The following is a 100,604-nucleotide window of genomic DNA, read 5'->3' as shown; positions in this document are numbered from 1 at the left end:
CACCGGCTGCTGCACGGCCTGCCCGTCACGGACGCGCTGGCCGCGGTCGACGGCCTGTTCCGGGTACGGCACCTGGACAAGCCCCTCGCCCAGGCCCTGGAGACACTGGCGGACGCGGCCTGCGCCGGCAACGCCTTCCTGCTCGCCGGCGACGGCGCCTTCCACCTCCTCGACCGCCCGGACCCCGACCTCCTGGCCCGCACCGTCCCCGCCGACCGCCCGCCCGCCTGGCGCGCCCTGGACGCCACCGTCCTGCACGCCACGCTCCTGGAGCACGTCTGGCACATCCCCGAGGACTCCCCGGCCCACATCGCCTACATCCACGACACGGCCGCCACGGTGGACAAGGCCGAACGCGACGGCAGTACCGCGGTCCTGATGCACCCCGTGCGCGAGGAGGTCGTACGCGACCTGGCCCGCCAGGGCGTGACCATGCCCCGCAAGTCAACGTCCTTCGGCCCCAAACCGGCCTCCGGACTCGTCCTGCGGGCCCTGCACATCTGAACCGGCGGCTCGCACGGCCTACCGTTGTGCGGCAGCCTGCCGCAGATGACGGCTCACGTCACCGACGAGGTTGATACGGACCTTCCGCTCCACGAAGCGCCACCGCCCGGCACGGCGCTCGAAGCGGTCGTGGTAGCGGCCGCCCGCGATGGGCTGCAGTGGCAGGTCCGGCAGCGCCTGCAACACGGTGACGTAGGAACGTGCCCGCGCCGTGCCCGCCTGTTCGTCGACCTCGATCGCGGTGTTGGTGGTGACGTGCTGGGTGCGCGGCGTACCGTCGGCGTAGACGATCACGGTGTCACGGAACATCTTCTCGATCGCCGCGCGCCCGCTCACCGGCTCGCCGCTGCCCGTGAACGTGGCGTCGGCGAGCAGCGCGCCGAGCCCCGCGAAGTCGCCGTCGTCCACCAGCTCGGCGTACCGGGCGATCAGGTTCTCGATGGCCCGGTGGCCCGACGCGGGGTCGGCGGGCACGGGGGTGGACGTCGGCATGGTGTCCTCCAAACGGCACGGGTCTGCTCCAGGTATAACACCTGAAGTGTCCCGGGCCGCTCGCGGGCGTGTGCACACCTTCCTCCGGTGACACCTCCGTGCCGGAGGCAGCTCACGTCGTGGCGAGTGCCTCGGTCGGTGTGAGCCGCGCCGCGCGGATCGCCGGGTACACACCCGCCAGCATCCCGATGACCACGGCACCGCCGGCACCCGCGCCGAGCACCGCCGGCGGGATCACGGGCCGCCAGCCCTCGTAGACGGCGTAACCGGCGGTGGCCAGGACTCCGGTCACCGTGCCCGCGACCCCGCCGAGGAGTGACAGCACCACCGACTCGGTGAGGAACTGCCCCCTGATCTGACCCCTGTTCGCGCCGAGCGCGCGCCGCAGGCCGATCTCCTTGCGGCGTTCGAGCACCGAGATGTACATGGTGTTCGCCACGCCGATCGCGCCCACGAGCAGCGCCACCCCGGCGAGGCCCAGGAACAGCGACGAGAAGGCGCTGTTCGTCGCCCGCTTCGCCGCCAGGGCGTCCGAGGGGCGGCTGACCTGCACCAGTCCCGGCAGTTCCGGGTACAGCGTGGCCGGCAGCACGGACGAGACCGCCTCGACGGCGTCCTCGCGGGCCTTCACGTACACCACGGTCGGGTGCCCGTCGAACGCGAGGGCCTTGCGCGCCGCCTCCCAGCCGACCAGCACCGAGCGGTCCAGGTCCGGCGCGAGCGGCAGCGGATCGAGGATGCCGATCACCGTGAACCACGTCGTTCCGACGAGGATCTGCGGTGCCTGCCGGCCCGGCGGCAGGCTGGTCACACCGAGGCGGGACGCCGCCTCGTAGCCGAGGACCGCCGTCGGCAGCCGGTCGGTCGCCGGGTCGAGGAACTTCCCCGCCCGCACCCGGCCGTTGACCACCGGCAGCAGGCCGTCGCCGCTGGCGAGGACCGAGAGACCCAGTCCGTCGTGCGGGTCGGTCCGGTCCGACCGGTGCACCAGCTGGTGGGTGTTGGCGACCTGTCCGGTCGCGGTGACCGGCCCGATGCGGGCGGCCATCCTGTCGGCGGACGCGGGCAGCAGTACGGGAGGGTCCTGGTCGCGCTGCGGGACCGCGCGCAGCACGTTCGTGCCGAGCGCGGACAGCCGGTCGTCCAGCGCTCGCTGGCTGGACGCCGGGATCCCCGTCACGAGGACGAGGGTCGCGACGCCGATGGAGATGCCCAGCGCGGACAGCGCGGCACGCAGCCTGCGGGTACGGATGCCGATCAGCCCGAGCCGCAGCACGTCGGACGGGCTCTGCCGGACCGGACGGGCGAGCCTTCCGGAGCCGGCGGCGCGCAACGGCGCCTTCCGCGCGGCGCTCACCGGTTCCCTCCCGGGGCACCGGTGTCCCTGACGATCCGCCCGTCGCGCATCTCCACCCGGCGCGGCAACCGCGCCGCGATGGACCCGTCGTGCGTGATCACGGCAATGGTGGTGCCCTCCGCGTTCAGCCGCACGAGCAGGTCGAGCACGGCCCGGCCGTTGGCGGAGTCCAGCGCGCCCGTCGGCTCGTCCGCGAGCACCAGGGCCGGCTCGCCCACCAGTGCGCGGGCGATCGCGACGCGCTGCCTTTCACCGCCGGACAGCTGGTGCGGCAGGTGCCCGGCCCGGTGGCCGAGTCCGACCCGTTCCAGCGCGGCGAGCGCGAGCGCGGTGCGCCGCCGGCGCGGCACCCCCGCGTACAGCAGTCCCGTGGCGACGTTCTCCGCCGCGGTCAGCCCGTCCGTCAGGTGGAACTGCTGGAAGACGAAGCCGAGCCATCGTCCGCGCAGCGCGGACAGCCGGCGGTCGCTCAGGGCCGCCGCGTCCTGTCCCGCGATCTCCACGGTGCCGCGGGTGGGCAGGTCGAGCGTGCCCATGATGTTCAGCAGCGTGGACTTGCCGGAGCCGGAAGGGCCGACGATGCCGAGCAGTTCACCCTGGTGGATCGTCAGGGACACGTCGTCGAGCGCCGTCACGCCGCCGGGGAACGCCTTGGTCGCGTGGGTGAGCCGCAGTACGGGTGACGGCCCGGCGGGTCCGGCCGCCGCGGACGGCGGTCCGGCGGGTACGGCACGCGGGGCCGGCGTGTCGCCGCCGACGCCGATGGGGAGTGTGTTCACGACGCCGTCACCACCCGCTGCCCCTCCGCGATCCCCGCGCCCGAGACCTCGACCCGGCCCTTGGCGAACAGTCCCGTCTTCACGGCGACCAGCTGTCCGCTCGGGCGCTGGAGCGCGTACCCGCTCTCCTGGAGCGCCAGCAGCGCGCCCACCGGCACGGTGAGGACGTGCCTGCGGGTCTGGGTCGTGAAGGTCACCCGCACGGATGCCGCGTCCAGGTTCCCGACCGAGGCGCTGTCCACCGGCACCACGGTGACCCGTACCGACGGAGTGGTGTCGTTGCCGGACGCGTCGCCGTCCGGACCGCCCTCCACCGTCGTACCCACCGAGGCCACCTTCCCCCGTACGCGCCGGGTGTCGGGGAGGGTGACGACGACCTTGTCACCCTGGTGGACCTCGGCCGCGTCACCGGCGTCGACCGTCACCGACACCGACTTGCGCAGGGAGGTCACCGACAGGACCTCCTCCTCCGCCGGGTCGCCGAGCTGGGCCTTGACCGCGCCCACCCGGACCGCGCCGGGCAGCACGACCACCTGGCCCGCCGAGAGCGTCCCCGTCTGCTGCCGGCCCGTGTCGCGTTGCCACCGCTTCAGCGCGTCGAGGAGCGACGACGTCAGGACGGCTCCGGGGGCTTCGCCCGTGCCGGCGGACGACGCGGTGGGGCGCGGCTCGGGGCCGATGTCGTAGCCGAGGGCCTTGAGGTTGTCCGCGAGGACGGTCACGTCGGAGCCGCTCGCCCCCGCCTTCACGGCCGCCTCGTCCAGGGTGCGGAAGACCGGGGTGCCGCCGTAGAAGACGGCGACCGGCTGGTCGTCCACCCAGTACAGGGGCCTGCCCCGGGTCACCGTCGATCCGGTCGCCGGCAGCTTGGTGATCACGCCCTTGCCGGTGCCCTTGACCGTGACCGGCGCCCCGTAGCCGAGTGTGCCGGGCAGCTCCTTGCTGTCGGACAGGTCGGCGCGCCGGATGAGGGTGGTCTGCGCGGACGGCACCCCGGGCGGCTCGGCCCGGCCGGCGTCCCCGTGCCGCTTCAGCGCGACTCCGCCGTAGACCCCGCCCGCGACGACGGCGAGCACGGCGACGGCGATCGCGATCCGGCCGCCGGCGCGTGTGCCGCGGCCGGTGGACGCGTGTGCGCCGGCCTCAGTTCTTGCCCTTGCCACCGAACGCCTCCACGCGGCAGTCGTCGTCGGCCTTGCCGGTCGGGAGACTGCCGCCGTCGTCGTCACCGGTCCAGCCGTCGGGGCTCCCGTCGGACGTGAAGACCTCGTGCACCTTGAAGCCCTTTTGTCTCAGGCACGTGACGTAGGCGCGGTAGTCGTCCGCGTAGTGCGGGTTGGTCTCGGGGCGCTCCTCGACCGGCTGGAGCGGCATCTTGTACAGGCATGCGTGGTACTGCGCCTTGTACCGGTCCGCGACCTTCGGGTCGTCCACGGGAGGCGCCTGTTTGCCGGGGCGGTCGACCCGCGCGTTGTTCATGGGGACGCCGTGGGCCTGCAGGCACGCCCAGTACGCGTCCCACAGCCGGTCGGTCTCCTCCTGCGTGCTGTCGAGGCGCAGCTGCGGGCGCTTGGCGTCGATGGCGGCGGTGGAGGACCGCGCGGAGGGGGCCGCCCCCGGTGTGCCGCCGCCGGCCGACGGGGTCGCCAACGACGCGATGCCGCTGTCCGCCGCCTTCCGGCCGCCGTCGCTACTGCCTCCGCCTTTGCCGCCGCAGGCCGTGAGGGCGGCGCCCGCCGTCAGGAGGGCGGCGGTCAGGACGACGGCCGGGACACGGTGGGTCCGGCGCGGGGCGCGTGCCCCGCCGGGGGCGCCGGCGGCGGGGTGCGGCCGGCCCGTCTCGTTTCTCATGACGGCAGAGGCTGCCGGGCGAATGTCAGAGGTGTGTCAGGAAGCGATGGCCCTGCCGTGTCCTCGTGCGCGAGGTGTTCATGGATGTCATGGGTGTTCCTAGACTCCTCGCATGTGTGCGCATGTGGTCGTCGCCGAGGATGACGCCAAGCAAGCCGAACTGATCCGCCGTTACCTGGAACACGAGAGCCACGGCGTGACCCTCGTCCGGGACGGCCGGGCCGCGCTCGACGAGATCCGCCGGCGCCTGCCCGATCTGCTGGTGCTCGACGTGATGATGCCCGGTCTCGACGGGCTCGACGTCTGCCGGACCGTCCGGTCCGAGGCCGGCCTCGAAGGGCTGCCCCTGCTGATGCTGACCGCCCGGTCCACCGAGGAGGACCTGTTGCTCGGACTGGACCTGGGCGCGGACGACTACCTGACCAAACCGTTCAGCCCCCGTGAGCTGATGGCCCGCATCCGGTCGCTGCTGCGGCGCAGCGCCCGCACCCGGCCGGCGGCGCCCGGTGCGGCGGCCGGCACACCGGGCGGCGACCTGCTGACCGCGGGCCCGGTGACCGTGGACCCGGCCCGGCACGAGGTGTGGGCGCACGGTACGCGGATCTCCTGCACCCCGGGCGAGTTCCGGCTGCTGGAGGTGCTCGCGGGCCGGCCGGGGCAGGTGTTCGGCCGGTCGCAGATCCTGGAGCGGCTGCACGGCTTCGACCGGTACATCACCACGCGGACGGTCGATGTGCACGTGATGAACCTGCGGCGGAAGATCGAGCAGGACCCGCGCCGGCCGCGGTGCCTGGTGACCGTGTACGGGGTGGGCTACAAGCTGTCCGACGACACACACCCGCCCCGGGCCGGGAGTGTGCGCCATGAGCGGTGACGTCCGGTCCGGCCGGCCGTCCGCGGACCGGGCTTTCGCCGTTCCCTTGGGCCGCAGCCTGCTCCTGCGCCTGCTCGCCGTGGCGGCCCTGGTGTCGGTGTGCTCGATCGCGGCCACCGCGTGGGTGGTCGTACGGTCGACGGCCGTGGCGATCCGCCAGGAGCAGGGCAAGGACCTCGCCGACGACACCAGGACGTACGACGTGCTGATCGGTTACGCGGCACGGCACCGGAACTGGGACGCGGTGGGCTCCACGGTGGCCGCGCTGGGGCGGACGACGGGGCACCGGATCGTGCTGCGCGACGGTGACCGGACGCTCGCGGACTCCGCTCCGGTGCCCGGCCACCCGTACGTGGTCCCTCCCCGGCCGACCGCCGTCGTCGACCCGCTGTCGGTCGATCCACGACGGCTGCCGGCCGCGGCGCGGGACGGCGGGATCGACCCGCGTGCCGTCGGCCCGTACCGGCTTTCGGAGGGCGAGAGCGCCAGACTGCTGGGGACGGCCCGGGACGTCGTCGCGTGCCTGCGGGCGCAGGGCGTCGCGGCGCGGGTGGTGACGGGTCCCAGCGGCCGGCCCGCCGTGCGGACACCGGCCGGGCAGCGCGTCGGACCGCGGTGCGAGCAGCCGGTGCTGAACGACCCGATGCCCTCCGAACGCAAGGCGCTCGACACCCTCGACGACCTGATCGGCAGCTGCCTGGCGCGGCGGGGGTTCGGCCAGGTGCACGTGCTGCTCGACGGGTCCTGGCAGCCGGCGCGCACGCGCTCCACGTCCGCGGACCCCCCGCCCGGCAAGGACGTGCGGGACTGCGTCGCGACCGGGCGCGCGGAACAACTCAAGCCGTACGTGGCGCCCGCCGCCCGGCTCTACGTCAGCAGCCCCGGCGACCGGACCGCCACCACCTTCCTCGACCTGTCGGCGCCCAGCAAGCTGCGGATCGCGGGGGGAGCGGCGCTCGTGCTGCTCGTGACGGTCGCGGTCACCGCGTTCGCGGGCATCCGGCTGGTGCGGCCGCTGCGCAGGCTCACCCTGGCCGCACAGCGGATGGAGGCCGGGGACGTCTCGGCGCGGGTCGAGGTGACGGGCGGTGACGAGATCGCCCGGCTGTCGGCCGCGTTCAACGCGATGTCACGGCGGCGCGAGCAGCTGGAGTCGGCCCGCAAGGCGATGGTGAGCGACGTGGCGCACGAGCTGCGCACGCCGCTGAGCAACATCCGCGGCTGGCTGGAGGCGGTCGAGGACGGCATCGTCCCGGCGGACGAGAAGCTGGTGGCCTCGGTGCTGGAGGAGGCGGTGCTGCTCCAGCACGTCATCGACGACCTACGGGACCTCTCGGCGGCCGACGCGGGGGAACTGCCGCTGGTCACCGAGCCGTTGAGCGTGGCCGACGTCCTCGCCCAGACGGCCCAGGGCCACGGCCCGCGCGCCGAGGCCGCGGGGGTGCGGCTCGTGGTGGCGGCCGACCCGGAACTGACGGTGCCGGCCGACCCGGTACGGCTGCGGCAGGCGGTCGGCAACCTCGTGTCGAACGCCATCCGCCACACACCGCCCGGCGGCACCGTGCGGCTGACGGCGGCCGGTGACGTGCCCGGCCCCGCCCGGACCGGGACGGCGACGGGGACCGCCGTCAGGGCGGGCGTCCGGATCGAGGTCCGCGACACGGGCCCGGGGATCGCGCCCGAGGACCTGCCGCACGTCTTCGACCGCTTCTGGCGGGCCGAGAAGTCCCGCTCGCGCCAGACCGGCGGCAGCGGGCTCGGGCTGTCGATCGTGCGCAAGCTGGTCGAGGCACACGGCGGCACGGTCGAGGCCCACAGCACCCCGGGCACCGGCTCGACCTTCACGCTGCGACTGCCCGGGCTTCCCTCGCCGCCGTGCTGAACGGCTGCCGCGCGGTCGACCGGAGCCTCCTCCGCAGTACCGGATGTGGTTCGGCGTACCCCTGTGTCAGGTGGTCCGTTCTTCCAGGTGGACCAGTCCGGTGGCGGCGACGTGCAGGTCGCGGTCCGGCCGCTCGGCGAAGGCGACCTTCGTGGCGGCGAGTTCCGGGTCCTGCCGCGCCTCTGCGACGGCGGGTGAGGGATGCGCGAAGGGCCACAGTCCCGCCGTGCAGACGACCGTCAGGGAGACCAGCTCGCGTGCGGCCGCGGGGCTCAGTGCGGTGATGTGCCGGCGCAGCAGTTCCGCCAGGGCGGTCAGCAGCCGGACGTGGGCCATTTCGAAGTCGCGCGCGGACTCGGCGGAGATGTTCCGTTCGAGTTCGGAGCCCAGCGAGCCGAGCAGTTCGCACAGCAGGGTCCGGCGGGCCAGGGAGCCCAAGCGGCGGCAGCGTTACTGACACACCCTCACGCGCGCCCGCCGGCCTGATCCGGTCCAGGCCGGGCTTCGGCAACGGGATCGTCGTCCCGGACCGTCCGCCATGGACGGTCCGGACCGCGTCAGCCCACCGCCACCCGCGCGGGCACCCGTCCCGGGGCCGCCAGGCGGTGGGTGGCGTACACCAGGAGGGACAGGCTGATCGCGGCCAGCACGCCGTAGGCGATGTCGCTGTCCAGGCTGTCCCACAGGGTGTGCAGGGTGACCGCGACCGCGTAGACGCACACGAACAGCCCCACGGAGCGGCGGCGCCGGCCGTGGGCGGCGGCGGACCACAGGGCCGCGGCCGTCAGGCCCGTCCAGGCCATGTGCGCGGCGGGGCTCAGCAGTCCGCGCCACACCAGGAGGTCGTCCACCGCGGACAGGTCGCCGTTGGAGTCGACGAGTTCGACGAAGGCGTAGCCCATCGTCTCGAAGACGGCGAACCCGGCGCCGGAGGCCACACCGATCAGCAGCCCGTCGCCGGGGTGCCGGTCGCGGATGACCAGGAGCAGCAGGGCCGGGACGATGAGTTTCGCCGCCTCCTCGATCACTCCGACGGCGACCATCGGCAGGACGTCCAGCAGCCGCAGCGTCCGGTACTCCAGGAACCCGGCGGTGGTCACCCCGATCGCACCGCCCGCGAGGGCGGTCACCGCGACGACCCCCGCGCCGGCGCCGAAGTCGAGCCGCCGGCCCGCCACGAAGGCGACGAAGGACGACGGCACCAGCGCCGCTCCGAAGAACAGCAGAGCGGGGATCAGGTTGGGGTTCTCCGTGGAGACCAGGGCCGAGTGGATCAGCCAGAACAGCAGCAGGCCGACCAGCAGGACGGCGACCCAGCCCCAGCGGCGGCCGACGCGGGCCGGCCCGCTCCGGCCGAACCGGACCGATCGGTGTGTGAGCGACACGGGCACGACTCCCTCCCAGACGTGGACGAGCCGACAGTGCCCGGTCCCGCGACGGCCCGCATCACACGTTCGTGCGAATTCGGGCGCCCGTGGGGGAGGAGACGGTGATGCCGGGTCAGCTCAGATGCCGGGTGAAGAACCGCGGGGAGCCGTCCGCTTCGAAGGGCGGCACATCTCCGTGCCCGCCGGTGTCGGCGCGCAGGGTCTTCTCGGACGAGGCCAGCGCGTCGAACAACGCCAGGCTCTGGTCCCGCGGAACCAACTGGTCGTCCCACCGGACCACGAACTGCACCGGTACGGTGATCCGCGCGGCGTCCTCGGCCAGACCGTGCACCCCGAGCAGGCCCAGCACCGCCGCTCGGATCCTCGGCTCGGCGACGATGAGCGGAATGCCGAGCCCGCAGCCCATCGACATACCGCAGCAGCCACCCGCGCCGACGCCGGCCTGGTCGAGGTGCTGGACCGCGGTCAGCACCGTCCGCCAGTCCGCGACGGCCTGACCGGCCGAACTCCTCGTCCCGGGGGCGGTCGCCGTGGTGGGGCGCGTCGGTCGCGACGACCGCAAACTTTCGGCGGCGTAGCGGCGGGCGCGGGCCGCGCTGCCGGGGCCGTCTTGTGCTGCCCGTCGCCGTGGCCCGGCAGGATCAGGGGACGAGTACCAGAGGCGCCTTCCGGCGTCCACAGCGCGCCGGGGATCCCGTCGAGGGTGAAGAAGTGTTCGGTGACGCCGTCCGATGACGTCTGGGAGGTGAAGCGCATCAGCGTTCCGGGCCTTGCGGGATGCGTTCCGCGGGCGCTCCCCAGACCACGCGGAAGAGGGAGCCCCGACCTGTCACAGCGTTGATCGGTCTCACCTCCGCGGACTCGCAGTCGTGCACCGGCGCCGCCGCACGTATCACAGCGACCGACGCCCGCTCCCGGCCGGGGAGCACATTGCCTGACGCGGCATCAGTCGCCTTCGCCGAGCGGCCTGTTGGTCAGGCGGGTGAGCCATTCGGTGAGCAGCAGGTGCTCGCCCGGGGTGAAGGGCCGCCTGCCGTCCTCCTCGTCGAGCAGGGCCTTGAGCGCCACGGCGTGCCGGGCGCCGCGATCGGCGCGTGACTCGGCGGCGCCGGTGTCCCGTTCGTCCGCGATCAGGGCCGCGAGGACGGCGTCCCGCGTGTTCTCCGACAGGCCCTCGTGCTCGGCGAGCCGCCCGGCGGCGCTCGCGCTGATCAGCGTGACGGTCACACCGATGCCCGCCGCGTGGATCATCGCGGCCGCGGCCTCGACGCTCATGCGCAGCCGGCCCGCTTCGGCGACCCGGGTGACGAGCCGCACCAGGATGTCGTACGCCTCGCCCATGACCGTGGCGCCCTCGCCCGGCCGGGGGTCGGTGTACAGCAGCCGGTAGAGAGCCGGGTTGGCGAGCCCGAAGGCCACGTGCAGGTCCCAGCCGTGCCGCAGTTGGTCGACCGCGTCACCGGAGGCGAGGTTGGCCTGCTTCTCGGCGAGGTAGGAGGCGAAGCCGCGCTGGGCGACCTCGTCGAGGAGTCCCTGCATGTCGCCGAACTGCCGGTAGATGGTCTGGGCCTGTACGCCCGCGGCCGCGCTGACGGAACGCGTGGACACCGCCTCCCGTCCGCCGTCGGCGAGCAGGTCGGCCGCTGCCCGCAGGATCCGCTCGCGCGGCTGCGGGATCGTCTCGGATGCTGTCATGAAATCAATGATAACGGTTCACTGTGATCGACGCTGACGGTGACGGCAGTGAGGGCAGCGAGAGGGGTGACGGCAGTGAGGGCAGCGGCGACAGCGATTGCGGCAATGTCACGGGCCTCCCCGCCGGCGCCGTCGCGCCGCACACGTCGGCCAGGGGCGGTACGGCACTCAGGACGCTCCGGGCGCCGTACCGCTGGATCGTCCAGGCCGAGCAGACCGCATGCTCGCCCGACATGCCTCGCAGAACCAGGTACCGCAGGCCCTGGTAGGGCTCCGTCGCGAGGCGCAGGCCGGCGACCGGATGGGCGAAGAGCCCGGTGAGGTACCGGCTCGCGTACCGGGAGCCGGTGTCGTCCGGCGCGAACAGCCGCTGGAAGGCGGCGGGGTCCCGGGTGCGGACGGCCGCCGCCGCGGCGGTCCGCAGGGCGCTGACGCTGCTCGCCCCCCGGTCGGGCGGGGCCCCGCCGCCTTCCTCCTGGATGAAGAAGCAGATGACCGCCAGCCACAGGGCCACCAGGGCGCAGATCACCCACAGCCAGGGGATCCTCGGGATTCGTAGCATGCCGTGTCTGCCGTTTCGGGTCCTGGGCCGGCCGGGGGAGGAGGTTTCCGTGTACCAGGATCGCCGCCGCTCGCCCGCGCCGCGATGGAGCCGCCCCCACGCGTTCCCCCCGCTGCGGTGGGGAGATCCCCAGGGTCCGGGCCGGGCGCACCGGCCGGGACGCTTCGGGACGTGTGGAAATCCCCTCCCGCGCCGAGCGGTAACGTGGGGCTGACCCTATGGTTCAGCACTCGGAGCACGAGGCATTCTGGTGAGCATGTCCGTCAACATCGTGGTCGTGGACGACGACCCGGGATTCCGCCGCATCGCCAGGCTGCTGCTGACCGCGCGTGGTCTGCACGTCGTCGCGGAGTCGGAGGACGGCGCGTCGGCTCTGGCGGCTGTGCGTGCGCACCGGCCGGACGGACTGCTGCTCGATCTGCATCTTCCCGACCGTGACGGCGTGGCCGTCGCGCGGATGCTGCGCGAGGAGGAACAGCCGCCCCGGATCGTGCTGACCTCCACGGAGCAGTCGTTCTGGTCCGCGGAGGAGCTGGAGCAGGCCGGCATCGAGACCTTCATCGCCAAGGACCGGCTGTTCGACGCCGATCTCAAGGGCATCTTCCGCCCGCCGTCCGGGGATCCGGCCGTAGACCCCGCTGTCTGAGCGCGCTGTCTGAGCGCACTGTCTGAGCCCGCTGTCTGAGGCTTTGCGGCACGGCCGGCATCCGGTGATGTCCGCGCGCCACGTGCGCCCCGTTCCCTCGGCGTGCGCGTATCCGGCCTCCGGCCGGTCCTTCGTGTCCGCGTGCACCCGGCCGACGAGCCCGACCACGTCGGTCCCGGGCCGTCATGGCACCGCTGCCGCTGGCTGTTATCGATGCTCACAAGAAAGTGTTGCCATCATTCCGATCCCTTGTTATCGTCGATAACGCAAGGACGGGAGCGGCGATGTAATCCGCCGGTCGGACACCTTGCCCCACCACACGAAGGAGTGGTCACGATGACCGAAACGAACACCCGCGTCGCACTGGTCACCGGCGGTACCGGAGGCATCGGCCGGGCCGTGGCCGACCGCCTGGCCCAGGACGGTGTCGCCGTCGTGGTGCACTACGCGGGCAACAAGGCCAGGGCCGACGAGGCCGTCGAGGCGGTCAGGGCCCGCGGCGGCAGGGCGATCGCGGTGGGCGGCGACGTGGCCGACGAGGTCGCCATGGCCGCGGCGTTCGACGCCGTCGAGGCGGAGTTCGGAGGCATCGACGTCGTGGTCAACTCGGCGGGCATCATGCTCCTGTCGCCGATCGCCACGCTGGACCTCGACGACCTGGACCGCATGCACCGGACCAACATCCGCGGCACCTTCGTCGTCTCCCAGCAGGCGGCCCGCCGGCTGCGCCGCGGCGGCGCGCTGATCAACGTCTCCTCCTCCCTCACCCGGCTCCAGTTCCCCACCTACGGCGCCTACGCCGCGAGCAAGGGCGCGGTCGAGGCGATGACCCTGGTGCTCGCCCGTGAACTGCGGGGCAAGGACATCACCGTCAACGCCGTCGCCCCCGGCCCCACCGCCACCCCGCTGTTCCTGGAGGGCAAGGACCAGGCGGCGCTCGACAACCTCGCCAAGGCGGCCCCGCTGGAGCGGCTCGGCACCCCCGAGGACATCGCGGAGGCCGTCGCCTTCCTGGCCGGGCCGGCCCGCTGGATCAACGGCCAGACCATCTACGCCAACGGCGGCATCGCCTGACACCCGGCGCCTCTCCCCACCCCCTGCCCCCCGACGCCCCCACGCCACCCCCCTTCACCCGCCCCAGCCCTTCGCCAGTCCACCCCGCGGTCGAGGAGATTCCCATGAGCAGGATCGTCGTCATCACCGGTGCCTCCAGCGGCTTCGGCGCGCTCACCGCACGCGCCCTCGCCGACGCCGGCAACACCGTCTACGCCGGGATGCGGGAGACCACCGGCCGCAACACGCCGCAGGTCCGCGCCGCCGCCGACTACGCGGAGGAACACGGTGCCGACCTGCGCCCCATCGAACTGGACGTCAACTCCGACGACTCCGTCGACTCGGCCGTCAAGCGGGTGATCGGGGAGCACGGCCGTATCGACGTGGTGATCCACAACGCCGGTCACATGGTCACCGGGCCGGCCGAGGCGTTCACCCCGGAGCAGTTGGCGCAGTTGTACGACGTCAACGTGCTGTCCACGCAGCGGGTCAACCGGGCCGTGCTGCCCCACCTGCGGCAGGCCGGCCGGGGCCTGGTCGTGTGGGTCTCCAGCTCCAGCGTCAAGGGCGGCACCCCGCCCTACCTCGCCCCCTACTTCGCCGCCAAGGCCGCGATGGACTCCCTCGCGGTCAGCTACGCCGGGGAACTCGCCCGCTGGGGCGTCGAGACCTCGATCGTGGTGCCCGGCTCCTTCACCAGCGGCACCAACCACTTCGCCCACTCCGGCCACCCGGCCGACGGCGCCGTCGAGGCGGAGTACGAGAGCCGGTACCCGGGTCTGCTCCAGCAGGTCTCCCAGAAGCTCGCGGCGCTCGCCCCCGAGGGCGCCGAGGCCTCGCTGGTCTCCGACGAGATCGCCCGGATCGTGGCCCTGCCCGACGGCGAGCGCCCCTTCCGGGTCCACATCGACCCGGCGGACGACGGCTCCGAAGAGGTCTCGGAGGTCGCCGACCGCATCCGCCGCGAGTTCCTGACCCGGATCGGCCTGGACGACCTGCTGACCGTCCACCCGGCCGACGCCTGACGGCTGCCGCCGCGGGCGTCACGCACGTCGGCGAGTTCGGGGCCAGCCCGCGGAAGCGCCGTTGAGGCACACCGTCGGGCAGCCGGCCTCGGCCGGGGCTCCGATCAGCGGGTGTCGTAGCCGGTCCGCCAGCGGCCGTGCCGCCTCACGACACGCCCGTCCGTCCGATCCGCCGGGCGCCGGCGGCGGGCCGGCCGAACCCGCGCCGGGCCCCTCCCACGGGCGCGGCACGCACGCGGACGGTTCCCTCCGGCCGACGGCCGGCGCCTGACCGCTGCCGTCGCGGGCGTCACGCACGTCGGCGAGTTCGGCGTCAGCCCGCGGAACAGTCCCCGTGTCGTCTTCCTCCCGCCGGCCGAACCGCCCGCGCCCCCGCGCCTCGCACGTTCATGTGATGCGGAACGGGCGGACCGCTGGAAGGCTCGACAGCAGCGGAAATCCGACGGAAGGCGTGTGCCATGGGATTCGTGACGGTGGGCCGGGAGAACTCCGAGTCGATCGATCTGTACTACGAGGATCACGGCAGTGGCCGTCCGGTGGTGCTGATCCACGGTTATCCGCTCGACGGCCACTCCTGGGAGAAGCAGGAGCGGGTGCTGCTGGAGGCGGGGTACCGCGTGATCACGTACGACCGGCGGGGATTCGGCCGGTCGAGCCGGCCGACGGTGGGCTACGACTACGACACGTTCGCGGCGGACCTGGAGGCGCTGCTGGACCACCTGGACCTGCGGGACGTCGTCCTCGTCGGGTTCTCGATGGGCACGGGCGAGGTCACCCGGTACCTGGGCCGGTACGGATCGGAGCGGGTCGCGAAGGCGGTGCTGCTGGGCGCGATCCCGCCGTTCCTGCTGAAGACCGACGACAACCCGGAGGGTGTCGACGGGTCGGTGTTCGAGGGCATCAAGGCGGCCGTGCTGAAGGACCGGCCCGCGTACTTCAAGGACTTCCTCGACGACTTCTACAACGTCGACATGTACGCCGGGACGCGGATCAGCGACCAGGCGTGGCAGAACAGCTTCAACGTCGCGGTGGCGGCGTCCGCGTGGGCGGCGTACGCGTGCGTCGACACCTGGCTGACGGACTTCCGTGACGACCTGCCGAAGATCGACGTGCCGACGCTGCTGGTGCACGGCGACGCGGACCGCATCCTGCCGTACGAGAACACCGCCCGGCGGCTGCCCGGACTGATCAAGGACCTGACGTTCGTGACGGTCGAGGGCGGCCCGCACAACATCGCCTGGACCCACCCCGAGGAAGTCAACACCGCCCTGCTGGACTTCCTCGCCAAGTGACCGCGCCGAGCCCCGACCGGTCCCCGTGGCCCGGGCGGAACGGAGCCACCCGGCACCTGCTGACCCTCGCGGCCGGAGCGGCGAACGCCTTCGGGTTCCTCGCGCTCGACGGTGTCTTCACCAGCGTCGTCACGGCCAACTCCGCGCTCCTCGGCCTGCACCTGGGCGACGCCCACCTGGCCGCCGCCCGCCTCGTCGCCGTGGCCCTGCTCGGCTATGTCGCCGGGGCGGCGGCCGGCGGCCTGGTGGCGGCCGGCCGGGGCCGGCTCCGGGGCGCGGGCATCCGGGGCGGCCTGCTCCTGGAGGCCCTGCTGCTGTGGCTGGTGGTCTGCGGCTGGCTGGGCTGGCACATGGCACCGCACGGCGCGGCCCGCACCCTGCTGCTGTTCCTCACGGCCCTCGCCATGGGCTGCCAGAACGGCAGCGTCCGCGTCACCGCCGGCAGCGAGATCACCACCGCCTATCTGACGGGCCTGCTCACCTCCGCCGTCACGGAGTTCGCCACCCGGGGACGCCTGCGGACCCGCAGCGTCGGCATCGTGGCCGCGCTGATCGCCGGGGCCGCGGTCGAGGGCGCCGTCCACCGCTGGCTGCGCCCCGGGGCCCCGCTCGCGCCGGCCCTGCTCGTCACCGCGGCGCTGGCGGCGACCTGGCTGCGCGCGCCGGCCCGCCCGGCCGTCGTCCCGCCGGAGCCCTGAGCCCTGAGCCCTGAGCCCTGAGCCCTGAGCCCGCTGAGCCATCCCGTTTGCGAACCGGCCCGATTCGACGAAGAGAGCGCACGACATGACCGCATCCGATGTTGACCCGACGCCGGACCCGCACCCGCGGGACGGCGCGGTCGGCCGCTCGGCCACCGGCGGCGACGGCCCGGCCGTCGACAAGCGGCCGGCGCACCGCCCCTACCACCACCCGGCGGCCGGCTGGGGCGCCGCCAAGAGCGTCGGCCGGGTGCTGATCAAGGAACGGGCGCTGTTCGAAGGGCCCCGGGCCGTCCTCAGGATGAACCACGAGAACGGCGGCTTCGACTGCCCCGGCTGCGCCTGGCCCGACGACACCAAGGGCCTCAAGCTCGACATCTGCGAGAACGGCATCAAGCACGTCACCTGGGAGATGACCGGCAAGCGGGTCGGCGCCGGCTTCTTCGCCCGGCACACCGTCTCCGAGCTGTCCACGTGGTCCGACTTCGCCCTGGAGGACCAGGGCCGGCTGACCGAGCCCCTCGTCTACGACGAAGCCAGCGACCGGTACGTCCCGATCACCTGGCAGGACGCCTTCGCCCTCGTCGGCCGCACACTGCGCGCCCTGGACAGCCCCGACGAGGCCGCCTTCTACACCTCGGGCCGGCTGAGCAACGAGGCGACCTTCCTCTACCAGCTGATGGCCCGCGAGTTCGGCACCAACAACCTGCCCGACTGCTCCAACATGTGCCACGAGGCATCCGGCCGGGCCCTGACGGCGGCCCTCGGCACCGGCAAGGGAACCGTCGACCTCAAGGACTGGGAGACCGCCGACGCCCTGTTCGTCATGGGCGTCAACGCGGCCTCCAACGCCCCCCGCATGCTCACCGCGCTCGCCGAGGCCTACCGGCGCGGCGCGCAGATCGTCCATGTGAACCCCCTGGTCGAGGCGGCGGCGACCAGCACGATCGTGCCGCACGAGTTCACGGACATGGCCCTGTTCAAGGCCACCCGCACCAGCACCCTCAACCTCCAGGTCCGCGCGGGCGGCGACATGGCCCTGCTGCGGGGCATCGCCAAGGCCGTCCTGGAGGAGAGCCGCAGCGACCCCAGGGCGCTCGACAAGGAGTTCATCGAGCGCCACACCCACGGCTTCGACGCCTACCGCGAACTGTGCGAGGCCACCTCCTGGGAGGAACTGGAGGAGCAGTCCGGCCTCACCCGGGCCGACATCCTCAAGGCCGCCGGGATCTACTCCCGCTCCGACCGCACCCTGATCAGCTGGTGCCTCGGCCTGACCCAGCACGAGCACGGCGTCGACACCGTCCGCGAGATCGTCAACGTCCTGCTGCTGCGCGGCAACCTCGGCCGGGAGGGCGCCGGCCCCTCGCCGGTGCGCGGGCACAGCAACGTCCAGGGCAACCGCACCTGCGGCATCGACCACCGGCCCCGGCCCGAGTTCCTGGACCGGCTCGCCGACGTCTGCCGCATCGACCCGCCGCGCGAGCACGGCATGGACACCGTCGACACCATCGAGGCCATGAACCAGGGCTGGGTGAAGGTCTTCGTCGGCATGGGCGGCAACTTCGTGCTCGCCGCGCCGGACACCGCGTACACCTCCCAGGGGCTGCGCACCTGCGAACTCACCGTGCACGTCAGTACCAAGCTCAACCGCAGCCACCTGGTGCACGGCCGGAAGGCGCTGATCCTGCCCTGCCTCGGCCGCACCGAGAAGGACCACCAGCGGCGGGGCCCGCAGTCCGTCTCCGTGGAGGACTCGATGAGCATGGTGCACCTGTCGGCCGGCATGAAGAAGCCCGCCTCCCCGCACCTGCTGTCCGAGCCGGCCATCATCGCCGGCATGGCGCGGGCCACCCTCCCGGAGAGCGGCACGCCCTGGGAGTCGTACGTCGAGGACTACGACCGCATCCGCGACACCATGGCCAAGGTCCTGGACGGCTTCGAGGACTTCAACCGCAGGGTGCGGCTCCCGCTCGGCTTCCGCATCAGACAGCCCGCCCGGGAACTGGTCTTCCTCACCCCGTCCGGCCGCGCCGAGTTCTCCGCCGCGCCGCTGCCCGAAGCGCCGCCGCGGGACGATGTGCTCGTCCTGCAGACCATGCGCAGCCACGACCAGTGGAACACCACGATCTACTCGGACGACGACCGCTACCGCGGCATCAGCAACCTGCGCACCCTCATCCTGATGAACGGCGACGACATGCGGGCCCGCGGCATCAAGCCCGACAGCCTCGTCGACATCACCGCCACCGCCCGCGACGGCAGCCGGCGGCAGCTCAAGCGGTACACGGCGATCGAGTACAGCATGCCCCGGGGCTGCGCCGCCGGGTACATGCCGGAGATGAACGTCCTGGTCGCCGCGAGCGACTACAGCACGCAGAGCAACCAGCCCCTGATGAAGAACATCAAGGTGCGGGTCGCGCCCAGTGCCGAGGACTGACCGGCCATGACGACAGCAGGCGGTCCTGCTGCCCCGGGTCATGGGCCGCGCCGAACCGGTGTCGTGCCGGGCCCGGGGGACGGTCAGCCGGCGCGCAGCAGGTCGAGCAGCTCGCGCGCGTACGTGAGGGACTCCTCCACCGTCTCCACCTCGTACATGGTGTCCACCATGACGTGCTCGATGCCCGTCCGGTCGCGCACGGAACGGATCGCGTCCGCCACCGCCCGCACGCCCGTGCCCGTGGAGACGTTGACCCGCAGCACGGTGTCGATGTCCCCCGGGTCCCGCCCGGCGGCACGCGCCCACGTGTCGAGCCGCGCCCGCTGGGCGGTCAGGCCGTCGGTGTCCACGTACTCCGGCACCACGCACAGCGGCAGCCACCCGTCCGCGCGCCGCGCGACCCGGCGCAGCGCCCGCTCGGAGAGCGCGCCCAGGTACACCGGGGGGCGCGGCAGCCGGGCGGGCTTGAGCGGGGCGTGGTGCCGGGGCACCGACAGCAGCGCCCCGGAGTACTCGGCGGGGTCCTCGGTCCACACGGCTTCGAGCGCGTCGAGGAGCTCGTCCAGCAGGGCCCCGCGCCGGCTGAAGTCCCGCCCCGCGGCCTCGTACTCCTCCGGCGACCAGCCGATGCCGAACCCGGCCAGCAGCCGGCCGCCGCTGACCAGGTCGATGGTCGTCAGCGCCCGTGCCAGCTGCACGGGCGGGTACAGGGGTGCGATGAGCACGTGTGAACCGAGCAGCGCCCGCTCGGTCGCGGCGGCGGCCACCCCGAGGAGCACGAAGGGGTCGGCGGCCGGGTTGAGTTCCGGCGGAATGGTGGTGCCCTGTCCGCCGTAGCCGACGCTGGGCCGCACGGCCGCCAGGGTGCGGTCGCCCACCCAGAGGCTCGCGGCACCGGCCCGTTCCACTTCCCGCGCGAACTCCGCGGCCCGGGCGACCTCGAACGCCTGACGGTGGAACTGGGGGAGTGCGAATCCGATGCGCATGGCTGCCTTCGCGGGGTGGGCCGACGGGTGCGCCCAGCCTACACACGCCGAGGCATGTACGGGCGCACACGTGTGTCGCCGGCCGCGCAAGGTGTCTGCTCGTCCCGGTGGCGATTGTCGCGCGCGGGCCACGGGTTCGCCCTAGAGTGTGGCTGATCCATGCATTTGTCCGTCACCGAATCGACTGGGAGGGTATGACACACATGTCCCAAGACGTCCCCGAACCGGTGCCCCAGATGGTCCTGTCCCCGCTGACCAGCGCGGCGGTCTTCCTGGTGGTCACCATCGACAGCGGCGGCGAGACCACGGTCCGCGAGCTGCTGTCCGACGTCGGCTCACTGGAACGGGCCGTGGGGTTCCGCGCCCAGCCCGAGGGCCGGCTCAGCTGTGTCACGAGTATCGGCTCGCACGCCTGGGACCGCCTGTTCGGCGGGCCGCGCCCGGCCCGGCTGCACCCCTTCCGGGAACTGAGGGGACCGGTGCACCGGGCCGTCGCCACCCCCGGCGACCTACTCTTCCACATCCGGGCCGCGCGGCTCGACCTGTGCTTCGCGCTCGCCACGGAGATCATGAGCCGGCTGCGCGGCGCGGTCACGGTCCAGGACGAGGTGCAGGGCTTCAAGTACTTCGACGAACGCGACCTGCTCGGCTTCGTCGACGGCACGGAGAACCCGACGGGCGCCGCGGCGCGCGCGGCCGTGCTCATCGGCGACGAGGACCCGCCGTTCGCGGGCGGCAGCTACGTCGTCGTACAGAAGTACCTGCACGACCTGGAGGCATGGGAGGCCCTGCCGGTCGAGGCGCAGGAACGGGTGATCGGCCGGCGCAAGCTGTCCGACGTGGAACTCGCCGACGACGTCAAACCCGCCGACTCACACGTCGCCCTGACCACGGTCACCGACCCGGACGGCACCGAGCACGAGATCCTGCGCGACAACATGCCCTTCGGCGCGGCCGGCCGGGGCGAGTTCGGCACCTACTTCATCGGCTACGCCCGCACCCCCGAGGTGACGGAGACGATGCTGGAGCGGATGTTCCTGGGCACGGAGTCGGCGCCGCACGACCGGATCCTGGACTTCTCCACCGCGGTCACCGGCACCCTGTTCTTCACGCCGTCCGCGGACTTCCTCGAAGACCTCCCCGAGCCGCCGGCCGCCGGGGCCGTCGCCGCCGCCACACCGACCGACAGCCAGGTCCGATCCTCCGGGTCCTCCCTCGGGATCGGCAGCATGAAGCGGAGCCCTTCCCGATGAACAACCTGCACCGTGAACTCGCGCCCGTCTCCGAGGCCGCGTGGGCCGACCTGGAGGAGGAGGCCCGCCGCACCTTCAAGCGCCATGTCGCGGCCCGCCGCGTCGTCGACGTCCCCGAACCGGGCGGCCTCGGTCTCGCCGGCGTGGGCACCGGTCACCTGGACGCCCTCGACACCCCCGCGGACGGGGTCATCGCGCACACCCGCCGCTTCCAGCCGCTGGTGGAACTGCGGGTGCCGTTCACCGTGGACCGCCGGCAGGTGGACGACGTCGCCCGGGGCGCCAAGGACGCCGACTGGCAGCCGGTGAAGGACGCGGCCCGGCGGCTGGCGTTCGCCGAGGACCGGGCCGTGTTCGAGGGCTACCCGGCGGCCGGGATCACCGGGCTGCGGGCGAGCTCCGCCAACCCGGAGCTGACGCTCCCCGCCGACGTGCGCGACTACCCGGACGCCGTCAGCCAGGCGGTCACGGCCCTGCGCCTGGCCGGTGTGGACGGCGCCTACACGCTGGCGCTGAGCGCCGAGGCGTACACGGCCGTCAGCGAGACCTCCGACCACGGCTACCCGGTCATCAAGCACCTCGCCCGGCTGCTCGACGGCGACATCGTCTGGGCGCCCGCCATCGACGGCGCCTTCCTGCTCTCCACCCGCGGCGGCGACTTCGAACTGCGCCTCGGCCAGGACGTGTCGATCGGCTACCTGTCGCACGACGCGACGAGCGTCACCCTGTACTTCCAGGAGACCCTGACCTTCCTGGCGTACACCGGGGAGGCCGTGGTGGCCCTGTCACCCGCCCCGGCCGACGCCTGACGCGCGAGCGGCACCGGGTGGACGTGCGGCCACCCGGTGCCGCGCCGTTCCCGGCGTGCCCCTCCTGCGGCAGTTCGACGCGCTCGATGTCGCGGACGACGACGAGGTAAGCCGACCACGGCCATGGCGGCGCAGGCGCCGACGAGGGTGAGGGCGAGGTCGATGTGCCGCCCCGCGCGAGGCGGTCGGAGAGCCGGCGCCGCCCAGGACACCGCCGTCGAAGCCGCAGAGGGCGGGAACAGCGCGGAGACGCGGCGCAGGTCCCGCCCGCCGGACGTGGCGCTCCTGGCGCGCGTGTCCTCCTCGGCGGTGGGGGCTCCACCGCGGGGGCGTGGATGACCTTCGTCCACGCCGCGGCCCATGTGCAGTATCAGCCCGTAAGCGGCGCCGGCCCGCGCCGAGGGCGATGAGCGCGCACCCGTCTGCGCGGCCTCCTTGCGCCGCTGCCAAGCCCGCTTCGCGGCGCCGCTCACCAGGGAACCGGCGTTCCGTCCCAGGAGAAGAAGCCACCGGTGGGGCCGTCGTCCGGCAGCAGGGCCAGGCGGGCGGCTCCCTGGGCGGCCTCGGCCGGGTCGTCGCCGGCAGCGGCGGCCAGGGGGTTGAGGTCGGTGGCCCGTATGCCGGGGGCGAGCGCGTTGACCTTGAAGCCGTCCTCGGCCAGCGTCTGGGCGTAAAGGACGGTGAGGGCGTTGAGGGCGGCCTTGGACGACCGGTAGGCGGCGGCGCCACCGCTTCCCGGGGTGAACTGGGGGTTGGGGTTCGTGCTCCAGGTCAGCGATGCGGTGCCGCTGGAGACGTTGACGATGCGCGGACGCGGGGACCGGCGCAGGGCGGGCAGGAAGGCATTGGTCACCGCCACCACCCCGAAGACGTTGGTCTCGTAAGTGCGCCGGAACTCCTCGACGCCCGTGTCGGCCGGCGGGGCGAGTGACGGTGAGATCCCGGCGTTGTTGACCAGCACGTCCAGACGGTCCACCTGGGTCGCGGCCCGTGCGATGCCGTCAGGATCTGTCACGTCGAGGACCAGCAGGCGGGCGCCTGCGCCGATCTCCGCGACGGCTCGCTGTCCGAGCCCGCGGTCGCGGGAGCCCACGTACACGGTGAGGCCCTCGGCGGCGAGGAGCCGGGCGATGTGCTTGCCGATGCCCTTGTTGGCACCGGTGACCAGAGCTGTGCGATCGTTCATGGCAACTACCGTCCCCTGGCTGTGGGCGCCCTGCCAGGGACAACCTGTACCAGGCAGTGGGAGGAGGCGGCATGGCACGGCAGGAGCTGGCCCGCTTCCTGCGGGACCGCCGGGCGGCCCTGCGTCCGCACGAGATCGGCCTGACGGCGACGGGCACCGATCGCCGGACACCGGGCCTGCGCCGCGAAGAGGTGGCGGAACTCGCCCACATGTCGGTCGACTACTACACGCGGCTGGAGCAGGCCCGGGGCCCGCGGCCGTCCGCTCGGATCCTGGACGCGTTGTCCCAGGCACTACGGCTCACGCCGGCCGAGCGCAGCCACCTGTTCCGCCTGGCGGGCTCGAGCGCGCCGCCCGGCATCAGCGCCGTGCGGAGGGTACGCCCGCATGTGGCCCGGATGCTGGAGCGGTTGCCGGAGACCGGCGCCATCGTCACCGACGCGGCGTACGGCGTCGTCGCCTGGAACCCCCTGGCCCAGGCACTGCTCGGCGGCGATCTCGGAGGCGGCAGGACGAACCTGGCCCGGCGCCGCTTCCTCGGCCAGGGGCGGATGTACGAGAGCTCCAGCGCCGAGGAGTTCGGGCACATCGTGGTGGCGCGGCTGCGACGGGCCGCCGACCGCTACCCGCATGACCCGCGGCTGACCGCTCTGCTAGCCGAACTGCACACCGGCAGCGAGGAGTTCCGACAGATATGGCAAACGCGTCCGGTCCACGCCCCCGGGCACCGCACCAAGATCCTCGATCACCCGGAGACCGGCACGCTGCGCTTGAACTGTGACGTCCTGCTCGTGCCCGAGGATGACCAGGAAGTCGTCCTGATCACGGCCGACCCCGGATCACCTGCCGCGCGGACCCTGCACAGGATGGCCAGGCAGGCGACCTGAGACATGGGACGCGTCGACGGGGGACTCCACCGGATCGGCGTCGTCTCCGCGAAGACAGGGGAGTGGGAGGCCGACCACCGGGCCCGGATACGCGGGTTGCCGGTCGCGGCGTCCACCGCGGTGGAGGATCTGCACGACGCGCTGCGCGAAGTCGCCGCCCGGCGCGGCCGCATGCAGGCCGTGTGGGGCTACTGCGGGGAGTGGGTGAGCAGGTAGTCGATGGCCTCGCTGACGTCGTCCACGGTGTGGTGGGGGGTGTCCAGGCCGTCGGGCCAGGTGCGGCCCCGGACCCATATCGTGCGCAGGCCGGCGCCGTAGCCGCCGGCGATGTCCGCTTCCGGATCGTCGCCGGTCATCCAGTCGCCCGGGGTGAGCTGGGTGCCGCACCGGGCGGCGGCGAGCTCGAAGAGCCTCGCATCCGGTTTGCGGACGTCGATGTCGCCGGACGCGGCGATGCCGTCGATCAGGTCGGCGAGCCCGGTCGCGCGCACTTTCGCGCGCTGGATGTCGCTGGAGCCGTTCGTGGCGACTCCGATGCTCCAGCCGGCGTCCTTGAGGCGGGTGAGCGCGGCGAGCACGGCGGGGCGGCAGGTCACGGCGGACGCCATGCGGTCGATGTAGACGCGCCAGAGGTGATCAGCGGACTCGGCGATCGGGAAGGCGGCGCGCAGGCGGTCGAAGTCGGACCGGTCGGCGCGGTCGGCGAGTTCGGTCAGCAGCCAGGTCTCGATCTCGGGGCCGTAGCCGTGGTCGTGGCTGAGGGTGGCTATGGCGTCGGCCACGGCACCGGTGCGGTCCACCAGGGTGCCGTCCAAGTCGAAGATCGCGAGTCTCACGAGCACGGACCCTACCCGGCCCTCCGCGGATACGGACAGGTCCGGGTAACCCCCCTGTGCGACGACCGGCCTGCCGGATGGTGGCGGACGAGCCGGTCCACGAGGGTGAGGGGCTGTGAACACGTACAGACGAGGAGGCCCCATGCAGACCCGCCGCACCGCCTTGCTGTCGGCCGTCGCCGCCGCCGTCACCCTGTCCGCCACCTCCGCGCGGACCGTCTCCGCCGCCCCGCGCGAGGCCCGGCTCGTGCGGCTGACGCTGCCCGCGCCCAGTGGGCCGTACCCCGTGGGGACGGTCTCGCTGCGCCTCGTCGACGCCTCGCGCCCCGATCCCTGGACGGCCTCGCAGCCGTACCGGGAGCTCATGGTCGGCATCCGGTATCCGGCCCGCGCCGCCGGCGCGTACCCGGCCGCCCCCCAGATGCTCCCCGGGGAGGCCGCCGGGTTCGCCGCTCTGAACAACCTCTCCGGTGTGCCGGGCGACGAGGTCGACTGGTCCGCCACGCGTACCCACGCTCATGAAGGCGCCCCGGCCGACCGGGACTCGGGCCCGTACCCGGTCATCTGCTGCTCACCCGGCGCCGGGGACCCGCGTTCCCTGGGCACCACGCTCTGCGACGACCTCGCCTCCCGGGGATATGTCGTCGTGACGATCGACCACACCTACGACGCCACGGCTGTCCAGTTCCCCGGCGGCCGTGTCGAAAGCACCGTACTTCCCGCGGAGTACGCCAAGGCGTACCCGGACCCGGACCGCATCACCGCGCTCCTGCGGAAGACGCTGGCCGTGCGGGTGGCCGACACCCGCTTCGTCCTCGATGAACTGCCCCGTGCGCTGCCCCGGGGTTTGCGCGGCTCGCCGGACCTGGACCGCATCGGCATGTTCGGCCAGTCGGCGGGAGGTTTCACGGCCTTGCAGGCGATGCACGACGACCCGCGCGTCGCGGCGGCGGCCGACCTCGACGGCGTCCTCGCCTACGTCCAGGACGACGGCACCCCCGGCAACCTCTCCACCGTCGCCGCCGACGGCCTCGACCGCCCCTTCCTGCTGATCGGCAAGGAGGGCAACGACCTCGGCACCGTGCCGTCCTGGGACTCCCTGTGGCGGCGGGGCCACGGCTGGCGCCGGGGCCTGACCCTGCGTGGCGCGTCACACGCGACCTACACCGACGCGGAGGCGGTCGTCCCGCAGATCGCCCATCGGCTCGGCCTGCCCCGCGAGACGGTCGTCGAGAACATCGGCACCATCGCACCGCGGCGCGCGATCAGCGCCCAACGGGCCTACCTCGCCGCCTTCTTCGACCGCTGGCTGCGCGGCCGGGACGACCACGGCCTGCTGGACGGCCCGTCGGACCGCTACCCGGAGGCGCGCTTCTTCCCCCGGTGACCGGTCACCTCGTCGAGACCACCGGTCTCCCTCCAGGACGAGGACGGCACGTTCGGCGAACCCCTGTACGCCGCCCACGACTTCGGCGTCGACCAAGGGTGGAAGTGGGTCGGGGAGCGAGTCCGGACGCGCCCAGGGGCGCACGGGAAGCAGGCACCTCCGCTTCCCCGCGACGTCACCGGTGACGGCAACCCCGACCACGTCGGCTTCGCCGACGAGGGGGTCTGGGTGTCGCGCAACCGCGGCGACGGCCGGTTCGAGCAGGCCCAGCTGGCGTACCGCGGGTTCGGCCACGGCGACGACGCCGGCGCCAGGCGGGTCGACCGCCACCGCCGCTTCCGGACCCGTTGACCCTTCCGCAGACCCGCGCAGCCGCGCCGCACCACCGCGACTCGCCACCGGCGTGCCGGAACCGGCCACCCGACCCGCAGAGCGGCCCGGCACGCCTTCCGCCCGCCCGGGAAGCGGTCCGGCACGGGAACGCGGGCCCGCGGTGCGGACACGGATCGCACACTCCTCTGACCGCTTCCTGACATCGCGTGGCTACCGTCCCGCGCATGCTCACACCTTCCGACCGTCCACGCGGTCACCAGGACAGCACCCGCAGGACCCTCCGGCACGCGCTCTGCGTCACCGTCGCGGTGTCGTCGGCCGTCGTCGCCCTGGTCACACCGGCCGCGGCCGCCGGTGGCGCGGCGCGCGCGGATGCCCTCACCACCCATGCCGGCGCCACGACCGCACAGGAGCGCGACCGGATCGACGCCTACTGGACCCCCGAGCGGATGAAGCTGGCGGGCGCCCTGGTCCCCGAGATCACCCCCGTGCCCGAGGACGACAACACACCGGACGACCCGCGGCCGCTCCCCCCGGACACACCGGACCCCGGGTCGGTGTGGACCCACGGCGGGGCGGTGGAGAAGAACGTCGGCCGCCTGTTCTTCACCTTCTCCGACGGCTACGACGGCAGTTGCACCGCGACGGTCGTCGCCGGCGCCAACCGCAGTACCGTCGTCACGGCAGCCCACTGCCTCAGAGGCGTCGGCTCGCCTTCCGCCGACGACACCTGGAACCACAACTTCTACTTCGTGCCCGGCTACCGCAACGGCACGAAACCGCTCGGCGGTTTCACCATCAGGACCATGGCGACCTCGTCCCGCTGGAACGCCGATCCGGACACCACGGACTCCTCGGACGTCGCCGCCGCCGGCTACGACACGGGACTCCTCGTGGCGAACCCCGCCGCCGGCGGGCGTCCGATCGCGGACATCACCGGAAGCCAGCGCATCGGGTTCGGCCGGCCCGCCGAGGGCGAGTTCGTGCACGCCTTCGGATACCCGGACTACGGACTCAACGACCCCGGGGACAGGTACGTCGGCTCCCGGATGATCCACTGCGCGGGCCCGAGCCACCCCGGTCCCAAGACGCCCCTGCTGTGGGGTGAGACCTGCGACATGTCCGCCGGGTCGAGCGGTGGCCCGCACCTGGCCGGCTTCGACACCCGCACCGGTACCGGCACCGTCGTGGGCGTCACCACCACCGACGAGGAACTCGCGGGCGGGCAGGGCCCCGCGCTCTACGCCACGCGCTTCGGCGCCGACGCCCACCGCCTCTACGACTGGGCGCAGTCGCGATAGGACCGGCGGCGCCTACTGGTAGCAGGGGCTCCCGCAGAGCACGGTGACCGTACCGCTGCCGTCGGCCGCGGCGGAGGCGGTGCCGTGCGCCGGGGCCGTGGGGGTCCTGCTGGTCTCCCAGGGCATGGGGGCGGCTACGGCCAGGGGGGCGAGGGCGGTGAAGGCCGCGGTGGCCACGAACAGGGCGGAAACCGCTCGTTTGCGCAGACGCATGCGTACTCCTCGGTCGATCGGCCGGTGAGGCGCGGCCGCCGGCGTGCCGCTCGGACAGGCCGCCACCGCTCACACCCAGCCTCGGGGTCCGGCCGGCCCGAAGCGAGGCTCACCGCGGAGATTCGGCACATCTCCATACCATCACCGCGAATGGCGGACCGGGTTCCGGGCACGGCCCGCACGGCTCTCCGCCACGGGAGAGCGGGGCGGGAGTCGCCTCCCGCCCCGCTCCGTCGCGCCCATGGGGGATCGTCAGCGCAGCGTGTACGCCGTCGGGATGGTCTGCCGGACGGTGTTGCCCTGGCTGTCGGTGGCGCTGATCCTCAGTCCGACGCCCTCGGCGGCCTTCTCCCGCCGCGGGTTGCTGATGGTGGTGGTGAACGTGTTCTTCCCGGCCGCCTTCGTGGCCGCGGGCTGCCAGGTCCTGCCTCCGTCGAAGGTGGTCTCCGCCTTCAGTGAGGTCACCTCGGGCAGCGCGGTGAGCCGCGGCTGGTAGTAGCCGACGACGGTGACCTCGTGCTTCTCCCCGGCCTTGGCCGTGTTGTCGAGGGCCAGGCCGAAGTCGTAGCGCAGGAAGATCAGCGGCTCGGGGCGGCAGGCCGCCTGGTTGCTGCCGACCAGCTCGCCGATGCACGGGTTCTGCTCCGGGGCGTCGTCCTTGGTCGCCGTGGCGGAGGCGTACTGCCACACCGTGGTGACGTCGTTGGTCCGCGTCTGGAACGTGTACCGGGCGGACTTGGCCGGGAGGTCGTAGGAGACGAGGTCGCCGGCCTTGCAGCCGGCGAGCGCCAGCACCGCTGCGGCGGCGAGCACCATGAGGGCTCCTCTCCTGCGCCGCGCCGATGTCACCGGGGTGCTCATCGTGTCGGTCTCCTTCGCGGTGTCGAGTGCCATCACAGGGTCGTCCAGGTCTCGTCGGGGAGGTGCTCCGTGCGACGCCCGATCTCGTCACCGGACGCGTCCAGCAGCGTGAAGTCGCAGACGGAGTCGAGGTTCGGCACCGTGGGCGAGGGAGCCGTCCCGCACGAGGACAGGTTGACGAAGTCGTGCTGGAGCAGTTCGTCGCCGACGATGCCGATCAGGGCCTGGCGTCCGCCGCCGCTGCCCGTCAGGTAGAGGGTGGGGTAGAAGGTGTCGCCCTGCCGGCAGCCCGAGCACGGTCCGGCCGCGATCGTGAAGCCGGACGCGGTCCGCACCTGCCGCGCGGCGCCCGGCACGGCCGGTCCCGCGTTCCAGTGGATGTCGTTCCTGCCGGTGAGGACCAGGTCGTTCACCTCCTGGCGGTTGTGCGCGATGAAGTAGTCCGCTCCGTGCTCGGCCCAGGAGGCGGTGAACCGGCTGATGGCGTTGTCCTCCCGCTTGACGAAGGCCGTCATGGTCCGCTGCGTGGAGGGGTGCGGCAGGGACACCTGCGAGGTGGCGGGCGTGGCCTGGAGGGACTGCTGCCAGCTCAGCTGGTGCACCTCCCCGGGGCGTGCCGCGTGGAAGTGGAGGTCGACCCGGTCGAGGTCGTCCTCGCCGATGCGGTAGTCGCTCGGCCGGATCTGTCCGTTGTCGTGGTACGTGGCGGCGTACGCCCTCGGTACGACGCTGCCGCCGAGGCCGATCCGGACGTGCGACGGGTCGGCCTCGATCCGCTTGATCAGGGCCTCGGCCTGGGCGTAGGGCAGGCTCACGATGGGCAGTGCGGCGTACGGCTGGATCGCCGGGCAGCTCTGCGGCCCGTCCGGGCACTGGTCCCACGTCGCCGGGCTGCCCAGGGAGGTGAGGCCCGGTGCCGAGACCAGCACGCCGGTGGCGCCGGCGTCGGCGGCGGCGGCCACCCTCCCGCGGAGTTCCGTGTGGTCGCAGGTGCCCTGGCAGATGTCGGCCGGCGTCAGGAGGACGAGCTTGCCCCGGGCGTCGACGTCCGCGAGCTCGGCCGCGGTGCCGGCGCCGGCGTGGACCACCGGCAGGTGTCCCCCGACCGGCAGGCGCGGCACCGGGATCGCGGCTTGCCGGGTGCTCGGGTCCCCGTTGTCGCGCAGCCACGCCTGCGTCTCGGCCAGCGAGGCGTCCGGGGTCACGTAGCGGGGGGACAGGGTGGAGGGGGCGCCGCCGCCGGTGGCGCGCATGGTGACGACGGGCGTCGTCGCCGAGCTGTAGAAGTCGTGGGTGAGGGTCCCCTGGGTCACCTTGCCGGTGGGCAGCACCCACCAGTCCGGTTCGGTGGCGCGGTAGTCGAACGCGGTGGCCGAGCCCATCGACCAGGCCCCGGTCGCCGAGACCCGGTTGACGACGTCGGTCGCGTTGTAGGTCTCGGTGGATTCCGGGTACCGCACGCGCAACGGCCTGGCCTTGCGCAGGTCCAGCGTGACCGTGGTCGCCTGGGTGAGGCTCACCTCCGGTGCCATCGGCGTGGCCTGCTGCACCTCGCCCGCCGCGTCCCGCCAGGTGACCGGGATCTGGGCCGCGTAGGTGCCGCGGAAGAGCTGCTCGGTCACGTTCTCCGCGCCCGTCTCGAACACCTTGCCCGCGTGCAGATAGACCTGGTCGTCGACCGGCGTGAAGTCGGCGGTGCCGTAACGGACGTCGGTGGCGCCCGCCGGGGGGACGACGTGGAGGGTCAGCGGGAACTTCTGGGCCTCGACGAGGGTGTGGATCCTCGAGTTCAGCTGTATCGCACCGGAGTCGTCACGGGCGCTCAGCAGCCCGTTGTAGGCGCCGTAGGGGCCGTCGGTGCCCAGTACCCTGCCGTCCAGCGTCACCGGCACCTGGGCGGACCCGCCCGCGGGGACGACCACCGTGTCCGTGCCGAGGGTGAACAGTCCCGCCGGGGCCGGCCTGCCGTCGCCGAAGGAGACCGGCATCGACAGATGCAGCGTGGTCGCCTTGTCGGTGCGGTTGGTGTACGTGATCTGCTTGGTCACCGGCGAGTGCGGGAAGGTACGGCGGCCGAAGTTCAGGTTCCCCTTCGGGACGATCCGCGGATCGCTCGCGGTCGCCAGGTCGACCAGGCCGGTGCCCTGGGCGTACATGTCGTGTCCCAGGTCGGTGGCGGTGTCCATCAGCAGTGCCTTGATCTGCTGACCGGTCAGCTCCGGATGCTGCTGGGCGATGATGGCCGCGGCGCCCGCGACGTGCGGCGTCGCCATCGAGGTCCCGCTGGCCTTGGTGTAGTACTGGTCCACCGGCGTGCCCATGGCCGTGCCCGCGGCGCGCGCGGCGGCGATGTCGGGCTTGGCGGCGCCGTCCCCGATGCGCGGCCCCCGGTTGGAGAACTGCGCCATCTCGTTGTTCTTGTCCACGGCCGCCACGGTCAGGGCGTCGTCGGCGGAGCCCGGGGTGACGACCTTCTGGGCGACGAGACCGGAGTTGCCGGCCGCGACCACGAACAGGGTCCCGGTGGTCCGGCTGAGCTCGTTGAGCGACTGGCTCATCGGATCGGTGCCGTCGGTGGGTTCGCCCCCCAGGCTCAGGTTGACGACCTTGGCCCCGGAGTGGGCAGCCCAGTCCATGCCCGCGATGATCGCGTCGTCGGGACACTCGCCCTTGTCGTCGCAGACCTTGCCCACCAGCAGCTTGGCGCCGGGTGCGACGCCCTTGCGCAGCCCCTTGGACGCGGCGCCGCTGCCCAGGACCGTGGACGCCACATGGGTGCCGTGCCCGTGCCCGTCCCTGGCTCCCTGGGGACTGCCCGTGAAGTCGGCCTTCCCGACGATGCTCGCGGACACGTCCGGGTGGGTGGCGTCGATACCGGTGTCCAGCACCGCCACGGTCACCCCGGTGCCGTCGTAGCCGCGTGCCCAGGCGACGGGCGCGCCGATCTGCGGCACCGACTGCTCCAGGTCGATGTGGGACAGGCCGTTGAGCCACACCTTCCTGACCCCGGTCAGGGAGCCGGCCGACCGTGCGGCGGCCGGCGTGGAGGCCGTTTTGCCCCGCACCCCCCGCCACCACCGTCCGTCGTCGGCGATCTTCATCGAGCGGCCGTTGATGCTCGGAAGCGCCCGGCCGCCGGACGCACCGGCGACCTTACGCGTCCGGTCGGCCGCGCCGGCGCCGGTGTAGGTGACGAGCACCGGCACCGCGTCGTCCCTGCCCGCGGCGGCGAGCGTCACCAACTGGCCGAGGTCGAAGAGCGACCAGTCGAGCAGTCCCTGGCCGACCAGTGCGAGGGCGTCGTCCGGTACGACGTACACCGTGCCCTGGCGGGCGAAGGTGTGGAACACGACCGGCAGTCCGTCCGGCCGGGGCGCGCCGTCGGTGCCGCGGACGACCGGTTTGCCGCCGGCGTCCACACCGACGCGCACGGTGTCGCCGGTGACGAGCGTGACCGGGACGGAGCCGCCGGACGCGGACACGAACCGGGCCAGGTCGCCGCCGGTGGCCGTCTTCGGGCTGTTCGTCCGTGCGGCACCGGCCGGCGGCGGCGCCTGCCGGTCGGGGCCGGCGGCCTGGGCCGTCGTCGTCGACACGAGCATGCCGAGGACGGCCAGGCCGACGGTCACCGCGCCACGGCGTCTTCTGACGCCCCGTCTTGCGCTTGACCTCATCGATGAGTCTCCCTTGTGAGGAATGACGTGGAACGTGCGCACAGGTCCGGGCCGGGGACCCGCGGCGCGTCGGCGATCGGACTCCCCGTGCGCCCGAGGACACCGGCCGGCCGGCGATCCCGGGCCGTTCGGCGCCCCGCGCCGTGGCCCCCGCGTCAGAGCGGTTCGTACTCGGCGTCGTCGCCGGCGCCGGTCCTTGCGTCGTCCGGGGTGGCGGAGCCCGCCCGGTCGGACGGCGGCCGGGCCGGCACGGGTTCGTCCAGGGGACGGGGTTCCGGTGCGGACGGCGCGTCTTCCGGGGCGGGCGTCGGGGGCTCGGCGGGTGGCATGGCCATGAGTGTGCGGCCGTGCCGGCGGCCGAAACGATCGCTCGGATGCGGGATTTAATCCCGCCGTCCGGCACCGGACTTTTCGTCGTCCCCCGGACGGCGTGCCGAATTCACTCGTCGCACGCGGGCCCGCGGGTTCAGGTCGCCGGGCTCGACCGGTCCAGGTCGCCGGCGCTCGACCCGTCCAGGCCGCCGGCGCTCGACCGGTCCGGGGCGCCGACGAGGCCCGACTCGACGACCCTGACCGCGAGCGCCGTGCGCGAGGTGACGCCCGTCTTGCGCATCGCCGACTTCACCTGGCTGGCGACCGTCTGCACCGACACCACCAGCGTGTCGGCGATCTGCCGGTTGGTCAGCCCCTCCACCAGCAGCCGGGCCACCTCCAGCTCGCGCGGGGAGAGCCGGTTGCCGTAGCCGGGACGCCCCCGGCCGCGCGTCACCGCCGGCACCGTGCGCACCCGCCCGTCGAGGAACCGCACGATCCGGTCGGCGTCGCTGGCGGCGCCGAGTTCCGACAGCGCCCGGGCGACGTCCGCCAGCGCCGGGAGCGCCGACTCCTCCCGGCCCCCGGCGAGCAGGCAGCGGGCGGAGCGTTCCCTGGCGAGCAGGGCGTCGTACGGCCGGGGCAGCGCCTCCCACGCGGTGGCCGCACGGGCGAACAGCGTGGCGGCGTCCGCGAGGCGGCCGTCGGCTTCCGCCACGAGCGCGCGGCACAGGACGAGGGCGGCCTGGGCCGCCGGCGCGTCCCTGTCGCCCAGGGCCCCCTCGAAAGCGTCCGCCACCTGCGAGGCGGCTCCGAGCCGGCCGGCGGCGGCCAGGGCGGCGGTGCGCGCGGGGGCGAACTCGACGGCACGGGACCACAGGCCGCCGCCGACGGCGATCTCGGCGAGCTGGTCGGTCAGCCGCAGCGCCTCGTCGACGTCGCCGTCGCGCAGGCACAACTGGGCCAGTGCCGCCGTGGCCTCGATGCGCTGCTGGTCGTCGCGTCCGGCGAAACGCAGCCGCTCCCCGGCCGCCTCCCGGTCTCCGGTGGCGGCGTGCAGCAGGCCGGCCACGAGGGCCGCCTCGCACCGGTCCTTCAGCCGTACGCCGATGTCGTCCTCGAGCAGGCGCGCCGTCCGCTCGGCGAGTCCGGACCAGGCGCCGGTGAACCAGTCCAGGTGGGCCCGGGAGGAGGCGATGCTGTCCAGGTAGTCCAGGAGCTGGTGGCGCTCGGCGAGGGTCCGTGCCCTGGCGAGCCGTGCCCTGGCCTCCTCGTACCGGCCCCACCGCGTCGCCTCCTCGCCGACGTTGGTGTGGCCGCTCACGACGATGGACGCCGCGCGCGGCTCCGGGACATCGTCCGGGATCTCCCGGGCCGCCGCCCAGCCGGCCTCCTCGCCCAGCATGAGCAGCGCGAACGCGCGCTCCACCGACAGGTGCAGTCGGTCGAGGGAGGCCATCGACCGCGTCAGCGGCGGCGCCTCGCGCAGCCACCGCAGGTGCTCCCGGACCGGCCGCGCGTTCCCCAGCGGCAGGGCCAGCAGGACACGGGCGCGCGCCATCTCCGTGGAGCCGGGCGGCAGATGGGCGATCGCGGTGAGGATCTCGCCGCGGCCCGCCTCGATCTCGCCCGCCACCATGAGGACCCGGCCGATCTGGAAGCGGACGGACGCCTGTTCCGCCGGCGTGAGGACCTGGCCGGCGAGGGCCGAACGCAGCGAGGCGATGATCGCCGAGTACGGGTCGGACCCGGACAGCGCCTGAAACTGGATCTTCGTCACCAGACGCACCAGTACCCCGGCGGGCAGCGGAACGGTGGCGACCAGGCTGTGGATCAGCAGCGCCGAGGTGGCCACGTCCCCGGACTGCACGCAGAGGTCGGCCGCCTCCTCGGTGTACCGGCACGCGGCCTCGACGTCGCCGGCCAGCCGGAAGTGCCGCGCCAGCTGCGCCACCGGGGGCACGGGCCACCCCCGCAGCGCCCGGCCCGCCCGCAGGTGCATGACACGCCGGTCCCCGGCGGGGATGGCGTCGTACACGGCGTAACACGCCAGCGGATGCCGGAACGACCACTGCCCGGACGCGTCCTCGCGGAGCAGGCCGCTGCCGAGCGCTTCGGCCGACTGCTCGGCGAACCGCTCCTCCGGCAGGCCGGTGACCGCGAGCAGCGTCGCGTGGTCGGCCGGGCTGGAGAGCACCGCCGCCGCGTACAGGACGGCGCGGGTGCCGGGGCCGAGCCGCTGGACGCGCTCGAGCATGGCGTCGCGGATCGTCGGCGGGACCTCGATGCGGTCCAGCCGGCGTCGCGCCCAACCGCCGTCGCGGCGGATCAGATCGGCGCGGTCGTGCATCAGGCGCACCGACTCCTCCACCGCCAGGGGGACTCCGGCGGTGCGCGCGTGCAGGAAGGCCGCGAACTCGTGCGAGACGTGCCCGCCGGCCAGCATCGAGGAGATGAACGAGGCGGTCTCGGCGACATCCAGCGGCCTCGGCGCCAGCCTGACCGGACGGGCGTCGGGGGGCAGCCGGGAGGACAGCCGCAACAGCGGGGAGGCCGACGGCACTTCGTCCCGGCGGAAGGTCAGCACCACACTGACCGGCTGCGGCCGGCGGGAGACGAGGAACAGCAGGAACTCGAGAGTCGCCTCGTCGGCCCAGTGGACGTCCTCCAGCGCGAGGACCGCGACGTCGAGCCGGCCGAGGACCTCGACGAAGGCCCGGAACAGCCGGTGCCGGGCGGCGGTGGCGTCCTCCAGCGGCTCCGGTGCCGGGGGCAGGTCGCCGGCCCACTCCGGGAACAGCGGCCTGAGCGCGCCGGCCAGCCCGCTCAGGTGCAGCTCGGCAACGTTGTCGACGCCGTCGCGCACGGCGTCCACGACCGCCCCGAGGGTGTACGGCACCCGCAGCTCCAGGCAGGCGCCGACCAGGGCGCGGCGGCCCCGCTCCGCCTGGGACGCCAGGAACTCGCGCAGCAGCCGGGTCTTGCCGATGCCCGCCTCACCCTCGATCAGCACGACCGCGGGCGTACGTCCGAGCGCCGACGCGAGTGTGCCCAGCTCGTCGTCCCGGCCGACGAACTGCGGCGCGGACAGCGCCGGGAGCCGGCCGCCGCCGTTGCCACGGGCCCCTTCCATCACCGTCATGTCCCCTCAGCCGACCGCCGGAACACCGGCGCCGGCCCTCGCTCCAAAGTGCACGGAGGTGTACGGGCAGATGGCACCGGGAAGGCGTCCGCATGTTTCTTCGCGAGCCGACGTCGACTCTGTCACACGTGTCGGTCTCGGAACAGGGGGGCGGGCGGGACCGCGGCACGTGCCGTTCCGGGCCGGTGTCGAGCCCGGGGCCGCCCGCCCTGGTGTTCGCACCAGCCCCGCGCACCCGGCACCTCGCACAGGGAAGCCATGCGTGCTACGCATGACTCATGTGCACGACGTGCTAGGTTCAGCCCCATGAGTATGGGATCGGTCGAGCGGGTGCGGTCCGCGGTGGCCGCGTTGCTGCACGCCACCGGCGAGTCGCAGACCGCCCTCGCCGCCGCGCTCGGGGTGAGCCAGGCCCAGGTCAGCCGCCGCCAGTCCGGGACCGCGGCCTGGAGCCTGGCCGACTGCGACGCGGTCGCCGCACACTACGGTGTGGACGTCCTCGACCTCCTCGCCGGACCCACCCGCGCCGTCGAGGCCCTGCCCACGGCACGCCGTCGCCTCCCCGGCGGCCGCCCCGCCACCGCCCGCCCCGCGGCCGTACCGGACGGGGGAACCCGATGACGGACTTCGACGCGATCGACGCCCTGCTCGCCGGTGCCAGGCAGGAGGTCCCGCTGCCGCCCGCCGCGGAACGGCGTGCGCTGCGCGAGGGACTCAACCTCTCCCGCACCCAGCTCGCGCGGGCCCTCCAGGTCAGCCCGTCCACGGTCGCGGGCTGGGAGTCCGGACGCGACCCGGGCGGCGAAGTGCGGGAGAAGTACGCGTACTTCCTGAAGGGAGCGCGGACGAAGCTGTCGGCGGCGGACCCGGCCGGGAAGCCGGAGGAGGCCGGACCCGGGGGAGCCGGACCGGCGGTGGCCGAACCGGCCGAGGCCGGGACCGGCCGGCAGCACGGCGACGGTGACGAGCACGGCCACGGCGGCGACGACGACGTGGTGGCCCTGTCCACCCCCCAGCCCTGCGTCCTGTGCGGACGGCCCGCCCGTCACCAGGTCGCCGGATTCCCCCAGCACCTGGACCCCGCGCACTGCGGCACACCCGAGGGCACACCCGAGGGCACACCTGCGACCCACCAGGCGCAGCCGGCCGTGACCCCGCCCCCGCCCGCCTCCGCACACCCCCGTGCGCGGACCGGCGGCGGCGTCAAGGTCGTCACCGCCGGCCGCCGGCTCAAGACCGCCGACGACCCCGACCTGATCGCCGCCGCCGTGTCCGCCGCCCTCGACCAGCACGGCGGTGACGTCGAGGCGGCGACCGCCGCGCTCGTCAGGCGGGCCATCCCGGACGCGATGGCGCTGCTGGACCAGACCCGCAAGGGCGGCCGGTACGACATCGTCGCGCACCCCTGGCTGCCCGACGTGCTGCGCAAGCAGACCTCCCGCGGCCCGGACCAGATCTGGGAGGCCCGCCCCAAGTGGACGCGCGCCGAACTGCCGCCCGGCGAGTACGAGGTCACGGCGCTCGACGTCAACGGCGCCTACCTGTCCGCGCTCAAGACGCACCTGCCGCTCGGCCAGCTGGAGCACTCCACCGGAAACCAGCACGACCGCCGCCGCGCGGGCGTCCACCTGATCACCCCGCCCGCCTGGGAGCACGACGCCTGCCTGCCCAATCCCATCGGCAGCCGCGACGAGCCGGGCCCGCTCTGGGTGACCGAGCCGACCCTGCGCCTGCTGCTGCGCCTGTCGGGACCGAAGTACGGCCTGTGCGACCCCCCGGAGATCCACGAGTCCTGGACCTCCGGGGCCACCGAGGGCCTGCTGGAGAAGTTCCGCGTGGCGCTGAAGGACGCCCGGGACCGGGCGATCGCCCAGGACGACGACGTCACCCTGGAGTACGTCAAGGCCATGTACTCCAAGTTCGTCTCCACCATGGGGGAGTCGAACTACAACCGGGAGCTGTACCGCACCGACTGGATGCACCTGATCCGCTCGCAGGCCTTCGCGAACCTGTGGTGGAAGGCGCACCGCGCCTACGACGAGGGGCTGATGGTCGTCCGCGCGATGGGAACCGACGAACTCCACGTGATCGGCGACTGGCGCGCGGTGTTCCCCGAGGGGCGCGGGGTCAGCGAGGTGAAGGTGAAGGACGTGTACACCGTCGGCACGCCGGTCGCGGCCGACCGGGACGTGTAGCGTGACGCGTACGTGAACTCGTATCGGGTCGAAGGGCGGCAGGAGACAGGGAGATGCCGGAGAGGACGCTCAACTTCGGTGCGTACGGGGCGCGCGGCATCAAGGGGCACGAGGCCGTCGCCCGGCAGCTGGACGCGCTGGCCGGGTTCGTCGCCACCCCGGTCACGGCCCGGCGCGGCCTGCTCGCCCGCCTGCGGTACCTCACCCGCAGCGACCAGTCCCGCCAGGCGGCCCGCGCGGCCGGCCTGACCGTCACCGACCGCACGCTCAGGGCCTGGCTGCGGGGCGAACGCGCCCCCTCGAAGGGGAACCTGGAGCGGATCGAGACGGCGTACCGCGCGGTCCGCCGCCAGAACGTCTCCCGCTACCTGGTGGCGCGCCTCAACCGCGAGGGCCGTGGCACCCGCGTGGAGTTCCACCCGCTCAACCAGTCCCAGGTGCTGCGCCCCCGCCAGCGGGTGGTGGCCTACCGCACGCTCAACGTCCGCCGCTGGGACCGCATCGTCGAGGCGTGGGCGGCGGGCGACGCGCAGGCGCTGGACGACGCCTGGATCAACGACGCGGTGGTGGACCTCGGGTCCGAGTGGGGCCAGTATGAGTACGTCACCAACATCGGCTTCGCCGCCTGATCCCCGCGGACGCGGACCGGTCAACCGGGCGCCAACGGCGGGTCAACAGGTGATCCCGCGCGGCAAAGACCAGGTAGGTGCCAGAACCGATCCCCCCGGGCAAGCCTCATACCCCACAGAGATACCCAAATGGGGCATCCGGAAAGGATTTGGTCATGCTCTTCGGCAAGCGCACCCGCCCCCTCGTCGCACCCGCCGCGCTCTCGGCGCTCTCCGCCGTGGCACTGATCGGCATCGCAGCCGGCCCCTCGCAGGCCGCGACCCGGCCGGGCTGGGCCGACACCTCCTCGCTGTCCGTCCGCGTCCACGCGCTGGACCCGGGCGCCGGGCAGCGCTACGCGACGGTGGTCCTCACCAACAAGACCCACAGGACCGTCCGGACCCAGGGCTACGTGGGCCTGCAACTGCTCGACTCCCACGGCAAGGACGTCACCACGCACGTCATACGCGACCGCGGCCGGGCCGCGCTGATCACCCTCAAGCCGGGCCAGAGCGCCTACACCCGGCTGCACTGGGGGGCCGTGGCGGGCGCCGGCGAGCCGACGAAGGCGGAGAAGAACCCGACGCGGCTGGAGGTCACCCCGCCCGACTCCCGCCACCACCTGAACACCGCCTGGAAGCTGGGTGAGGTCCTCCAGAAGGGCCGGATCGACATCACCCCGCTCGCCGAAGGCACCGGCCCGAGGTACTGACCGGCACACCGTCATCCGCCTCCGGGGCCCGCGGCGGCAGGACCCCGGAGGCCGGGGCGGCGCATGTGTGCCCGTGCGAGTTGCCCGGCGGGTCGCCCCATGCCCCGCCCAGCGCGTCCGGCGGGGCATGGGGCCACCGCCGCCGGCGCCACCGTACAGCTCCACGACCTGCATACGTGTGTGCAGCGGATACACTGCCCCGACCGGTCAGTGGTGGGGGTGCGTGGTGCTGGAGGCCCTGGGTCTGGACGAGCGTGCCGAGACCGCCTATCTCGCACTGGTCGACAACCGGTCGCTCACCGTGCCGGAGCTGGCGGCGCTGACCCGCGCGGACCGGCACGACCTGGAGGGCGCGCTCGCCCGGCTGGAGAGCGGGGGCCTGATCGCCCGGGTCCCCGGCCGTCCGCCGCGGTACACGGCACTGCCGCCGGAGCACGCGGTGGAGGTGCTGCTGCTCGCCCGTGAACGTGACATCCAGCGGGTCAGGGCCCTCGCGCAGCGCCTGGGCGAACGCCACCACCGGGCCAGGGGCGGACAGGACTCCGCGTCGCCGATCGAGGTGATCACGGGCGTGGACGGGGTGGCGCGCTGCGGTGAGCAGCTGTTCCGCCGGGCCGAACGGGAGATCCGCGGTATCGACGCGCCGCCCTACGCGGCGCCGGGGGACGGCGGCCGGGTCAACTCGGTCGTCAACATCACCGGCCGGCAGATCGGCAGCCGTTTCATCCACGGCCGGGACGCCCTCGACCTGCCGGGCGTGGTGAGCCGGATCGAGCGGGACGTCGCGGCCGGCGAGACGGTACGGGTGGTACCCCGGGCGCCGATGAAGCTGCTGCTCGCCGACGACCAGGCGGGGCTGATCCCGCTGGTGTCGACCCCCCGGGTGCTGGACACCTGCATCCTGGTGCACCCCTCGTCCCTGCTCGACGCGCTGAGCGTGCTCTTCGAGACCCTGTGGGAGCAGGCGCAGCCCTTCGTGCCGGACCGTGCCCTCCCCGACGACGGAGGTGACTTCGTCAGCGAGGAGGAGCGGCGCATCGTGTCCCTGCTGGGCCTCGGGCTGCCCGACGAGGCGATCGCCCGTCACCTGGGCATCGGGCACCGCACGGTGCAGCGGCGGGTGCAGGCGCTCCTGGGGCGGCTCGGTGCCACCAGCCGGTTCCAGGCCGGCGTGCTGGCGGCCCGGCGGGGCTGGTGGAGACCGGACGAGGAGCCGCGGGACGAGGGACGCGGGGCCGGGACCGGCGAGGGCCGGGCGAGCACCGGGCAGTGACCGGGCGGTGACCGGCGGGCTAGCGGGGCCGTCGGTGCCGGGTCTGTGCCAGTACCGGTGCCGGGTCTGTGCCAGTACCGGTGCCTGAGCCGTGCCGCCGCCGGGCCCGTGCTCGATTCCCCCGGCGAGCACCGGGCACCCGGGGTCGTGCCGGAGGCCGAGACGCGGTCGACGACGTGCTCGTTTCCATGCGTGGCCTTCGCCACTTTTTGCCCATTTTCGGGCAGGGGTGTGCCTATAAGGGATGGCATGGCTGGTTGCACTTCTCGGCGATCAGCGCAGGGACGCACAGACCAGTGACATGGAGAAGCGCTTGATCACGCTGTTCACAAGTCGCACCGGGCTGCGGGCCACGACCGGCGTACTCGGCGGCGTACTCGCGATCACGGCCCTCGGCGGTACGAGCAACGCCGCCACCGCCAGCGGCAACGACACCGGGAACACCCCTGAGCCGCAGGCGCGGGTGACGCAGCCGGCCACTCAGGAGACCTCCGACGCCCGCATAAAGATCACGCCCGGGGAAGGCGCCTACGGCGTCGGGATCAACGACCCGGTGGGTGTGACCGTGAGCCAGGGCAAGCTCACCAAGGTGATCATGACCGCCGTCGCGACCGGCGCCGAGATCCCGGGCACCCTGTCCGCGGACGGCACCTCCTGGAAGCCGGACGGCCCGCTGGAGCGTGCCACCAAGTACCAGATCGCCGCGGACGCCGAGGACGCCAAGGGCCGCTCCGCCACCGGCAACGCCACGATCACCACGGTCTCCCCGAACGACTTCGTCGGGCACCTCTCCCCCCTGGACGGCTCGACCGTCGGCGTGGGCATGCCGGTGACGTTCACCTTCGGCAAGGCGGTCGGCGACAAGGCCGCCGTGGAGTCGGAGATCCAGGTCAGCTCCAGCAGCGGCCAGCAGGTCGTCGGTCACTGGCTCAACGACCACCGCCTGGACTTCCGCCCCGAGAAGTACTGGAAGTCCGGCTCCACCGTCACCGTCGCGCTCACCCGCCAGGGCGTCCGGAAGACGGTCACGTTCAAGATCGGCCGGAGCCAGATCAGCACCGTCGACGCCAGGACCAAGCAGATGACGGTCGTACGGGACGGCAAGACGATCAGGACCATTCCCGTCTCGTCCGGCAGCGCCGAGCACCCGACGTACAACGGCCAGATGGTGATCTCCGAGAAGTTCGGGCACGTCCACATGAACGGGGCGAGCGTCGGCCTCACGGAGAAGGACGGCAAGCCCTCGTACGACATCAAGGCCGTACCGCACGCCATGCGCCTGACCGACTCGGGCACGTTCATCCACGGCAACTACTGGGCCGCCGACCCCGTCTTCGGCCACGAGAACACCAGCCACGGCTGCGTGGGCCTGAAGGACGTCCGCGGCGGCGACGACGGCAAGCAGCCCGCCGCGTGGTTCTTCGACCAGTCGATGATCGGCGACCTCGTGATCGTCAAGAACTCCGGCGACAAGGCCACGCCGGCCCCGGACAACGGGCTCGGCGACTGGAACGTGCCGTGGAAGGAGTGGGTCGCGGGCAGCCCGTCCGCCTGACCCGGTCCCGAGCAGGAACAGCACGGGCAGGGAGGTGGCCGCCGCCGGCACGGTCGCGCCGAACAGCACACCGCTCAGTCCCTGACGGGCGAAGAACTCCTCACCGCTGCGCTCGATCGACAGGACGGCGATCGCCACGGACGCGCGCCACCGTCGTCTCCGGCAAGCCGGTCCTGCCGGCCGCGCACGACACCGACATCTACCTCACCGCGCTCGGGATCATCCTGACCGTGGTCCACATGGCGGGAGTGATCGTGGTCCACCTCGTCGGCATCGGCGGACTGGCCGCCATCGCCGAGTGAGCGCGGGAGCGAGCCGTCCGGGTGGCCGGGGAATGTCCGGCGGGTGTACGTGGTTGGAGGAGGCGTGGCAGTGAAGGGGACCGTGTCCCCGGGCCTCACCCATTGCCTGCGGGGACGATCGTTCGGCTGAAGCCCTGCAGAGCCTTTCGCCGCGTAGGCGACCGCCCCTTCACGACCACGCGTTTCACGGGTTCAGCCCCGGCCGGCGGCCACGCCGGCCGGGGCTGTTCCGTGCCCGGCCGCACCACGCGTCGGGCCCCTCGGCGCCGTTCGTCTAGGCTGGCGCGGTGACTGGTGAGCGGGAGCGGGTGCAGCCGTCGGGGGTGTGGGCCACGGCGGTGGGGGTGGCCAGGGTGCGGGCGCTGGAGACCGAGCGGGACGACGCCCTCTTCCGCGACCCGCTGGCACGGGCCTTTGCCGCCGCCGGCGGCCTGTGGCCCTCTTCGCGGCCGCTGCCCGACGACGAGGCCGCGCGCCGCCGCCGGCTGGCCGTGTCGTTCTCCATCGTCATCAGGACGAAGTTCCTCGACGACCTGGTGCGGCAGGCCTGCGCGTCCGGGATTCGGCAGGTCGTGCTGCTCGGCGCCGGCATGGACAGCCGGGCCTTCCGGATGGACTGGCCCGAGGGCACCCGGCTGTTCGAGGTCGACACCGCCGTACCACTGGACTTCAAGGCCGCGGTGCTGCGCCAGGAGCGGGCCGTCGCACGCTGCGAGCGGATCACCGTCGCGGTGGATCTGCGCGAGGACTGGCCGGGCGCGCTGGCCGCCGCGGGGCACGACCCGGCCGAGCCGACCGTGTGGATCGCCGAGGGACTGCTGATCTATCTGCCCGAGGACGCCGTGGAACTCCTGCTGGCCCGGATCAGCGCGCAGTCGGCGGCAGGCAGCCGGATGGGGCTGACCTTGGGCTCGCCCGGGGTGATCGAGCGCTTCGGCGCGGACGCCGCGCCGGGGTCGGCGGCGTCCCTGTGGGTCTCGGAGATGCCCGGCGATCCGGTGGGCTGGCTGGCCGGGCACGGCTGGGAGGCCGCCTGCCACACCCTGCGTGAGCGCGCTGCCGCCTACGGCCGACCGATCAGCACCCCGCCGCAGCGTGAGGAGCGGCCCGGCGGACTGGTCTCGGCGGTCCGCCGGTAGGGCCGTCCGGGCCGGCCACCGTTCGACCGCCGCCCAGCGGCGGGTCAGGACGACGGATCCCGGGGTGTTCGGGGGCCGGGGCGGCCGGTGGGCTGGACGGGGGTGCACCCGCGTCTGGCCAGGGCGGCCGGTGGGCTGGACCGGGGCGCTCGGGGGTCGGGCCGGGGGCGGCCTGTGGGCTGGACGGGGGTGCACCCGCGTCTGGCCAGGGCGGCCGGTGGGCTGGACCGGGGCGCTCGGGCGTCGGGCCGGGGGCGGCCGGTGGGCTGGACGGCGGACGGCGGACGGCGGACGCGGGGGGTTCCTGACGGCCCCCTCAGGGGCGGACCCGGTCGAGTGGAGCGCGGCTCGCCGGACCGCGTGTGCGACGAGACCGGTGACATTGCCGGTCCCGTCATGCCCGTCCGGCGTCGACAGTGGCACCGCCACCCCATGGCGGTGCCCTTCGCCGTCGGCCGCATGTGCGGGCCGGCGACGCGGAACGGGCAGCTCGCCGCGACAGAGAGGACGACTCGTCGTGCAGCACCCGCACACCAGCACCACGTCACCGGTCCACCATCCGCACCCGGCCCTCCCCGGTCCGCGTACCGGCCGTCGTGGCCGTCGCGCCGGACGGCTCGCCGCCCTCGCCGCCGCCGTCAGCGCCGTCTTCGGTCTGACCGCACTCGGCGGGCCCGCGGCCCACGGCGCGGACAACCCGTACGAGCGTGGCCCCGCGCCGACCGAATCGAGCATCGAGGCGCCCCGCGGGCCGTACGCGGTGTCGGAGACGACCGTCTCCCGGCTCGCCGTCAGCGGATTCGGCGGGGGCACCATCTACTACCCGACCAGCACCGCCGACGGCACCTTCGGGGCCGTGGCCGTCTCGCCCGGCTACACCGGCACCCAGTCCTCCATCTCCTGGCTGGGCCCGCGCCTGGCGTCACAGGGGTTCGTGGTCTTCACCATCGACACGCTCACCACGCTGGACCAGCCGGACTCCCGGGGGAACCAGCTCCTCGCCGCGCTCGACTACCTGACGGGCAGCAGCTCGGTCCGCGGTCGTATCGACTCCACCCGTCTCGGCGTGATGGGCCACTCGATGGGCGGCGGCGGCACCCTGGAGGCCGCGAAGTCGCGTCCCTCGTTGCAGGCGGCGATCCCGCTGACCCCGTGGGACCTCGACAAGACCTGGCCCGAGATCAGGACACCCACCCTGATCTTCGGTGCCGACGGTGACACGATCGCTCCCGTCGCGACCCACGCCGAACCCTTCTACACCACTCTCCCCAGCTCCCTCGACCGCGCGTACCTGGAGCTGAACGGCGCCACCCACTTCACGCCCAACAGCTCGAACACCACGATCGCGAAGTACAGCGTGTCGTGGCTGAAGCGGTTCATCGACAACGACACCCGCTACGAGCAGTTCCTGTGCCCGCTGCCGCGGCCGAGCCTGACCATCGAGGAGTACCGGGGCAACTGCCCGCACACCGGCTGACCGCGTGCGCGTGCGCGTGCGCGTGCCCGTGACCTGACCGTCCGTCCGTGACCCGGCGGCGGCCGCCCCCGACGGCGGCCGCCGCCGGCGTTGTGCCGGAGCACCGTTCGCAGCCGCGCCCGGTGTGCCGCGGCACAGACCGCGCAGACCGCTTTTCGCCCGGCGGCCCGGAACGCGCAGGTGATGTCCCCGGGGCCCGCCGCGGGAGGTCCGGACGCACGGCTTCCGCGCTGTTTAACGCGTCAGTAAGGTCGTGGGAATGACCGGACAGACGCCCCTGGGACTCGCCTCGCCGCGGTACCGGCCGGGTCCGCAACGGCACGTGACGGCAGCGGTGTGGGACCGGCTGCGTGGCGGCGGTGCCTGCGCCGTGACCGGCGAGCCGGGCGGGGGCCGCTCGGCCTTCCTCGCCCACCTCGCCCGCGCGTTCACCGCCGGGCCCGTCGTGACCGTACGCGCCCGCGCCGGGGAGTTCCGGGAGCCGCTGAGCGCGATCCGCTCACTGTGCCGCGCGGCGGGGACAGCCGTCGTCGGCGCCGCCGACCCGGTGCGGGAGCTCGTCGGCGCGCTGCGGTCCACGGCCGCGCCCCGGACCGTACTCCTGTGTGTCGACGACGCCCACCTGTGGGACGCCGCCTCCCGGTCCGCCCTCGGCCGGCTCGCCGCCCACCTGTCCGACGGGGGCCGTGCCGCCCTCCTGCTCACCGTCGCCGGACACCGCCCCGTGGATCCGGAGTTCGCCGGCCTGCCGCTGCTGCGCCTGGCGCCCCTGTCCCCGCCGGATTCCGCGGCCCTGCTGGACGACGTCGCGCAGGACGGGCTCGACCCCGGGGTGCGCGACGAGATCTCAGCCGCGGCACAGGGCAACCCGGCCCTCCTGCTGAGGGTGTTCCACCGTCTGACCCCGGCCCAGCTGCGCGGGCTCGCGCCCCTGCCGCGGCCCGTGGCCGATGCCGAGACGCTGACCGCGCTGGTCGGCGAGCGCCTCACCGGGGCGCTTCCCGGGGAACGCGACCTTCTGCTCGTCACCGCCGCCGCCTCCCAGGTGGCGGGGGAGGCCACCGTCGACGCCGGTCTCGCGCGCCGCGCGGCGGGGTGGCTCTCCGCAGGCCCGTCGTCCCGCCTCGGGCCACCGCCCCGGCCCCTCGTCCCGCCGGGCGGACCGCATACCGCCGACAGCGGCCGGCCGGTGGCGCACCGCGACCCCGTTCCGTACGACAGCGGCGACAGCGGTACCGGTGGTGACGGCCGGCTCTCGCCGTCCGCCGCCCCGCTGCCCGAGTTGCTCCACGCCCGCGACGGCCGGATCGGTTTCCGCAGTGCGCTGCTGTGCCGCGCGGTGTACGCCGACGCGCCGGACGCGTGGCGCCGTGCCGCCCACGACGCGCTGGCCCGTGCGCTGCCCGACGGACGCGGCCTGACCGCGCTGCTGCACCGCTCGTGGGCCGTCGCCGGTCCGGCTCCGTCCCTGGCGTCCGACCTCGCCGGCGCGGCCCGGGCGGAACCGGCGGTGCCGCCCGCACTGCGCTGCACGGCGCTCACCCGCGCCGCCGACCTCACCGCGGACGGCGCCCGGCAGGTCCGGTGGTACACGGCCGCCGCCGAACAGGCGCTGCTGGCCGGGCAGTCCGACCGGGCGCTGCGGCTGCTCGACACGGCCCGCGACCGCCCGGCGCCGTCGACGGCCCGCGCGCGTGCCGAGCTGCTGCGCGGAACGGTGCTGCGGTGGGACGGCCCTGTCGACGACGCCCGCGAAACCTTGCTGCTCGCCGCGGAGTTGTTCGCTCCGCACGACCCCGAGCGGTCCGCCGAAGCCGCCTTCGCCGCCGCGGACGCCGCCTGGACGGCGGGGGACATGCCGGCGTGCCTGAGCGCGCTGACGGTGCGGGGCCCGGTCGGCGGGGCGCGGTCGCCCGGACACCGGGGTCCCCTCCCGTTCGCCGCTCTCCGCCAGGCGGGCGAGCCGGCCGGCACCGGCGTACCGTCCGGTGTCCTGCACGACCACCGGGCGGGCATGCGGGCCGTCCTGCAAGGCCGCTTCGACCTGGCCGCCGCACCCTTGCGACGGGTGGCGGACCGCGCGTGGACGACGGCCGGAGAAGACCGGTTCGCGCGCAGCGCCGACGAGCGTGACGACGGGTTCGCGCGCAGTGCCGACGACCGTCATGACGACCGGTGCGCGGGCACGGCCGACCACCCTCGGCAACCACCCGTCACCCACGCCGCCCCCGATCGGTCACCCCGGCCGGCGGGCTCCCCGCTCCCGCCCCCACCCGGCACACCCGACACCCTCCTGCGAGCGGCCTCCGCGGCGCTGCTGCTCGGTGACACCACCGCCGCCCGGCGGGCCGGCGCGCGGGCGCTCGCGGTGGCCCGCGCCGACGGGGCCGCCGTGCACGAGGCACGGGCACTGGAGTTCCTGGCGTACGGCGAACTCCGGGCGGGACGGCACGCGTCGGCCCGGGCCCATGCCGAGGAGGGCCTGCGCAGCGCCTACCGCACCGGGCAGCGCAACACGGCCGCCCACCACCACGCCGTACTGGCCCTGGCGGCGTCGATCGAGGGCGAGGCGCACACCGTCGCCGAGCATGTGACCGCCGCGCTGGCCACCGCCCGACGGCACGGGCTGGCGCAGGCCGCCGCGCTGGCCCAGTGGGCCGCCGCCCGCGCCGATCTGGGCCACGGACGTCCGCGTGAGGCCGCCGAGCGGCTCGGCCCGCTGGTGCGGCCCGGCCCGGGGCGCGGGCACTTCGCCGTCTGGATGCTCGCCGTGCCGTGTTACGTCGAGGCGTGCGCGCTGGCCGGACAGCCGGACGAGGCCCGGGAGGCGGTCGAGGACTTCGCGCGCTGGGCGGCGTGTGACGCCGACCGCCAGGCCCCGGCCCAGCTCCTGCGCTGCCGCGCCCTGCTGGCCGCGCCCGAGCCGGCCGACGCGCTGTACCGGGAGGCCCTGCGGCGGCACGGGGAGGCCGCCGGTGACTTCGAGCGCGCCCGTACCGAGTTGCTGTACGGCAAGTGGCTGCGCAGACGACGCCGGCTGCGCGAGGCACGCGGCCATCTGCGGGCCGCCCTGCTCGGCTTCGAACGCTGCGGCGCCCGTCCGTGGGCGCAGCAGGCGGCGGCCGAACTGCGGGCGAACGGCGTGGCCGGGACGGCGGCGACGGCCGCGGCGGGCGCGGCGGTGCGCGGGGGCGGCGCCTCGGCCCCCGGTGGGGTCCTGCCGGACGGCCTGGACCGGCTCACCCCGCAGCAGTTGCGCATCGCCCGCCGTGTCGCCCAGGGCCTGACCAACCGGGAGGTGGCGCTGAGCCTGTCGGTGAGCACCCGCACCGTCGACTATCACCTGCGCAACGTCTTCGCCGCCCTCGGTGTCCGCTCCCGGGTGGAGCTGGTACGCCTGGTGGAGCGGGCGGAAAAGACCGGTGCACAACACTAGGGACCGACCGGACGGTATGTCATTCTTCGGAGCACGACGCGTCAGCCGACCCTGGGGGAGACCTCCATGCGCCCTGCCGTACGGCCACGACCCGCGTTCCGCCCGGGCCCCCAGCCGGCACCCCGGCCGCGCGCCCCGCACACCCGGTCGCTGATCGACGCCGAGGCCCTGCGGGTGCTGCACCGGGCCGCCCGGGCGCTGCTGGACGACCTGCCCGGCCTCACCGACCGGCTGGTCTCCGCCCTGCGGGAGAGGGAACCGGCGTACCGGGCCGCGCTGGACGACGACCACCCGGGCGTCTGGCACGAGGTGCAGCGCTCGCTGCGGCACAGCGTCTCCTCCCTGCTCGACCCGCGCGGCACCCGCGACTCCGCACACCGCTGCTCCTGGCGCATCGGGGTCGGCCGCGCCGAACAGGGGCTGCCGCTGGACGCGCTGCTGCACGCCTTCCGGCTCGGCGGCTCGCTGGTGTGGCAGGAACTCGTCGACGTCACCTCCCGCACCGCCCCGGAGGACGTCCGGCTGCTGGTGCATGTGGCAGGCGACGTCTGGGACTTCGTCGACGAACACTGCTCGCTCGTCGCGGACGCCTACCGGCAGACCGAACGGCGCCTCGCGTGGCGGCGCGAGAACCGGGTGCGGCTGCTGGCCGCCGCGCTGCTGGACGGTACCGGCCGCATCGCCGACCTGCCGGAGACCGCGCAGGCCCTCGGGCTGCCCGAGCAGGGGCGGTACGTCGTTGTCGCGGTCGCGGGCGAGCGGTCCGCCGAAGCCGTACGGGACCTGCTGCCCCCGAGCGCGCGGGCCCACTGGCACACCGGGCCGGAGACGGACCACGGCATCGTCCTGGTCGAGGACGGCGTCGTACCGGTTCCGGACCGGACGCCGCCCGGACTGCGCGCCGGGATCGGCCTGCCCGTCGACGGACTGGCCGGCGTCGGCGAGGCGCGCCGGCTGGCGGACACCGCCCTGCGGCTGTGCGGCGACGCGGGCGGCACGGTACGGCTCGACGAGCACCTGCCCGAGGCACTCGTCGTGTCCTGCCCGGAACTCGCCGGGCTGCTCGTGGAGCGCGCGTTCGGCCCGCTCGCGCGGCTGGAACCGGCCGACGCTGACGTGCTGCTGGACACGCTCGCCGCCTGGCTGGCCTGCGACGGTTCCGCCCAGCGGGCGAGCAGGGGGCTGTACTGCCACCGCAACACCGTTCTGAACCGTCTGCGCCGCTACGAGCAGCTGACCGGCCGTTCCCTGTCCCGCCCCGCCGACCTGGTGGAGATCGCCCTGGCCCTGACGGCCCGTCGGCTCGCCCTCCGCCGGCCGGCCTCCTGACACCCGGCGACCGGCGCCGGCACGCCCCTCGGCGCGCCGGCGCCGCCCCACCCGCGGACCTCGCACACGTGCGCCCCCGCCCCCTGGGCACCCGCACACCTCCCCAGTGTGCTCGTTGGGCCCGCGCACCGACCCCGCCCGCGTGCCTGTCCCCGCTTCCGCCGCCCGTGGTCTCGTGAGCCCTCCAGCCCCCAGCACCAAGGACCAAGGCCGGGCCGCGTGCCGGTCCGGGCCTGAGGAGCCGCGATGCCCGAAGCACCACCGGACGACCCGCCCGCCCTGCGCGTCGAACACGTGGACGTGACGTACGGCCGCGCCGTCTCCGCCCTGCGCGACGTGTCCCTGACCGTGCCGCACGGCAGCGTGGTCGCGTTGCTCGGCGCCAACGGCGCCGGGAAGACCACGCTGCTGCGCGCCCTGTCGGGCACGCTGCGCCTGCACCGGGGCGCGATCAGCGCCGGCCGTGTCCGCTACGGCGCCACCGCCCTGGACGGCCGCGACCCCGTCGCCGCCGTACGGGCCGGTGTCGTGCAGGTGCCCGAGGGGCGGCGGGTCTTCACCGGCCTCACCGTCGACGAGAACCTGCGCAGCGGCGGCCTCGGCCTCAGCCGCCGCGGCGCCGCGCGGGTCGCCGGGGCCCGCGACCGCGTCTTCACGCTGTTCCCCCGGCTGGCCGAACGCCGCCGGCAGGCCGCCGGGCTGCTGTCCGGCGGCGAGCAGCAGATGCTGGCCATCGGCCGCGCCCTCATGGCAGCCCCGCGTCTGCTGCTGCTGGACGAGCCGTCGCTCGGCCTCGCCCCGCTCATGGTCGACCGGATCGGCGAGGTGATCCGCGAGATCCACGCCCAGGGCACCGCCGTGCTGCTGGTGGAGCAGAACGCGGGAATGGCCCTGTCCCTCGCCGACCACGCCCATGTCCTGGAGACCGGCCAGGTGCGGCTGTCCGGCCCCGCCGCCGCTCTCGCCGGCACGGACGCGGTGCGCCGGCTCTACCTGGGCGAGGAGGGGGCCGCATGACCGTGCCCGTTCTCGGCGTGCGGGACGTCACCGTCCGGTACGCCGGGCTCACCGCCCTGGACGCCGTCTCCTTCACCGTCGCACCCCGCACGGTGCACGCCCTCATCGGGCCCAACGGCGCCGGCAAGTCCACCTGTTTCAACGTGCTGTCCGGTCTCGCCCGCCCCGCGAGCGGCACGGTCCGGCTCGGCGGCACGGACCTGACCCGGCTCGCCCCGCACCGCATCGCCGCGCTCGGCGTGGCCCGCACGTTCCAGAACATCGTCACCACCGCGGGCACGGTCGCCGACAACCTGATGCTCGGCCGGCACCTCCACGCACGGGCCGGCTTCCTCGCGAGCGCCCTGCGGCTGCCGTGGGCGGTGCGCGAGGAGCGCGCACACCTCTCCCACGCCCGGCGCATCGCCGAACTCACCGGACTTCAAGCGCACTTCGACAGCCCGGTGGGCCTGCTGCCGTACGGCGACCGCAAGCGTGTGGAACTGGCCCGCGCCCTGTGCCTTGAGCCGCGCGTGCTGCTCCTGGACGAGCCGGTGGCCGGCATGAACGCCGCCGAACGCGCCCGCACCGCCGAGGTCATCGGGCGGATCCGCGCCGAACTCGACCTGTCCGTCCTGCTGGTGGAGCACGACATGGGCCTGGTGATGCGCCTCGCCGACGAGGTGACCGTCCTCGACTTCGGCCGTCGTATCGCCCGCGGTACACCGGACGAGGTCCGCCGCGATCCCGAGGTGCTGCGCGCCTACCTCGGCACACCACGGGAGGGAGCCGCGTGACCGGTCTTCTCGACGACCTGCTGGCCGGGCTCGCTCTCGGCGCGGTCTACGCCCTGGTCGCACTCGGCTTCGTCGTCGTCTTCAAGGCGTCGGGCGTCCTGAACTTCGCCCACGGCTCCCTGCTCCTGCTCGGCGGCTACCTCACCGCCGTCCTGCACGACGACATCGGCTTCGCCGCAGCCCTCGCGGCGGGCGTCCTCGCCACCGCCCTCCTGGCCGGGGCCGTCGACCGGCTGCTGCTGCGCCGCGGAGACCCGGACCCGCACACCGCGCACGTCCAGACCATCGTCACGATCGGCGTCGACATCGTGCTGCTCACCGACCTGTCCCGGCGCATCGGCGGCGACCTGCTGTCGCTGGGCGATCCCTGGGGCGACGCGGTGACCCGGGTCGGGCCGGTGACGGTCGCCGACAGCCGGCTCGCCGCGGTCGCGGTGTCCGCTGCGGCCATCGCCGTCGTCTTCGGCCTGTTCCGGCACACCCGCTGGGGGCTGTCCCTGCGGGCCGCCGGGGAGGACCTGGAGGCGGCCGCGCTCATGGGCGTACGCCTGTCCCGGGTACGCACGCTCGCCTGGTGCCTGGCGGGTGCGCTGGCCGCGCTGGCGGCGGTGTTCCTCGCCGCGTTCCCCGCCCCGGGCCTGGAGCGGACCACCGGGCAGATCGCGCTGAAGGCGTTCCCGGCCGCCATCCTCGGCGGCATGACCTCGCCCGCCGGCGCGCTCGCCGGCAGCCTGCTGATCGGGCTGACGGAGGCGCTGGTCGCCGGCCACCAGTCGGAACTGCGCGTGCTGGGCGAGGGGTTCGGCGATGTCGTCCCCTACGCCGTGATGGTCCTGGTGCTGCTGGTCAGGCCCACCGGACTGTTCGGCGCGAAGGGAGCGGCCCGTGTCTGACCGCCGTCTGCCGGGGCCGGCCCGGACGCTCCTGGCCGCGCTCGTCCTGTGCGTCCCCCCGTTCTACCTGGACGCCTTCTGGCTGCGCGTCGGCCTGTTCTCGGTGGCCGCCGCCATCGGCGCCGTAGGGCTGTCGCTGCTCAGCGGCACGGCCGGCCAGCTCTCCCTCGGGCACGCCTTCTTCCTCGCGGTCGGCGCCTACGGCTACACGTGGCTGGCCGGCGAGCCGGGGCCGGGGTTGCCGACCGCCGTCGCCGCCGTCCTCGCGGTGCTGCTGGCCGGAGCCGCGGGCGGCCTGTTCAGCCCCGTCGCCGGCCGGGTGCGCGGCGTCTACCTGGGCGTGGCCACGCTCGCCCTGGTCTTCCTCGGTCACCATGTGCTGCTCACCGCGGACTCCGTCACCGGCGGATTCAACGGCCGCTCCGTGCCGCCGCTCCGTCTCGGCGGCTTCGGCTTCACGGCGGCCGAGCCCGAACCGACCGTGCTGGGGGTGCCGTTCGGCGCGGAGGAACGCCTGTGGTTCCTGGCCGTGGCCCTGCTGGGACTGACCTGGTTCACCGCTCGGGGCCTGGTGCGCTCCCGCCCCGGCCGGGCCCTCGCCGCGCTGCGGGACAGCGAGATCGCGGCCTCCGTGATGGGCGTGGACGTGGCCCGGCACCGTGCGGCCGCCTTCGTCGTGTCGTCGATGTACGCGGGGACGGCCGGTGTGCTGCTGGCCCTGGTGTTCCGGCGCGTCGTCCCCGACTACTTCTCCCTCGCCCTCTCGGTCGACTATCTCGCCATGATCGTGCTCGGCGGTCTCGGTTCGGTCGCCGGGGCCACGGCGGGCGCGGTCTTCGTCACCGCGCTGCCGCTCCTGCTGACCCGGTACGCCGACCAGTTGCCCCTGGTGGCCGCCCCGGGCTCCGCCGACGGCACGGTCGGCCCGACGGAAGCGGCCCGCTACCTCTACGGGGCCGCCATCGTCGTCGTCCTGCTCCACGCCCCCGACGGCCTGCACGGCCTCACGCGCCGCCTGCGCGCCCGCGTCCGGCGCGTGCGGCGTACCGGCCCGCCCGTCCGCCCGTCCCCGCGTCCGTCCGGGCAGCCGCCCGCCCCCGCGTCCGCACACCCCGTCGCACCCGTTCGACCCGAGGAGCAGACCCCGTGAACACCCCGCACCCCGGACACCGTGTCGGCACGGCCGTCCTCGCCGGAGCCCTGGCCCTGCTGGCCGCCGTCACCGGATGCAGCGCCAAGGCGGGCGGCAAGAGCGCCACCGAGGGCCCCGACGGCGTCCGCACCGGCCCCGGAGTCACCGCCGGGACCATCCGGCTGGGCGCCCTCACCGATCTGACCGGCCCCTACGCCACCCTCGGCAAGAGCATCGTCCAGGCCCAGCAGATGTGGGCCGACGAGACCAACGCGGCCGGCGGCATCTGCGGCCGCAAGGTGAAGATCGTCGTCAAGGACCACGGGTACGACGTCCAGAAGGCGGTCACCGCCTACGCCGACGTCTCCCCCGACGTCGTCGCCCTGCCGCAGGTCATCGGCTCACCCGTGGTCGCCGCCCTGCTCGACGACGTCCAGCGCGACCACCTGCTCACCTTTCCGCAGGCCTGGGCCGCCTCCCTGCTCGGGAAGGACTCCGTCCAGGTCCTCGGCACCACCTACGACCTCGACATGATCGCCGCCGTCGACTTCCTCACCCGCACGAGGAAACTGCGCGAGGGCGACACCGTCGGCCACGTCTACTTCGAGGGCGACTACGGCGCCAACGCCCTGGAGGGATCGACCTGGGCGGCGCGGAAGGCGGGCGTCAAGGTCGTCGGTCAGAAGATCAAGGCGACCGACACCGATCTGACCGCGCAGGTGTCGGCGCTGCGCAAAAAGGGGGTGAAGGCGATCCTGGTCAGCGCCGGGCCCGCGCAGACCGCGTCCCTCGTCGGTGTCGCCGCCTCCCGCGGCCTGCGCGTCCCGGTCGTCAGCAGCGCCCCGGGCTTCGCCCCGCAGCTGATGAAGACCCCGGCCGCGCCGGCCCTGACCGCGATGCTCCACGTGATCAGCTCCGCCCCCGCGGTCAGCTCCGGCCTGCCCGGCGTACGGCGGATGGTGACGGCCTACCAGGACACGTACCCCGGCTCCCCCGTCGACTCGGGCGTGCTGTCCGGCTACAACGCCGCCAAGTTGCTCGGCGCCGACCTGAAGAAGGCCTGCGCCGCGGGGAGCCTCGCGCGCGAGGACGTCGTGAAGGCACACCGTTCGCGGCGTGCCGCGGACACCGGTCTCGGCGTCCCGCTGGACTTCTCCGACGTGAACCGTCCCGCGAGCGTCGCCGTGTACACGCTCAAGCCGGACGCGGACGCGCCGGGCGGCCTGGTGGGCGCGGAGGACGCGCACCGGATACCGGGGGCGGAGGAGTACCTGGCCGGGCGCTGATCCACCCGAGGTGTGTCCGGCCGGCCACGCGAGCACCGCTTCGTGGCGGCCCCGCGGTCCGGACGACGCGGCACGTCCACCGCCGCCCCGGCGCGCCGACGTCACCGCGCGGGCCCTTCGCGCGGCCCGGCCGGGTCCGCCCGGGCGCCCTGGACGCACCTCTCACGGCACGCCGGGACGGGCTGTGCCGCCGGCCCGTCGCCGTGACACCGTCATTCCTCCTCGTCCGCGTCCGCGGGCTGCGTGAACGCCGAAGGCTCCGGCAGCCATCCCCGGCGAGCGGCCTGGACCGCGGCCTGGAAGCGGGTGGCGGCACCCAGTTCGGTCATCAGATGGCGGATGCGGCGCTGGGTGGTGCGCTGGCTCCAGCCCTGGGCGCGGGCGATCGCCGCGTCCGAGCAGCCCGCGGCGAGCAGCTTGACGAGGGCGAGGTGGTCGGGGTGGCCGGAGGCTGCGGGCGGGGCCGTGGGCGGTGCGGGGGCCTCGAGAGGGGAGCCGCGGTCCCACTCCGCTTCGAACAGCGCCTCCAACGCGGTCAGCATCGGTGAGCGGTGGACCAGGTGCGCGGCGAGGTGCCCGCCCGGAGCGAGGCTGAAGGGGATGACCGCCTGCGCGTCGTCGACGATCACGAGTTTGATCGGCAGGTGCGCCCGCACCCGGGCCTGTTCGCCGGTGCGTATGCTCGGCAGGATGTCGTCGCGCAGGCGGCCCGGCCAGGCGACCGCGCTCCGGTCGTAGAGCACGCGGTGGGTGACGCCCGAGCGCTGTCTTCGGCGCTGGTCGTCCAGATTGCTGCCGGGGCGGTCCACATAGGGCGGCCGGTCGAAGGTGCGGATCTGACGGCGGGCGCCCGCGGTGAGCCTGTGGACGGCGGCGCTGATGTCGTCACGGCCGCGGAGCACTTCCACCGCGATGTCCGGGTCGGCGATCCGCTGGGCCTCGCGGTGTCTGTCGGTCAGCTGGCGCACCAGCGCGCGAGCCGCGTCGAGCCGCCGTTCCCGCTCCTTGATGAGTTCCGTGACCGCGACATCGGGGGCGGTGGCGGCGAAACGCGGGGGGCGGCCCGCCGATCTGGTCGCCAGACCCGCTTTCACCAGGACCGACAGCAGCCGCCCCGCGGCGCTCGTACTCGTCCCGCAGGCGCTCGCCACCTCGGAGGCGGTGCTGTGGGGCAGACCGATCAGCACCGTGTAGACACGTTGTGCTTCATCGTCGAGTCCGACGACGTCGAGTTCCATGGAGCCATCCTCGCCGCGCGAAAAGAGAAACGTCGTGCCGCCGTGACGCGGGGCAGGCGTCCTCGTCGCACGTGTGCGCACCGGCGCCGGTCCCACGACCCGACCGCCGTGGTGAACGACAACCCGGCGCCGTCTTGTTCCATGGCCGTACGCGGCACGGCATCCGGCCCGCCGGCCGTGTACACCCTCTCGGTTACCGGCGACGGCATCTTCTGTTTCCACTCCGGCACTTGCTGGCCGATAGCTGCCACCTGGCGAAAACCGGCCACCTCGACACCCTAGCGCCGCTTCCGCATGCGTTGGCATCTTCACTCCGGTGAGGCGGTGTTGACCGTCAGATGGCGCGCGGCGCACGTTCCCCCGAACGTGCGGTCGCGCGTACGGCCCGCTGGCGCGCCACACATCTGAGGTCCCGCCGGCGAGGCCGTGGCCTCCGGCCTCCCCGCAACAGCGGCCGTCCGCACCGACGAACGGCCGAACGGAAGGACTCTTGGGTTGAATCACTCCCGTAACAAGGCCGCGTCGCCGCAGGGTGCGCACGCGCCCCGACGGCGCCTCGCCGCGACCGTGGTGATCACGGCGGCGGCACTCGCGTTCACCGCGCTGCCCGGCTCGGCCGGCGCCGCCCCCCTCTCCCACGCCCCCGAAGGCACCCGCGCGACGGGAGCGCCCCGGCAGATCAAGGCGGCGGCCCGGCCGGGGTCCGGGAGCGTCCACCTGTCGCCCGGACAGCGCCGGCGGCTGCTCGACCGGGCGGCCGACGCGGCGCCGGACACCGCCCGTTCACTGGGGCTCGGCCCGCAGGAGAAACTGGTCCCGAAGGACGTGGTCCAGGACGCCGACGGCACGGTCCACACCCGCTACGAGCGCACCTATGCCGGGCTGACCGTGATCGGCGGCGACCTCGTCGTCCACCAGCGACAGGGAACGCATACCGTCACCTACGCCTCCAGGCAGAAGCTGACCCTGCCGACGACCGCGGCGAAGGTGCCGGCCGCCACCGCGAAGAAGGCGGCCCTGAGCAAGGCCACGGCGAAGGGCACCCGCAAGGCGGCCACGCACACGGCCCCCCGCAAGGTCGTCTGGATGCTGGGTGACCAGCCGAGACTGGCCTGGGAGACGGTCGTCACCGGCGTCCAGCAGGACGGTTCCCCCAGCGAACGCCACGTCGTGACGGACGCCGCGAGCCAGGACGTCCTGGAGAACGCCGAACACGTCGAGTCCGCCCAGGGCAACAGCCTCTACAGCGGGCAGGTCACGATCGGCTCCACCCGCCAGGACGACGGCACGTACACCCTGACCGACCCGCTGCGCGGTGGTCACCGGACGCTCGACTCGAGCGTCACCTCCAGCGGTGTCCCGTTCACCAGCGATGTCGACGTGTGGGGCGACGGGACGGCGGCGAACCCCCAGACCGCGGCGGTGGACGCCGCGTACGGCGCCAAGACGACGTGGGACTTCTACCTCGACCGGTTCGGCCGCAACGGCATAGCCGACGACGGCCGCGGCAGCACCTCCCGGGTCCACTACGAACAGCAGCCGGGGGTCCCCCTCGCCAACGCCAACTGGCAGGACGGCTGCTTCTGCATGAGCTACGGCGACGGCGCGGACGGACACCACCCGGTGACCTCCCTGGACATAGCCGCGCACGAGATGACGCACGGAGTCACCTCCGCCACGGCCGGACTGGGCGACTACGGCGAATCACCGGCCCTCAACGAGGCGATCAGCGACATGATGGCCGCCGCCGTGGAGTTCTACGCCGACAACCCGAACGACGTGCCCGACTACACCATGGCCGAGCTGGACGATCTGCACGGCGACGGCAAGCCCATCCGGTACATGGACCTGCCCTCCAAGGCCGGCATCAGCGCCGTCGGTTACGCGCCCCTGGACTACTGGACGCCTCAGGCGAAGTCGGACGAACCGCACATGGCGGCCGGGGTGGGGGACCACTTCTTCTACCTGCTCGCCGAGGGCAGCGGGCGGAAGACCATCAACGGCGTCAGCTACGACAGCCCCACCTATGACGGGCTGCCGGTGGCGGGCATCGGGCTGACCGGCGCCGCCGACGTGATGTACCGCGCGCTCACCGTCTACATGACCAGCACCACCGACTACGCCGGCGCCCGCACCGCGACGCTCCAGGCCGCCGCCGACCTCTACGGTTCGGGCAGCGACGCCTACGAGGCCGTCGCCAACGCCTGGGCGGCCGTCAACGTGGGGACCGGTTTCGTCCACCACATCGCCGTCGAGCCGCCGCCGACCGAGCCCGTGGCGGTCGGCCAGCCCGTCAGCCGCCGGATCACCGCCTCCAGCAGCCGTCCCGGCAAGCTGACCTACTCCGCCAAGTCGCTGCCCCGCGGGCTGTCGATCGACCACGCCACCGGCCTCATCACCGGCACGCCCGACAAGGCCGGCGACTACGGCTCGGCCATCGTCGTCACGGACGCGGCCGGGGACACCCGGACCCTCTCGTTCACCTGGACCGCCCTCGAATCCGGCGGGCACTTCTTCGTCAACCCCACCAGGTACGTGATCCCCAAGTGGGGCACCGTGGAGTCCCCGCTGGTCGTCCGGGGGAAGCCGGGCAACGCACCGAGCGACCTCAAGGTCACGGTCGACCTCGACCACGGGTTCAGCAACGCCATGGTGATCGACCTGATCGCCCCCGACGGCAGCGTCATCCACGTCAAGCCCTGGGGACCCTGGGTGCTCACACCCGAGCTGCACGAGACCTACACGGTCGACGCCTCGGCGGCCACCAGGGTCGGCACCTGGAAGCTGCGCGTGACCGACGGCACCCCGGGCTTCTACGACCTGGCCCCGGGTCATCTCCAGCGCTGGAGCCTGGACTTCTCCGGCGCCGGCCCCGCGGCCGCGACCGGCGCGTCCGCCCGGTAGAGCGAAGTCCTCAGCGACGAGAAGGCCGCGACCTGCGCGGCCTTCCTGAGACGGGCCAATACACCTAGGCGGTGTCTTCACAGTGCAAACCCGGCGACTGGTGTGACTTCGGCGAGTACCGCCGCGTGCCGTGCGAACGCGTCGCTGTGAACGATCAGTCAGTCCGGGCGTCGGCGATCCTGGTCGGCGGACTCGATCGGGCCGCTTCACACGGTGTTCCGTGTCGCCTCTCGTGCTTCGGTGAGGGCTCGCTGCCTGAGGTCGCCGCCGAACAACACAGTCGTGGTGGCGGCCAGGACGTCGTCCCTGCCGATGGTCCGCCCGTCCCCCCTGCGGGCGGACCGGGCCGGGAGGGAATCCTTGCGCAACGGGGGCGGGGCCGGTTCGCCCGGCATCACCAGGGTGACCGTCCCGGAGCGCCTGACGCCGCCCTCGCGCACGACCATGGCCGCGTCCCGGGCGAGGTCCGTCAGGAACGCGCTCGCGATGCCGTCCAGGTCGCGGACCAGCGCCGGGACGGCCGTCGCCCCGCGGCTGCGCAGCAGCTTCCTGACCCCGGCCTCGAACCTGTGGGCGCCGGCCACGGCACTCGGTCTGCGCGGCCCGCCGCGCCTGCGAGAAGGCACGACGGCACCGCCGGCGTCGTACACGACACCGGTCAGACCGCGGAACGTCGGGCTGTGGTCGTACCACGTGCTCCCCACCTCCAGCTCGACGTTCCGGTCGATCGCCGAGAGGAGGTCGCCGGGAACCAGCTTCTTCCGGGCCTGCTCCGCCGCCGCTGTCCTCGCGCCGTCGATGATCTCCGTCAGCACCGTCCGCGTCACCGACGCGGCGGCCCACGCGGCCGACCGGGACACGTGCATCGAGGTCACGTCCCTGAACACCGCTTTGACGAGAGAAGGCCTGAACGGCGAGACGTCCGTGACCGATACGGACTCGGGACCGCTGCGCCCAGGCCGTGCGGGCAGTGTGCTCATCGGGACGAACGCTCCCTGCTCTCGGAGTTGTCTCAGGCCCACACTTCACCACGCGGACCGCCCTCCGCGCATGCGGAGGAAACGGGTTGCGGCGCCACCCACGAGTGCGGCGAGGATACGGCCATGAACAGTGCGGCAGACGACGTGAACCAGGCGATCGCAGGCGAGTTGCAGCTCATGGACCCGCGTGTGCGCTCCTCCCGGGAACGCGCCGGGCAGCTCCTCGATCCGGAGTTCGTGGAGGTCGGCGGGTCGGGGCGGCGGTGGACGTACGAGACCATGCTCGCCGAACTGCCCGGCCACCCGGGCAGTTCGGCGGACGGCGCCCGGTATGAGCCCTCCGGGATCTCGGGGGTGCTGCTCGCGCCCGGCCTGGTGCACCTGACCTTCGAGACCGTGCTCGGCGACCGCAGGACCAGGCACAGCTCGATCTGGCGCAAGAGGGACCCGGCCGCGGGCTGGCGGATGTACTACCACCAGGCCACGCGTGTGCCGCCCGGCGTGGAATAGGGTCACCGGCACCTCGCCGACGGGAACGTGCGGCACAACCACGGACCACCGCGCGGTGCCCTCGCGTGAGATCATCTGTCCATGAGCAGCGACCTGGACGTGAGCGCTCTGGCGATCAACGTGACGATCCCGCGGGCACTGCGCTGGACGGACACTCGACGCGGTGAGGAGTTCGAGCTGACCACGCTCAACGTCCGGCTCCTCCCGGACGGTCACCTCGCCGTGAAGGCCTACGGCAGGCCGGTCGGCGGTGGCCGGGGCGCATACGTCTCGTTCCCCGTCCCCGACGAGCCCGAACTGGCGGTCCTGGTGGCCGAAGCCGCCGGCCGTGCCGGGGAGTTGTGGGCCGCACATCGCGGTCTCGGCTGAGCCCGGCCGCGCGCTCGACCCGTGGAGCCGGCCCGTCCGCCGGGTGAGCTGTGGTAAGCAGGGCTGGTGATCAGCCGACTCCCTCTCGACCGGCAACTCGAGTCCCTGCGCGTGGTGCTGTCCCGCAACGACGTGTTGACGGAGGTCCTGTCGCGAGCGGCGACGCTGGAGCTGCCCGGGTGGTACGTGACGGCCGGCTGCCTCTTCCAGACCGTCTGGAACGTCGTCACGGGCCGGCCGCCGACCCACGGCATCAAGGACTACGACCTCTTCTACTTCGACGGCGGCGACCTTTCCTGGGAGGCCGAGGACACGGTGATCAAGGCCGGGCGCACGGTCTTCGCCGGTCTGCCCGCGGAGGTGGAGATCCGCAACGAGGCACGCGTCCACCTCTGGTACCAGGACAAGTTCGGTGTCCCGTGTCCGCCGTACGACTCCAGTGAGGCGGCGATCGACAGCTTCGCCGCGACGACCTGCTGCCTGGGGGTACGTGTGGAGGCGGACGGCCAGTGGCGCGTGTACGCGCCGCACGGCTTGTCCGACGTGTTCAGCCTCGTCGTCCGGCCGAACCCGGTGCTCGCCCCACGGGCGGTCTATGAGGCCAAGGCGGCGCGCTGGCGGAAGCAGTGGCCCGAGCTGACCGTTCTGCCCTGGCCCTCCACCAGCCCCGTGCCGCCCTCGCCCACCGACTGACACCGGCCCGGAAAGCCGGGCGCGCGCCCGGACGGCCCTCGCTCGACCACCTGTACAAGATCCCCCGTTTTGTCCCTGTCCGGCGTACAACCGTCCAGGGTGGCGGGCCGTCTCACACGGCATCAGAGTTCCGCGACCCAGGCTCGGCCAAGGGGGACAGGATGCGACGTATCAGGGCGGCAGTGGCGGTGACGGTGCTCACGGGGGCCACGCTGTGGACGGCGGCGGGCACCGCGGGCGCGGCCCCGGTGGAGGGGCCGCGCGCGGTGGCGGCCTGCCCGACGGACTGGGGCAGCGGCGCCAAGGGTGGTGCCGCCGCGGGCGCCGGGCACCTGGAGGACATCAGGACCGGACGGCACGAGTGCTACGACCGCGTCGTGTTCGACGTGCCCGACGGCGGCGACCGCATCGGCTACCACGTCCAGTACGTCGACCGGTTGTACGCGGACCCCTCGGGCCGGTACATACCGGTTGCCGGCGGGGCGGTCCTCGACATCCGCGTCGACGCGTGGAGTCACGACCTGGAGGCCGGCCAGCCCACCTACCCGGGGAAGGTGGGCGAGGCGCTGCCCGGTGTGAACGTCAGCGGGTACCGCACCTTCCGGGACACCCGGTTCGGCGGCACCTTCGAGGGCCGGACGCAGATCGGTCTGGGCGTACGCGCCCGACTGCCGTTCCGTGTGCTCCGACTGGACGGCCGGATGGTGGTCGACGTGGCCCACAGCTGGACGAGTCAGAGGTCACGCGGACAGGCGTGCGGTCACGGTCCGCGGTGCGGTCGTTCGTCCCAGCGGTGAGTGGCCCGTCCCTGCCGGACCAGGCCACGCACGGTGATGTGTTCGGGCGACGGGGCGAGGCCGTCCAAGGGTGTGCCGGACGCCTGGGTTCCGCCGGCTGTCCTTCGTACGGCTGCCGAACCGGCCGGCCCGGCGCGCGCGTCCGGACATCGCCGCGTCATCCTGACGAGCTACCAGAAACGATCCCTCACTGCCCGTTCGAGGGAATCCGCGCTTGCTCATGAGCGGCACGGGCATCGCTTGCACTGACCAGGCTTTCCTCGACAGCAAGGAGCCCCTCGTGCCTCTTCGCTCCATCACAGCGGCCGCTGGTGCCGCTGCCGGCGCTTTCCTGCTGCTCATCGCTGTTCCCGGTCCGGCCTCGGCGGCGACCGGCCAGTTCCGCTACTCGTACACCACCGCCGAGGGATACGAAGCCGTCGGCTTCCTGAACAATCCCGTCAGCGGTGAGTGCATCACCCTCCCTGCGCCGGGCTCCGCGCCCGGTGCTCCTTCCCGGGCGCCCAGGAACCGCACCGACGCCACCGCCACCGTCTTCCTCGACGCCGACTGCGAAGGAGACGTCTACTACAGCCTGCCCCCAGGGGCCGGCGCCTCCGACCGCCTGCTCGTACGCTCCGTCGTCTTCTCCTGACGTCGGCACCGCGGCGGGCCCCTTCCGGGGACGCCGCGGTCGGCTCAGGAGCACCGGCCGAGGGGCCGGAACATGTCCTTCCGCCATGTGAACGTCATGTTCCTGCCAGGCCGCTGCCCCGTCGCGGTAGTCACGGCCGGGTCAACTACCCCTGCATGCACCGTGACAGGGGAGAGACCGGATGACATCCGCAGCACGCTCGTCCCAGCACGCCCCCGAACTGCGCGCCGCAGCGAGACACATCGGCCGACGCCGCTTCCTCACCGCCACCGGCGCCGCCGCCGCGCTCGCCTTCGCCGTGAACCTGCCGGCCGCCGGCACGGCCGCCGCCGCCGAGTTGGACGCCCGGAGAATCACCGACGACCCCTTCACGCTGGGCGTGGCCTCCGGCGACCCGCTGCCCGGCTCGGTCCTGCTGTGGACCAGGCTGGCCCCGCAGCCGTACCAGCCCGACGGCGGACTGCCCGCGCAGCGCGTCACCGTGCACTGGGAGCTGGCCCACGACGCGGACTTCCGCCGCATCGTCAGGCGCGGCACCGCCCCGGCCCACCCCGAGTTCAGCCACACCGTCCACGTCGAGGTCCCCCACCTGCCGGCGGACCGCGTCTTCTTCTACCGCTTCCGGGCCGGCTCCTGGCTGAGCCCCACCGGCCGCACCCGCACCGCCCCGCCGCCCGGCGCCCGTCCCCACGCGCTCACCCTGGGCGCCGTCTCCTGCCAGGCCTACGCCGACGGCTACTACACCGCCTACCGCCACCTCGCCGAGGACGACGTGGACGTCGTCTTCCACCTGGGCGACTACCTGTACGAGTACGCCGTCAACGCCACCGGCAACGACCGCGACTACACCGACCGCGTCCTCCCGGCCCACTTCAATCACGAGACGGTGACGCTGGAGGACTACCGGCTGCGCTACGCCCTGTTCAAGTCCGACCCGGACCTGATGGCCGCGCACGCCGCGCACCCCTTCGTCGTCACCTGGGACGACCACGAGACGGAGAACAACTACGCCGACGACACCCCGGAGGACGGCGGTTCCTCCGAGGAGTTCCTGCTGCGCCGCGCCTCCGCCTACCGCGCCTACTGGGAGAACCAGCCGCTGCGCCGCCCCCAGCTGCCCACCGGATCCGGCATGCGGCTCTACCGCCGCCTGCACTGGGGCCGGCTCGCCCAGTTCGACGTCCTGGACACCCGCCAGTACCGCTCGGACCAGGCCTACGGCGACGGCTGGCAGTACCCCGGTCCCGAGTCCGAGGACCCGGCGCGCACGCTGACCGGCGCCACGCAGGAGCGGTGGCTGATCGACGGCTGGCGCGCCTCGCGGGCACTGTGGAACGTCGTACCGCAGCAGGTCACCTTCTCCCAGCGGTACAACACCACCGCCACGCCGTCCAAGGTCTCCATGGACTCGTGGGACGGCTACCCTGCCTCCCGCGAGCGGATCCTGGCGGGGGCCGAGGCCGTCGGCGTGGAGAACCTCATGGTCCTCACCGGCGACGTGCACGTGCACTACGCGTTCGACATCAAGCGCGACTTCCGCGACCCCGGTTCCCGCACCGTCGGCACGGAGATCGTCACCACGTCGATCACCAGCGGGCGGGACGGGGCGGACCGGCCCGGCAACTGGGCCACCTACCTCGCGGCCAACCCGCACATGAAGTTCTACAACGGACGGCGCGGCTACGTGACCGTCACGCTCGGCCGGGAAGCCGCCCGCGCCGACTTCAAGACCGTCCCCTACGTCACCAGGCCCGGCGCGCCCGTCACGACCGCGGCCTCCTTCGTCACGGCAGCCGGCGCCCCGGGACTCAAGCCGGCCTGAGCTCGGCGCGGCGGCGGGGCCCGTGCGTCGACTGTCCCTGCCTCTAGCGCTCGGTGTGCTGGTGGAATCGGTACCATCAGCACACCGTTCCCACAGGTGTCGCATGCGCAGGAGGGGTCACATGGCCACCACGCTGAGCGCGCTCACCCGCGAGCAGGTCGAGGCAGCCGCCTCCCGGCGCATCCCCCTCCACCACACCACCGGGCTGCCGGGCAGCTGGTACGTCCTCGTCGGCGTCACACTCCACTACGTCCGCGACCTCGTCCAGGACGCCACCGGTGAGAAGCCGGACATCGCGGAAGCCCGCAAGGCGCTGCACGCCCTCGGGTTCCCCCTGTTCTGCTGGGCCTCCGACGGCATGGTCGACAAAGGCCACCCCTGGCACACCGGTCGGACCGACTGACATCGCGCAGACCTCTTGACCCCGCCTCGGCACGGGGCTTAGCGTTCCGGCGTTTACAGCGGTTTGAAACGATTCAATTGAAACGATTCAGTCCGCACGGCATCAGCACTGCCGCAGCACGTCAAGATCCCTTGCTCGACTCACCCTTTGGGGCGCACATGCATGAACTCGTCTCGCAGCGCGGCGGGATGTCGCGGCGCGCGGTCCTCGCCGCCTCGCTGGCCGCGGGCGCCGTGGCCGCCGTCGGTGCCGCGGCGCCGGCCGCGACCGCTCTCCCCGCGGACACCGGGCCGGCTCCCGCCGCCGACTGGTTCGCCGACCCACCGCGCTCGGTGCGCCCCAAGTTCCGCTGGTGGTGGCCGGACGGCCTCGTCGACCCGGACGAGATCGCCCGCGAGATCGACCAGATCGCGGACGCCGGCTTCGGCGGCGTCGAGATCGCGGCCGTCCACCACAGCATCAAGGACAAGTCGGTGCTGGACACCGCCCGCCACGGCTGGGGCAGCAGACCGTGGCTGGACGGCGTCGAGTCCGCCCTGCGCCGCGCCGCGAGACGCGGCCTCACCGTCGACCTCACCCTCGGCCCGAGCTGGCCCGTGGCCGTGCCCGGCATCACCCCCGACGACGCGGCCGCCGCCCAGGAACTCGCCTACGGCCGCGCCTCCGTCACCGGCGGAACCACCTACCAGGGTCCGGTCCCGGAGCCCGTGCGCGCGCCCGCCTCCGGCGTGACCCGCCGGCAGCTCCTCGCCGTCCAGGCCGCCCGCGTCGACACGGCGAACTCCACCCGCAAGGAGACCGGACTCGACCTGGCCAGCGTCCGCGACCTGACCGCCACCGTCACCGGCGGCGCCCTGACCTGGACCGCGCCCGCGGACGGCGACTGGGTCCTGATCTCCTACTGGCAGCGCGGTTCCGGACAGCAGCCCGAGTCCGGCCCGCACTCCTCGCCCGCCGCCTACGCCGTCGACCACTTCGGCCCCGCCGGCACCGCCGCCGTCACCGACTTCTGGGACTCCCTGCTGACGCCGGCGCTGAAGGTCCTGCTGAAGGCCGCCGGCGGCGCGTTCTTCGAGGACTCGGTGGAGCTGGAGACCGACGGCCTCGCCTGGACCGCGCAGTTGCCCGACGCGTTCGAGAAGCGCACCGGGCGCCCCCTGCTGCCGTACCTGCCCGCCGTCGTCCTCGACAAGAGCAACCAGGTCTTCGCCTTCGAGGCCCAGGTCACCCGGCAGATCAGGCACGACTTCTGGGAGACCGTCTCGGACCTGTTCAACCGTCACCACCTGCTCGCCCTCAGGACCTGGGCGCACTCGCTGGGCATGGCCCTGCGCTCGCAGCCCTACGGACTGCAGACCGACGCCATCGCCTCGGCGGCGATCCTGGACATCCCCGAGGGCGAGTCCCTCGGCTTCAAGAACCTCGACGACTACCGCTGCCTGGCCGGCGGCCGCGACATGGCCGGGCGCACGGTGCTGTCCTGCGAGGCCGGCGCGTACAACGGCACGGCGTACAGCACCACGTGGGACCGTTTCCTGCGGACGATGGGCGGCGCGTACGCGGCGGGGGTCAACCAGACCGTCGTGCACGGATTCTCCTACGCCACCGCCCCGCAGGTGAGCTGGCCCGGGTTCGCCGCCTTCAGCCCGTACAACGGCGCCCCCGGTTACGGCGAGTCGTGGGGCCCCCGGCAGCCCACCTGGGGTCATGCCGAGGACATCGCCGGCTATCTGGGCCGCCTGCACCGCGTGCTGCAGACCGGCACCGCCCGTGCCGACGTCGCCGTCTTCCGGCAGACCGGCTACACGGCCACCGGCATCGGCGCGTCCTGGTTCACCGCCACCGGCATCCCCCTCGGCTGGACCCACCAGTTCCTCAGCGGCCCGCTGCTCGACCTGCCGAGCGCCACCGTCCGCGCCGGCCGGCTGGCGCCCGACGGGCCCGCCTACAAGGCGCTGTTCGTCGAGGGCGACTTCTTCTACGGCTCCACCCCGACGCTCGCCGTCAGCGACGCGCGCAAGCTGCTGAAGCTGGCCGAGGCGGGCCTGCCCATGGTCCTGTTCGGCGCCTTCGACCAGGCCCTGACCCCGGGGGTGCCCGGCGACGGGGAGACCGGCCGGCTGCGCGCGCTGATGGCCCGGCTGCTCGCGCTGCCGGGTGTCGTCCGCGTCAGCGACAAGGCCGCCGTCGGCGACGCGCTCGCCCAGCTCGGTGTCACCCCCGACGTCCGCTACGCCACCTCCTCCACGCTCCTCAACGCCCACCGGGCCACGGACGACGCCGACTTCTACTACCTGTGCAACGGCAAGCACGCCGAGACCGTCAAGCCCGCGGTGGCCACGATCGACCACGACGTCACCCTGCGCGTCACCCGCGGCCGCGGGGCCACGGTGCCGTACCTCCTCGACGCCTGGACGGGCCGGGCGGTGCGGCTCGCCCGCTACACCCGGGACGGCGACGACGTCACCCTGCGCGTCACGCTCCAGCCCGGGGAGACGGTGATCGTCGCGCTGGGGCGGCCCGGACTGTTCGGCGACCGCTACGGCAACCGTCCGCACGCCGTCGCCTCGGACGCCGACGACGTGCTGTTCACCGGCCGCGGACTGACCGTGCGGGCCGGCGCGGCAGGCTCCCGCACCCGCACCACCCGTCTGTCCGACGGCCGCACGGTCACCACCACCCTGCCGTCCGTGCCCGGCCCCCTCACCCCGGCGGCGTGGGAGCTGGAGGTCGAGGACTGGTACCCCGGCGCGGACCCGACCCGTACCGAGCGCGTCCGGCGCACACTGACCCTGGACGCGCTCGCGCCCTGGTCGAGGATTCCCGAGCTGGCCGACTCCGCGGGCGTCGGCCGCTACCGCACCGAGGTCACCCTGCCGGACGACTGGACCGCGTCCCACGGGGCCGTCCTCGAACTCGGGCAGGTCTCCGACACCGTCCGTGTCACCGTCAACGGCACTTCCGTGCCCCCGGTGGACCGTCTGCACCCCGTCGTCGACGTCGGCCCCTACCTGCGCGGCGGCGCGAACGGCATCGAGATCGAAGTGGCGACGCCGCTCATCAATCGGCTCCGGGTCGCCCAGCCGTCCGTGTTCGGCACGACGGCCCGCCAGGACCACGGCCTGGTCGGTCCCGTCCGGCTCGTCCCGTACGCGCAGGCGGGGGTGTCCTGACGCCCCGGGGCGCACCGGCTCCGACCGGTGCGCCCCGGCTCGGGCGCTCCCGCTCGGGCGCGCAGGCGCGGGAGCACGCGAGCCCGCGCGCCCGTCAGTGCGGCAGCCCGGCCCGGAGCTGTTCGCGTACCCAGGCGGGATCGGGGTTGGTGTGCGGCCGGCCCGCCACGACGACGGTCGGCACGGTCTCGTTGCCGTCGTTGGCCGCCCTCACCACCGCGGCTCCCGCCGGGTCGCGCCAGATGTCGACCCAGTGCAGCCGGCGGGCGCCACGGCCCAGCCGGATGCGCAGTCTCATGCAGTACGTGCAGCCCGGACGCCAGTAGACGACCGGGCGGCCGTCGACCGCGCTGCGGCGTTGTGCCTCGCGCGCACCGATCGACCTCGGGAAGACCAGGGGCGAGGTCACGCCGGCGAGAACCACGAACGCCGTCAGGAGGGTGGCGGCTGTGCCGGGGTTCCCCGCGAAGACCTGCCGGGTCGCGACGGCTGAGCCGCTGAGCACCAGCACTATCGGCAGTATCCAGGCTCGCATCATGGTGACGCAGGCTATCGGTCAGGGGGTGCGGAGACGGCCGGTGTACACGTCCGTACGGTTCCGAGGTGCGCCGGAGTGGGTTTCGGTGAGCACCGTCCGTACTCCCGTGCCGTCCGCCACCAGGCCCTGGTAGTCGCCGAGGAAGTAGCCCCCGGCGAACGGCTCCCGCAGCCAGTCGAAGACCCGCGAGATCCGTCGTTCGGTGCGCAGCTTCGGGTTTCCGTGCGGCAGCGTGGCCAGTCGGTAGGCGGTGGGCAGGGTGGTGGTGTCGCCCGGCGTGAGGAAGCGCAGGTCGTAGTAGGTGAGCGCGACCGTGCCCCGTTCGGTGACCGCGATCGACGGCGAGAAGGCCGGTACGCCCCTGGGGCTGATCAGCTCCGGGGTGCTCCAGGTGCGTCCGCCGTCGGTGGACCGCACGAGCTGGACGGAGTCGAACCGTCCACCGGAGAAGTCCGAGCCCTCGTAAGCCATGTACAGCGTGCCTGTCCTGGGGTCGACGGCCGGGCTCTGCAGGGTGGCCGCCGCGCGCAGCGGCTTGGCGGGGTCGTTCGGGTCGGCCTCCGGTACGGAGGTGTCCCGGGCCACGGTGACCGGGGCGCTCCAGGTCCTTCCGGCGTCGTTCGAGGTGACCATCTCGTAGCGGGCTTCGACGACGCTGCTCAGGTCGCCGGAGTAGGTGATCCGGTCGAAGAAGTCGTACAGGGCGCCGGTGCACCGGTCGGCGACGATCAGATGGCCGATGGTCTGGGTGTTGGGCACGGTGCTGGTGCCGACGAACCGCCGGGCCTTGCTCCAGGTGCGGCCGCCGTCGCGGGTGAGGGAGATGTAGCCGGGGCCGTCGAGGGAGCCGGGGCCGGGCGGGTCGTTGTCGAGGCGGTTCCAGACCTGGTAGGCGGTGCCCTTGCGGATCGGGTCGGCGGTGAGTGAGGGCTTGTCGTTGAAGAACGGCTGCTCGTCGACGTGCGTGGTGGTGAGGTGGTGCCACGTCCGGCCGCCGTCGCGGGACGTGACGGCCAGGAGGGCGCTGCGCGTGCTCTTCGTGAAGTCGACGCCCTCCCCGCTCGCGTACACCGTGCCGTCCGGGCCGGTGCTCACCCAGGGGTCGGAGGCCCGTTCGTAGTCCGCGCCGCCGGGGGCGCACAGGCTGAACGGCAGTGTGCTCCGGTGGAAGGTGCGGCCGTCCGTGGTCCAGCCGGCCGCCAGGCCGCGGGCGCCGCCGTCGTTCCACCGGTCCTGCTGGAACACGGTGACCACGCGCCTGCGGTCGCGCGGATCGACGGACAGGTACGGCTCGACCTCGGTGGCCGGGTAGACGACGCTGTCGGGGGACCTCGCTCCGACGGTGCACTTCGCGTACGGGTCGCCGTGGGACACCTTGACCAGCGGCGTGCCGTCGGCGTTCCGGTCCGCCGCGGCGGGAGCCGCGCCGGTGACCGTGACGAGCAGGAGCGCGGCGGTGGTGACGGCGGTCAGGGGCAGGAAGACGCGCATGCGGGATCTGATCTCCTCCGGGCCTGTCGACCGGGGTACGGGACCGCCGTCATCGGGGCGGTCTGGGACACGGAGGCGTACCGCGACGCGGGGGTGTGGGGCCGGGGCGACTCCGCTTGGTCGTTTTCGGCGTCGCGGCCGGTGTCCTTGATGGGCCGAACGGCGGAGCCGTCGCCGGGGCCGTCGCAGAGCACGGCGGAGCCGGCCGGCGGGTGCACCGGCCGGCCGGCTCCTTGGTCGTGGTGTCGCGGCGGGCGGGATCGGATCTGGCTCAGACGGGTGCCCGAGGCCGGTACAGCCACGGTGGGCCGGGTGCGTCACCCATGCCCACCGCGCCGGGCGCACCGGCCGGACCGGTCGCCCCGCCGTGCGCGGACCGGTCAGGTGAGCGCCTGCGCGGTCCCGTCCGGCAGCGCGCGGGTGTCACCGGCACAGGGGCGTGAAACGATCTGTCCGCCTGCACAGCAACGGCGCCCTCTACCTCAGCGTGGGCGCTCGGCATGTGGCCCGCGAGGCGAGGCCGGGCCCGCGCCAGGGTGGTCCTGCGGTGCGAAGCACCTCATACGACCGGGGGCATCGGGTGACCGGTCGCCCCCTGTGGACACGGGCCACCCGCCTCCGACGGGTACCGAGGTGCGGTTGCCGCGCGCGGGCTTCTAGCGCGGTTCGTGGGCCGCCGCCCGGCAGGCGCCGGTCGCGGCGCCGCCCGGCACTCCGGCCCCGGTCAGCCCGGTCACACAACCTTGCAGGTCTCCGACCACGCCACGGCCGCAGGCCGCGGTGACGGAGTCGGAAGCGGTGGCACCGGCCAGCTCGGCCATCCGTGTGCAGGCGGGGATGTCCGCCCGGACCGCGGGAGCGGCGAGGACCGCACCGCCGAGGGTGAGGGTCAGGCCGGTGAGGGCACCGGCGATACGGGTCGACGTGCGCATGGGACACACCTGCCTTCCGGGACGGTCGCGCGGTCCTGGTCCCGGCGGGCCGGATCCGCGGTCAGGCCGCCGGGCGACGCTCGGTGAGCGGTGCCCCGGCCGGCGGGCTCCCGGACCGACCGCACGGTTCCGCGCCGCGTCCCTCGCGAGCCGCATCGCGACGAGGTCGCCAGGCTGCGGGAGGGGCCCTCACTCCAGCATCGCATCCTCTTCTCCGCCCGTCCTGGGCACCGAGGGGCGCGCTGAGTACGGCGATTGCGCGGAGCCCGGAAGCCGGCCTCCTGCGGTGTGCGCGCCGTGTGCGACGTGTACGCGATCAGTGACTCGGCATGGTCGCCCGGCGTGCCGGCACAGGCACACGTGTCTGTGCCGGGCACGTCCGGCGGGTGTGTGTCAGCTGGGCTGGGCGGTGGGCATGATGAAGACCTGCGGGAGGTTGACCCGCAGGGGCAGGGAGGCGATGAAGCCGACGGTCTGCGCGATGTCGATGGACTGGAGCCAGTCGATGGTGTCCTTGGAGCCTTCCAGCCATTCGCGGGCGCCGGTGTCGGTGACGTGGTCCTGGAGTTCGGTGCCCACGATGCCGGGCTCGATCGCGGAAACCCGTACCTTCTTCGGTCCCAGCTCGATGCGCAGGTGCTTGGACAGGTGCGAGACGAAGGCCTTGGTGCCGGCGTAGACGGCGAAGGTCGGGTAGAGGTTCTGCGCGGCGCTGGAGGAGGTGTTGATCAGGTCGGCGACACCGCGCTCCTGTGCGGCCCGTACCAGCTGCGGGGTGAACGCGCCGATGACGTTCATCAGCCCGGAGACGTTCAGGTCGATCTGCCGCTGCCACTGGTCGGCGCGCAGTTCCTCGACGGGACCGGGCAGCATGACACCGGCGTTGTTGAACAGCAGGTCCGCGCCGCCCAGCTCCGCCTGGACACGGTCGGCGGCGGCCTGCACGGCGGCGGCGTCGGTCACGTCGACGGCGATGGCCACGGCGGTGCCGCCGTTCTTGCCGATGCGCGCGACCAGGTCGTCCAGCCGCTCGGCGCGCCGGGCGAGCACGGCGACCTTGGCGCCCTGCGCAGCCAGGTGCTCGGCCGTTGCCTCGCCGATGCCGCTGGACGCGCCGGTGATGACGGCCACCCGGCCGTCCAGGGGCCTCGTGGAGGCCGTGGCAGAGGTCTCGGTGGTCATGGGATGACACCCTTCGAAAAGACAAGAGATGCGGAGCGGGACCCGGACGTAGGCCGTCGCGGCCCCTGTCATCCAGCAGACCACCGCCAGACCGGCCCCGGCGGCCCGCAGGTGGCCCTGGTGAGACAGGTACTGCCAGGGCCACCCAGCGGCGGGCGGGCACCGGCGGGGCAGGCGAGACTGGGTGTATGGACCGCAGCAGCGAGATCGCCGCCTTCCTGCGCACCCGCCGCGCACGGGTGAGCCCCGAATCGGCGGGACTGCCCGCCGACGGGCGCGCCCGGCGCGTGCCCGGCCTGCGCCGCGAGGAAGCCGCCCGCCTGGCGGGCGTGAGCACCGAGTACTACACCCGCCTGGAACAGGGCCGGGCCGCACACCCCTCGCCCGAGGTGGTGGACGCCCTGGCCCGCGCCCTGCGCCTGGACGCCGCCGAACGCGAGCACCTCACCAACCTCCTCGCCCGACCGGGCGGGCGGCGCGCACCGGTCAACCCGCAGCGGGTCCGCCAGGGGCTGCACCTGATGCTCCAGACCCTGGACGAGGTGCCCGCGTTCGTCATCGGCCGGCGCACCGACGTCCTCGCCTCCAACCGCCTGGCCCGCGCCGTCCTGACCGACTTCGAGGCACTGCCCGTCCCGCGGCGCAACCTGGCGCGCTACTACCTGCTGGACCCCGAGGCCCGCGAGCGCACCGCCGACTGGGAGCAGATCGCCGCCGAGACCGTCGCCATGCTGCGCCTGGAGGCGGGCCGCTGCCCGCAGGACCGCCGGCTGGCCGACCTGATCGGCGAACTGACCCTGAAGTCACCGGAGTTCAGTACCTGGTGGAACGACCACCGGGTGCTGCGGCGCAGCCACGGCACCCTGCACTACCGGCACCCGCTCGTCGGCGACCTGCACTTCTCCTACGAGTCGCTGCAACCGCCCGGCGACGACAACCAGACCCTGTGCGTCTACCTCCCCGAGCCCGGCTCCGCCACGGCCGAATCCCTGCGTATCCTCAGCAGCTGGACCACCGGCACAACCTCGGCCTCCCGTCCGGCCGGTCCCGGAACCTGAGGATCACCTGGGCGTCACCGTCCCGGGCCCGACGCCAGGCCGCAGGCAGGAAGGCGGCGCACGTTTCCCAGGCGCCCATCCATGTGTCGCGGGCCGCGCGATTCGATTCCATCGCGCATGGGACAACGGTCCGCGGGTGGCACGAGGGTGCCGTAACGAGCGCGTACCGGCCCCTCTTGGACGCCGTCGGCCTGACCTACCCCCAGTACCAGGACGGGGTCCCGGTCGGGGTGACCCGCGACGTGCCTCTCCGCGGTCCGTGGACTCTGCGAGGTAATACGTGCCCTGTCGATCGTGTGCGTGCTCGTCCGCCGTACGGTACGCGGCGCAGGTCGGAGCACAGTCATGAAGGGTGCGAGGCGCCGCGGCCGGGGCCCCGAGCGCAGGGGGTGACGCACGGGCGCCCCCTGGGCCTGCGAGCCGCTGACGCCCCGGTACGCGGGGCCCGGCGGTATGCGTCCTTCCGGTGGTGTGGCGCACGGCACAGGAACGCGGCCGGGCCCGCGGAGAGAACAGAGTGTGAGGCATACAGAACCCAGTGAGTCATTGCGGGCGCGCGTACGGTCCGGGGACCGTGCGGCGTTCGCCGACCTCTACGACCGGAACGCTCGCACGGTCTACAGCCATGCCCTGCGGCTGACCGGTAACTGGTCGGACGCCGAGGAAGTGATGTCCGAGACCTTCCTCAGCGCATGGCGCACTCGGGAGACGGTCGAACCGGAGGGCGGTTCGCTCACACCGTGGCTGCTCGGCATCGCGACGAACAAGGCGCACAACGCCAACCGCGGTGTGCGCCGGCGCCTCGCCTTCCTGGCTCGCAGCCCGGAGCCCCGGCCCGTGGAGGACTTCGCCGACGAGACGGCCGGCCGGATCGACGATGCCCGCCGTCTCGCGCTGGTCCACGACGCCCTGCGTCGACTACGGCGCCCGGACAGGGAGGTGATCGCCCTGTGCGTGGGCGCCGGGCTGGACTACCAGCAGGCCGCCGAGGCACTGGGCATCCCGGTCGGGACCGTGAGGTCGCGGCTCTCGCGCGCCCGGGCCCGACTGGCCCGCCACAGCGCCGGTCCGGCGCCTCGAAGAAACACGGAACCGCGTGGCCGTCGCGGAGAGGAAGAGAGTGGGGCCGCGATCGCGGCCCTGTTCCTGCGGGAGGAGACCCAATGAACGCTGACAACCCGCGCGTCGGCTCCGACCGGAGCGAGGCGGAGGAGTTGCTGGCGGCTTCGGCCGACTGGGACCTCTCCCCGAGCCGCCACCGTCACCACAAGGACTTGCTGATGCAGCAGATCGATCAGGACCACTCCGCTCCCGGCGCGACGTCGCCCGCCCCGTCCCGCCGCAGGCTGCCGCGCCTGGGCCTGGTGTTGCCCGCCGTGTCACTGGCCCTGACCGGTGCCCTGGTCGTCACCTCCCAGCACGGCGGCCACACCCCGGCTCCGGCGGCCGGGCCCGCCGCTTCCGGACCGGCAAGGGTGAACAGCGCGACCGCGACCCTCGACCGGATCGCCGCCGCGGCCATGAAGACGGACGTCACACCGGTGAAGGACGACCAGTTCGTGTACGTCCGGCGCCTGGTGCGCGAGAACAAGGGCGCCGTGGGCGGTTCGGTGGTGCTCGGCGCGACCCACAAGGAAGAGGCCTGGATGGCGCAGAAGCCAGGTCCCGTGACCACGACCGGCTGGCTGCGTTCGAGCGGGAAGGACGCCGTCATGCCCGGCGAACTGGTGCCCAGCACCTTCCCGACTCCCGTACGTCCCGGCCTGTGGCACCCCACCTACGCGTGGCTGGCCCAACTGCCCGCCGACCCCGACGCCCTGCTCAAGGTGCTCTACAGCCAGACGACGGTGGAGACCGGCGAATCGAAGGACGAGGCCGTCTTCAGGGGCATCGGCGACCTGCTGGGCAGTGCGATCATGCCGCCCGCGACCGCCTCCGCCCTGTACAAGGCCGTCGCCAAGGTCCCCGGCGTCACCCGGGTCCCCGACGCCGTCGACGCGGCCGGCCGCCACGGCATCGGCATCAGCCGCCAGGACGGCGGCTCCACCACCCGGTGCGTGTTCATCTTCGACAAGGCCACACTCGCCTACCTCGGCTCGCAGGCGTACTTCACCCACAGCGGGGCCACGACCAGGGGCACGACGGGTGACGTCCTGTACGGCGTCGACGCCGTCATGGCGCGCGGAGTCGTCGACCGGCACGGCGAGGTACCTCCGAAGTCCGCCGGCTGATTCCGTCGCTGACGGGGTGGGGCTCGCGCGCCGCCGGCGCCGGGCCCCGCGTTGGTGTGCGGCGGTCCGATCAGGCGGGGGAGGTCTCGCCGCCGTCGCTCCCGGCGAGCGCGGCGTCGAGACAGGGGATCAGTTCCCCGGTGTCGCACGAGGTGAGCGGGCGGGGAGGTGGTCCTGATCGACGGCACCCTCATCCCCACCCAGCGCCGCACCGGGATGGTCGACCGGCGGAACTGCTTCGCCCACCTGAAGAACTGGCGCCGTCACCGGCCATCCCGCGAGCATGGCCTCCAGCCACGCCCACGCCGGCCGCTGCCACGAGCTGAGCCGTGAGGACCTAGGCCTCGCCCCCGGGCGTGCAGACGCCTAGCAGAGAGAGGAATGCGCGGGCTGCGGGTGACGGGGGGAACCGGCTCCAGATGAGGCGCTCCACCCGTATCGGCCCGTTGGTGATCGGCACACATCGCAGCCCGTGCAGTTCGGCGTCGAAGGCCGCGGGTAGCAGGGCGATGCCCAGACCGTGGCGGACCATCCGGACCATGAGCTCGACACCGGACACCTCGAACGCGACCTCGCGCCGCACGCCGATCGCCGCGAACGCCTGGTCCGACTGGGCGCGGGCGGCGCTGCCGTCGGCGAAGTCCACGAACACCTCGTCGGCGAGGAGGCGCAGGTCCACCTCATGGTGCGTGGCCAGCGGGTGGCCCGGGGCAACCACCGCGACATGCTGCCCGTGGCCAAGTTCCTTGTCATGGACGCCCTGCGGCCGGAATCCGGGCACTACGCCGAGGAACGCCGCGTCCAGTGTGCCTTCTCGCACCCGTTCGACGAGCAGCTCGCTGGAGCCCGTCCGCAGACCGATCCGTACCTGAGGGTAGCGCCGGCGGTAGTTCTGGATCACCGCCGGGAGATCGACGGCCGCCACAGTGGGGATCGCCCCGACGGCCAGTTTGCCGCGTATCTCGCCGCTGGCCGCCGCGACCTCCGCCCGGGCCCTCTCGGCCGCATCCAGAGCCTCGCGGGCGGCGGGCAGGAATGCCTCTCCGGCGGTGGTCAGCCGCACCCGGCGGCTGGTCCGCTCGAACAGTCGGGCGCCCAGTTCCTTCTCCAGCCGGGCCACCTGGTGGCTGAGCGCGGACTGGACGACATGGCATCGCTCGGCGGCGCGGGTGAAGCTGGCAGTCTCCGCCACCGCGAGGACATAGCGCATCTGCTGAAGATCCATCAGTTCATCGTGAAACACGATTGGTTACATGACAAACATGCGTTGGACCAATGGATGCCTGCGCAGCGATGCTCAAACAGGGGCCGGTCATGCTGCCACCGACCAGCCCCTGCCCGTACCCGGCGTGGCCCACAGCTGCCGGTCCGTCATAACGCTGCCGGCGCCCGGCGCGCCCCGACCCCGCGGAGACACCCATGCGCGTGATCGCCTTCGACCACCTCGTCCTGAACGTCGCCGACATCGAGCGCTCGCTCGCCTTCTACACCGGCCCTCTGGGCCTGCAGCCGGTGCGGGTGAAGGAGTGGCGGGACGGCAAGGTCTCCTTCCCGTCCGTGCGGGTGAGCCCCACCACCATCATCGACCTCGTCAAGGCGCCCGCCGAGCGGGCGAAGGGCTCCAACGTCGATCACATCTGCTTGGTGGTCGAGCCGCTCGACTGGCAGCGCGTCATCGATTCCGGCGTCTTCACAGTGCTGGACGGCCCCGGCAAGCGCTTCGGTGCCCAAGGTGCCGCGGACTCCCTCTATGTGCAGGACCCGGACGGCAACACGGTGGAGCTGCGCTGGTATGCGCCGGACGCCTGAGACGCCCCCGGCGACCCATCGGGCATCCCCGTCGGACGATGCCCTCCACGGTGTCCGGCCCGCCCTGTGACGCGGTCCACTCCGCCGCACCGACCGAGTCGTCGCGGACCTGGACCTACGACCTGCCGGAACGGTTCGGGCCGTGGCGGACGGTCTATGAAGCGGTTCGCCCGGTGGGATGCTGACGGGACCGGGGCCCGCCTGCGCAACCGCATAGGCGAACGCTCCGACGGCGTCGGCGACGACCATCAGGCGAGACCGTGACATCCGGTCGGCGACCACGCCTCCGAGCAGGATGAACACCAGCCGGGGCGGCGACTGGCAGGCGAGCACCAAGGACAGCTCGCCCGGGCCGGCGCCCGGAAGTGCCAGACTGGCGGCGATGACCTTGACCGGGCACGCGCCCCTGGTTGCGATGTGCGGCCTCGCGGTGCCGGCGGGGCTCGCGACCGCGCTGTTCGCGCCGGCGATGGACGGTGTCGTGCCGCTCGTGGTCCCCGCGGACCGGTTGCAACGGGCCAACGGTGTGCTGCGGATGAGCACCAACACGTGCCTCTTCCTCGGACTCGCGCTGTCGGGTGTGGTCGTCGCGTGGGTCGGCGCGGGGTGGGCCCTGGCCCTGAACGCCGTCTCGTTCGTGGTCAGCGCCGTCCTCACGGGCCGCCTGCGGCTGCCCGCCAGGCCGGTGAAGACGTGGTCCGTGAGGACGGACCTGCGGGAGGGCTGGGCGGAGTTCGCCTCACGGCAGTGGCTGTGGGTGGTGGTCGCCCAGTGCACGGCCGTGGTCGCCGTCTTCAGCGCGACCCCCGGGGTTCTCGGTCCGCTGGAGGCGCAGCGGCATCTGGGCGGGGCCGGGCCCTGGTCGGTCGTCGTGGGCGCCCAGGCGCTGGGGGCCATCGCCGGCGCCGGGCTGGCCGCGCGGGTCCGGGTCCGCCGACCGGTCCTGGTCGCGGTCGTCGCCACGTTCCCGGCGGCGCTGCCGATGGTCTTCCTGAGTGTCTCGGCACCGGTCTGGCTGACCGCCGTCGCCGCCTTCTGCGCGGGTGTGGCCGGCGACGTCTTCAACGTGCTGTGGTCCAGCACGTTGCAGCGCGAGATTCCGGAGCACGTCCTTTCCCGCGTCAGTTCCTACGACCTGCTCGGATCCCTGGCCTTCGCCCCGCTCGGCCTGCTCACCGCCGGCCCTGTCGCCCAAAGCGCCGGCCCGAGCGCGGCTCTGGCCGGGTGCGCGGCTGTCGTCGTCCTCGCCACTCTCGCCGCCCTGGCGTCTCCGCAGGTCCGGGGCCTTCGGCACTCCGTGTCCCCGCTCCCGGCATCCGCCGCCGTACGCGATCAGGCCGGTGAGGAGGTCGCCCGCTGATCCGCGCCTCACCCTGAGGCCGTGGTGAGTTGCCGTGCCGTGTTCCCGCGCCCGGCAGTCAGGACGGCTGGACCCGGTCGAAGACGGCGAGGGCGTCGGCGGGGTCCGGGCTCACCAGGCGTTCCAGGCCGGCGGTGGTGATCTCCGCCCACCTGCCGGCCCGTGCCCACATCCTCTCCTCGAAGGCGCGGACGGCCTCGTCCAGGTCGTCCGGGACGGCGGCGATGGACTCGGCGAGTTCGGCGCCATCCAGCATCGCGAGGTTCGCGCCCGCCCCCAGCGGGGGCATCAGGTGGGCGGCGTCGCCCAGCAGCGTCACCCCGGGGACATGGGTCCAGGTGTGCGACACGGGCAGGACGTGGAGGGGGCGGTGGACGAACGCGGTGCCGTGGCGGAGGAGGTCGAGGACGGGCTCGGCCCAGCCGTCGAACAGCGCCAGCAGGCTCGCCCGCACGGCCCCGGCGTCGGCCGGGTCCAGGTCCGTGTGCCAGTCCAGCGGTGCGCGGAACCTGGCGTACACCTTGACGTGGCCGCCGCTGTTGCGCTGGGCGACCAGAGACCGGTTCACGCCGTACACGGCTACGGAACCGTCGCCGGTCAGCCGGGCGAGGCCGGGAAGGCGGGTGTCGACGTCGTCGAGGGAGGTTTCGACCGAGGTGACGCCGGTGTACCGCGGCGTGGCCGGCGACACCGCGGGGCGCACCCGGGACCAGGCGCCGTCCGCCCCGACCACGAGGTCGAACGTCTCCTGCCGCCCGTCCGCGAAGTGGACCCGTACGCCGTCCGGGGTCCCCGGCACCACCCGCGTCACGCCCCGCCCCCACTGGACGTCGAGGGGGCCGAGCAACAGGTCGCGGAGCTGCCCGCGGTCGATCTCGGGATTCGCCCGCTCGTCCGGACGGGGCCGCCAGTCGCGCAGGACGGTCCCGTCCGTGTCCAGGATGCGCATGGCCTGCCCCTCGGGCCGGGACAGCGCCTGGAACTCCGCCAGCAGCCCCGCCTTGTCCAGGGCGAGCTGGCCGAGTCCTTCGTGCAGGTCCAGCGTGCCGCCCGGGGGGCGCGCGTCGGGAGCGGGATCGCGTTCGAGGACGGTGGCGGAGCAGCCATGGCGGTGCAGGACACGGGCGAGGGACAGACCGCCGGGACCGCTCCCGACCATCGCGATACGACGTCTCATACCGATACACTGTATGGATACGGTACGGCGTCTCGCAACAGTACGATGTCGGCATGACTGTGTGGGACAAGCCGGCGCCGCCGCCTCGCCCCGTGCCGCTCGACCGGGAGCGGATCGTCGCCGCCGCCGTCGCGCTGGCGGACGAGGGCGGGCTGGAGGCGGTGTCGCTGCGCAAGGTCGCCGCCCGGCTGAACGCCGGCCCGATGCGGCTGTACGGCTACTTCTCCACCAAGGAGGAGCTGTTCGACCTCATGGTGGACGAGGTCCAGGCCGAGATCCTCCCCGCGGAGCAGCCCGGTGACTGGCGGGAGGCGCTGCGCGTCCTCGCCCACCGCACCAGGCGGGCCGCTCTGCGCCACGAATGGTTCGCCGACCTGCTCGGCGGCCGCCCGGCCCTGGGCCCGAACGGCCTCGCCGTGACCGAGGCCAGGCTGGCCGCCCTCGACGGCCTCGCCGGCATCGACACCGTCATGCGCGCGGTGGAGACGGTCAGCGCCTACGTCACCGGCGCGATCAGACGTGAGATCGCGAACCTGCGGGCCGAGCGCGCCACGGGCCTGTCCAAACGCGACTGGCAGCGTGCCTCCGGTCCGCATGTGACGAGCATGTTGGCCACGGGCCGCTTCCCGGCACTGGCCAAGGCCGTGTACGACGGCACGGACGTGGACGCCGAGACCTCCTTCGCGACCGGCCTGGACTGGGTCCTCGACGCCGTGGCCGCCAGACTCACCCGGCCGCCGGCCTGACGGCTTGCCCGCGCCCGAGCGCCGGGGACAAGCGCGGCTCGCCTTCGGCGCTGCCGGTGATCGCCCGGAACGGCGCACGAGCCCGCTCGCGGAACCGCTCGACCGGGTGTGACCGTGGGGCCGGCCGGGTGTCCGGCCGGCCCCACGGTGTCGTCGTGCCGGTTACCGCCTGGTGAGGGCGAGGTCGGCGGTGACGGTGGCCGCGCCGTGCGGGTGTACGGTGCGCCGTCCGGTCCGGTGGCCCCCGGCGTCCGCGATGACGCCGATCGTGCCGGGCGCGTCCATGAGCCACACCTCGTAGCGGCCGTCCACGGCGGTGCTCAGGGTGTGGGTCGCGCCCCTCGCGGTGACCTGCACCCTCGCCCCGGCGAGCGGCGCCGCCGACGGACCCGCCCCCGTCACCGTGCCGGTGAGGTGGACCGCGCCCCGCGGCGGCACCACCGTCATGGTGACCGGGACGGTCACGGCGCCGTACGGGCTGTCGCTGTCGATGACCAGCCGTGCCCGGTGGACGCCCGCGTCGGCCGGCCCCATCGCGCGGGCGTCGGCGGTCACCGTCAGCCGGACCGTCCGGCCGGCGGCGACGGTCGTCGTCCCGGGCTTCTCGCCGAGCCACGGCACGTCCGCGTGCGGGGCGTCCCAGCCCGGCAGCACCTGGGCGCCGGACCGGACGACGCCCTCCGCGCCCTGCCCGCCCAGCACGTACCAGCCCGGCGCGGACGCCGCCGCGTACAGCGGTTGCGGCAGGTTGGGCAGCGCGGTCCAGGTGTCGGCGACGGGGTCGTAGGCGTACGCCTCGTTGGTGAGGGCGCCGGCGCCGGTCAGGATGCCGCCCGCCGTCAGCAGGCGGCCCCCGGCGGTGGCGCCGGCCGCGCCCCAGGTGTCGACGGGCGGGTCGGCGATGGGCGTCCAGCGGCCGGCGCCGGCGTCCAGGGCGTAGCCGACGGCGGTCGCCCGCGGCGTGCCGCCGTCACTCTGCGAGACTCCGCCCGCGCAGTACACGGTCGCGTCGACGGTGCCGCAGGTCTGCCACGAGGTCGGCGTGGGGTAGGCCGGACCGGAGGACCAGGTGTCGGTGGCCGGGTCGTAGACCTGTACGTCACCGCTGCCGCAGCTGAACTGCGCGCAGCCGCCGATGACGTACAGCTTGTCCCCGACGACCGCCGCGGCCGAAGCGGCGTAGGCGACGGGCTCGTCGGCGATCGCCGACCAGGAGTCGGTCGCCGGGTCGTAGACCTCGCCGCCCGCGACGGGCTGTCCGGCGGCGTTCTTGCCGCCGGTCACGTACAGCTTGCCGCGGATGAAGCCGGCCGCCGCCTCGTACCGCCTGGTCGCGGCCGGGGCCAGGGTCTTCCAGGCGCCGGTGGCCGGGTCGTAGGAGCGCAGGGCGTTGCTCCACCGGCCGTCGGGGGTCGCACCGAGTCCGGTGTAGACGACGCCGTGGTAGGCGGCGGCGATGCCGCCCGCGGTGCCCTCGGGAAGGTCCGTGACCGGCTGCCACGCCGGGTCGGCGGTTGCGGTGGCCGCTGCGGGGTTTGCCGTGGTGGTGCGGGGTGTGTCCAGCGGGCCGGCCCCGGTGGCCGCGCGCCTGCGCGGGGCGCCCTCGGCGGTGGCGGTGGTCCCGGCCCTGACGTTCTGCTCGCCGAGGGTGACCGTGGCGGGGGCGCTGCCGTTGTCGCGGAGCCGTACGGTGATGTCGCTCTTCGTGCCCCAGGGCACGGTGACGCCGATCGCGGACGGCTTGACCTCCAGCTTCGCCGGACTCAGCCGGAAGTCGGCGGTCGTCACGGCGTCCGCACGGACCTGTACCGCGCGGGTCTGCGCCGGATAGCCGAACCCGGCCAGGTCCGCGGTGAACTCCTGCCGGCCGGCGCCGGAGGAGAAGGCCCAGTACAGGCCGTCGCCCACGGCCGGGTCGCCCGGGGAGGCGATGCTCCGGCCGCTGTCGGCGGGGGTGCGGCGGGCGGCGACCGTCGCGCCGAGGACACCGGCACCCGTGTGGTCGTCCCGGACATGACCGGTCAGCAGGCCGCCGGGCACGACGTCCAGGGTGCGGGCGCCGAGGGCCACGTTGTCGACCTGCCAGAAGCCGGTCAGGGAGCCGGTGTAGTGGAACCGGACGCGTACGGACTTCTCGCCCGCGTACTGGGTGAGCGCCACCTTCTCGTGCGCGGGGCCGTTCACGACGTCCGTGTGGTGCCAGACGTTCTCCCAGGTGGCCCCGGAGTCGGTGCTGACGTCGACGTCGGCGGTCGGGTCGTTGAAGCGGTAGCTGCCGGGCAGCGCCGTGTCGAACTCCAGGGCCGGGTGGGTGAGGGCCGAGAAGTCGTAGGCGGGACTGATGAGTTCGGTGTCGACGGGGGCCCAGCCGAGGGCGTAGTCGTCGGTCTGGGCGAAGCGGCCCTCGCCGCCGGTCTGGTTGCCGCGGGTGAGCGGGTCGCCGAAGTCCCAGCCGCCGGCGCCGGTGTGGTCGACCACGCTCCAGCCGTCGGGCGCGGCGGCCTTGTCGAAGGGCTGGAGGCCGCCGCCGTGGTAGGAGACCGCGTAACCGGGCGGGAGGACGCCGGTGCCGGTGAGCGGCAGTTCGAGGTCCGCGGTGCGCCCGGCCGACCTCAGGTCGGCCTCGACGGTGGCGGGCCGGTACCCGGGGTACAGGCCGGTGGCCCGCACGGTGTACTTCGCCCCGCGGGGCAGCCGGATCGCGTAGTGGCCGGTCGCCGGGTCGGTGAACGCGGTCCCGGGCACTCCGTCGACGGTCAGCCGGGCGTACACGCCCCAGCCGTGTCCGCCGCCGTCGCGGACGCTGCCGGAGAGAGTCACGGTGGGTATGGCGTCCAGCGCCGCGTCGCCGCGGACCTGGGCGCCGTCGGCCACCTCGATCTCTCCGAGGTCCTTCTCGGCGTAGCCGAAGGTGCTCACGGTCAGCCGGTACGTGCCGGGCGGTACGACCAGTGACCAGGTGCCGTCGGCGCCGGACAGGGTGTGGTAGTCCCCCAGGCGTACGGTGGCGCCGGGGATCGGCCTGCCGCTCGCGCGGTCGGTGACCGTGCCGGAGACGGTGCCGTGCGCCCCGGGCCGGAAGGCGGCCAGGCCGTCGGGTGTGCCGAGGCCGGTCGGCCCGTCGTAACCGGGGCCGGCGGTGCAGCTCTTCGCCGGGTCGCAGTGCGGGGCCGGGCCGGAACCGCACAGTCCGGAGTCGCCGCAGCTCGCGTCGTCGCCCTCGGTGACGTCGTGCAGGGCGCCCGGGGTGAGGTAGGGGTAGGAGGCGGGGTAGGTGCCCTCGGCCGGGGTGCCGGCCAGCGCGTAGACGCCCGCGATGATGGGAGCGGAGGCGCTGGTGCCGCCGTACACGTTCCAGCCGGCGTCGGAGAAGCTGTTGTAGACGGCCACGCCGGTCGAAGGGTCGGCGACCGCGCTGACGTCCGCGACCGAACGGCCCGCGCAGCCCGTGTCCGGCTGGAACGACGGCTTGAGCTCGACCGCCGAGCAGCCCGACCCGGTGGCGCCCCAGGACGGCTGGCCCGAGGGGGAGGTGACGACGGTGTTCCAGACCTTCTCCGACCAGCCGCGGGCCGTACCCGGGTCCCGGGTCAGCGAGGTGCCGCCGACCGAGGTCACGAGCGGGGAGGAGGCGGGGTAACTGACGCCGTAGCCGTTGTCACCGGAGCTGAAGAGCAGCGCGGTGCCGGGGTGGTCGAAGTACGCGGCGTCCAGGGCGGGCAGGCTCGCGTCCTCGTGGTAGGCGCCGTAGGAGTTGGACACGTAACGGGCGCCGAGCGCGACCGCCGTGTTGACCGCGGCGCCCAGGTCGTCCGTCGCGGTGCTGTCGGCCTCCACGAGCAGGATGTGCGCCTTGGGCGCCACCGCCGACACCATGTCCAGGTCGAGGGAGATCTCCCCCGCCCAGCCGTCGTCGGACACCGGGTAGTCCGCCCCGCCGCGCTGGTCGGTCTTGCGGAAGCAGCCGTCGTCCGCGGTGCAGGCGGGCAGCCCGTACTGCGCGCGGTAGGTGGCGAGGTCCTGCTCGGCGCGCGGGTTGTCGTACGCGTCGACGATCGCGATCGTCGCGCCGGCGCCGCCGTCGGCGGGCAGGGAGTAAGCCGAGCGGAGGTCCGCCGGGCCGTAGCCCTCGGGTGTGACCGTGCCGTCGGCGCGCACACGTGTCTTCGGGGCGCCGGTACGGCGGACGGCGAAGCAGCCGAAGTGTCCCGGACGGGGGGTGCCGCACAGGGCCTCGGTGTCGGGGGTGCCGGGAGTCGCGGGGAAGGAGGACGCCGCCGGGGTCGCGGCGGGGGTGGCCGATGCCGCCGCGGCGGCGGCCGGTTGGGGCGTGAGCGCGGCCAGCAGCACGGCCGTGACCGCGCCCAGGACGGGTCTCGCGCGGCCACGGCCGGGGCGCGGGACGGGAGGTCTACGCACGGGACAACTCCGGGGGAGGGAGGCGGGCTTGGAAGCGGAACCGGTCCGACTGCGGTGTCGGCCAAGGGGGTTCGCCGGTGAGAAGAAAGATCACCCGGCAGACCGGACCCGTCAATGCGCTGCCTCTGGCGTCTTGCCGCCGTGACGTATTCACGCCCCCGTTACCCGGCCGCCGTCGCCCATGCCGTGCTCGCGGGCTGATCAGCTCAGGGGGACGGGGTCTCGTGCCCAGGTGGACGGGGTCACTCGTGTGACCTACTCTGGGTAGACCGACCTACCTAGTCTGGACCGTGATGAGGGGAACCGATGTGAGCACCCCGGACGGCGCGCGCCGGCGCCCGGCCCGCGAACGCCTCCTCGCGGCGGCGGCCCGCCGCTTCTACGCCGACGGCGTGGCGGCGACCGGCATCGACACGATCACCACCGAGGCCGGCGTGGCGAAGATGAGCCTCTACAACAACTTCTCCTCCAAGGCCGACCTGGTCAGGGCCTACCTGGACGCCCGGCACGAGGAGTGGCTCGGCCTGTACCGGGCCCGGCTGGAGCACGCCCGGGGCCCACGGGACGGCGTGCTGGCCGTGTTCGACGCCTACGCCGACCACGCGGCCTTCGCCTACGAGCACGGCTTCCGTGGCTGCGGACTCCTCAACGCCGCCGCCGAGCTGCCGGCCGGCGACGAGGGCCGGGCCGTGGTGCGCGCCCACAAGGAGGAGGTCGAGCGGCTGATCGCCGGCCACCTGGAGGAACTGCTGCCCGAGCGGCCCGGGGAGGCCCGCGCGACGGCCGAGCACCTCGCCTTCCTCCTGGAGGGCGCGATGGCCCGCGCCGGTCTGGAGGGCGACGGCGCCCGCCTCCGGCACGCCCGCGCGATGGCCGCCGCCCTGCTGGACCGGCTGTGAGCCGGCCCGCCGGACCCGGCCGGTCCGCCGGGACGGGCGCCCTCTGCGTGCTGGCGGCCTCCGTCCTGTGGGGCACGACGGGTACGGCCGCCACGTTCGCCCCGCAGGTCGGCCCGCTCGCCATCGGCGCCGTCGCCATGGGCCTGGGCGGCCTCCTCCAGGCCCTCGTCGCCGCCCCGGGGATCGCCCGCCACGCGTCCCGCCTGCGCGAACGGCGCGGCACGGTGCTGCTCGGCGCGGCCTCCGTCGCGGTGTACCCCCTGGCGTTCTACAGCTCGATGCACCTGGCCGGAGTCGCCGTCGGCACCGTCGTGTCGCTCGGCACCGCCCCGCTCGCCTCGGCCGTGATCGAACGGGTCGTGGACGGCCGCCGGCTCACCCGCCGCTGGACGGCCGCCGCCGCCCTCGGCCTGCTCGGCACCGCCTTGCTGTGCGTCGCCGAGGCCGCGCACGCGGACGACGGCACGGGCCGGGCGTCCATGGCGGCCACGCTGCTCGGCGTGAGCCTCGGCCTGGTCGCCGCCGCCACCTACGCCCTCTACTCCTGGGCGGCTCACCGGCTCATCAGCCGCGGGATCCCCTCCCGCGCGGCGATGGGCGCGGTCTTCGGGCTCGGCGGACTGTTCCTCCTGCCCGTCCTCCTGGTCACTGGCGCCCCGCTCGTCGCCTCCTGGTCCAACGCGGCGGTCGGCACGTACATGGCCGTCATCCCCATGTTCGCCGGCTACGTCCTGTTCGGCTGGGGTCTCGCGCACGTGCCCGCCAGCACCGCCACCACGCTCTCCCTGCTGGAACCGGCCGTGGCGGCCGTACTCGCCGTCCTGGTCGTCGGCGAACGCCTGCCCGGCGCGGGCTGGGCGGGCACAGCACTGGTCATCGCCTGCCTCGCGGTCCTCACCGCCGCCCCCCGCCGGCGGCGGCACTCCGGGGACCCGGCCGGACCGGTCCCCGACGCGGCACCTTCGGTCACGGCCGGTCTCACCGCGGTCCGGGACCAGGCGGCAGACTGAGCGCGGGCGTGTCCCGCCCCCCGCCGGCGGAGGGACGAGCGGCTCCGGGCCGTGCCGTCAGGGGGCGGCCGGCTACGGCGCCGGATCCTCCTGCGTGCTCCGCACCGCCTTCTTCACGCACTGTTCCAGCTCGTACCGCGACCCGCCCTCGCGCGCCGCGTACGCCGTCAGGGCGGTGTGGAACGCCTCGGTCGCCCCTCGCCACGCCCGCCACTGGACGTCGTACTCCTCACCGCACAGGCCGGCCAGCTTCGCGCGCTCCGCTTCACAGGCACGTTCCAGCGCGACCAATTCGTCCGGAATGTCTGTCACATAAGGATGCTATGCAGAGCATCACCGGGACGCCCGTCAGCGCATGCCGCCGCCCGCGCCCGGGACGGCCGCCCGCCGGCCGCCCCGCGGCGGGCCTACGGCCCGACGGTGTGCTCCGAACAGCAGGGTTCACGGCGCAGCCGCCGGCTGACGTCGAGCCAGTCGGCGTGTGCCGGGCCGGACGGTGCCGGCGGGCCGGCCGGGAAGGCGTTCACCAGGTCCTCGCGGCGGTGCACCACGCCGTCCCGCATGACCCAGGAGGTGCGCACCAGGTCGTCGACGTCGCGGAACGGATCGCCGTCGATCACCGTGAGGTCGGCGAGCTTCCCCGGCTCCAGGGTGCCCAGATCGTCCGCGACCCCGAACAGCCGGGCCGGGACGGCCGTCGCCGTGCGCAGCGCCTGCGCGACGGACAGGCCGCCGAAGCGGTGCAGGGCCCGCAGCGCGAGGTGGAGGTGGAGGCCCAGGGGGGTCAGGGGCGCGTCCGTGCCCAGGGCGAGCGCCCCGCCGTCGTCGAGGACGCGCCGGTAGACGGCCGTCTCCCGCTCCAGGGCCCGCGTGGCCGCCGCGCCGGGCGGTGTCCGCGCCAGCCTGCGCACCAGCGCGGCGTCCCACGGCGCGGCGAGCCTCGTGACGCGGGTGTCGTCGGCGAGCGAGGGATCGGCGCCGAGCTGGGCGAGCGCGGTGAACGGGGTGGCGACGAGCGCGAAGCCGCCGCCCCGGTACGTCTCGTGGACGTCCTGGTAGCAGTGGCCGGTGGGGCTGAGGGCGTGGCCGTACTCGGTGCGCTGGGTGGCCTGGAGATGGGTGGTGAGGTCCTGGCCGACGGCGGCCCCGGGGGACAGGAAGTGGCTGCCGGCGAGGACGCCGAGGTCCCGGTGGGCGATGCGGGCGGCCTCCCGCATGACCGAGGCGGACGCGCGGACGTAGGTCTTGACGAAGTCGGCGTCGAGCGCGACCGCCCGGCGCAGGGTCCGCTCCAGACCCTCCCGCGTCCGGTGCGCGCGGGCCATGCTGTAGGCGACCCGGCTGCCGTCGATCAGCTCACCGGTGGCGAACAGACGCGGTGCGGTCATACGGCCGGCCGCCACCGACTCCCGGATGCGGACGGCCTCGTGGGCGAAGCCGCCGAGGGAGACGCTGGTGGTGATGCCGTAGGCGAGCATGAGGCTGCCCTGCCGGCCGCCGTAGGTGTACTGCCACGGGTGGGTGTGGGAGTCCCACAGCCCCGGCACGACGGTGGAGGCGGAGGCGTCGATGACCCGTTCGCCGCCGCGGGCCCGCGCCCGGTGGGGTTCGACGGCGGCGATGCGGTGGCCGCGGACGACCAGGTCCACGTCGTCCCGGGGTGACTCGCCCGTCCCGTCCCACAGCCGTCCGGCGTGCACCCGGACGGTGTCGGAGCGGGACGGCAGCCGCCGCCGGTAGGTGAGCGGCACCGGGACGTCACGCCGGCCGGAGCCGTCGCGTGAAACCAGCCTGAGCCGCCCGCTCGCCTCGTACAGCAGGGCGCGCGAATCCCCCGACCAGGAAGGATGGTCGGCGGCCTCGTCGGTCAGGCGCCGGGGATCACCGGCGGGCGAGCCGTCCGGGCGTACCGGCATCACCCACAGCGCGGACTCCATGACGAACGCCATGGCCGTGCCGTCCGGCGACCACACGGGACCGCTGTTGCCGCGGTCGGACAGCGAGGCGTGCGCGGCCGGCAGATACGCGTTCCACCGCCCGGTCGCGGTGTCCACGACCCGGATGACGTTGTAGCCCTCGCGGAACCGTCGGTTGAGCCGGTTGCGGTCACTGAACGCCAGGTACCGCCCGTCGGGCGACCAGCTCGCCCGGCCCGGCAGCCCGCCCGCGCCCAGGGGGGCGGCGAGGTTCCGCTCCGCGCCGGTGGCCAGGTCACGGACGAGCAGGTTGCCGGTGGAGTCCTGGCAGGCGAGCCGGGTGCCGTCGGGGGAGAGCACCGGGTTGAGGCGTCCCCCCGTCGCCAGCACCTCCTCCCGGCCGCCGTCGAGCCGGAACCGGCGCACACCGATCAGCCCGTCGCCGTCCGGCCCGCTCTCCCGGCAGTACAGGACGCTCCGCCCGTCCGGCGCCCAGGACGGCATCTGCGCGTAGGCGGACGGCGGCGCCTGCACCAGCCTGCGCGGACGGCCACCGCCCACCGGCATCACCCACAGGGCGCCGAGCGCGACGAACGCCACGGACGCGCCGTCGGGGGAGAGGACCGGCAGGTGCACGCCCCGCACCGGACGCCGGGCCACCGAGTCGAAGTCGTACCGCTTGCGGGACCCGCCCGGCCGCGGCACCGGCAGTTCCGCCACGAACGGAACCGTCCGCGGGCCGCCGCCGGCCGTGCCCGGCCGCCGCACCCTGACCTGCCCGTCCGCCACGTAGAACAGCTCGCCGTCCGCCGTCCAGGAGGGCGGCAGCGGGGAGACGTCCTCGCCGTCCGTGAGGGGCTCGCCGTCCACCAGCAGCGTGGAGCGCGCCGCGTGCGCCCCCTGCGGGGCGTCGTCCACCCGCACACAGGCGACCCGGCCGTCCGCGCAGACGGCGGGCCCCACGAGCGTTCCCGCGCCGACCGTGCGCAGCACCGTGACGCTGCCGCCCCCGGCGGGGACGCAGGCCAGCGTGCGTGCCCCGTCGGCGCCGGCCCGGACGAAGACCACCGTGCCGCCGTCGGGGTGCCAGGCCGGGTCGTGGTCCTCCACCCCGGCGTCCTGGGTGAGCCGCGTCAGCTCACCGGTGCGCACGTCCACCGTCCAGACGGAGTACGAGCCGCCGCGTACGGCGTCCCCGCCCCGCTCGGACGCGAACGCGATCCGGCTTCCGTCGGGCGACCAGCTGACGCCCCGGTCGTCCCACGGCCCGGACGTCAGCCTGCGCCGACGGGAACCGTCCGGCGCCATCGTCCACACGTGGAACCCGCCGCCCTGATAGGCGCAGACGGCGAGCCGGGAACCGTCCGGCGACCAGGCCACCCGGGCCGGTTCCAGCCCAGGCCCGGTCAGCGCCGCCGCCGCGCCGCCCGTCCGGGGCAGCGACCACAGCACGCCCTGCACCTCGACGATCAGGCGTCCGCCGTCCGGCGAGACGGCCACGGACGCGTTGGTGCCCTCGGTGAACCGCAGGGTCCGGCCGCCGGCCACCGCGCCCGTACGACGGGCCGGGGACGCGGACGCCGTGCCGGCCCCGGCCGGCAACGCCACCGCGGCGGCGCCGAGTCCCGCCGTGAGGACACCGCGACGGGACACTGCTGAGCGCTGCTCCATGGGCGGCCTTCCGTCGGACGGACAACGCACCGGCGTCCGCATTATGGCAACGGCGGCCGTACGGCCCCGGCAGCCGCGCCCGTCGCGGCGTCGGGCCCCGCTAGTGACCCCCGGTGCGGACGACCCACTTGATCCACGAGCGCAGGCGCGTGACGTCTCCGAACGAGGCGACCTGCGCCCGGTCCGACGCGGACAGGACGCCCACGAGCACCTCTCGGCCCGCCTTGTCGAACGCCGTCGCCGGGCCACCCGAGTCACCGCCCGCCGGCAGGCCGGTACCGCGCTGGACGCAGAAGTCCCCGGTCCCCGCGAGCAGATCGCACCGCGGGTCCGTGTGCCTGACGATCGTGACCTGCGCCTGCTTGAGCACGTTCGACTGGCACGAGGCCTCGCTGCGCGGCGGCGCGCACGTGGCCCCCCAGCCGTAGGACCGCACACCGCGCCCCACCTTCACGCGGTCGCCGGTTCCCACCGCGAGGGGCTCGACGTCCAGGCGGGGCACCCGTACGAGGGCCACGTCGGCCCCGGGCGCGAACACCGTGCCGTTCGCGACGCGACGCACGGTCTTCCCGTGCCGCTGGTCGAGACTGCCGACGCGGAACGTGATGTCCCAGTTGTCGTAGCGGACGCAGTGACCGGCGGTGATCACCCACTCGGGGGCGACGACGGTGCCCGTGCAGGACGGCTCTCCGTCGATGTAGACGCGCACCGCCCACGGGCCGTGCTTGCTGACCGTGCCTCCCTGGATGGCCGAAGCGGGTTCCGCCGTCGCCAGGAAGAAGGCGATGAACGCGCCGATCGCCGCGATCGCGCCCTGTACACGCGTCTTGCTCAACATGGGGTGTCCTCGGTTGGGTTCGGTGGCTGCCGGTTGCAGGCGTCCGGCAAGAGCGAAGGGCCGCCCGGGCGGTTCCGCGACCGCGCGATCCGTGCACTCCGGGAACAGAACGGTTCCCTCGGTGCTGACGTCCGGTCAGAACGTCCGGGCAGAACGCCCATACGGGGACGACCGCAGGCGCTCCGGACGCCGGTTGACTCGCGTTTGGTTTTCCGTTCCCTGAGCGTTCAACCGGGGATCGCTGTCGGTGTCGTGTGAGCTTCCTAGGGTCCATGAGGCTTTCCGAAAGAAGGGGCTCATGGACGCACAGCTCGCGATCCGGGCGCGCGGCATCACCAAGTGTTTCGGTGAGGTCGTCGCGCTCGACGGCGTGGATCTGGAGGTGCCGCGGGGGCAGATCCACGGCCTGGTCGGCCCCAACGGTGCCGGCAAGACGACGCTGCTCGGCCTCCTCCTCGGCCTCGCCGTGGCCGACAGCGGCAGCCTGGAGATCCTCGGCATGCCGGTGGGCCGCGCGTTCGAAGCCCCCGGCGGTGTCTCCGGGTTCGTGGACGGGCCGGGGCTGTACCCCTCGCTCACCGCCCGGCAGAACCTCGCCGCGCTCGCCGCCCTGCGCGGCGACGACACGCGGTCCGCGGGGATCGACGACGCCCTCGCACAGGTCGGGCTCACGGACGTCGCCGACGAGCGCACCCGCGGCTTCTCCCTGGGCATGCGGCAACGGCTCGGCCTCGCCGCGGCCCTGCTCGCCCGGCCGCGGCTGCTCATCCTGGACGAGCCCTCCAACGGCCTGGACCCGGCCGGGAAGAAACACGTCCACGGTGTCCTCGCCCGGCTCGCCCGGGAGGGCACGAGCGTCGTGCTCTCCAGCCACCGGATGGACGACCTGGAGGCCCTGTGCTCCGAGGTCACCATCCTCGCCACCGGACGCGTCGTCTTCTCCGGGCCGCTGGGCGAACTGGCCGCCGGGAACGGTGAACTCGACTACCGGCTGGTCACGTCCGACCCGGAGCGCGCACGTCGGCTGGCCGCCGACGCGCCCGGCATCCGCCTGGCCGACGACGCCACGGGACGCCGGGGAGACGAGGCGCTGGTGCTCAGCGCGCTGGTGCCCGCCCTCGACGAGCTGGTGGCGCGGCTCGTCCACGAGGGCATCGCCCTGCGCGAACTCGCGCCGCTGGTCTCCCCGTTGGAGGCGGCGTTCCTGTCCCTGACGGAACCCGCCGGCGGACAACGGGGCGACTCCGGCGCCTGGCAGCGGGATGACTCCGTCGGCTGGCAGCGGGGCGGTGCCGAAGTCAAGGAGTTGGAGGGCGCCGAGGGCCCGCAGCGGGATGGCGCCGGCACCGGGCGACGGGGTGCCGCTGACACCCGCCGGCGGGGCGGTGCCGAGGCCCAGCAGTGGGACGGTGCCGAAGCCCGGCAACGGGACGGCGTCGACGCCCGCCGGCGGGGCGGTGCCGAGGCCCAGGAGTTGGCGGGCGTCGAGACTCCGCAGCGGGATGCCGCTCACGCCGGGCAACGGGACGGCGCCGCCGCCCAGCAGTTGGACGGCGTCGGGCCCCAGCGGTTGGACGGTTCCGAGCCCCCGCAGTGGGATGACGCCGCCCCCCGCCGGCGGAACCGTGCCGGCACCCGGCAACGGGACGGCGTCGAGCGTCCGCAGCAGGACGCCCCCCAGAAGTCCGTCGCCCAGCAGCAGGAGACCGGTCGATGACCGCACCGCCGACCCCCACCGCGACCACATCCCCGACGCCCGCCACACCCCCGGCCCCGGCCCCCACCGCCGTACCCCTCGCGCACACCACCGCATCAGGCCGCGTCACAGTTGCCCGGAGCTACCGCTTCGAAGTCGTCAAACTCCTCTCCCAGTGGCGCGTCCGCCTGCTGCTCCTCGCCTGCTGGATCGTGCCGGCGCTCTTCGTCGCCGGGGTGAGCGGGCAGAGCACGCTGCCCACGGACACCCTCTTCGGCCGCTGGATGCACGCCACCGGATGGGCCGGCCCGCTGGTGACGCTCGGCTTCGCCGGCACCTGGGCGCTGCCGCTGCTCACCTCCGTCGTCGCCGGCGACGTGTTCGCCGCCGAGGACCGGCTCGGCACCTGGCGCCACCTCCTCGTCGCCGTCCGCTCGCCCCGGCGGATCTTCGCGGCGAAGGCACTGGCCGGCCTCACCGTCATCCTGCTGCTCGTGGCCGGGCTGGCCGTCTCCAGCACGGCCGGCGGGCTGGTCGCGGTCGGCAATCAGCCGCTGGTCGGCCTCGACGGCCACCTGCTCACGCCGGGGGACGCCGCCGGCACCGTCCTGGCCGCCTGGACCGCTGTGCTCGCCCCGACCCTGGCCCTCGCCGGGATCGGGCTGCTCGGCTCGGTCGTACTGGGCCGCTCCCCGATGGGTCTGCTGCTGCCCGCGCTCGTCGCGCTCGCGATGCAGCTCGCCCAGATGCTGCCGCTCCCCGTCGCCCTGCGCCTCGCCCTGCCCGGCGACGCCTTCCTCACCTGGAACGGCCTGTTCACCGGCCCGGCGCAGCCGGCCCCGCTCCTGATCGGCATCGTTGTCAGTCTCCTGTGGGCCGTGACGGCGACGGCGCTGGCCTATGTCCTCTTCCTGCGGCGCGACTTCACCAACCCCACCGACGACGGCTCGGCGCGCCGCGCGGTCGCCACGGCGGCCCTGCCGCTCGCGGCGCTGCTCGGCGTGACCGTCGCGGTCGTGGCGGCGACGACCACGGCCACGGGCTCCGGGATCGAGCAGGCCAAGGTGGAGCGCGCGCTCGCCACGGAGTTCGCCCACCTGTACCGCCTGCAGACCGACCAGCTCCACCGGCCCGCCGTCACCGAGGCGCAGTTGAGGACCTCGGCGGCGTGCACCAAGGCCGGTGTCCAGGACGGCGCGCAGGGCCCTGGCAACGACTGGCGGTGCGTCGTCTCCTGGCACCTGCCGGGCGTCGCGGCCACCGGGTCGGCCGTCTACCAGCTCGACATCACGGCGGACGGGCGGTTCGTCGCCGACGGCGACGGACCGAAGGAAGTCAACGGCTACTTCGTGGTGCGCACCTCCACCGGAGACGCACCGAACCCGCTGTGGCAGTTCGACGGCCACGTCGACCTGCTCTCCGCCTCCCCGGACTCCCGGACCCCCTGAACCTTCCCTTCCCGGCCACCCCCCAACTCCCTCCCGAATCCCGAGGAATGACGCATGCAGATAACACGCCGCCGCCGGCAGGCCGAGAAGAAGTACTACGACCTGCTGGGCAGACGTGTCAGCCGCCGGGCCACCCTGGTCACGGCATGCATCACCACGGCCGCCCTGGCCACCGGCACCGCCGTCGCCCAGACCCGCCAGTTCGGCACCGAGCAGGTCGGCCAGGTCACCGACAAGGGCCAGGTCGTCTCCGCCGACCAGTACATCGACCCGTACGGCGACCGCCTCGTCATCGACGACGGCAAGATCATGTCCTCCACGGTCAGCCCGGACGGCGGCCACCTCGTCGCCTCGGTCACCGACGGCGACGCCTCGCTGGTCGTCGTGGACCTCGCGACCGGGCAGATCAAGCAGCGCGTCGGCACCAACGCCGCCGACGACCTGCGCATCAGCAGCAACGCCGTCGGCCAGGAAGGCCCGGTGTACTCGCCCGACGGCAAGCAGTTGTGGCTGGGCCAGCTCGACGGCTACACCAAGTTCACCGTGAACCCGGACGGCACCCTCGCCAACCCGGTGGCCGTCAAGATCCCGGCCGACGGCAGCAAGCAGGCCCTGGCCGCCGCGGCCGTCTTCTCGGCCGACGGCTCCACCGTGTACGCCGCGGTCAACGGCCAGAACCGGGTGGTCGCGATCGACGCGGCGACCGGCACCGTCAAGCAGAGCTGGACGGTGGGCAACGCCCCGCGCGGCATGGCCCGGGTCGGCGACAAGCTCTACGTCAGCAACGAGGGCGGCCGGCCCGCGAAGGCCGGCGAGTCCACGCTCAACTCCTACGGCACCCAGGTGCCGGCCGACCCCAAGACCGGCGCCACCACCACCGGCACCGTCAGCGTCATCGACCTGGCCGACCCGTCCGCCGCCGTCGGCACCATCGACGTCGGCCTGCACCCGACCGCCGTGTACGCCCAGCGCGGCGCGGTGTTCGTCACCAACACCGCCGACAACAACGTGTCGGTCATCAGCACCGCCAAGGACAAGGTCGTCCAGACCATCTCCACCCAGCCGTGGCCGGAGGCCTCGGTCGGCTACGAGCCCGACGCGGTGACCCTCACCGACGACGGCCGGCTGCTGGTGACGCTCGGCCGCGCCAACGCCGTCGCCGTCTACCGCTACACCTCACCGCAGGAGCCGGTCAGCTACGTCGGCCTCCTGCCGACGGACTACTTCCCCGCCGAGATCACCACCGTGGGCAAGAAGGTCGTCGTCTCCAACACCCGCGGCATCGACGCGCGCCGCCCCGCGGCCGCCGGCCACGGCACCCATGACACGACCTCCAGCCTGACGCAGTTCACCCTGCCCAGCGACCGTGTCATCCGCTCCCAGACCGCCAAGGTCTTCCAGCAGAACGGCTGGACCGCCGACTCCGTGCGGCTGGCCAAGGGCCACGGCGACGGCAACGGCAAGGCGCAGCCGGTCCCGACGCGGATCGGCGACCCGTCGACGATCAAGCACGTCTTCCTGATCGTCAAGGAGAACCGCACCTACGACCAGGTCCTCGGTGACGTCCCCGAGGGCAACGGCGACCCGTCGCTGACGCAGTTCGGCGAGAACGTCACCCCCAACCAGCACGCGCTGGCGCAGCAGTTCGGGCTGTACGACAACACCTACGACATCGGAACCAACTCCGCCGAGGGCCACAACTGGCTCATGCAGGCCGACAACCCCGAGTACACCGAGTCCTCGGCCGGCGAGTACAAGCGCAGTTACGACACCGAGGACGACGCACTCGGCCACCAGAAGACCGGCTTCCTGTGGTCGGGCGCGCAGGCGGCCGGCAAGTCCGTGCGCAACTTCGGCGAGTTCCAGCAGTTCCTGACGAAGCCGTCCGGCGCCAGCTGGCAGAACCTGTACTGCGACGCCAAGAACATGGACGCCACCGGTCAGGCCACCGCCTACCCGCTGAACTCGTCCTCGCCGATCCCGTCGCTCAACAGCGTCTCGGTGCCCGGCTTCCCGAAGTTCGACACCAGCGTCCCGGACCTGTACCGGTACCAGATCTGGAAGCAGGACTTCGAGAAGAACGGCCCGGCGAACCTGAACATGTTCTGGCTCTCCAGCGACCACACCGGTGGTCCGGCGAGCCCGGCCGCCCAGGTCGCCGACAACGACCTGGCCACCGGCAAGATCATCGACAAGATCTCGCACAGCAAGTACTGGAAGGACTCGGCGATCTTCGTCGTCGAGGACGACTCCCAGGCCGGCCTGGACCACGTCGACGGCCACCGCGCCCCGGTCCAGATCATCAGCCCCTGGGCCCAGCACGGCACCGTCGACAGCCACTACTACTCGCAGATCACGATGATCCGCACCATCGAGCAGATCCTCGGGATCCACCCGATGAACCAGAAGGACAGCGCGGCGACCCCGATGCGGGGCGCGTTCACCCACAAGCCCGACTACACGCCGTTCACCGCCCTGCCCAACCGCACCTCGCTGACCGACGGGTTGAAGACCCCGCCGGCCTGCGGCGTGGACACCCCCGCCGCCCAGGACCCCAAGGCCGCGGCCGTGCCGTCGGCGAAGGTGCCGGCCGGCAAGGAGTCCCTCGCCGCCGCGTGGGACGCCTGGAAGGCCAAGCAGCACCTGACCGGCCCGCACGCCATCCCCGACTACGCCAACCCGGCCCAGATGAACCACCTCACCTGGTACCAGACCCACAACTGGGCGCGCCCGTACCCCGGCGAGAAGAAGATCTACGCCCCGAACGACGTGCCCGGCGCCTACATCCCGTCGGCGGAGTCCGACGGCTGACGGTCCGGCCGCCGGCAGCCTGACGGCTGACACGCGCCGAACCGCCGAGGACCCCTGCCGGGCCGACCGCCCGGCAGGGGTCCTCCTGTCAGAAGTCCTCGCCCGGGAAGTCCTGGCCGAGACCGCTCGTGTCGATGCCGGCGCCGTCGACCGGCGGGCCGCCGAGGAAGCCGCTCATCAGGTCGCCCAGGTCCAGCTTGGTGGCACCGGCCGGAGCGGTGGGCCTGGTGCCCTCGCCCAGCCGCAGCGTCAGGCCCAGCTTCTTGACCCTGGCGGTCCCGGCCAGCTTGGCGAGGTCCACGTCCACCTGGGACAACTCTCCGTGCCTGAGGGTGAAGTCCGCCGTCACCCTGGCGTTGGGCGCGTCCTTCAGGTCCTTGTCCGTCGGCAGCTCCATGCCCGGCGGCAGGTCCTTCGCCAGCGGCCGCAGCTCGCCGAACAGTTCGGTGACCAGCGTGCGGAAGGGCGCCGTCGCGGTGACGTGCTCGGTGCCGTCCCCGCCGCCGGCCGTCTTGAAGCGCACCTCACGGGCGACGACCTCGCGGAGCGCCCGCACCAGCTTCTTCTGCGTCCTGGCGTCCAGGGACGGCGCGGGAGCGGGGCCGCCGTCGCCCTCCCCGCCCTCGGCGGCGGCCTTGTCCATCTCCTTGGTGCTGAACTTCACCCACTTGCCCTCGAGGACGGCCTTGAACGGCCCGGCCCCCGGCGGCAGGTCGTCCGCGGACGGTACGGGGCTGCCCGACATCTTGCCCATGGCGTCCATGTCGGCGCGGATGTAGGTGTAGTCGCCGATCACCCGGTACTCGGCGAGGTCGCCGTCCGGGGTGCTGACCTTCATGGCCGTGCCGACGAGGTCCTTCTCGCCGGACTCGGCGAGCGGTTTCTTCGACTCCACGGTCACCGTGATCTTCGCGCCGCTGATCAGCTCGGCGGCCTCGTCCGGGATCTCCTCACCGGGCGCGGGGTCGGACTCGGCGTCCAGCGCCTTCAGGGTCGCGGCGTCGGCGTCCACGTCGAGCTCGAAGGAGAGCCTGTTCTTCTTGCCCAGCTCCTCGAAGGCCCGGTCGAGCTTCCTGCCGGCGGACAGCTGCTCCACCGTTCCGCAGGCGGCGGAACCCGCGAGGACGGCACCGACGACGGCGGTGGCGGTCAGGGTCTTGCGTATGGCGTTGATGATGGTCTCCTCGTTGCTCCGATCACCATGTGATCGAACAGAAGACTCACAACCCGCCCACAGGGTTGTACGGCCCGTCGCGGAGGCGGAGGCGCCGCCGGGAACCCCGCGCGTCCTGGCACTGACAGACAAGAAGCAGTGCGCTCGCCGACAACAGACGGCCGCGTCCACCGCCCTAGCATGACCGCGCAAGCCACTCCCAGCGAAGGACATGAGACCGTGCCGTACATCACCGTGGGCCAGGAGAACTCCACCACCATCGACCTGTATTACGAGGACCACGGCAGCGGGCAGCCCGTCGTCCTCATCCACGGCTTCCCGCTCGACGGCCACTCCTGGGAGCGGCAGAGCGCCGTGCTGCTGGACGCCGGCTACCGCGTGATCACCTACGACCGCCGAGGCTTCGGGCAGTCCAGCCAGCCCACGACCGGGTACGACTACGACACCTTCGCGGCCGATCTGAACACCGTGATGGAGACGCTCGATCTGCGGGACGCCGTACTGGTCGGCTTCTCCATGGGCACGGGCGAGGTCGCCCGGTACGTGTCCGCCTACGGTTCCGCCCGGGTCGCCAAGGTCGCCTTCCTGGCCTCGCTGGAGCCCTGCCTGCTCAAGAGCGACGACAACCCCGACGGGGTCGCCCCGAAGGAGTTCTTCGACGGCGTCGTCGCGGCCGTCAAGGCGGACCGCTACGCCTACTACACGGACTTCTACAAGGACTTCTACAACCTGGACGAGAACCTCGGCACCCGGATCAGCGAGGAGGCCGTGCGCAACAGCTGGAACGTCGCCGCGAGCGGCGGGTTCTTCGCCGCCGCCGCCGCGCCGTCCACCTGGTACACCGACTTCCGCGCCGACATCCCGGCCATCGACGTGCCGGCCCTGATCCTGCACGGCACCGGCGACCGGATCCTGCCCGTCGAGGGCACCGCCCGGCCCTTCCACAAGGCCCTGCCGTCCGCCGACTACGTGGAGATCGAGGGCGCCCCGCACGGTCTGCTGTGGACTCACGCGGAGGAGGTCAACACCGCGCTGCTCGCCTTCCTGGCGAAGTGACGCCAGTCGCCGCCCCGGCCGACGGCCGGGGCGGCGAGGGCGCCCGGTGGCCACCCGCGTCGCAACCGCTCCATCAGCGGCCCTGGTTCCCGCCCTTCGGTCCGTCGGCGGTGACGGCGGCGGGTGCCGGGGCCGGCGCCGGGGCCGGGGCCGGTGCGGGGACCGCTCCGGGCCGGCGGTAGACGTACGGCGGTGCCTCGGTCCGGTCGGCGTCGGCCGGGTCCCGGACGAGGTGGTGGTCGGGGGAGAGCGCGCACGCCGGGTCGGTGCGCGCGGCGTCGCCGGTGAGGGCGAACGCCTGGCAGCGGCAGCCGCCGAAGTCCTCCTCCTGACGGGGACAGCCCCGGCAGGGGCCCGTCATCCAGTCGGTGCCGCGGAAGCGGTCGAAGGCCGGGGACCGCTCCCAGATCCAGGCGAGCCGGTGGTCGCGGACGTTGGGCGGGTCGAGGTCCGGCAGGGAGGCGGCCGCCGGGCAGGGCAGCACGGTCCCGTCCGGCGCGACGGTGAGCGAGACCGCCCCCCAGCCGCCCATGCAGGGCTTGGCCACGCCGTCGAAGTAGTCGGGGACGACCCACACCAGGTCGATCCGCCCGGCGAGTTCCTCCCGGCGGCGCTCCACGGTCTCCCGGGCGCGGGCCAGCTGGTCGCGGGTGGGCAGCAGCGCGGCCCGGTTGAGCAGGCCCCAGCCGTAGAACTGCGCGTTGGCCAGCTCGATGCGGTCCGCGCCCCAGGCCACGCCGAGCGCGATGACGGCGTCGACGGCGTCCAGG

Annotated in this window: 83 protein-coding genes and 2 pseudogenes (1 of these 85 running past the window's edge); 53 read left to right on the top strand and 32 right to left on the bottom strand. The window is 73.6% G+C overall.

All coding sequences use genetic code 11. The annotated features are described in order from the left end of the window. On the top strand, window positions 1-504 hold a 504-nt coding region (locus ACZ5DC_RS33680), incomplete at its 5' end, for a DUF1015 domain-containing protein (RefSeq protein ID WP_468659104.1). Window positions 505-522: 18 nt separating this feature from the next. Here ACZ5DC_RS33680 and ACZ5DC_RS33675 read toward each other — a convergent pair. From ACZ5DC_RS33675 to ACZ5DC_RS33655, 5 genes are all read right to left on the bottom strand, one after another. Then, on the bottom strand, window positions 523-996 hold the full coding sequence (locus ACZ5DC_RS33675; RefSeq protein WP_468659102.1) for a nuclear transport factor 2 family protein: 474 nt from the start codon (window positions 994-996) through the stop codon (window positions 523-525). 112 nt (window positions 997-1,108) lie between these two features. Then, complete coding sequence (locus tag ACZ5DC_RS33670) at window positions 1,109-2,353, bottom strand: ABC transporter permease (RefSeq protein WP_468659100.1); 1,245 nt, start codon at window positions 2,351-2,353, stop codon at window positions 1,109-1,111. After that, entirely contained in the window at window positions 2,350-3,027 is a 678-nt protein-coding gene (locus ACZ5DC_RS33665; protein ID WP_468659122.1) for an ABC transporter ATP-binding protein, read from the bottom strand. The genes ACZ5DC_RS33670 and ACZ5DC_RS33665 overlap by 4 nt, the downstream gene beginning before the upstream one ends. Window positions 3,028-3,128: 101 nt before the next feature. Next, window positions 3,129-4,295 (bottom strand): efflux RND transporter periplasmic adaptor subunit, encoded by a 1,167-nt coding sequence (locus ACZ5DC_RS33660; protein ID WP_468659098.1) that lies wholly within the window; start codon window positions 4,293-4,295, stop codon window positions 3,129-3,131. After that, complete coding sequence (locus ACZ5DC_RS33655) at window positions 4,276-4,983, bottom strand: hypothetical protein (RefSeq protein WP_468659096.1); 708 nt, start codon at window positions 4,981-4,983, stop codon at window positions 4,276-4,278. Before ACZ5DC_RS33655 ends, ACZ5DC_RS33660 begins: the two co-directional genes overlap by 20 nt. Window positions 4,984-5,095: 112 nt before the next feature. Here ACZ5DC_RS33655 and ACZ5DC_RS33650 point away from each other — a divergent pair, with 112 nt between their 5' ends. Continuing rightward, window positions 5,096-5,857: a response regulator transcription factor gene (locus ACZ5DC_RS33650; protein WP_468659094.1), complete on the top strand. Its 762-nt coding sequence runs from the start codon at window positions 5,096-5,098 to the stop codon at window positions 5,855-5,857. Further along, window positions 5,847-7,739, top strand: coding sequence for a sensor histidine kinase (locus ACZ5DC_RS33645; protein WP_468659092.1), 1,893 nt, complete (start codon window positions 5,847-5,849; stop codon window positions 7,737-7,739). Before ACZ5DC_RS33650 ends, ACZ5DC_RS33645 begins: the two co-directional genes overlap by 11 nt. 66 nt (window positions 7,740-7,805) lie before the next feature. Here the strand turns inward: ACZ5DC_RS33645 and ACZ5DC_RS33640 are convergent, their stop codons facing one another. The 5 genes from ACZ5DC_RS33640 to ACZ5DC_RS33620 all read right to left on the bottom strand — a co-directional run bounded on the left by ACZ5DC_RS33640 (window position 7,806) and on the right by ACZ5DC_RS33620 (window position 11,384). Then, on the bottom strand, window positions 7,806-8,177 hold the full coding sequence (locus ACZ5DC_RS33640) for a hypothetical protein (RefSeq protein WP_468659090.1): 372 nt from the start codon (window positions 8,175-8,177) through the stop codon (window positions 7,806-7,808). 119 nt (window positions 8,178-8,296) lie between these two features. Continuing rightward, complete coding sequence (locus ACZ5DC_RS33635) at window positions 8,297-9,124, bottom strand: PrsW family intramembrane metalloprotease (RefSeq protein ID WP_468659088.1); 828 nt, start codon at window positions 9,122-9,124, stop codon at window positions 8,297-8,299. 115 nt (window positions 9,125-9,239) lie between these two features. After that, window positions 9,240-9,599 carry a hypothetical protein gene (locus tag ACZ5DC_RS33630; protein ID WP_468659087.1) on the bottom strand — a complete coding sequence of 120 codons (360 nt, stop codon included), beginning with the start codon at window positions 9,597-9,599 and terminating at the stop codon, window positions 9,240-9,242. Window positions 9,600-10,072: 473 nt separating this feature from the next. After that, window positions 10,073-10,822, bottom strand: a complete 750-nt coding sequence (locus ACZ5DC_RS33625) for a TetR/AcrR family transcriptional regulator (RefSeq protein WP_468659085.1) — start codon at window positions 10,820-10,822, stop codon at window positions 10,073-10,075. A gap of 4 nt (window positions 10,823-10,826) precedes the next feature. Further along, window positions 10,827-11,384: a hypothetical protein gene (locus ACZ5DC_RS33620; protein WP_468659083.1), complete on the bottom strand. Its 558-nt coding sequence runs from the start codon at window positions 11,382-11,384 to the stop codon at window positions 10,827-10,829. A 256-nt stretch (window positions 11,385-11,640) separates the two neighbouring features. Between ACZ5DC_RS33620 and ACZ5DC_RS33615 the strand changes: the two genes are divergently transcribed. From ACZ5DC_RS33615 to ACZ5DC_RS33590, 6 genes are all read left to right on the top strand, one after another. Further along, on the top strand, window positions 11,641-12,030 hold the full coding sequence (locus ACZ5DC_RS33615; protein WP_468659081.1) for a response regulator transcription factor: 390 nt from the start codon (window positions 11,641-11,643) through the stop codon (window positions 12,028-12,030). Window positions 12,031-12,366: 336 nt separating this feature from the next. Next, on the top strand, window positions 12,367-13,104 hold the full coding sequence (locus ACZ5DC_RS33610) for an SDR family oxidoreductase (RefSeq protein WP_468659079.1): 738 nt from the start codon (window positions 12,367-12,369) through the stop codon (window positions 13,102-13,104). Window positions 13,105-13,208: 104 nt separating this feature from the next. Further along, the gene (locus ACZ5DC_RS33605; RefSeq protein ID WP_468659076.1) at window positions 13,209-14,108 is read left to right on the top strand and encodes an SDR family oxidoreductase; all 900 of its coding nucleotides are present in this window, start codon (window positions 13,209-13,211) and stop codon (window positions 14,106-14,108) included. Window positions 14,109-14,566: 458 nt separating this feature from the next. Then, window positions 14,567-15,400 (top strand): alpha/beta fold hydrolase, encoded by an 834-nt coding sequence (locus ACZ5DC_RS33600; protein ID WP_468659074.1) that lies wholly within the window; start codon window positions 14,567-14,569, stop codon window positions 15,398-15,400. Further along, window positions 15,397-16,098 carry a DUF1275 family protein gene (locus ACZ5DC_RS33595; protein WP_468659072.1) on the top strand — a complete coding sequence of 234 codons (702 nt, stop codon included), beginning with the start codon at window positions 15,397-15,399 and terminating at the stop codon, window positions 16,096-16,098. Before ACZ5DC_RS33600 ends, ACZ5DC_RS33595 begins: the two co-directional genes overlap by 4 nt. 85 nt (window positions 16,099-16,183) lie before the next feature. Next, window positions 16,184-18,538: an FdhF/YdeP family oxidoreductase gene (locus tag ACZ5DC_RS33590; protein ID WP_468659070.1), complete on the top strand. Its 2,355-nt coding sequence runs from the start codon at window positions 16,184-16,186 to the stop codon at window positions 18,536-18,538. A gap of 83 nt (window positions 18,539-18,621) precedes the next feature. Here the strand turns inward: ACZ5DC_RS33590 and ACZ5DC_RS33585 are convergent, their stop codons facing one another. Then, on the bottom strand, window positions 18,622-19,524 hold the full coding sequence (locus ACZ5DC_RS33585; RefSeq protein WP_468659068.1) for a TIGR03619 family F420-dependent LLM class oxidoreductase: 903 nt from the start codon (window positions 19,522-19,524) through the stop codon (window positions 18,622-18,624). A 203-nt stretch (window positions 19,525-19,727) separates the two neighbouring features. Between ACZ5DC_RS33585 and ACZ5DC_RS33580 the strand changes: the two genes are divergently transcribed. Together ACZ5DC_RS33580 and ACZ5DC_RS33575 are read left to right on the top strand one after the other, a co-directional pair. Next, a complete protein-coding gene (locus ACZ5DC_RS33580) occupies window positions 19,728-20,777 on the top strand; it encodes a Dyp-type peroxidase (protein ID WP_468659066.1) in 1,050 nt (349 codons plus the stop codon). Next, complete coding sequence (locus ACZ5DC_RS33575; protein ID WP_468659064.1) at window positions 20,774-21,586, top strand: family 1 encapsulin nanocompartment shell protein; 813 nt, start codon at window positions 20,774-20,776, stop codon at window positions 21,584-21,586. Before ACZ5DC_RS33580 ends, ACZ5DC_RS33575 begins: the two co-directional genes overlap by 4 nt. A gap of 469 nt (window positions 21,587-22,055) precedes the next feature. On the opposite strand, the gene ACZ5DC_RS33570 is transcribed toward ACZ5DC_RS33575, so the two are convergent. Then, window positions 22,056-22,772, bottom strand: a complete 717-nt coding sequence (locus ACZ5DC_RS33570; protein WP_468659062.1) for an SDR family oxidoreductase — start codon at window positions 22,770-22,772, stop codon at window positions 22,056-22,058. A gap of 71 nt (window positions 22,773-22,843) precedes the next feature. On the opposite strand from ACZ5DC_RS33570, the gene ACZ5DC_RS33565 reads away from it, so the two are divergent. Both ACZ5DC_RS33565 and ACZ5DC_RS33560 read left to right on the top strand, forming a co-directional pair. Further along, window positions 22,844-23,659 carry a helix-turn-helix transcriptional regulator gene (locus ACZ5DC_RS33565; RefSeq protein ID WP_468659060.1) on the top strand — a complete coding sequence of 272 codons (816 nt, stop codon included), beginning with the start codon at window positions 22,844-22,846 and terminating at the stop codon, window positions 23,657-23,659. A 3-nt stretch (window positions 23,660-23,662) separates the two neighbouring features. Continuing rightward, window positions 23,663-23,875, top strand: coding sequence for a hypothetical protein (locus ACZ5DC_RS33560; protein ID WP_468659058.1), 213 nt, complete (start codon window positions 23,663-23,665; stop codon window positions 23,873-23,875). Here the strand turns inward: ACZ5DC_RS33560 and ACZ5DC_RS33555 are convergent. Further along, window positions 23,848-24,495, bottom strand: a complete 648-nt coding sequence (locus ACZ5DC_RS33555) for an HAD family hydrolase (protein ID WP_468659056.1) — start codon at window positions 24,493-24,495, stop codon at window positions 23,848-23,850. The genes ACZ5DC_RS33560 and ACZ5DC_RS33555 overlap by 28 nt on opposite strands. Before the next feature lie 142 nt (window positions 24,496-24,637). Between ACZ5DC_RS33555 and ACZ5DC_RS33550 the strand changes: the two genes are divergently transcribed. The 3 genes from ACZ5DC_RS33550 to ACZ5DC_RS33540 all read left to right on the top strand — a co-directional run bounded on the left by ACZ5DC_RS33550 (window position 24,638) and on the right by ACZ5DC_RS33540 (window position 27,516). Further along, window positions 24,638-25,882 (top strand): alpha/beta hydrolase family protein, encoded by a 1,245-nt coding sequence (locus ACZ5DC_RS33550; RefSeq protein WP_468659054.1) that lies wholly within the window; start codon window positions 24,638-24,640, stop codon window positions 25,880-25,882. A gap of 228 nt (window positions 25,883-26,110) precedes the next feature. After that, window positions 26,111-26,233 (top strand): hypothetical protein, encoded by a 123-nt coding sequence (locus ACZ5DC_RS33545; protein ID WP_468659052.1) that lies wholly within the window; start codon window positions 26,111-26,113, stop codon window positions 26,231-26,233. Window positions 26,234-26,439: 206 nt separating this feature from the next. Then, on the top strand, window positions 26,440-27,516 hold the full coding sequence (locus ACZ5DC_RS33540; RefSeq protein WP_468659050.1) for a trypsin-like serine peptidase: 1,077 nt from the start codon (window positions 26,440-26,442) through the stop codon (window positions 27,514-27,516). A gap of 12 nt (window positions 27,517-27,528) precedes the next feature. On the opposite strand, the gene ACZ5DC_RS33535 is transcribed toward ACZ5DC_RS33540, so the two are convergent. The 5 genes from ACZ5DC_RS33535 to ACZ5DC_RS33515 form a co-directional block, all read right to left on the bottom strand. Next, window positions 27,529-27,729 (bottom strand): hypothetical protein, encoded by a 201-nt coding sequence (locus ACZ5DC_RS33535; protein ID WP_468659048.1) that lies wholly within the window; start codon window positions 27,727-27,729, stop codon window positions 27,529-27,531. 252 nt (window positions 27,730-27,981) lie between these two features. Then, complete coding sequence (locus ACZ5DC_RS33530; RefSeq protein WP_468659046.1) at window positions 27,982-28,623, bottom strand: hypothetical protein; 642 nt, start codon at window positions 28,621-28,623, stop codon at window positions 27,982-27,984. Beyond that, entirely contained in the window at window positions 28,623-32,219 is a 3,597-nt protein-coding gene (locus tag ACZ5DC_RS33525; RefSeq protein WP_468659044.1) for a S8 family peptidase, read from the bottom strand. The genes ACZ5DC_RS33530 and ACZ5DC_RS33525 overlap by 1 nt, the downstream gene beginning before the upstream one ends. 200 nt (window positions 32,220-32,419) lie before the next feature. Continuing rightward, a complete protein-coding gene (locus ACZ5DC_RS33520) occupies window positions 32,420-32,593 on the bottom strand; it encodes a hypothetical protein (protein ID WP_366754847.1) in 174 nt (57 codons plus the stop codon). A gap of 137 nt (window positions 32,594-32,730) precedes the next feature. Further along, entirely contained in the window at window positions 32,731-35,718 is a 2,988-nt protein-coding gene (locus ACZ5DC_RS33515) for a helix-turn-helix transcriptional regulator (protein WP_468659042.1), read from the bottom strand. 306 nt (window positions 35,719-36,024) lie between these two features. Between ACZ5DC_RS33515 and ACZ5DC_RS33510 the strand changes: the two genes are divergently transcribed. From ACZ5DC_RS33510 to ACZ5DC_RS33440, 15 genes are all read left to right on the top strand, one after another. Next, window positions 36,025-36,339, top strand: coding sequence for a helix-turn-helix domain-containing protein (locus ACZ5DC_RS33510; protein WP_468659040.1), 315 nt, complete (start codon window positions 36,025-36,027; stop codon window positions 36,337-36,339). Further along, the gene (locus tag ACZ5DC_RS33505) at window positions 36,336-37,913 is read left to right on the top strand and encodes a helix-turn-helix domain-containing protein (protein WP_468659038.1); all 1,578 of its coding nucleotides are present in this window, start codon (window positions 36,336-36,338) and stop codon (window positions 37,911-37,913) included. Before ACZ5DC_RS33510 ends, ACZ5DC_RS33505 begins: the two co-directional genes overlap by 4 nt. 53 nt (window positions 37,914-37,966) lie before the next feature. Continuing rightward, window positions 37,967-38,542 (top strand): helix-turn-helix domain-containing protein, encoded by a 576-nt coding sequence (locus ACZ5DC_RS33500; protein ID WP_468659036.1) that lies wholly within the window; start codon window positions 37,967-37,969, stop codon window positions 38,540-38,542. Window positions 38,543-38,697: 155 nt separating this feature from the next. Further along, window positions 38,698-39,234 (top strand): DUF4232 domain-containing protein, encoded by a 537-nt coding sequence (locus ACZ5DC_RS33495; RefSeq protein WP_468659034.1) that lies wholly within the window; start codon window positions 38,698-38,700, stop codon window positions 39,232-39,234. A 223-nt stretch (window positions 39,235-39,457) separates the two neighbouring features. Further along, window positions 39,458-40,507 (top strand): helix-turn-helix transcriptional regulator, encoded by a 1,050-nt coding sequence (locus tag ACZ5DC_RS33490; protein WP_468659032.1) that lies wholly within the window; start codon window positions 39,458-39,460, stop codon window positions 40,505-40,507. A 301-nt stretch (window positions 40,508-40,808) separates the two neighbouring features. Further along, window positions 40,809-42,062, top strand: a complete 1,254-nt coding sequence (locus ACZ5DC_RS33485; protein ID WP_468659030.1) for a L,D-transpeptidase — start codon at window positions 40,809-40,811, stop codon at window positions 42,060-42,062. 625 nt (window positions 42,063-42,687) lie between these two features. Then, window positions 42,688-43,503: a class I SAM-dependent methyltransferase gene (locus ACZ5DC_RS33480; RefSeq protein WP_468659120.1), complete on the top strand. Its 816-nt coding sequence runs from the start codon at window positions 42,688-42,690 to the stop codon at window positions 43,501-43,503. A 517-nt stretch (window positions 43,504-44,020) separates the two neighbouring features. Continuing rightward, entirely contained in the window at window positions 44,021-44,980 is a 960-nt protein-coding gene (gene bdeA / locus ACZ5DC_RS33475; RefSeq protein ID WP_468659028.1) for a bis(hydroxyethyl) terephthalate hydrolase, read from the top strand. 322 nt (window positions 44,981-45,302) lie between these two features. After that, complete coding sequence (locus tag ACZ5DC_RS33470) at window positions 45,303-48,416, top strand: helix-turn-helix transcriptional regulator (RefSeq protein WP_468659118.1); 3,114 nt, start codon at window positions 45,303-45,305, stop codon at window positions 48,414-48,416. A gap of 66 nt (window positions 48,417-48,482) precedes the next feature. Continuing rightward, the gene (locus tag ACZ5DC_RS33465) at window positions 48,483-49,745 is read left to right on the top strand and encodes a PucR family transcriptional regulator (protein WP_468659026.1); all 1,263 of its coding nucleotides are present in this window, start codon (window positions 48,483-48,485) and stop codon (window positions 49,743-49,745) included. A gap of 246 nt (window positions 49,746-49,991) precedes the next feature. Beyond that, a complete protein-coding gene (locus tag ACZ5DC_RS33460; RefSeq protein WP_468659024.1) occupies window positions 49,992-50,762 on the top strand; it encodes an ABC transporter ATP-binding protein in 771 nt (256 codons plus the stop codon). After that, complete coding sequence (locus ACZ5DC_RS33455; protein ID WP_468659022.1) at window positions 50,759-51,538, top strand: ABC transporter ATP-binding protein; 780 nt, start codon at window positions 50,759-50,761, stop codon at window positions 51,536-51,538. The genes ACZ5DC_RS33460 and ACZ5DC_RS33455 overlap by 4 nt, the downstream gene beginning before the upstream one ends. Further along, the gene (locus ACZ5DC_RS33450) at window positions 51,535-52,431 is read left to right on the top strand and encodes a branched-chain amino acid ABC transporter permease (protein WP_468659020.1); all 897 of its coding nucleotides are present in this window, start codon (window positions 51,535-51,537) and stop codon (window positions 52,429-52,431) included. Before ACZ5DC_RS33455 ends, ACZ5DC_RS33450 begins: the two co-directional genes overlap by 4 nt. After that, window positions 52,424-53,581: a branched-chain amino acid ABC transporter permease gene (locus ACZ5DC_RS33445; RefSeq protein ID WP_468659018.1), complete on the top strand. Its 1,158-nt coding sequence runs from the start codon at window positions 52,424-52,426 to the stop codon at window positions 53,579-53,581. Before ACZ5DC_RS33450 ends, ACZ5DC_RS33445 begins: the two co-directional genes overlap by 8 nt. Next, entirely contained in the window at window positions 53,578-54,849 is a 1,272-nt protein-coding gene (locus ACZ5DC_RS33440) for an ABC transporter substrate-binding protein (RefSeq protein ID WP_468659016.1), read from the top strand. The genes ACZ5DC_RS33445 and ACZ5DC_RS33440 overlap by 4 nt, the downstream gene beginning before the upstream one ends. A gap of 212 nt (window positions 54,850-55,061) precedes the next feature. Here the strand turns inward: ACZ5DC_RS33440 and ACZ5DC_RS33435 are convergent, their stop codons facing one another. Then, window positions 55,062-56,087, bottom strand: coding sequence for a helix-turn-helix domain-containing protein (locus tag ACZ5DC_RS33435; protein WP_468659014.1), 1,026 nt, complete (start codon window positions 56,085-56,087; stop codon window positions 55,062-55,064). Window positions 56,088-56,654: 567 nt separating this feature from the next. Here ACZ5DC_RS33435 and ACZ5DC_RS33430 point away from each other — a divergent pair. After that, window positions 56,655-58,991: a M4 family metallopeptidase gene (locus ACZ5DC_RS33430; protein WP_468659116.1), complete on the top strand. Its 2,337-nt coding sequence runs from the start codon at window positions 56,655-56,657 to the stop codon at window positions 58,989-58,991. 206 nt (window positions 58,992-59,197) lie between these two features. Here the strand turns inward: ACZ5DC_RS33430 and ACZ5DC_RS33425 are convergent, their stop codons facing one another. Beyond that, complete coding sequence (locus ACZ5DC_RS33425) at window positions 59,198-59,971, bottom strand: hypothetical protein (protein ID WP_468659012.1); 774 nt, start codon at window positions 59,969-59,971, stop codon at window positions 59,198-59,200. Between the two features lie 123 nt (window positions 59,972-60,094). Here ACZ5DC_RS33425 and ACZ5DC_RS33420 point away from each other — a divergent pair, with 123 nt between their 5' ends. From ACZ5DC_RS33420 to ACZ5DC_RS33385, 8 genes are all read left to right on the top strand, one after another. Beyond that, window positions 60,095-60,481 carry a nuclear transport factor 2 family protein gene (locus tag ACZ5DC_RS33420; RefSeq protein WP_468659010.1) on the top strand — a complete coding sequence of 129 codons (387 nt, stop codon included), beginning with the start codon at window positions 60,095-60,097 and terminating at the stop codon, window positions 60,479-60,481. Between the two features lie 81 nt (window positions 60,482-60,562). Beyond that, entirely contained in the window at window positions 60,563-60,850 is a 288-nt protein-coding gene (locus ACZ5DC_RS33415; protein WP_468659008.1) for a hypothetical protein, read from the top strand. A gap of 66 nt (window positions 60,851-60,916) precedes the next feature. Further along, window positions 60,917-61,543, top strand: coding sequence for a nucleotidyltransferase family protein (locus ACZ5DC_RS33410; protein ID WP_468659006.1), 627 nt, complete (start codon window positions 60,917-60,919; stop codon window positions 61,541-61,543). Window positions 61,544-61,704: 161 nt separating this feature from the next. Next, complete coding sequence (locus tag ACZ5DC_RS33405) at window positions 61,705-62,340, top strand: AMIN-like domain-containing (lipo)protein (RefSeq protein ID WP_468659004.1); 636 nt, start codon at window positions 61,705-61,707, stop codon at window positions 62,338-62,340. A 280-nt stretch (window positions 62,341-62,620) separates the two neighbouring features. Next, on the top strand, window positions 62,621-62,974 hold the full coding sequence (locus tag ACZ5DC_RS33400; RefSeq protein ID WP_468659002.1) for a hypothetical protein: 354 nt from the start codon (window positions 62,621-62,623) through the stop codon (window positions 62,972-62,974). Window positions 62,975-63,155: 181 nt separating this feature from the next. Next, complete coding sequence (locus ACZ5DC_RS33395; protein WP_468659000.1) at window positions 63,156-64,796, top strand: alkaline phosphatase D family protein; 1,641 nt, start codon at window positions 63,156-63,158, stop codon at window positions 64,794-64,796. A gap of 121 nt (window positions 64,797-64,917) precedes the next feature. After that, entirely contained in the window at window positions 64,918-65,199 is a 282-nt protein-coding gene (locus ACZ5DC_RS33390) for a hypothetical protein (protein WP_468658998.1), read from the top strand. A 158-nt stretch (window positions 65,200-65,357) separates the two neighbouring features. Continuing rightward, entirely contained in the window at window positions 65,358-68,372 is a 3,015-nt protein-coding gene (locus ACZ5DC_RS33385) for a glycosyl hydrolase (protein WP_468658996.1), read from the top strand. 94 nt (window positions 68,373-68,466) lie between these two features. On the opposite strand, the gene ACZ5DC_RS33380 is transcribed toward ACZ5DC_RS33385, so the two are convergent. The 4 genes from ACZ5DC_RS33380 to ACZ5DC_RS33365 form a co-directional block, all read right to left on the bottom strand. Continuing rightward, window positions 68,467-68,910 (bottom strand): glutaredoxin domain-containing protein, encoded by a 444-nt coding sequence (locus tag ACZ5DC_RS33380; protein ID WP_468658994.1) that lies wholly within the window; start codon window positions 68,908-68,910, stop codon window positions 68,467-68,469. A gap of 18 nt (window positions 68,911-68,928) precedes the next feature. Next, window positions 68,929-70,401 (bottom strand): sialidase family protein, encoded by a 1,473-nt coding sequence (locus tag ACZ5DC_RS33375; RefSeq protein ID WP_468658992.1) that lies wholly within the window; start codon window positions 70,399-70,401, stop codon window positions 68,929-68,931. A gap of 656 nt (window positions 70,402-71,057) precedes the next feature. Beyond that, on the bottom strand, window positions 71,058-71,333 hold the full coding sequence (locus ACZ5DC_RS33370; protein ID WP_468658990.1) for a hypothetical protein: 276 nt from the start codon (window positions 71,331-71,333) through the stop codon (window positions 71,058-71,060). Between the two features lie 393 nt (window positions 71,334-71,726). Further along, on the bottom strand, window positions 71,727-72,515 hold the full coding sequence (locus tag ACZ5DC_RS33365) for an SDR family oxidoreductase (protein WP_468658988.1): 789 nt from the start codon (window positions 72,513-72,515) through the stop codon (window positions 71,727-71,729). Window positions 72,516-72,703: 188 nt separating this feature from the next. Between ACZ5DC_RS33365 and ACZ5DC_RS33360 the strand changes: the two genes are divergently transcribed. The 3 genes from ACZ5DC_RS33360 (at window position 72,704) to ACZ5DC_RS33350 (ending at window position 75,804) form a co-directional block, all read left to right on the top strand. After that, the gene (locus ACZ5DC_RS33360) at window positions 72,704-73,573 is read left to right on the top strand and encodes a helix-turn-helix transcriptional regulator (RefSeq protein WP_468658986.1); all 870 of its coding nucleotides are present in this window, start codon (window positions 72,704-72,706) and stop codon (window positions 73,571-73,573) included. Between the two features lie 519 nt (window positions 73,574-74,092). Then, window positions 74,093-74,740: an RNA polymerase sigma factor gene (locus ACZ5DC_RS33355; protein WP_468658984.1), complete on the top strand. Its 648-nt coding sequence runs from the start codon at window positions 74,093-74,095 to the stop codon at window positions 74,738-74,740. After that, window positions 74,737-75,804, top strand: a complete 1,068-nt coding sequence (locus tag ACZ5DC_RS33350; RefSeq protein ID WP_468658982.1) for a CU044_5270 family protein — start codon at window positions 74,737-74,739, stop codon at window positions 75,802-75,804. Before ACZ5DC_RS33355 ends, ACZ5DC_RS33350 begins: the two co-directional genes overlap by 4 nt. A 337-nt stretch (window positions 75,805-76,141) precedes the next feature. On the opposite strand, the gene ACZ5DC_RS33345 is transcribed toward ACZ5DC_RS33350, so the two are convergent. Then, window positions 76,142-77,029 carry a LysR family transcriptional regulator gene (locus ACZ5DC_RS33345; protein WP_468658980.1) on the bottom strand — a complete coding sequence of 296 codons (888 nt, stop codon included), beginning with the start codon at window positions 77,027-77,029 and terminating at the stop codon, window positions 76,142-76,144. Window positions 77,030-77,223: 194 nt separating this feature from the next. Between ACZ5DC_RS33345 and ACZ5DC_RS33340 the strand changes: the two genes are divergently transcribed. The 3 genes and pseudogenes from ACZ5DC_RS33340 (at window position 77,224) to ACZ5DC_RS33330 (ending at window position 78,973) form a co-directional block, all read left to right on the top strand. Next, complete coding sequence (locus ACZ5DC_RS33340) at window positions 77,224-77,613, top strand: VOC family protein (protein ID WP_468658978.1); 390 nt, start codon at window positions 77,224-77,226, stop codon at window positions 77,611-77,613. A 119-nt stretch (window positions 77,614-77,732) separates the two neighbouring features. Further along, window positions 77,733-77,853: pseudogene (locus tag ACZ5DC_RS33335) on the top strand (transposase); the annotation flags it as partial. A gap of 55 nt (window positions 77,854-77,908) precedes the next feature. Further along, on the top strand, window positions 77,909-78,973 hold the full coding sequence (locus ACZ5DC_RS33330; RefSeq protein ID WP_468658976.1) for an MFS transporter: 1,065 nt from the start codon (window positions 77,909-77,911) through the stop codon (window positions 78,971-78,973). A 58-nt stretch (window positions 78,974-79,031) separates the two neighbouring features. On the opposite strand, the gene ACZ5DC_RS33325 is transcribed toward ACZ5DC_RS33330, so the two are convergent. Beyond that, entirely contained in the window at window positions 79,032-80,150 is a 1,119-nt protein-coding gene (locus tag ACZ5DC_RS33325; RefSeq protein ID WP_468658974.1) for an FAD-dependent oxidoreductase, read from the bottom strand. A 53-nt stretch (window positions 80,151-80,203) separates the two neighbouring features. On the opposite strand from ACZ5DC_RS33325, the gene ACZ5DC_RS33320 reads away from it, so the two are divergent. Then, entirely contained in the window at window positions 80,204-80,896 is a 693-nt protein-coding gene (locus tag ACZ5DC_RS33320) for a TetR/AcrR family transcriptional regulator (RefSeq protein ID WP_468658972.1), read from the top strand. Between the two features lie 162 nt (window positions 80,897-81,058). On the opposite strand, the gene ACZ5DC_RS33315 is transcribed toward ACZ5DC_RS33320, so the two are convergent. Beyond that, window positions 81,059-85,315 (bottom strand): carboxypeptidase regulatory-like domain-containing protein, encoded by a 4,257-nt coding sequence (locus ACZ5DC_RS33315; protein ID WP_468658970.1) that lies wholly within the window; start codon window positions 85,313-85,315, stop codon window positions 81,059-81,061. 293 nt (window positions 85,316-85,608) lie between these two features. Here ACZ5DC_RS33315 and ACZ5DC_RS33310 point away from each other — a divergent pair, with 293 nt between their 5' ends. Then, window positions 85,609-86,214, top strand: coding sequence for a TetR/AcrR family transcriptional regulator (locus tag ACZ5DC_RS33310; protein ID WP_468658968.1), 606 nt, complete (start codon window positions 85,609-85,611; stop codon window positions 86,212-86,214). After that, complete coding sequence (locus tag ACZ5DC_RS33305; RefSeq protein WP_468658966.1) at window positions 86,211-87,224, top strand: DMT family transporter; 1,014 nt, start codon at window positions 86,211-86,213, stop codon at window positions 87,222-87,224. Before ACZ5DC_RS33310 ends, ACZ5DC_RS33305 begins: the two co-directional genes overlap by 4 nt. A 72-nt stretch (window positions 87,225-87,296) precedes the next feature. On the opposite strand, the gene ACZ5DC_RS33300 is transcribed toward ACZ5DC_RS33305, so the two are convergent. The 3 genes from ACZ5DC_RS33300 to ACZ5DC_RS33290 form a co-directional block, all read right to left on the bottom strand. Then, window positions 87,297-87,536, bottom strand: a complete 240-nt coding sequence (locus ACZ5DC_RS33300) for a hypothetical protein (protein ID WP_468658964.1) — start codon at window positions 87,534-87,536, stop codon at window positions 87,297-87,299. Window positions 87,537-87,631: 95 nt separating this feature from the next. Further along, a complete protein-coding gene (locus ACZ5DC_RS33295) occupies window positions 87,632-90,811 on the bottom strand; it encodes an amidohydrolase family protein (protein ID WP_468658962.1) in 3,180 nt (1,059 codons plus the stop codon). A 100-nt stretch (window positions 90,812-90,911) separates the two neighbouring features. After that, window positions 90,912-91,649, bottom strand: a complete 738-nt coding sequence (locus ACZ5DC_RS33290; RefSeq protein ID WP_468658960.1) for a S1 family peptidase — start codon at window positions 91,647-91,649, stop codon at window positions 90,912-90,914. 298 nt (window positions 91,650-91,947) lie between these two features. On the opposite strand from ACZ5DC_RS33290, the pseudogene ACZ5DC_RS33285 reads away from it, so the two are divergent. The 3 genes and pseudogenes from ACZ5DC_RS33285 to ACZ5DC_RS33275 all read left to right on the top strand — a co-directional run. Further along, window positions 91,948-92,868, top strand: a pseudogene (locus ACZ5DC_RS33285) (ABC transporter ATP-binding protein); the annotation flags it as partial. A 494-nt stretch (window positions 92,869-93,362) separates the two neighbouring features. Next, on the top strand, window positions 93,363-94,793 hold the full coding sequence (locus ACZ5DC_RS33280; RefSeq protein WP_468658958.1) for an ABC transporter permease: 1,431 nt from the start codon (window positions 93,363-93,365) through the stop codon (window positions 94,791-94,793). A gap of 54 nt (window positions 94,794-94,847) precedes the next feature. Next, a complete protein-coding gene (locus ACZ5DC_RS33275) occupies window positions 94,848-97,604 on the top strand; it encodes an alkaline phosphatase family protein (RefSeq protein WP_468658956.1) in 2,757 nt (918 codons plus the stop codon). 88 nt (window positions 97,605-97,692) lie between these two features. Here the strand turns inward: ACZ5DC_RS33275 and ACZ5DC_RS33270 are convergent, their stop codons facing one another. Next, window positions 97,693-98,700, bottom strand: a complete 1,008-nt coding sequence (locus ACZ5DC_RS33270; protein ID WP_468658954.1) for a hypothetical protein — start codon at window positions 98,698-98,700, stop codon at window positions 97,693-97,695. 297 nt (window positions 98,701-98,997) lie between these two features. Here ACZ5DC_RS33270 and ACZ5DC_RS33265 point away from each other — a divergent pair, with 297 nt between their 5' ends. After that, window positions 98,998-99,834 (top strand): alpha/beta fold hydrolase, encoded by an 837-nt coding sequence (locus ACZ5DC_RS33265; protein WP_468659114.1) that lies wholly within the window; start codon window positions 98,998-99,000, stop codon window positions 99,832-99,834. A 73-nt stretch (window positions 99,835-99,907) separates the two neighbouring features. On the opposite strand, the gene pqqE is transcribed toward ACZ5DC_RS33265, so the two are convergent. Beyond that, window positions 99,908-100,604 carry the 3' portion of a pyrroloquinoline quinone biosynthesis protein PqqE gene (pqqE, locus tag ACZ5DC_RS33260; protein ID WP_468658952.1) on the bottom strand. Its footprint extends 503 nt past the window's final position, so the window shows 697 of its 1,200 coding nt (coding positions 504-1,200); the start codon falls outside the window, past its right edge — the gene reads right to left on this strand; its stop codon occupies window positions 99,908-99,910.

This window comes from Streptomyces sp. NPDC031445, assembly GCF_055581365.1.
Note: the sequence above shows the minus strand (reverse complement) of the source record. Positions and strands in the feature narration are given on the sequence as shown.

Excerpts from the sequence above, each read along its gene's own strand:
- ACZ5DC_RS33675 (WP_468659102.1), bottom strand. The coding sequence starts at position 996 with ATGCCGACGTCCACCCCCGTGCCCGCCGACCCCGCGTCGGGCCACCGG.
- ACZ5DC_RS33655 (WP_468659096.1), bottom strand. The coding sequence starts at position 4,983 with ATGAGAAACGAGACGGGCCGGCCGCACCCCGCCGCCGGCGCCCCCGGC.
- ACZ5DC_RS33650 (WP_468659094.1), top strand. The coding sequence starts at position 5,096 with ATGTGTGCGCATGTGGTCGTCGCCGAGGATGACGCCAAGCAAGCCGAA.
- ACZ5DC_RS33645 (WP_468659092.1), top strand. The coding sequence starts at position 5,847 with ATGAGCGGTGACGTCCGGTCCGGCCGGCCGTCCGCGGACCGGGCTTTC.
- ACZ5DC_RS33625 (WP_468659085.1), bottom strand. The coding sequence starts at position 10,822 with ATGACAGCATCCGAGACGATCCCGCAGCCGCGCGAGCGGATCCTGCGG.
- ACZ5DC_RS33620 (WP_468659083.1), bottom strand. The coding sequence starts at position 11,384 with ATGCTACGAATCCCGAGGATCCCCTGGCTGTGGGTGATCTGCGCCCTG.
- ACZ5DC_RS33615 (WP_468659081.1), top strand. The coding sequence starts at position 11,641 with ATGTCCGTCAACATCGTGGTCGTGGACGACGACCCGGGATTCCGCCGC.
- ACZ5DC_RS33610 (WP_468659079.1), top strand. The coding sequence starts at position 12,367 with ATGACCGAAACGAACACCCGCGTCGCACTGGTCACCGGCGGTACCGGA.
- ACZ5DC_RS33605 (WP_468659076.1), top strand. The coding sequence starts at position 13,209 with ATGAGCAGGATCGTCGTCATCACCGGTGCCTCCAGCGGCTTCGGCGCG.
- ACZ5DC_RS33600 (WP_468659074.1), top strand. The coding sequence starts at position 14,567 with ATGGGATTCGTGACGGTGGGCCGGGAGAACTCCGAGTCGATCGATCTG.
- ACZ5DC_RS33590 (WP_468659070.1), top strand. The coding sequence starts at position 16,184 with ATGACCGCATCCGATGTTGACCCGACGCCGGACCCGCACCCGCGGGAC.
- ACZ5DC_RS33585 (WP_468659068.1), bottom strand. The coding sequence starts at position 19,524 with ATGCGCATCGGATTCGCACTCCCCCAGTTCCACCGTCAGGCGTTCGAG.
- ACZ5DC_RS33580 (WP_468659066.1), top strand. The coding sequence starts at position 19,728 with ATGTCCCAAGACGTCCCCGAACCGGTGCCCCAGATGGTCCTGTCCCCG.
- ACZ5DC_RS33575 (WP_468659064.1), top strand. The coding sequence starts at position 20,774 with ATGAACAACCTGCACCGTGAACTCGCGCCCGTCTCCGAGGCCGCGTGG.
- ACZ5DC_RS33570 (WP_468659062.1), bottom strand. The coding sequence starts at position 22,772 with ATGAACGATCGCACAGCTCTGGTCACCGGTGCCAACAAGGGCATCGGC.
- ACZ5DC_RS33565 (WP_468659060.1), top strand. The coding sequence starts at position 22,844 with ATGGCACGGCAGGAGCTGGCCCGCTTCCTGCGGGACCGCCGGGCGGCC.
- ACZ5DC_RS33560 (WP_468659058.1), top strand. The coding sequence starts at position 23,663 with ATGGGACGCGTCGACGGGGGACTCCACCGGATCGGCGTCGTCTCCGCG.
- ACZ5DC_RS33550 (WP_468659054.1), top strand. The coding sequence starts at position 24,638 with ATGCAGACCCGCCGCACCGCCTTGCTGTCGGCCGTCGCCGCCGCCGTC.
- ACZ5DC_RS33540 (WP_468659050.1), top strand. The coding sequence starts at position 26,440 with ATGCTCACACCTTCCGACCGTCCACGCGGTCACCAGGACAGCACCCGC.
- ACZ5DC_RS33535 (WP_468659048.1), bottom strand. The coding sequence starts at position 27,729 with ATGCGTCTGCGCAAACGAGCGGTTTCCGCCCTGTTCGTGGCCACCGCG.
- ACZ5DC_RS33530 (WP_468659046.1), bottom strand. The coding sequence starts at position 28,623 with ATGGCACTCGACACCGCGAAGGAGACCGACACGATGAGCACCCCGGTG.
- ACZ5DC_RS33520 (WP_366754847.1), bottom strand. The coding sequence starts at position 32,593 with ATGCCACCCGCCGAGCCCCCGACGCCCGCCCCGGAAGACGCGCCGTCC.
- ACZ5DC_RS33515 (WP_468659042.1), bottom strand. The coding sequence starts at position 35,718 with ATGACGGTGATGGAAGGGGCCCGTGGCAACGGCGGCGGCCGGCTCCCG.
- ACZ5DC_RS33510 (WP_468659040.1), top strand. The coding sequence starts at position 36,025 with ATGAGTATGGGATCGGTCGAGCGGGTGCGGTCCGCGGTGGCCGCGTTG.
- ACZ5DC_RS33505 (WP_468659038.1), top strand. The coding sequence starts at position 36,336 with ATGACGGACTTCGACGCGATCGACGCCCTGCTCGCCGGTGCCAGGCAG.
- ACZ5DC_RS33500 (WP_468659036.1), top strand. The coding sequence starts at position 37,967 with ATGCCGGAGAGGACGCTCAACTTCGGTGCGTACGGGGCGCGCGGCATC.
- ACZ5DC_RS33495 (WP_468659034.1), top strand. The coding sequence starts at position 38,698 with ATGCTCTTCGGCAAGCGCACCCGCCCCCTCGTCGCACCCGCCGCGCTC.
- ACZ5DC_RS33485 (WP_468659030.1), top strand. The coding sequence starts at position 40,809 with ATGGAGAAGCGCTTGATCACGCTGTTCACAAGTCGCACCGGGCTGCGG.
- ACZ5DC_RS33465 (WP_468659026.1), top strand. The coding sequence starts at position 48,483 with ATGCGCCCTGCCGTACGGCCACGACCCGCGTTCCGCCCGGGCCCCCAG.
- ACZ5DC_RS33460 (WP_468659024.1), top strand. The coding sequence starts at position 49,992 with ATGCCCGAAGCACCACCGGACGACCCGCCCGCCCTGCGCGTCGAACAC.
- ACZ5DC_RS33455 (WP_468659022.1), top strand. The coding sequence starts at position 50,759 with ATGACCGTGCCCGTTCTCGGCGTGCGGGACGTCACCGTCCGGTACGCC.
- ACZ5DC_RS33435 (WP_468659014.1), bottom strand. The coding sequence starts at position 56,087 with ATGGAACTCGACGTCGTCGGACTCGACGATGAAGCACAACGTGTCTAC.
- ACZ5DC_RS33425 (WP_468659012.1), bottom strand. The coding sequence starts at position 59,971 with ATGAGCACACTGCCCGCACGGCCTGGGCGCAGCGGTCCCGAGTCCGTA.
- ACZ5DC_RS33420 (WP_468659010.1), top strand. The coding sequence starts at position 60,095 with ATGAACAGTGCGGCAGACGACGTGAACCAGGCGATCGCAGGCGAGTTG.
- ACZ5DC_RS33415 (WP_468659008.1), top strand. The coding sequence starts at position 60,563 with ATGAGCAGCGACCTGGACGTGAGCGCTCTGGCGATCAACGTGACGATC.
- ACZ5DC_RS33405 (WP_468659004.1), top strand. The coding sequence starts at position 61,705 with ATGCGACGTATCAGGGCGGCAGTGGCGGTGACGGTGCTCACGGGGGCC.
- ACZ5DC_RS33395 (WP_468659000.1), top strand. The coding sequence starts at position 63,156 with ATGACATCCGCAGCACGCTCGTCCCAGCACGCCCCCGAACTGCGCGCC.
- ACZ5DC_RS33390 (WP_468658998.1), top strand. The coding sequence starts at position 64,918 with ATGGCCACCACGCTGAGCGCGCTCACCCGCGAGCAGGTCGAGGCAGCC.
- ACZ5DC_RS33385 (WP_468658996.1), top strand. The coding sequence starts at position 65,358 with ATGCATGAACTCGTCTCGCAGCGCGGCGGGATGTCGCGGCGCGCGGTC.
- ACZ5DC_RS33380 (WP_468658994.1), bottom strand. The coding sequence starts at position 68,910 with ATGATGCGAGCCTGGATACTGCCGATAGTGCTGGTGCTCAGCGGCTCA.
- ACZ5DC_RS33375 (WP_468658992.1), bottom strand. The coding sequence starts at position 70,401 with ATGCGCGTCTTCCTGCCCCTGACCGCCGTCACCACCGCCGCGCTCCTG.
- ACZ5DC_RS33370 (WP_468658990.1), bottom strand. The coding sequence starts at position 71,333 with ATGCGCACGTCGACCCGTATCGCCGGTGCCCTCACCGGCCTGACCCTC.
- ACZ5DC_RS33365 (WP_468658988.1), bottom strand. The coding sequence starts at position 72,515 with ATGACCACCGAGACCTCTGCCACGGCCTCCACGAGGCCCCTGGACGGC.
- ACZ5DC_RS33360 (WP_468658986.1), top strand. The coding sequence starts at position 72,704 with ATGGACCGCAGCAGCGAGATCGCCGCCTTCCTGCGCACCCGCCGCGCA.
- ACZ5DC_RS33350 (WP_468658982.1), top strand. The coding sequence starts at position 74,737 with ATGAACGCTGACAACCCGCGCGTCGGCTCCGACCGGAGCGAGGCGGAG.
- ACZ5DC_RS33345 (WP_468658980.1), bottom strand. The coding sequence starts at position 77,029 with ATGGATCTTCAGCAGATGCGCTATGTCCTCGCGGTGGCGGAGACTGCC.
- ACZ5DC_RS33340 (WP_468658978.1), top strand. The coding sequence starts at position 77,224 with ATGCGCGTGATCGCCTTCGACCACCTCGTCCTGAACGTCGCCGACATC.
- ACZ5DC_RS33330 (WP_468658976.1), top strand. The coding sequence starts at position 77,909 with ATGAACACCAGCCGGGGCGGCGACTGGCAGGCGAGCACCAAGGACAGC.
- ACZ5DC_RS33325 (WP_468658974.1), bottom strand. The coding sequence starts at position 80,150 with ATGAGACGTCGTATCGCGATGGTCGGGAGCGGTCCCGGCGGTCTGTCC.
- ACZ5DC_RS33320 (WP_468658972.1), top strand. The coding sequence starts at position 80,204 with ATGACTGTGTGGGACAAGCCGGCGCCGCCGCCTCGCCCCGTGCCGCTC.
- ACZ5DC_RS33310 (WP_468658968.1), top strand. The coding sequence starts at position 85,609 with ATGAGGGGAACCGATGTGAGCACCCCGGACGGCGCGCGCCGGCGCCCG.
- ACZ5DC_RS33295 (WP_468658962.1), bottom strand. The coding sequence starts at position 90,811 with ATGGAGCAGCGCTCAGCAGTGTCCCGTCGCGGTGTCCTCACGGCGGGA.
- ACZ5DC_RS33290 (WP_468658960.1), bottom strand. The coding sequence starts at position 91,649 with ATGTTGAGCAAGACGCGTGTACAGGGCGCGATCGCGGCGATCGGCGCG.
- ACZ5DC_RS33280 (WP_468658958.1), top strand. The coding sequence starts at position 93,363 with ATGACCGCACCGCCGACCCCCACCGCGACCACATCCCCGACGCCCGCC.
- ACZ5DC_RS33275 (WP_468658956.1), top strand. The coding sequence starts at position 94,848 with ATGCAGATAACACGCCGCCGCCGGCAGGCCGAGAAGAAGTACTACGAC.